79 protein-coding genes, 7 tRNA genes, 1 other RNA gene, 1 pseudogene and 1 riboswitch are annotated in these 84,238 nt (G+C 61.5%); of the genes and pseudogenes, 25 read left to right on the top strand and 63 right to left on the bottom strand.

The annotated features are described in order from the left end of the window. Positions 1–60 precede the first annotated feature (60 nt). Genes ACLRGI_RS18040 through ACLRGI_RS18015 form a run of 6 tightly spaced genes read right to left on the bottom strand, consistent with a single transcriptional unit; the run spans position 61 to position 5,170 of the window. A complete protein-coding gene (locus ACLRGI_RS18040; protein ID WP_419202924.1) occupies positions 61–768 on the bottom strand; it encodes a hypothetical protein in 708 nt (235 codons plus the stop codon). Continuing rightward, complete coding sequence (locus ACLRGI_RS18035) at positions 765–1,793, bottom strand: vWA domain-containing protein (RefSeq protein WP_419202923.1); 1,029 nt, start codon at positions 1,791–1,793, stop codon at positions 765–767. The genes ACLRGI_RS18040 and ACLRGI_RS18035 overlap by 4 nt, the downstream gene beginning before the upstream one ends. Then, positions 1,775–2,782 (bottom strand): vWA domain-containing protein, encoded by a 1,008-nt coding sequence (locus ACLRGI_RS18030; protein ID WP_419202922.1) that lies wholly within the window; start codon positions 2,780–2,782, stop codon positions 1,775–1,777. The genes ACLRGI_RS18035 and ACLRGI_RS18030 overlap by 19 nt, the downstream gene beginning before the upstream one ends. Continuing rightward, on the bottom strand, positions 2,773–3,249 hold the full coding sequence (locus ACLRGI_RS18025) for a hypothetical protein (RefSeq protein WP_419202921.1): 477 nt from the start codon (positions 3,247–3,249) through the stop codon (positions 2,773–2,775). The genes ACLRGI_RS18030 and ACLRGI_RS18025 overlap by 10 nt, the downstream gene beginning before the upstream one ends. Continuing rightward, the gene (locus ACLRGI_RS18020) at positions 3,239–4,168 is read right to left on the bottom strand and encodes a DUF58 domain-containing protein (protein ID WP_419202920.1); all 930 of its coding nucleotides are present in this window, start codon (positions 4,166–4,168) and stop codon (positions 3,239–3,241) included. Before ACLRGI_RS18020 ends, ACLRGI_RS18025 begins: the two co-directional genes overlap by 11 nt. Before the next feature lie 12 nt (positions 4,169–4,180). Beyond that, positions 4,181–5,170 (bottom strand): AAA family ATPase, encoded by a 990-nt coding sequence (locus ACLRGI_RS18015; RefSeq protein ID WP_419202972.1) that lies wholly within the window; start codon positions 5,168–5,170, stop codon positions 4,181–4,183. A gap of 103 nt (positions 5,171–5,273) precedes the next feature. Here ACLRGI_RS18015 and ACLRGI_RS18010 point away from each other — a divergent pair, with 103 nt between their 5' ends. Further along, positions 5,274–5,507 carry a hypothetical protein gene (locus ACLRGI_RS18010; protein ID WP_419202971.1) on the top strand — a complete coding sequence of 78 codons (234 nt, stop codon included), beginning with the start codon at positions 5,274–5,276 and terminating at the stop codon, positions 5,505–5,507. A gap of 45 nt (positions 5,508–5,552) precedes the next feature. Here ACLRGI_RS18010 and ACLRGI_RS18005 read toward each other — a convergent pair. The 3 genes and pseudogenes from ACLRGI_RS18005 to ACLRGI_RS17995 all read right to left on the bottom strand — a co-directional run. Next, a pseudogene (locus ACLRGI_RS18005) lies at positions 5,553–6,023 on the bottom strand (carbohydrate ABC transporter permease); the annotation flags it as partial. Positions 6,024–6,142: 119 nt separating this feature from the next. Continuing rightward, entirely contained in the window at positions 6,143–7,393 is a 1,251-nt protein-coding gene (locus ACLRGI_RS18000) for an ROK family transcriptional regulator (protein ID WP_419202919.1), read from the bottom strand. Positions 7,394–7,565: 172 nt separating this feature from the next. Further along, positions 7,566–8,696 (bottom strand): class I SAM-dependent methyltransferase, encoded by a 1,131-nt coding sequence (locus tag ACLRGI_RS17995; protein WP_419202918.1) that lies wholly within the window; start codon positions 8,694–8,696, stop codon positions 7,566–7,568. A gap of 206 nt (positions 8,697–8,902) precedes the next feature. Between ACLRGI_RS17995 and ACLRGI_RS17990 the strand changes: the two genes are divergently transcribed. Beyond that, positions 8,903–9,280, top strand: a complete 378-nt coding sequence (locus ACLRGI_RS17990) for a cupin domain-containing protein (protein ID WP_419202917.1) — start codon at positions 8,903–8,905, stop codon at positions 9,278–9,280. Between the two features lie 63 nt (positions 9,281–9,343). On the opposite strand, the gene ACLRGI_RS17985 is transcribed toward ACLRGI_RS17990, so the two are convergent. Next, positions 9,344–9,416 (bottom strand) — tRNA-Ala (locus ACLRGI_RS17985). Between the two features lie 386 nt (positions 9,417–9,802). Between ACLRGI_RS17985 and ACLRGI_RS17980 the strand changes: the two genes are divergently transcribed. Continuing rightward, on the top strand, positions 9,803–10,393 hold the full coding sequence (locus ACLRGI_RS17980; RefSeq protein WP_419202916.1) for a ScbR family autoregulator-binding transcription factor: 591 nt from the start codon (positions 9,803–9,805) through the stop codon (positions 10,391–10,393). A gap of 76 nt (positions 10,394–10,469) precedes the next feature. Here the strand turns inward: ACLRGI_RS17980 and ACLRGI_RS17975 are convergent. From ACLRGI_RS17975 to ACLRGI_RS17920, 12 genes are all read right to left on the bottom strand, one after another. Continuing rightward, positions 10,470–10,545 (bottom strand) — tRNA-Ala (locus ACLRGI_RS17975). Positions 10,546–10,660: 115 nt separating this feature from the next. Then, positions 10,661–11,065 (bottom strand): ribosome silencing factor, encoded by a 405-nt coding sequence (gene rsfS / locus ACLRGI_RS17970; RefSeq protein WP_419202915.1) that lies wholly within the window; start codon positions 11,063–11,065, stop codon positions 10,661–10,663. 58 nt (positions 11,066–11,123) lie between these two features. Further along, complete coding sequence (locus tag ACLRGI_RS17965; protein WP_419202914.1) at positions 11,124–12,377, bottom strand: hypothetical protein; 1,254 nt, start codon at positions 12,375–12,377, stop codon at positions 11,124–11,126. A gap of 7 nt (positions 12,378–12,384) precedes the next feature. Next, on the bottom strand, positions 12,385–13,005 hold the full coding sequence (nadD, locus tag ACLRGI_RS17960; RefSeq protein ID WP_419202913.1) for a nicotinate-nucleotide adenylyltransferase: 621 nt from the start codon (positions 13,003–13,005) through the stop codon (positions 12,385–12,387). Positions 13,006–13,060: 55 nt separating this feature from the next. Next, entirely contained in the window at positions 13,061–13,300 is a 240-nt protein-coding gene (locus ACLRGI_RS17955) for a hypothetical protein (RefSeq protein ID WP_419202912.1), read from the bottom strand. 83 nt (positions 13,301–13,383) lie between these two features. Next, a complete protein-coding gene (locus tag ACLRGI_RS17950; protein ID WP_419202911.1) occupies positions 13,384–14,748 on the bottom strand; it encodes a glutamate-5-semialdehyde dehydrogenase in 1,365 nt (454 codons plus the stop codon). After that, a complete protein-coding gene (proB, locus tag ACLRGI_RS17945) occupies positions 14,745–15,926 on the bottom strand; it encodes a glutamate 5-kinase (RefSeq protein ID WP_419202910.1) in 1,182 nt (393 codons plus the stop codon). Before proB ends, ACLRGI_RS17950 begins: the two co-directional genes overlap by 4 nt. Beyond that, on the bottom strand, positions 15,916–17,502 hold the full coding sequence (gene obgE / locus ACLRGI_RS17940; protein WP_159733986.1) for a GTPase ObgE: 1,587 nt from the start codon (positions 17,500–17,502) through the stop codon (positions 15,916–15,918). Before obgE ends, proB begins: the two co-directional genes overlap by 11 nt. Before the next feature lie 344 nt (positions 17,503–17,846). Beyond that, a complete protein-coding gene (gene rpmA / locus ACLRGI_RS17935; RefSeq protein WP_003803426.1) occupies positions 17,847–18,110 on the bottom strand; it encodes a 50S ribosomal protein L27 in 264 nt (87 codons plus the stop codon). A 62-nt stretch (positions 18,111–18,172) separates the two neighbouring features. Then, positions 18,173–18,481, bottom strand: a complete 309-nt coding sequence (gene rplU / locus ACLRGI_RS17930; protein WP_024816904.1) for a 50S ribosomal protein L21 — start codon at positions 18,479–18,481, stop codon at positions 18,173–18,175. A gap of 399 nt (positions 18,482–18,880) precedes the next feature. Further along, the gene (gene thiD / locus ACLRGI_RS17925) at positions 18,881–20,416 is read right to left on the bottom strand and encodes a bifunctional hydroxymethylpyrimidine kinase/phosphomethylpyrimidine kinase (RefSeq protein ID WP_419202909.1); all 1,536 of its coding nucleotides are present in this window, start codon (positions 20,414–20,416) and stop codon (positions 18,881–18,883) included. Then, a riboswitch (TPP riboswitch) is annotated at positions 20,407–20,505 on the bottom strand. Its footprint overlaps the gene before it by 10 nt. Positions 20,506–20,671: 166 nt before the next feature. Continuing rightward, entirely contained in the window at positions 20,672–23,869 is a 3,198-nt protein-coding gene (locus ACLRGI_RS17920) for an Rne/Rng family ribonuclease (RefSeq protein WP_419202908.1), read from the bottom strand. 469 nt (positions 23,870–24,338) lie between these two features. Here ACLRGI_RS17920 and ACLRGI_RS17915 point away from each other — a divergent pair, with 469 nt between their 5' ends. Next, positions 24,339–25,007, top strand: coding sequence for a vitamin K epoxide reductase family protein (locus tag ACLRGI_RS17915; RefSeq protein WP_419202907.1), 669 nt, complete (start codon positions 24,339–24,341; stop codon positions 25,005–25,007). Between the two features lie 80 nt (positions 25,008–25,087). On the opposite strand, the gene ndk is transcribed toward ACLRGI_RS17915, so the two are convergent. The 4 genes from ndk to ileS all read right to left on the bottom strand — a co-directional run bounded on the left by ndk (position 25,088) and on the right by ileS (position 30,709). Continuing rightward, positions 25,088–25,507: a nucleoside-diphosphate kinase gene (gene ndk / locus ACLRGI_RS17910; protein ID WP_014922034.1), complete on the bottom strand. Its 420-nt coding sequence runs from the start codon at positions 25,505–25,507 to the stop codon at positions 25,088–25,090. A 71-nt stretch (positions 25,508–25,578) separates the two neighbouring features. Then, positions 25,579–26,031, bottom strand: coding sequence for a DUF4233 domain-containing protein (locus ACLRGI_RS17905; RefSeq protein WP_419202906.1), 453 nt, complete (start codon positions 26,029–26,031; stop codon positions 25,579–25,581). Between the two features lies 1 nt (position 26,032). Continuing rightward, positions 26,033–27,394, bottom strand: a complete 1,362-nt coding sequence (locus ACLRGI_RS17900; RefSeq protein ID WP_419202905.1) for a bifunctional folylpolyglutamate synthase/dihydrofolate synthase — start codon at positions 27,392–27,394, stop codon at positions 26,033–26,035. A 3-nt stretch (positions 27,395–27,397) separates the two neighbouring features. After that, the gene (gene ileS, locus ACLRGI_RS17895) at positions 27,398–30,709 is read right to left on the bottom strand and encodes an isoleucine--tRNA ligase (RefSeq protein ID WP_419202904.1); all 3,312 of its coding nucleotides are present in this window, start codon (positions 30,707–30,709) and stop codon (positions 27,398–27,400) included. Positions 30,710–31,037: 328 nt separating this feature from the next. Between ileS and ACLRGI_RS17890 the strand changes: the two genes are divergently transcribed. Further along, positions 31,038–32,099 (top strand): endonuclease/exonuclease/phosphatase family protein, encoded by a 1,062-nt coding sequence (locus tag ACLRGI_RS17890; RefSeq protein ID WP_419202903.1) that lies wholly within the window; start codon positions 31,038–31,040, stop codon positions 32,097–32,099. A 6-nt stretch (positions 32,100–32,105) separates the two neighbouring features. On the opposite strand, the gene ACLRGI_RS17885 is transcribed toward ACLRGI_RS17890, so the two are convergent. Beyond that, positions 32,106–32,897: an SDR family oxidoreductase gene (locus tag ACLRGI_RS17885; RefSeq protein WP_419202902.1), complete on the bottom strand. Its 792-nt coding sequence runs from the start codon at positions 32,895–32,897 to the stop codon at positions 32,106–32,108. A gap of 73 nt (positions 32,898–32,970) precedes the next feature. Between ACLRGI_RS17885 and valS the strand changes: the two genes are divergently transcribed. Then, positions 32,971–35,592, top strand: a complete 2,622-nt coding sequence (valS, locus tag ACLRGI_RS17880) for a valine--tRNA ligase (RefSeq protein ID WP_419202901.1) — start codon at positions 32,971–32,973, stop codon at positions 35,590–35,592. A 338-nt stretch (positions 35,593–35,930) separates the two neighbouring features. Next, a complete protein-coding gene (locus tag ACLRGI_RS17875) occupies positions 35,931–36,806 on the top strand; it encodes an Fpg/Nei family DNA glycosylase (protein ID WP_419202900.1) in 876 nt (291 codons plus the stop codon). A 10-nt stretch (positions 36,807–36,816) separates the two neighbouring features. Here ACLRGI_RS17875 and ACLRGI_RS17870 read toward each other — a convergent pair whose 3' ends face one another. The 6 genes from ACLRGI_RS17870 to ACLRGI_RS17845 all read right to left on the bottom strand — a co-directional run bounded on the left by ACLRGI_RS17870 (position 36,817) and on the right by ACLRGI_RS17845 (position 42,055). Next, the gene (locus ACLRGI_RS17870) at positions 36,817–37,446 is read right to left on the bottom strand and encodes a mycothiol-dependent nitroreductase Rv2466c family protein (RefSeq protein WP_419202899.1); all 630 of its coding nucleotides are present in this window, start codon (positions 37,444–37,446) and stop codon (positions 36,817–36,819) included. Positions 37,447–37,525: 79 nt separating this feature from the next. Continuing rightward, positions 37,526–38,815 (bottom strand): ATP-dependent Clp protease ATP-binding subunit ClpX, encoded by a 1,290-nt coding sequence (gene clpX / locus ACLRGI_RS17865; protein ID WP_419202898.1) that lies wholly within the window; start codon positions 38,813–38,815, stop codon positions 37,526–37,528. 182 nt (positions 38,816–38,997) lie between these two features. Continuing rightward, positions 38,998–39,657, bottom strand: coding sequence for an ATP-dependent Clp protease proteolytic subunit (locus ACLRGI_RS17860; protein WP_011775058.1), 660 nt, complete (start codon positions 39,655–39,657; stop codon positions 38,998–39,000). Between the two features lie 39 nt (positions 39,658–39,696). After that, entirely contained in the window at positions 39,697–40,308 is a 612-nt protein-coding gene (locus tag ACLRGI_RS17855; RefSeq protein ID WP_419202897.1) for an ATP-dependent Clp protease proteolytic subunit, read from the bottom strand. Between the two features lie 220 nt (positions 40,309–40,528). Continuing rightward, positions 40,529–41,911: a trigger factor gene (tig, locus tag ACLRGI_RS17850; RefSeq protein WP_419202896.1), complete on the bottom strand. Its 1,383-nt coding sequence runs from the start codon at positions 41,909–41,911 to the stop codon at positions 40,529–40,531. Between the two features lie 69 nt (positions 41,912–41,980). Beyond that, positions 41,981–42,055, bottom strand: a tRNA-Pro gene (locus ACLRGI_RS17845). A 128-nt stretch (positions 42,056–42,183) separates the two neighbouring features. Between ACLRGI_RS17845 and ACLRGI_RS17840 the strand changes: the two genes are divergently transcribed. After that, a tRNA-Gly gene (locus ACLRGI_RS17840) sits at positions 42,184–42,257 on the top strand. Positions 42,258–42,311: 54 nt separating this feature from the next. Here the strand turns inward: ACLRGI_RS17840 and ACLRGI_RS17835 are convergent. From ACLRGI_RS17835 to ACLRGI_RS17825, 3 genes are all read right to left on the bottom strand, one after another. Further along, the gene (locus ACLRGI_RS17835) at positions 42,312–43,196 is read right to left on the bottom strand and encodes an Fpg/Nei family DNA glycosylase (RefSeq protein ID WP_419202895.1); all 885 of its coding nucleotides are present in this window, start codon (positions 43,194–43,196) and stop codon (positions 42,312–42,314) included. Next, on the bottom strand, positions 43,196–43,678 hold the full coding sequence (locus tag ACLRGI_RS17830) for a ribose-5-phosphate isomerase (protein WP_419202894.1): 483 nt from the start codon (positions 43,676–43,678) through the stop codon (positions 43,196–43,198). Before ACLRGI_RS17830 ends, ACLRGI_RS17835 begins: the two co-directional genes overlap by 1 nt. 88 nt (positions 43,679–43,766) lie before the next feature. Beyond that, positions 43,767–44,762 carry a hypothetical protein gene (locus tag ACLRGI_RS17825; RefSeq protein WP_419202893.1) on the bottom strand — a complete coding sequence of 332 codons (996 nt, stop codon included), beginning with the start codon at positions 44,760–44,762 and terminating at the stop codon, positions 43,767–43,769. A gap of 93 nt (positions 44,763–44,855) precedes the next feature. On the opposite strand from ACLRGI_RS17825, the gene pepN reads away from it, so the two are divergent. Beyond that, positions 44,856–47,456, top strand: coding sequence for an aminopeptidase N (pepN, locus tag ACLRGI_RS17820; RefSeq protein WP_419202970.1), 2,601 nt, complete (start codon positions 44,856–44,858; stop codon positions 47,454–47,456). Positions 47,457–47,513: 57 nt separating this feature from the next. Next, positions 47,514–47,993: an OsmC family protein gene (locus tag ACLRGI_RS17815; protein WP_419202892.1), complete on the top strand. Its 480-nt coding sequence runs from the start codon at positions 47,514–47,516 to the stop codon at positions 47,991–47,993. On the opposite strand, the gene ACLRGI_RS17810 is transcribed toward ACLRGI_RS17815, so the two are convergent. Beyond that, positions 47,990–49,003: an NAD-dependent epimerase/dehydratase family protein gene (locus ACLRGI_RS17810; protein ID WP_419202891.1), complete on the bottom strand. Its 1,014-nt coding sequence runs from the start codon at positions 49,001–49,003 to the stop codon at positions 47,990–47,992. The genes ACLRGI_RS17815 and ACLRGI_RS17810 overlap by 4 nt on opposite strands. An 87-nt stretch (positions 49,004–49,090) precedes the next feature. On the opposite strand from ACLRGI_RS17810, the gene ACLRGI_RS17805 reads away from it, so the two are divergent. Continuing rightward, the gene (locus ACLRGI_RS17805; protein WP_419202890.1) at positions 49,091–49,789 is read left to right on the top strand and encodes a mechanosensitive ion channel family protein; all 699 of its coding nucleotides are present in this window, start codon (positions 49,091–49,093) and stop codon (positions 49,787–49,789) included. Further along, on the top strand, positions 49,782–50,264 hold the full coding sequence (locus ACLRGI_RS17800) for a globin (RefSeq protein ID WP_419202889.1): 483 nt from the start codon (positions 49,782–49,784) through the stop codon (positions 50,262–50,264). Before ACLRGI_RS17805 ends, ACLRGI_RS17800 begins: the two co-directional genes overlap by 8 nt. Before the next feature lie 3 nt (positions 50,265–50,267). Here the strand turns inward: ACLRGI_RS17800 and ACLRGI_RS17795 are convergent, their stop codons facing one another. Continuing rightward, entirely contained in the window at positions 50,268–50,957 is a 690-nt protein-coding gene (locus tag ACLRGI_RS17795; protein WP_419202888.1) for a DUF8185 domain-containing protein, read from the bottom strand. A gap of 63 nt (positions 50,958–51,020) precedes the next feature. On the opposite strand from ACLRGI_RS17795, the gene ACLRGI_RS17790 reads away from it, so the two are divergent. Beyond that, positions 51,021–51,926, top strand: coding sequence for an acyl-CoA thioesterase (locus ACLRGI_RS17790; protein ID WP_419202887.1), 906 nt, complete (start codon positions 51,021–51,023; stop codon positions 51,924–51,926). Between the two features lie 65 nt (positions 51,927–51,991). Here the strand turns inward: ACLRGI_RS17790 and ettA are convergent, their stop codons facing one another. The 3 genes from ettA to ACLRGI_RS17775 all read right to left on the bottom strand — a co-directional run bounded on the left by ettA (position 51,992) and on the right by ACLRGI_RS17775 (position 54,356). Further along, positions 51,992–53,674: an energy-dependent translational throttle protein EttA gene (gene ettA / locus ACLRGI_RS17785; RefSeq protein ID WP_011775070.1), complete on the bottom strand. Its 1,683-nt coding sequence runs from the start codon at positions 53,672–53,674 to the stop codon at positions 51,992–51,994. 55 nt (positions 53,675–53,729) lie between these two features. Further along, positions 53,730–54,218: a DUF6993 domain-containing protein gene (locus ACLRGI_RS17780; protein ID WP_419202886.1), complete on the bottom strand. Its 489-nt coding sequence runs from the start codon at positions 54,216–54,218 to the stop codon at positions 53,730–53,732. A gap of 65 nt (positions 54,219–54,283) precedes the next feature. Continuing rightward, positions 54,284–54,356, bottom strand: a tRNA-Arg gene (locus ACLRGI_RS17775). Between the two features lie 209 nt (positions 54,357–54,565). On the opposite strand from ACLRGI_RS17775, the gene ACLRGI_RS17770 reads away from it, so the two are divergent. Further along, a complete protein-coding gene (locus ACLRGI_RS17770) occupies positions 54,566–55,120 on the top strand; it encodes a single-stranded DNA-binding protein (RefSeq protein ID WP_419202885.1) in 555 nt (184 codons plus the stop codon). Between the two features lie 343 nt (positions 55,121–55,463). Here ACLRGI_RS17770 and map read toward each other — a convergent pair whose 3' ends face one another. Continuing rightward, positions 55,464–56,231, bottom strand: a complete 768-nt coding sequence (map, locus tag ACLRGI_RS17765; RefSeq protein ID WP_419202884.1) for a type I methionyl aminopeptidase — start codon at positions 56,229–56,231, stop codon at positions 55,464–55,466. Between the two features lie 97 nt (positions 56,232–56,328). Here map and ACLRGI_RS17760 point away from each other — a divergent pair, with 97 nt between their 5' ends. Next, the gene (locus ACLRGI_RS17760; protein WP_419202883.1) at positions 56,329–57,069 is read left to right on the top strand and encodes a DNA alkylation repair protein; all 741 of its coding nucleotides are present in this window, start codon (positions 56,329–56,331) and stop codon (positions 57,067–57,069) included. Here ACLRGI_RS17760 and mptB read toward each other — a convergent pair. Further along, positions 57,062–58,615 carry a polyprenol phosphomannose-dependent alpha 1,6 mannosyltransferase MptB gene (mptB, locus tag ACLRGI_RS17755; RefSeq protein WP_419202969.1) on the bottom strand — a complete coding sequence of 518 codons (1,554 nt, stop codon included), beginning with the start codon at positions 58,613–58,615 and terminating at the stop codon, positions 57,062–57,064. The two genes, ACLRGI_RS17760 and mptB, sit on opposite strands and share 8 nt — an antisense overlap. A gap of 147 nt (positions 58,616–58,762) precedes the next feature. On the opposite strand from mptB, the gene orn reads away from it, so the two are divergent. The 4 genes from orn to ACLRGI_RS17735 all read left to right on the top strand — a co-directional run bounded on the left by orn (position 58,763) and on the right by ACLRGI_RS17735 (position 61,121). Continuing rightward, entirely contained in the window at positions 58,763–59,398 is a 636-nt protein-coding gene (gene orn, locus ACLRGI_RS17750; protein ID WP_419202882.1) for an oligoribonuclease, read from the top strand. 132 nt (positions 59,399–59,530) lie between these two features. Further along, a tRNA-His gene (locus ACLRGI_RS17745) sits at positions 59,531–59,606 on the top strand. A 126-nt stretch (positions 59,607–59,732) separates the two neighbouring features. Further along, the gene (gene def, locus ACLRGI_RS17740) at positions 59,733–60,305 is read left to right on the top strand and encodes a peptide deformylase (RefSeq protein WP_419202881.1); all 573 of its coding nucleotides are present in this window, start codon (positions 59,733–59,735) and stop codon (positions 60,303–60,305) included. 3 nt (positions 60,306–60,308) lie between these two features. Beyond that, the gene (locus tag ACLRGI_RS17735) at positions 60,309–61,121 is read left to right on the top strand and encodes an acyltransferase domain-containing protein (RefSeq protein ID WP_419202880.1); all 813 of its coding nucleotides are present in this window, start codon (positions 60,309–60,311) and stop codon (positions 61,119–61,121) included. Here the strand turns inward: ACLRGI_RS17735 and ACLRGI_RS17730 are convergent. The 4 genes from ACLRGI_RS17730 to rnpB form a co-directional block, all read right to left on the bottom strand. Continuing rightward, positions 61,106–61,906 (bottom strand): HNH endonuclease family protein, encoded by an 801-nt coding sequence (locus tag ACLRGI_RS17730; RefSeq protein WP_419202879.1) that lies wholly within the window; start codon positions 61,904–61,906, stop codon positions 61,106–61,108. The two genes, ACLRGI_RS17735 and ACLRGI_RS17730, sit on opposite strands and share 16 nt — an antisense overlap. Before the next feature lie 118 nt (positions 61,907–62,024). Then, positions 62,025–62,234 (bottom strand): hypothetical protein, encoded by a 210-nt coding sequence (locus ACLRGI_RS17725; protein WP_419202878.1) that lies wholly within the window; start codon positions 62,232–62,234, stop codon positions 62,025–62,027. Between the two features lie 73 nt (positions 62,235–62,307). Beyond that, positions 62,308–63,795, bottom strand: coding sequence for a glyceraldehyde-3-phosphate dehydrogenase (locus tag ACLRGI_RS17720; protein ID WP_419202877.1), 1,488 nt, complete (start codon positions 63,793–63,795; stop codon positions 62,308–62,310). 263 nt (positions 63,796–64,058) lie between these two features. Next, an RNA gene (gene rnpB / locus ACLRGI_RS17715) (RNase P RNA component class A) lies at positions 64,059–64,449 on the bottom strand. A 57-nt stretch (positions 64,450–64,506) separates the two neighbouring features. Here rnpB and ACLRGI_RS17710 point away from each other — a divergent pair. Further along, positions 64,507–65,271 carry a YaaA family protein gene (locus tag ACLRGI_RS17710; RefSeq protein WP_419202876.1) on the top strand — a complete coding sequence of 255 codons (765 nt, stop codon included), beginning with the start codon at positions 64,507–64,509 and terminating at the stop codon, positions 65,269–65,271. A 22-nt stretch (positions 65,272–65,293) separates the two neighbouring features. Here the strand turns inward: ACLRGI_RS17710 and ACLRGI_RS17705 are convergent, their stop codons facing one another. Then, on the bottom strand, positions 65,294–66,031 hold the full coding sequence (locus ACLRGI_RS17705) for a zinc ribbon domain-containing protein (protein ID WP_419202875.1): 738 nt from the start codon (positions 66,029–66,031) through the stop codon (positions 65,294–65,296). A gap of 90 nt (positions 66,032–66,121) precedes the next feature. Then, positions 66,122–67,033, bottom strand: coding sequence for a Nif3-like dinuclear metal center hexameric protein (locus ACLRGI_RS17700; RefSeq protein ID WP_419202874.1), 912 nt, complete (start codon positions 67,031–67,033; stop codon positions 66,122–66,124). 145 nt (positions 67,034–67,178) lie between these two features. Here ACLRGI_RS17700 and msrA point away from each other — a divergent pair, with 145 nt between their 5' ends. From msrA to epsC, 3 genes are all read left to right on the top strand, one after another. Continuing rightward, positions 67,179–67,703 (top strand): peptide-methionine (S)-S-oxide reductase MsrA, encoded by a 525-nt coding sequence (gene msrA, locus ACLRGI_RS17695; RefSeq protein ID WP_419202873.1) that lies wholly within the window; start codon positions 67,179–67,181, stop codon positions 67,701–67,703. A 66-nt stretch (positions 67,704–67,769) separates the two neighbouring features. Beyond that, positions 67,770–68,705 carry a cysteine synthase A gene (gene cysK / locus ACLRGI_RS17690; protein WP_419202872.1) on the top strand — a complete coding sequence of 312 codons (936 nt, stop codon included), beginning with the start codon at positions 67,770–67,772 and terminating at the stop codon, positions 68,703–68,705. A 41-nt stretch (positions 68,706–68,746) separates the two neighbouring features. Beyond that, a complete protein-coding gene (gene epsC, locus ACLRGI_RS17685) occupies positions 68,747–69,331 on the top strand; it encodes a serine O-acetyltransferase EpsC (RefSeq protein WP_419202871.1) in 585 nt (194 codons plus the stop codon). Here the strand turns inward: epsC and ACLRGI_RS17680 are convergent. Continuing rightward, the gene (locus ACLRGI_RS17680; RefSeq protein WP_419202870.1) at positions 69,328–70,167 is read right to left on the bottom strand and encodes an oxidoreductase; all 840 of its coding nucleotides are present in this window, start codon (positions 70,165–70,167) and stop codon (positions 69,328–69,330) included. The genes epsC and ACLRGI_RS17680 overlap by 4 nt on opposite strands. Positions 70,168–70,283: 116 nt before the next feature. After that, positions 70,284–71,720, bottom strand: a complete 1,437-nt coding sequence (gene gnd, locus ACLRGI_RS17675; protein WP_419202869.1) for an NADP-dependent phosphogluconate dehydrogenase — start codon at positions 71,718–71,720, stop codon at positions 70,284–70,286. A gap of 220 nt (positions 71,721–71,940) precedes the next feature. On the opposite strand from gnd, the gene ACLRGI_RS17670 reads away from it, so the two are divergent. Continuing rightward, on the top strand, positions 71,941–72,669 hold the full coding sequence (locus tag ACLRGI_RS17670; RefSeq protein ID WP_419202868.1) for a FadR/GntR family transcriptional regulator: 729 nt from the start codon (positions 71,941–71,943) through the stop codon (positions 72,667–72,669). 42 nt (positions 72,670–72,711) lie between these two features. On the opposite strand, the gene ACLRGI_RS17665 is transcribed toward ACLRGI_RS17670, so the two are convergent. The 3 genes from ACLRGI_RS17665 to ACLRGI_RS17655 are packed head-to-tail and all read right to left on the bottom strand — an operon-like array spanning position 72,712 to position 75,474. Then, complete coding sequence (locus ACLRGI_RS17665) at positions 72,712–73,761, bottom strand: L-idonate 5-dehydrogenase (protein WP_419202867.1); 1,050 nt, start codon at positions 73,759–73,761, stop codon at positions 72,712–72,714. Next, the gene (locus ACLRGI_RS17660; RefSeq protein WP_419202866.1) at positions 73,761–74,531 is read right to left on the bottom strand and encodes an SDR family oxidoreductase; all 771 of its coding nucleotides are present in this window, start codon (positions 74,529–74,531) and stop codon (positions 73,761–73,763) included. The genes ACLRGI_RS17665 and ACLRGI_RS17660 overlap by 1 nt, the downstream gene beginning before the upstream one ends. Positions 74,532–74,565: 34 nt before the next feature. Next, positions 74,566–75,474 carry an NAD(P)-dependent oxidoreductase gene (locus tag ACLRGI_RS17655; RefSeq protein ID WP_419202865.1) on the bottom strand — a complete coding sequence of 303 codons (909 nt, stop codon included), beginning with the start codon at positions 75,472–75,474 and terminating at the stop codon, positions 74,566–74,568. Positions 75,475–75,543: 69 nt separating this feature from the next. Here ACLRGI_RS17655 and ACLRGI_RS17650 point away from each other — a divergent pair, with 69 nt between their 5' ends. Further along, positions 75,544–76,611, top strand: coding sequence for a D-2-hydroxyacid dehydrogenase (locus ACLRGI_RS17650; RefSeq protein WP_419202864.1), 1,068 nt, complete (start codon positions 75,544–75,546; stop codon positions 76,609–76,611). Between the two features lie 8 nt (positions 76,612–76,619). On the opposite strand, the gene ACLRGI_RS17645 is transcribed toward ACLRGI_RS17650, so the two are convergent. The 9 genes from ACLRGI_RS17645 to ACLRGI_RS17605 all read right to left on the bottom strand — a co-directional run. Then, the gene (locus ACLRGI_RS17645; protein ID WP_419202863.1) at positions 76,620–78,677 is read right to left on the bottom strand and encodes an acyltransferase family protein; all 2,058 of its coding nucleotides are present in this window, start codon (positions 78,675–78,677) and stop codon (positions 76,620–76,622) included. A gap of 188 nt (positions 78,678–78,865) precedes the next feature. Next, positions 78,866–80,224, bottom strand: coding sequence for an MFS transporter (locus ACLRGI_RS17640; protein ID WP_419202862.1), 1,359 nt, complete (start codon positions 80,222–80,224; stop codon positions 78,866–78,868). 142 nt (positions 80,225–80,366) lie between these two features. Beyond that, positions 80,367–81,161, bottom strand: coding sequence for an IclR family transcriptional regulator (locus tag ACLRGI_RS17635; protein WP_419202861.1), 795 nt, complete (start codon positions 81,159–81,161; stop codon positions 80,367–80,369). Positions 81,162–81,382: 221 nt separating this feature from the next. Next, the gene (locus tag ACLRGI_RS17630; RefSeq protein WP_419202860.1) at positions 81,383–81,673 is read right to left on the bottom strand and encodes a hypothetical protein; all 291 of its coding nucleotides are present in this window, start codon (positions 81,671–81,673) and stop codon (positions 81,383–81,385) included. A gap of 128 nt (positions 81,674–81,801) precedes the next feature. Further along, positions 81,802–81,877 (bottom strand) — tRNA-Val (locus ACLRGI_RS17625). 66 nt (positions 81,878–81,943) lie between these two features. Beyond that, positions 81,944–82,900, bottom strand: a complete 957-nt coding sequence (locus ACLRGI_RS17620) for an NAD-dependent protein deacetylase (protein WP_419202859.1) — start codon at positions 82,898–82,900, stop codon at positions 81,944–81,946. Continuing rightward, entirely contained in the window at positions 82,897–83,400 is a 504-nt protein-coding gene (locus tag ACLRGI_RS17615) for a peroxiredoxin (protein ID WP_419202858.1), read from the bottom strand. Before ACLRGI_RS17615 ends, ACLRGI_RS17620 begins: the two co-directional genes overlap by 4 nt. After that, on the bottom strand, positions 83,397–83,816 hold the full coding sequence (locus ACLRGI_RS17610) for a DUF3052 domain-containing protein (RefSeq protein ID WP_026005795.1): 420 nt from the start codon (positions 83,814–83,816) through the stop codon (positions 83,397–83,399). The genes ACLRGI_RS17615 and ACLRGI_RS17610 overlap by 4 nt, the downstream gene beginning before the upstream one ends. A gap of 229 nt (positions 83,817–84,045) precedes the next feature. Continuing rightward, a partial coding sequence (locus tag ACLRGI_RS17605) for a hypothetical protein (RefSeq protein ID WP_419202857.1) occupies positions 84,046–84,238 on the bottom strand: 193 nt, incomplete at its 5' end.

Raw genomic sequence — 84,238 nt, 5'->3', positions numbered from 1 at the left:
CCCTCCCCCCCCCCCCCCCGCCGTCGTTGGAGAATTCGTGAATAATGTTCGCCGAAAAGTTCACCACGGCCTGTCCATTCCAGGGTCCTTGTCCGGCCCCCGCAGGTACTCGCCACGCTCCTTGCCCTCCGAACGCTCGCGCTGGGCCCGTTGCGCGTTCTCTTCAAGCTGCCTGAGTTGCTCCTGTTTCGGGGGCGCAGACGCTTCCTGGCCGGGCCTGGATTCACCGTCAGCAGGCGACTCGTCATCGCTGATTTTGCCGGCAAGCCGGTTCACGGCCGCATCCAGGCTGTTGCCCTCGCCGGAGGCGTTTGCCGGACCGGCCTTGTGACACTCCGGGGGTGCACTTTTGGCTGCCGCCATGGCTTCGCTGAACAGTTGCGCTGCGGCATCCCGTTCCGCTGCACCATCCCCCATCTTTTCGATGCTCAGCACCAGATTCACGCGCACCTTGCATACGTCCACGCCCGCCCCGGCTTCCAGAGCTGATTCGAAGTCCTCCCTCGCAGCTGCAGGATCGCCCCCTACAACGTGGGCATCCCCCGAGGCAAAATGTGCCTTATATGGCTCAAGGATGTTCGCTACCTGCAACCACGACGCTGCATTAGCCACGCCCTGCTGTTCCCCGGAAGAGAAAGACTGCCCGGCAGCTGCCCCCAACGCGCCAACGCTGAGGAGCTTCGCCGCGACTGCGAGCGCCAAGAGCGCCGGGGGTGCTGACCAGAGCGCAAGCCGACGCCGCCGTCGTCGTCCGGTGTTGTCGTTCATGTGGTGGGCTCCTTCCGCGCGGCTGGCCGAAGGGATTGGAGAGCGGTGAAGTGCCGCAATGGCTCGTGGATGGCCAGGAGGAAAGCGGCAAGGGCGAACAGCCAGTAAAGTTCCACGCGCCCCGGGCCGTCGTGAGTTATGGTTATGGCTCCGGGGTCCGCTTTAGCCAGCATGTCTGATGTTGGCCCGGCGCCTGTCCTGTGGGCGTAGGGGACGCGGAGCTGGTCAGCGATGGTGCGCAACCGGCCCTCGTCGATTCGGGAGAATGCGTCCTGTGGAGTGTCGGAGGTTTCGTCCTTGACGTATCCGGCGTCAGCGTCGGCTGTTTCCTTCATCCGGCCGCCTTCACCGGTTCCGTAACCCAGCACCGCTCCCCCGGCAACATGGGTGGCGTCCAAGGGAGCCGGCGCCTGGGCGCTGGTGTTCTCGCCGTCGCCGGCATAGAAGACCACTGCCGGGCGTCCTGGATGTTGCTGTCGGGCGGCTGCGAGCCTTTCTTTGAGGAGTTGCGCCGCTCCGGTCACGCTGCTCCCCTTGGCGTACCTGCTGTTTTGGGGTTGCAACGTGGTCATGGCGGTTTGCAGGGCAGTTCCGTCCTGCGTAAGGGGCATGCGGACGGTGGCTTTGTTGTCGAAGGTGATGAGGGAGAACTTGGCTCCTGCGAGTTCTTTGGCGATGGCCATGACGTCTTGTTTGACCCCTGAAAGCCTGGTGCCGGTTCCGTTGTAGTCTTCTGCGGCCATGCTGGTGCTGGTGTCCACGACGAAGTACACGTCCAGGTCCGCGGTTGCGGTTTGGCCTTGGCCACCGGGCCAACCGGGGCGCAGGGTTGCGAGCAGCAGAAGTACTACGGCGGCACATCGCAAGGCTGCCGGCCTCCGGTTTCGAGGTGGCTGGCTTTGCAGTGGCTGGCTTCGCCCGCGCCTGAGGAGAGTCCAGGCAGTGACGCCCAAAACTGCGGCGAGCGCCAGCGCCAGCAGGGGCCAGGGGAAGATGGGGCTGAAGGTCATGGCTCCAGCCGCCATCCGAGCAGCAGCATGCCCGAGCCGGCAAGCAAGGCGATCCCCAGCGGCCAGGCAGGAGCATCGGCGATTGTTACCTGAGGTGCGGCGAGATAGCTTGTTGCCTCGATTTCCTGCACTTCACGGACGAGGCCCGGGACCGCGTCCGGGCTATCCAGGGTGAAGTAGCTGCCACCGGTTCGTTCGGCCGCTGCCCTGAGTTGCGCGCCGGGCTGCTCGGGTTGCTCGCCGTAGTCCATGTCTCCGGGGTTGAGGGCGTACACCTTTATGTCTTTGCCGGTGGCCAAGGCGGCGGCCTCGTCCAAGGAAAAGATCGGTTCCCCGGACAGGAAGTTATCCGTGGCCAGCACCACGGACCGCGAGCGCTTTTCGTCCCCTCGCCCGGTGTCCCGTTCGTCAGTGTTCCCCGCGTCAGTGTCGGGGAAGCTCTGTATGCAGGATGCGAGTCCGTCGCCAATGAGCGAGGAGCCTTCCCCGTTCCAGGTGCCGTCGAAGAAGGACCCGGCACCGCTGTCCAGGGCTTCCTTGGCTTGAGTGAGTTGCTCGGCAGCGTACTGGTAGTCGTCAGTAAGCGGGAAGAGTTGCACGCTGCTGCTGTCAAAGATGACCATGCCGATTCTTTCGCCGTCGAACTCCCTGGCAAGGTCTTCGAATACTGCAGCGATGGCAGCATCCGTGCTGGTCATGGACCCGGACACGTCCAAGCACAGCACGATGTCCCTGTTCCTGATTTCCGGTTGCTCTGTTGCGCGTTGGATGGGCCTTGCAGCTGCAGTGGCGGTGGCAGCCAGGAACACGGCGCCCAACACCACCGCGAGCGCCAAGCGACGGCGGTGACGGCGCAGAGCCTGTTGGTATTCAGGGAGATCAGTGAGCCGCTCACCGTACGCGATGGGTTTTGCCCCTTGCGGACGACGGCGGCGGTACAGCCATGCGGCCACCATCATGGCTGCTGCAGCGAGCGGAAGAATCCACCAGTAGCTCAGTTCCACGCCAAGACCACCTGACGTGCGGTTTCTGCGGATTGTGTGACCGACTGGAGAGGCAAGGGCGCGAATTCGTTGGGATAGATTCCGGCTACCCCGGCCGCGACTTCCTTGAGGTCGTGGCGGTGGAGATCCTCGAGGGTCATGGAGGTCACCGGTAGGCCAGTGACCGTTCCGGCGAACTCCCGCACAAGGAAGCTGAGTCTTTGGTGGGCCTCACGCTCGGGTAGGCGGCCGGCGTCGGCGTCCACCACTGTAGCGTTGATCGCCGTCAGGCAGGTGTCACGGAGTGCCTGAAGATCCGTCACCCGCGTCGAATGGCGGACTGGAGACTTGGGGACTGGACGTTCCTTGCGGACGGGCAGAAAGATCCAGGCGTACCAGACCACTACGATGACCACGAGGATGAGCCCGAGCCACAGCCAGTGCGGTTGATACTGCAGGGGTGAATAGAATCCGGCGTCATCCTGCACGTGTTCCGCCTTTGGCAGAGGTCCTGGCATTGAACGTTCCGGAGCGGTGCTTTTCCAGGAGTGAGAAGACTGCAGTCAGGACATTTTCGCTGCCGGTTGTTTGTTCCTCGGCAATACCGAGCCTGTTGAACAGACCGCGCCGCCGCCGTTCGCGTTCAAGCATTGCCGAAGCGTAGGCAGCACGGACGGTGGCGTCGACAGAAAGAGGCCAAGGAATTCCTTGTCCCGTAGCGACATCGGTGCTGTCCTGCATCCGACTCCCTGCCTCGGCAGCCAGCTCGGCGTCACGGACAGTCAACCAGAGGACCTCGTGCCGCCGGCGCAATCTGCGCATCAAGTTCTCTGTTCCGGCATCCGGCAGGAACTCGTCCGCGACGACAACAACGAGAAAACGCCCCTTCAGGTACCTCAACACATAATCCAGTTGCTCCGCGATCCCACTGGCTGGGCTGTCGAGCAAAGCGCTCGCATCCACTTCACGGAGCAACCGTTCCAAATACTCCTCGCCGCTGCGTGGCGGTAGGTACTTGGAGTCAACGGAGTTTCCATGCAGGAGGCCCACGTCGTCACCGTGCCGGGAAGCGAGGTACCCCAGGACGCCGGCTGCATGTACGGCGATGTCCTTTTTGGTCTCCCCGGACAACGCCTGTGCAGCCATGTTCCTTCCGGTATCCACCAGTAACAGGACCGCGTGGCGACGCACTGCCACATAGCGCTTGACCAGGGGTGATCCGTGCCGGGCCGTGGCTTTCCAATCGATGTCACGGACTTCATCGCCGGGGACATAAGCTCGCAGCTCATCGAAGTCCAGGCTGCGGCCTTTGAAGACCGAGCCATACTCCCCGTCAAGAAGGGTCAGTGTCCTGCGGTGCGCGAAGATGAATATCTTCGACTTGACGCGTCGGAGGAGGCTGGGCACGTGCCGGCCCCGCTACGGCGTCTGGACGGACGCCAACACGGCATCAATCACGGTTTCCACGGAGATGTCCTCAACCACGGCATCGAATCCGAGAATGATGCGGTGACGCAGGATCCGATGCGCGAGGTTTTTGACGTCCTCGGGGATCACGTGGTCACGCCCCTTAAGCAATGCCATGGCACGGGCGGCCTGGCTGAAGGCGATGCTCGCCCGCGGGCTGGCACCGAACTCCACCACGTTGGCCAGACTGGGCTCCAGATACTGTGAGGCGTTGCGCGTGACGTAGGCGAGTCCAACAATGTACCGGACGATTGCCGGGTCGATGTACACCCGCCGGACAAGTTCCTGGACCTCGAGGACCGCGTCAAGGGAGGCGGCAGCCGGGGGCCTCTGCTCCACGCTGAATACACCGGCGTCAATCCGCCGGATAACTTCCGCTTCCTCCGCAGGACTCGGATAATCCAGGACGTCCTTGAGCATGAACCGGTCCATCTGGGCTTCGGGGAGACGATACGTCCCCTCCTGCTCGATGGGATTCTGCGTAGCGAGCACCAGGAAGGGCCGGGGCAACGGGTAGGACTCACCGCCGATGGATGTCTGCCGCTCCTGCATCGCTTCCAACATAGCGCTTTGGGTCTTGGCACTGGACCGGTTGATCTCATCCAGCAACACGATATTGGCGTGGACCGGACCCAACTGCGTGACAAACGTGCCCTTGGCGGCGTCGAAAATCTGCGTACCCGCGATGTCGCTGGGCAGCAGGTCCGGCGTGCACTGGATCCGGCGGAACTCTGCACTCACCGACTCCGCTATGGCTTGGGCCGCGGTAGTCTTTGCCAGGCCTGGCACGCTTTCCAACAGGACGTGGCCACCCGTTAACAGGCCAATGACCAACGTCTCACGCAGCCTGGCCTGACCTACCACTTTGTTTTCGAAGCTGCGGACAATGCTGCCGACCAGTTGCTGGGCACGGGCCATGTCCGGCGCATCGATTCCGGCCATGGCTGCGATCTGTTGCACTCGTGTTCCCCTTGCTGGCATTGATGTGAAACGGCCACTCCATCCAAGCCTTCCTGGAGCAGCACCGCAATGGGGACCCCTCCCCATGTGGTCTTCCGAGGTCTATCCTTTTGCCATGCACCAGCTACCAGCCGCCTACCAGAAGTACCTCGCCTCCCAGGACCAGCACGTCATCGACGCCGTACGGCCGGTTCTCCTCCAGTCAGCTGCGGACCAACGCCATGGAGTCCGCATCACCTACAACACAGGATCCACCGGGCACCAAGCGCACCTGGACGAATCCGTACCATACGGCGAGATCATCGAGGACATCGACTGACAACCGATACCCTTCATAACTCCAGCTACCCTTTCATGGCTCCAGCTACCCTTTCATCGCTCCAGACAGGGCAAACGAATTTCCCATGCCACGGGACACCAGCGCGTAGAGCACCAGCACCGGCACCGAATACAGGATGGAAAACGCAGCCAACTGGCCGTAAGCGATAGCTCCGTGCTGGCCGAAGAAGCTGAAGATGGATACTGCGGCCGGCTGCTTGCCGGTGGACAACAACAGGATGAAAGGGACAAAGAAGTTCCCCCACGCCTGAATGAAAACGAAGATGAACACCACTCCCAGACCCTGCCTCATCAACGGCAGCACAAGGCTCCGCAGTGCCGCCATGGAGGAGGCCCCATCCACCCAAGCCGCCTCCTCCAACTCAAGAGGAACCGAATCCATGAAGTTCTTGGTCATCCAAATCGCCATGGGCAATGTAGTGGTTGCCATGAAGAAGATGGTGGCAACCATGGAATCCAGGAAGTGGAGCTGAACGAACAAGCCATAGACAGGCATAGTGCTCCATTCAGTCGAACGTGCCTACAGCCCCCATACTTCACCGTGACACCCATGCGACGTGGCTGAGCCTTGTGGATATTCAGCTGTCCTGCGTCGAACTAGCCTTCCAGGTCGAACTAGCCTTCCAGCAGGAGCCTTTGCGCACGCGGAGCCAGCATGTGCTCCAAAACCAGGCAAGCGGCACCAATAGCGCCAACGTCTTCGCCTACACCGGTCCCTACGACTTCGAGGTCATGGATCATGCGGGCCGCGTTGTTCTTGTCCAGTAAATCCGGCACGCGTTCCAGGAAGTACGGGGACATCCGCCCCCAGAACGGACCGCCGAAGACGACGCGCTCCACGTCCAGCGTGTTGGTCACTATGGAAACCGCGCGTGCCACCAGCGTGGCGGACTTGTCCAGGATGGCAATGGCTTTGGCGTCGCCTTCATCGGCTTTGTCGCACAGCGCGGCATAGCGTTCCTGGACTTCGGGACCGTCAGCCCCTTCCCTGTGGCCATCAAGCACACCGGCCGCTTCCGCCTCGGCCACCAGCACCTGCGGAATACAGGATGACTTGACGCAGCCATGCAGTCCACAATCACACTTTGGACCATCGGGGTCCACCACGATGTGGCCGATTTCGCCTGCGTTGCCGGAAGTTCCGCGTACAACTTCGTCGTTGAGCACGATGCCGCAGCCGATGCCGGTTCCCATGTACATGAACACGAAACTGCCGGCCCCGCTGGCACCTCCTGCCCAGGTCTCCGCCACCGCCGCACTTGTCACGTCCTTGTCCACCAGCGTTTCCATGCCGGTGGCCTCGGCCAAAGCCTCACGGATGCGGACTCGGTTCCATCGCGTCAGGAGGGGCGGCTCCACCACGGAGCCTTCGTCGAGGTCGATCGGGCCGGGGACCGCAACACCGAGCCCTGCAATCTTGGAAGCATCGACCCCTGACTCTTCGATGAGCACATTGATCTCTTTGGCGATGCTGGTGATCACGTCGGCCGGGTCACCGCCCGGAGTCGCCATCCGCGAGTGCCTGACGACCTCGCCCAATAGGTCGAGAACAACAAAAGTGATGACTGCCGGGTCAAGATGCACGCCCACGGCGTACATTCCGGCGGGGTTGAGGCGCAGGATGGTCCTGGGCTTGCCAGGACCCGAGCCTTCCTTGCCGGCCTCCACGATCAGTTGCTGATCCAGGAGGCGACGGGAGATATTCGAAATTGTCTGTGGGGAAAGGCCTACGATCTGAGCCAGCTCAACGCGGCTGAGTCCGCCGGATGAGCGCCGGATTGCCTCCAGGATGACAGTCAGGTTGAAGTCCCCCATGCGGGGAAGGTTGGTTCCGCGCCTCGGTGTCGGCTGCCGGATCTCAGTCACTGATGCCCCTCGTCATTGGGATGAACTTCGTCGAAGTCGGTCTTTGTCTGAATCGTACGATACCGCCGTCGCTTCGGATACGAGCACACGCTGGCTCCGGGGTCAGGGCTTGGTAACGATGACTCTGAATTGTATGCGCCTTTGCCTTTCCGTCAGCCCATGATGGCTGCGCTCAGGACTTTCGGCTGCGGGTCACCGTGAACTTCGGGTTCCGGCCTTCCTCGACCGTTGGCCCTATATTCCGCTCCAAGGCGGAGCGATACTGCAAATGACTGTTGTAGACGGTCCACAGCTCTCCCCCAGGAGCAAGCACCCGGGCTGCGGCCTGGAACATCTTCAGCGCAGCACCGGCATGCACACTGGAACCAAGGTGAAACGGCGGGTTCAGCAAAATGAGGTCAGCGCTGCCCGGCTCAAGAGTGGACATGGCGTCGTCGTGGATCACTGCCACCCTCTGTCCCAACCCGTTTGCAGCCGTTGTAGCCCTTGCTGAAGCAACGGCTGCCGCTGACTGGTCAGTGGCGACGACGCGGGCATCCGGGTGGTGAAGCGCATACATCGTGGCAAGGATACCGGTTCCGCAGCCCAGGTCCACCGCGGTCCTTGATGCCGGCATACGATCCAGGAACGTCAGCAGGAAACGCGTACCTATGTCCAAACGGGCGCCGGAGAAAGCAGCACCATGAGCGCACACCGTGATCCCCAGTTCCGGCAGCGACTCCACCACCGGGAAGGGTTGCTCGCCGGGCGCTGGTTTGGGGTTCGATGCCATGAGCACCCGGGACTTCTGCCTGGCAAGCTGCGGTCGGACTGATGAGAAGTAACGCTCCAGCACCTCGTTCATGCCAAGCGTCATGTGCTTTACGCGGCCTCCGGCGAGCAGGACCGCATGCGGCGCTGCAAACCGGGCTACGGCGTCGGCGATTTCCTCCAACTCGGCCAGCGATTTAGGCAACTGCAAAAGCACCACTTCAGCGCCCGCCAGGAGTTCCCGGTCGAGTTCATACTCGGTGAAGCGACCATCCAAGCCGGCCGATACGGCATTGCGCCTCAGCGCAAGCCTTCCAGTGACAAGGTCCTGGTGGACTCGTACATGCCCGACGCCGAGCCCGGCCGACGCACCCAACGTCAATGCGCCATAGCGGTCGCCAATGACAACCACGTTGGTGTCGGGGCCAACCACATCCGTTGCCGTGTCAAGCAGAAGTCCGTCTGTGGCATCGAATGCCTGCAGGTTCTCCGCTTCGACGTCAGGAAGCCTGCTCAACGTACCCAAGAGCGCTTCAACATCCTTAGCCGTCACGGTGCGGTTCTCACTTTCATGCCTTTTCCATGCATAACTGTCTCGACTTTGAGGAGGCTTGGGAGGAACCTAGTGCTTGCACGATGCAAACACCTGCCATGCCTTCGGTTGGACATGAACCAAGGGGCAGGCACAGGTCACGGCGACCCCTGGAGCCAGGCACCGGGATCCACCCTCATTGGGCTCCCCTTCCTCTGTGAGAAGCCATGAGTGTCAATGTTGTCACGAACCTTGAAGTAAAGTCCCACAACTCTCCCGACGAAACGAGGCGGCCCGAAAAGACTGTGCTGGACCTCGTCACCGTGGGAGATTACACAATCGGCCGTATGACCTTTGAACCAGGCTGGACCTGGGCCGACTGCATCAAGCCCGTGGTTGGTACGGATTCCTGCGAATTGAGCCACGTTGGGTTCTGCCTTTCCGGCCAATTGGAAGTAGAAACCAATGACGGCGGCAAGATCAGCATTTCCGCCGGCGATTCCTACACCATCCCGCCGGGCCACAACGCCCACGTTGTCGGCGAGCAGCCCTTCCAAGGCGTCGAGTTCGTCAGCGGCGCCGAATTTGCGCGGTCGCCCGACTAGCCCCGACTGACCAACAGCCCATAAAAAAGACCCCGCTCGTTGAGCGGGGTCTTTCTACCGAAGTGGAGCTGAGGGGACTCGAACCCCTGACCCCCTGCATGCCATGCAGGTGCGCTACCAGCTGCGCCACAGCCCCGGATTTATACTGCAGTTTCTATTGCTGCAAGCGGCTCGATTTCTCTTCCCGCCGAAGCAACTCGTCAATACTAACCACTTTCCCATGAGAAGCGAAATCGCAGGAACGTGAGCCGCATCACGCCGCGCGACGTCCGGTGGTGGTAGTCCGCAGCCGAGGTGCGCTGGAATACTCCACCGCACCTCCCCCCAATGCCAGCTGCGCTGATGCCACCCGCGAAAGCAGAGCGGCTCCTCCTGAAGTCTAGAATCTCCTGGGCCTAAAACCAAACCGTTCAGTCGGTTTTAGGGGGCGGAAGCGATCAGTCCGCGGTGGTAGCGTTGTGGAGTCTCGACGGCGGTCCCTTCCGCCGCCTCCCGCCTGATCTGAGAGGCCCCCCGCCAGCAATGCAGCAACGTGCGAAAGACACCCGCCTTTCCGTCATCGAAGGCGCTGCCCGGGTTTTCGCGGAAGTTGGCTATGGGAATGCCAGCCTGACCGATATCACCAAGCGCGCAGGCGTGACGAAGGGCGCGCTCTACTTCCATTTCACGTCGAAGCGGGAGCTGGCTTTGGCTGTCATAGAGGAGCAGCACGCCGTCGTTTTGGCCGCGGGCGCGGAGATACTGGCTTCAGGCGCCCCGGCCTTGGAACGACTCATGGGACTTTGCATGATGTTCGGGCAACAACTTCTGGATGAACCGGTGGTCCAGGGAGGCATCCGACTCACCTTTGAAGCCTCCGCCTTCGATGCTGACGTCTCAGGCCCGTACCAGGACTGGATCAGGACAGCGGAGCAACTGCTGCAGCAGGCGGCGGCGGATGGCGCCGTTCGCCCCGACCTGGACTCAGCAGCCTTTGCGAGGTACCTGATAGCGTCCTTCACCGGCGTTCAAATGGTCTCTGACGTCCTGACATCACGTGAAGATGTGATGTTGAGGATCGAACAGATGTGGGAGTTTATGTTGCCGGCGTTACTGCCGGAACCGATCCGCTAGCCATGGGTTCTGCGCTTCGAAGTATGAAAAAGGCCCTGCCTGCTCCATGGGATTCATGAAGCAAACAGGACCTTGATGGTGGAGCTGAGGGGACTCGAACCCCTGACCCCCTGCATGCCATGCAGGTGCGCTACCAGCTGCGCCACAGCCCCATATTCTTGCTGCTTCGCGGTCCGCCTTTCGGCCATCCGCGCCGAAGCAACTCAAATATCTTAGAACAGCACATCCGAAAATTCCAAATCGGACATATTTCGGCTGGGTCTGTTCCTAGTGCTCCGAATCCTCAGAGGAGACAGCCTTGGCAGAAGCGTCGTCACCCAATTCGAGGTCCACCACAGGGCAGTCCTTCCAGAGTCGTTCCAAGGCGTAGAACACGCGATCTTCAGCATGCTGGACGTGGATAACAATGTCCGCGTAGTCCAAGAGGACCCAACGGCCTTCCGAGCGGCCCTCGCGGCGCACGGGACGAAGGTCCTGCTTCATCAGTTCCTCCTCGATGCCGTCAACAATGGCATTTACCTGGCGCTCTGTGGGAGCGGATGCAATCAGGAAGACGTCGGTAAGTGCCAAACGCTCACTGACGTCCAAGGCGACGATGTCCTCGGCAAGCTTGTCTGCCGCGGCACGCGCAGCGTGACGGGCGAGGGTGATGGATTGTTCATGTGCAGACACGGGTACTCCTTGTTGTGGCCAGTGGCCTATGTTTGGCGTGAGCCATTGTTCAGCGGAATTAGCCGCTGGTGATCATGATGATGCCGACAATAAGTGCCACGATGCCCAACGCCAGTACGGCGAACTGCAGCAACCTGTTGCGTTGCGCCCGGGCCAGGCCGGCTGTGTTGGCATCCAAGGGGTCAAGGCCATAGGCCGCACTGGCCGAAACCGGGGGCCGCTGCTGGGATTCTTCGCCGGCCTCCGACGCAGCCGCAGGAGACTGACGAACCGACTTCGCCACCGCTTCTGCCCGGGCAAGAACCCCGGCGCGGCCGCGGGAAACCGGCTTCTTGGCCGGAGCCTGTCCGGCGTCTAGCTTGGGCCCGGCCGAGGTCACCAGCGGCACAAACGTAGTGCTGGGGCGCTTCATGACAGGACGTTCGATCCCCGGCATCTTGACAAACTCCAGGGGAGTCACCATCGCGAGGTTGTTAGCCGTGGAAGGACCTGCCGTAGCGGCCGGCGACTTCCCGTCTGCCCCGGAATCCGAAGGGCCCCTGCCGGGCTCCGGCGTGTTCTTGCCGGCTTCCGCCTGCGTCTTCTCAGCAAGCTTCTGCTTGGCGGCAGCACGCTTGTTCAGCACGGCAGCACGCTCGGCGAGGGCGATCTGCTGCGCGAGAACCTCGGGGTCAACAGCCAACGGGTCCTGCTCGGCAATGTGTTCCAGCTTGGCAGTCTGGTTCTCTACCTGTGCGGCGATCAGCTGCCGGACTGCAAGCGCCTGCTCCACCGACATTTCGGACTCCGCAGGGGCTGTGTTGCTTCCTTCAGGGTCCATTGTGGTGGACGTAGCGCCGGGGGCTTTCTGACGGGAAGGCTTGCCAGCCTCGGGCCTGGAAGGCTGGGGCCTGGAAGCTTGGGGCTTGGCGGCCTCCGGCTGGCCTGCGTCTTCTCCAGGCGCTGCCGCCGGGATTATGGGGTTCATGGAAGTGGCAACTTCAGCCTGAAGTTGCTGGAGACGCAGCTGGCGACGCGTGGGCGGACCTCCGCCGGAGAGCTGCTCCTCTTTGTCGGCCAGCTCCTTGATGGTGCGCAGCGCTGCACGATCGCGGGCACGGATCTGGGAGGACCGTTCCTGGGCTGCTGCCCCAACGGCGTCCACGGGAACATCGGCGGCGCGCCGGTTGCGGCCGTTAGGGCGGTCGGCGTAAGGAACGTTTTCTACATCCGCGGGCGGGGCCGTGTCTACTTGCCGGGCCTCGGGGTGCTCTTCCCGGGCACGGCGAAGCTCACGCCTGCTGCGGATGGGTCGCTGGTCCTGGCTGCTCATTCAAAACTCATTCAGTACGTGCTTGGTCGTCTGATCCGGACAGTGCTGGTGCCAGATCCGCTGTGTTTGCCGGCGCCGCATACAGTCCATATTTGGCGATGTATTGCACCACTCCGTCAGGTACGAGGTACCAGACCGGATTCCCGGCACCGACGCGGGTCCTGCAATCCGTGGAGGAGATCGCCATCGCGGGGACCTCCAACAGGCTGACATCGTCCCTGCCCATGTCGTGCAGTTCATGTCCGGGGCGGGTGACGCCGACGAAATGGGCCAAAGACCACAACTCGTCCACATCCTTCCACGAAAGGATCTGCGCCAAGGCATCTGCACCGGTAATGAAGAAAAGGTCAGCGTCAGGACGCTCTGCGCGGAGATCGCGAAGCGTGTCAATGGTGAACGTCGGGCCCGGACGATCAACATCTACCCGGCTTACCGTGAACCTGGGATTCGAAGCCGTGGCGATGACCGTCATCAGATAACGGTGTTCGGGCCTGCTGACCAGCTTGTGCGACTTCTGCCAAGGCTGGCCCGTAGGTACGAAAACCACTTCGTCAAGGCCGAACTTGGCGGCCACTTCACTGGCAGCCACAAGGTGGCCGTGATGAATGGGATCAAATGTTCCACCCATCACGCCCAGCCGGAGCCTGCGCCCCGCCTCCCCACGCGGTGTTGCGGCGATAATGTTAGTGGCCTTGGCCGTGCGTGTGCTTGTTCGGGTGCTGGCGGTGCGGATCGGAGTGCTCTTCAACAGCCTCGTGACGGTTGCCAAGGTTGGTGTAGGAGAGGGTGACAAACAGGAGAACCAGCATGAGGCCGAACATCACTACGCCGAAGACCCACGGCTCAGCCCACAGCGGAGCGAGTTCCTCTTGGCCGCCTTCAGTTTGGGCGGCAATGGACGTGGCGATCTGCTGAAACAGCATCTTCTCCCCTAGTTGGTTCTCAAAGGATTTTCGACGGCGGGACTCCCCACCGTTCCGGACTTCTGTTCTATGTTACCGCGTTGCTAGGCGCGGACCTGGCCCTCACCCTGGACGATCCACTTGGTGGTGGTCAGTTCCGTGAGGCCCATGGGACCCCGGGCGTGCAACTTCTGGGTAGAAATGCCCACTTCGGCCCCGAGACCGAGCTCACCACCGTCTGTGAACCGGGTGGAGGCATTGACGATCACGGCCGCAGAATCAACGTCCGCAATGAATTTCTCGGCGTTCGCCAGGTTGTTCGTGAGGATCGCTTCCGTGTGGCCGGTTGTCCAGGTGCGGATGTGGTTCACTGCCTCATCCAGGCTGTCCACCATAGCCACCGCGAGATCGAGGTCCATGTATTCGGTGGCCCAATCGTCATCGTCAGCGGGAACGGTTTCAACGTCCTCCCCCAGGGCAGCGGCCACCCGATCGTCCACATGGAGGGTGACACCGGCTGAACGCAGTGCTTTGGCAACGGCAGGCAATACAGTGGCGCCGGAATGCACCAGCAGGGTTTCCACCGTGTTGCACACGCTGGGGCGCTGCGTTTTGGCATTGAGGAGGATCTCCACGGCCATCTCTTCATTTGCGGACTCGTCAATGAAGATGTGGACATTGCCTTCACCGGTTTCAATGACCGGCACGGCCGAGTTAGTCACAACTGCCTGAATGAGATCACGTCCTCCGCGGGGAATAAGGACATCCACCCGACCACGAGCCCGCATCAGCACATTTGCCCCTTCGCGGCCGTACTGGTCAACGCTCTGCACTGCATCCGCGGGCAGGCCGACGGAGTCCAGCGCTTCACGAAGGATCTGAACCAAGGCCTCGTTGGTGTGTGCAGCGGCAGAACCTCCCCGAAGGATTACTGCGTTGCCGCTCTTAAGTGCCAGGCCTGCGATGTCTACCGTGACGTTGGGCCGGGCCTCGTAAATGGCGGCCACAACGCCCATGGGAACATTCACCTGGCGCAGGCGCAGCCCGTTCGGAAGTGTTTGCCCACGGACCACGTTTCCCACGGGATCGGGCAGGCCGGCCAGGTTTTCCAAGGCGGCAACCAAACCGTCAATGCGGGAGGGAGTCAGAGTCAGGCGATCCAGCAGTGCCGCTGACGTGCCGTTGCCGCGTCCCACAGCTACATCCTTGGCATTGGCATCCAGCACGTGCTTCCGGTTCTCCAACAAGGCAGTTCCGATGGCACGCAAAGCACGGTCCTTCCAAGCGCGGTTTGCCTGCCCCATGCGGCGGGCAGCCTTCCGGGAACGGTCCGCTACGGCATGAACGGCTGCCTGGACGTCTTCCGGTGACAACGGCACACCACCCGCCGCAGGGTTCTCCGGCGTCTGGCCGGCGGTACCGGATACGTCGGAGATCACAGGGGCGTCAGGGGTCAGTGCTTCAGTCATGCTCCAAGTTTAGATGAGCGCGCCGCCCTGAGTAGCACCAGATCGTCAACATGAACAACTTCGCGGTCATAGCCGCGGCCCATGGCCTGACCGAGCTCCTGTGTTGTGCGGCCCAGCATTCGCGGGAGTTCCTCCGAAGAGTAGTTCACCAGGCCGCGCGCAACCACCGTTCCGTCATGGGCAACCATCTCGACGGGATCGCCCGCCTCGAAATCACCACTGATGTCCGAAATTCCTGCAGGCAGGAGTGACCTGTGCCGGTCGCGCACGGCTTTCACCGCGCCGTCGTCGAGCATTAAGCGGCCGTGAACCGTCGCCAAGTGCGCCAGCCAGAGGAGGCGGACCGGCTTGCGATTGCCGTTCACGGCGAACCACGTTCCAACATCCTCGCCGGCCAAAGCCGCCGCAGCGTTTGCCGTGGACGTAACCAGGGCATGGATACCCGAGCCGGCGGCAATGGATGCGGCCTCCACTTTGGTCAACATGCCGCCGGTTCCTACGCCGGCCTTACCTGCTTTGCCAATGGTCACGTCTTCGAGGTCCTGCGGGCCTCGAACCAGCGGAATGCGTTGGGCACCTTGGGCCGGGGGCCCGTCGTAGAGGGCGTCGACGTCGGAGAGCAACACCAGCGCATCGGCGCGAACGAGGTGCGCCACCAAAGCGGCGAGACGATCATTGTCCCCGAAGCGGATCTCGTGCGTGGCCACGGTGTCGTTCTCATTGACTACCGGAACTACTCCGAGGTTCAGCAGCCGATCCAAGGCACGGAAGGCATTGGTGTGTTGCGTCCGGCGCATGAGGTCATCGGCGGTCAGCAGAACCTGGCTGACTGTTACACCATGGGCACTGAAGGCCTGTGTGTACCGTGCCATCAGGAGCCCCTGCCCCACACTGGCGGCGGCCTGCTGCGTGGCCAGATCCTTGGGCCGCTTGGCGAGACCCAACGGTGCAAGCCCCGCCGCAATGGCACCCGAGGACACCAGGATGATCTCTGTCCCGGCATTGCGCTTTTCAGCGAGGGCATTGACCAGTCCTGTGAGGGACTTCTCGGAGATCCCTCCCTTGATGCTGGTCAGCGAGGACGACCCCACTTTGACAACAATCCGCTTGGCGGTGGCAAGGGCCTGGCGCTCGAGCCCCTCAGCTATATCGGGAGCGTCGACGGTCCTAGTCGTCATCACCGGAATCCAGGTGGCTTTCCTTCACTGCCTGGGCGCGGCGACCACTGACGGATTCAGTCCAAATGCCGGCCTTGCGTTCAGCCTCGAGCTCAGCCCTCGCAGCGGCCTTGGCTTCGCGGCGTTCGATCTGCTCATCGCGCTTCTGTGAACGTGTGGGGCGGTCGCCAATGTCAGCAACGCGGATATCGGTACCCCGGGGGGTTGCCAGAAGCTCCGCGCCGGCCATCATGGTGGGCTCCCAATCGAACACCACGCCATCGTCTTCACCGATGACCACAGTATCCCCGGGCTTGGCGCCAACCTTGAAGAGCTCTGTTTCAACACCAAGCTTGGCAAGGCGGTCGGCGAGGTAGCCAATGGCTTCTTCGTTGGTGAAGTCGGTCTGCTTGACCCAGCGCACAGGCTTCTCGCCCAAAACGCGGAACAGGGGCTCGAGGTTCTTCTCCTCGCGGCGGATCTTGAAGCCGGACTCGTTGACCGCACGCGGACGCAGGACGGGGGGTGCCACCTTGGGAGGCGCAGTTTGAACGGCATCACGCGCTGCCTTGACGATTTCAGCCATGGCAAAGCCGAGCTGACGCAAACCTTCGTGGCTCGTTGCCGATACTTCAAAAACCCGGTATCCACGGGCTTCGAGGTCAGGACGGACGAACTCGGCCATGTCCTTGCCATCGGGAAGATCCACCTTGTTGAGCACTACCAGCTTGGGACGCTCGTTCAGGGGCACCACTTCGCCGTCAACACCGGCGTAGCTCATGTCTACTGCGTACTTCTCCAGCTCGGCCTCAATGATGGCGAGGTCGGAGAGAGGATCGCGGTCTGATTCAAGGGTTCCGCAATCAAGGACGTGAACCAGTGCCGCACAGCGCTCTACGTGGCGCAGAAAGTTGTGGCCCAGGCCCTTGCCTTCGCTCGCGCCTTCGATCAGGCCGGGAACGTCGGCAATAGTGAAGCGGACCTCGCCTGCCTGCACCACGCCAAGGTTGGGAATGAGGGTAGTGAAGGGGTAATCGGCGATCTTTGGCCGGGCAGCAGACATGGCTGCAATGAGGCTGGATTTGCCGGCAGAAGGGAAACCAACCAGCGCGATGTCTGCGATGGACTTCAGTTCCAGGACAATGTCACTGGATTCACCTTCAATGCCCAGCAGCGCAAAGCCCGGCGCCCGACGTTTCTGGGATGAAAGGGATGCGTTGCCGAGGCCGCCCTGACCGCCGGCGGCTGCAATGTATTCAGTACCTTCGCCAACGAGGTCGGCCAGGACTTCGCCGTCTTTGGTCTTGACCACTGTGCCATCGGGGACGGGAAGAATCAGGGTTTCACCGTTCTTGCCACCACGCCAGTCACCCATGCCGGGGCCACCGTTGGTGGCGTGGCGGTGGGGAGCGTGGTGGTAGTCAAGCAGGGTTGTAGTCTGGGCAGATACGCGGAGGATGACATCGCCACCGTTGCCGCCGTTGCCGCCGTCGGGGCCGCCGAGCGGCTTGAACTTCTCCCGCTTGACAGAGACACAGCCGTGGCCGCCGGTTCCGCCGGATACGTGCAGGACTACCCGGTCTACAAAGCTCGCCACGTGAATCTCCTCAGTTGCTGTCTTACAGCGTTTATTGCTGTTGCCAGCGTTGTTGCAAAAACCAGTACGCTAAAGCGCCCTAGTCGATTGTAATGCGGTTAAAAGAACGGTGGAGGGGGGGGGTTGGGGGGGTTCAACAGGTTGGGGAGGGGTTGTGGGGGGGGGGTGGGGGGGAGGGGGGGTTGGGGGGGGGGGGGTTTTCTTTGTTCGGGGGGGAAAGGAGAAAAAAAAAAACAAGGGGGCACGTGCTGTCGCCTTCCCCCCCCCCCCCCCCCCCTTTCTTCCCCCCCCTTTCCCCCCCCCCCCCCCCCCCCCCCCCCCCTCCACCGGTTCAGAACTTGTTGTTACTCTGCAGCTGCAGCAGCAACAATGTTCACTACGCGACGGCCGCGGCGAGTACCAAACTCAACCGCACCGGCCTGAAGTGCGAACAGGGTGTCGTCGCCACCGCGACCGACGCCTGCACCGGGGTGGAAGTGGGTTCCACGCTGGCGAACGATGATCTCGCCAGCGGAAACTACCTGACCACCGAAACGCTTGACGCCCAGGTACTGAGCGTTGGAGTCACGACCGTTGCGAGTGGAACTCGCGCCTTTTTTGTGTGCCATGTGAAATGCCTGCCTCTAAATTTCTGGGGAAACTGAAAAACCTGAACAGCGGGTAACGAACGTTACGCGATGCTGGTGATCTTGATCTTGGTCAGTTCCTGACGGTGACCCTGACGCTTCCGGTAGCCGGTCTTGTTCTTGAACTTCTGGATGACGATCTTCGGACCACGGAGGTCCTCGAGGATCTCAGCCGTGACCTTGACGTTGGCCAGTTCCGCAGCTGCGGAGGTGACCTTCTCGCCGTCAACCAGGAGCAATGCGGGCAGCTCAAGCGTGCTACCGGCACCACCGGGGACGCGGTTCAGCGTTACGTAGTCTCCAACGGAAACTTTTTCTTGGCGGCCGCCTGCGCGGACAATCGCGTACACCACTTGGGTACTCACTTCTCTCGACGTTTATTACAAAATTTGCGTGCGGAACCTTGGACCGGAATCAGGCCTGGTTCGCGCTGTGCCTCAACGCCGTGGACTTCTGATCGAAGTCCGCGAGTCATCCCATGAACAATTCCAAGGGGCATAACCCAAGTGTTGGCGTAAGCACCGAAGATCAAGATTACGCTAGTTTGACCTTCAGCTGCAAATGAGGCCGGGTCCGGAGGCTACCTCGTGACTTGCGCCACCATTTGTAACGGACTCTCCCGGCACCGTGCCCATACAGCCTACAGGGTTTGGGCGAGATTAACGCGATTCAGCCGGCGAGGCGCGGACGCGTCCTGCAAGCGGCCCTTATTTGCGTCCCGGGGATAGTTGCTGAACATGGCCGGCGGAAGCCTACGCAAACAGCCTAGGAGCATCGAAGAACGCTGTTTCGTAGCGGCAGGACTGTGTGAAGGCATCCATCATGGCCACCAGTTCGGGAGCAGAAGCCGACAACGCCGCTGCATCCGTGAAGTTGATCGCTTTCCGTGTCGCCGCGGCAAAGTCCTCATCGGCGTAAGTCTTCAGCCACTCCGCATAGGCATGGTCTGCGGGAGCACCGGCGTCTTGGTAGGCCGCATGAAGCCGCTGGCCCACCTCGGCGTACAACCAGTAACAAGGCAGAATCGCCGCGAGCACCATGGCGTAGCTGCCGGAAGCAGAGGTTGCCAGCAAGTGGTCCACGTAGGACCTGGTGACCGGCCCGGTGCCCGTTGAGGCCTCCCGGGTACTCAACCAGTTCCTGTGCAACTCCGATTCGACCTCCAGGCATTGCTGTGATGCCTTGGCCCAGAACAGTTGTTCTTCCTCCGTGGGGGCCAGTGCGCCAGCGCGTGCCAATACCCTGGAGTAGCCGTTGAGATAGATGGCGTCCTGGGCAAGGTAGTAATTGAAATCACGTTCCGGGAGCTCACCGGATTGGAGTCCCTGAATAAACGGGAGTCCGTAAATGGATTCAAGTTCCGGAACGGCTTCCTTCCACAAGGCCGAGGCGAAAGCGCCCGGCCCGGCGGCCGGGCGGAAATGGTGGAGGTGGTTCACAGGCCCGTTCCCCTGACCTACCTGGAGCGCGTCGGAGGCAGTCAACGCCCCCAGCAACCACGGCTTCACTTCACGCAGGGAAACCTCCCAGTCACCTGTCCGCGCTTGAACTGTGGCCAGGGCGGACGACAGGGAGCACCCCGTACCATGACTGTTCCGCGTTGCTACTCGGGGACCTGCTACTTCCACCACGTCCCGGGACAACAGCCCGCCGGTGTTCACCAGCGCATCGGGGCATTCCGGCCCCGGCAGGTGGCCCCCCTTGACCAAGACCGTATTTCCGAACTCTGCCGCCAGCCGCTTTCCTTGGTCCAGCGCCGTAGCCCAGTCTGCTGCCTCGGGCTCCCCCAGCAACATGGCAAGCTCAGGAAGGTTCGGGGTGATCAGATGAGCCAGAGGGAGCAGCGAACGCAAGGCCTTCTCTGCGGACTCCCGCAGCAGCCGATCACCACTGGTGGCCACCATCACAGGATCAAGGACCACGACGGCGGGACGCACCACTTCGAGCCAGCTCCGGACCTCGTCAATGACAGCAGCGTCGCCGAGCATTCCGATCTTGACGGCATCAATGGTGATGTCGCTGCTGATAGCGTCCAACTGCTGGCGCAGGAAGTGGGCAGGCGGAACGTGGACGGCACTGACCCCCACGGTGTTTTGCGCGGTAAGTGCCGTGATGGCAGCCATACCGTACCCACCCAGCGCCGCGATGCTCTTCAGGTCCGCCTGAATTCCAGCGCCGCCTGAAGGATCCGAGCCGGCAATACTCAAAACGCGTGGAACCGGCTGGCCCCAAGACGAAACGTTGGAGGTCTTGAGGGGGTAAACCGATGAGGTTGTTGATGCAGTCATGAAGACATCCCTTCGCCGGTGCTAACCGGACAGGTTCAACGGGTCTGGATCTCAGCCTGGCCCAACGCCAGGCACCCCGTGTCAGTCCCCAAGCGTAGCCGGGAAGCAGCGTGGTGCGGGAACCGGGCCACGCCGACGCCCGGATGTGACTCAGAACGCAGCCCATGCGTGGATTGCAGCGAGGACGCGGAAGGACCCCGCACTATCCGCCGTTCGGCAGGTTGCGCAGGGTCCTTTTCAACTTGTTCGCCGCGATTAGAGCTCGGAAGCAGGAACTCCAACGCCGAGGATGATGGGCTCATCCATTGATGCCTTCTTGGCCGGTTCCACAGGAGCCTTGTCTACAAGTGCCTTGGCCTCATGGGACGATCCTTGAGTGGCCGACGCCGTCACCTCGTGGTGCTCGACGCTGGTTTCATTGGCGGCACCCTGAGCCCTGCTTGCGCTTCGGTTGCGGCGGCCACGACGACCACGAGGAGCCGAAGCAGCCTCGGGATCTTCCTCGGCAGCCCGTGCCGGAACAGCATTCTTCGGGGCCTCAGCAGGCGCGGGAGCCGAAACAGGTGCGGCTTTTTCCTCAGGCGCGGGAGCCGCACCGAGGTGCGAGAACGCTTCGGCCAGGAGATCCAGGCTCATGGCAGGCTTGGCGGCCTGCGGTTCCTCATGGTGCTCAACGAACGGCAAGGCAACCTCTTCCCCGCCGAAGCGCAGGACCGGAGTAGACCTTGCTTCCTGGACTGCTGCATCGCGGGCAGCTGCTGCTGCTTCGCTGCTCTCTGCGGTTTCGGATGCAGCGCCGGCGGCTGGCTCGTGGTGGCCCGCTGCCCGTGCCTGCTCCTCTGCGCGATGAACTTCGTCGTCGTGCAGGTGGGCGGCGTGCGCTGCGGCGGCAATCGTCGCCAAGGCAGCCCTGGTTGCCTCAGCCTTGGCTTGCCGGGCAGGATCCTGCGGTTCGGGCGTGCTCGCCGATGCAGCCGGTGCCGGCGTCGTCGCGTGAATCTGCGCGGGGGCCTCGGCAATGGCTGGTCCCCCGCCCTTGCCCCGGCGGCGTTTGCGCTCTGTCCGCGCAGCAGGCTGCTGCGCCTCGGTGTGCGGGCGGTGATGTTCAGCAGCCACAACATTGGCGCGACGATGTTCAACGGGTTCGTCGTGCGTGACTACACCTCGGCCCGCACAGTGCTCGCACTGCTCTCCGAAGACCTCAAGGAGGCCGGTACCCATGCGCTTGCGCGTCATCTGGACCAAGCCCAAGGATGTTACTTCAGCCACCTGGTGCTTGGTGCGGTCGCGGCCAAGGCATTCCACCATCCGTCGCAAGACGAGGTCGCGGTTGGATTCAAGAACCATGTCGATGAAGTCGATGACGATGATGCCACCGATATCGCGGAGGCGAAGCTGGCGAACAACTTCTTCGGCCGCTTCAAGGTTGTTCTTGGTGACCGTTTCTTCGAGGTTTCCGCCACTGCCTGTGAACTTGCCGGTGTTGACGTCCACCACGGTCATGGCCTCGGTGCGGTCAATGACCAAGGAACCGCCGGAGGGCAGGAAGACCTTCCGCTCCAGGGCCTTGTGGATCTGCTCGTCAATGCGCCAAGCAGCGAAGATGTCCTGGTCCTTGGTCCACTTTTCAAGGCGGCCCACCAGGTCAGGGGCAACGTAGGTCACGTAGGCCTCAATGGTGTCCCAAGCGTCGTCGCCGGAGACGATCAGCTTCGAGAAGTCCTCATTGAAGACGTCACGAACCACCTTAATGGTGAGGTCAGGTTCGCCGTAGAGCAGCTCCGGAGCCAAGACCTTGGTGGACGAGGCCTGTCCTTCAATGCCTTCCCACTGTGCACGCAGACGGTTGATATCGTGCGTGAGTTCTTCCTCCGACGCACCCTCAGCGGCTGTGCGAACAATGACGCCGGCGTTTTCCGGCAAGCGGTCCTTCAGGATTCGCTTGAGGCGGTTACGTTCGACGTCGGGCAGCTTGCGCGAGATGCCTGTCATGGAACCACCGGGCACGTACACCAGGTAGCGGCCAGGCAGGGAGATCTGGCTGGTGAGGCGGGCGCCCTTGTGGCCCACGGGATCCTTGGTCACCTGGACCAGCACGGAGTCGCCGGACTTCAAAGCGTTCTCGATCCGGCGCGGCTGGCCTTCGAGGTTGACTGCATCCCAGTTGACTTCACCGGCGTACAGGACGGCATTGCGGCCGCGTCCGATGTCCACGAACGCAGCTTCCATGGAGGGCAGCACATTCTGGACCTTGCCCAAGTACACATTGCCGATCAGGGAGTCCTGCTGGGTCTTGGACACGAAGTGCTCAGCCAGCACACCGTCTTCCAGGACCCCGATCTGTATTCTGTCGTCGCGCTGGCGGACGATCATCTGGCGGTCCACCGATTCGCGGCGGGCAAGGAACTCGGCCTCGGTGATGACCTGGCGGCGGCGACCCGTTTCACGGGATTCGCGGCGGCGCTGCTTCTTGGCCTCCAACCTGGTGGAACCCTTGACGCCTGTGACGCGGTTGGAGGGTGCGGTTTCCGTAATGGGGCGGGGCGCGCGCACGCGGGTGACGGTGTTGGGCGGATCATCGTCGGAGCCACCGGTCAGTTCGATATCCTGATCTCCGCGGCGGCGGCGGCGACGACGACGTGACGTGACGCCTTCTTCGAGGGCTTCCACGGCCGGAGCTTCATCGTCCTCGGACTCGGGGCCTTCTTCCGCTTCGTTCTCGTCGCGCTCGGTTCCGCGGCGACCACGGCGGCCACGACTCCTGCGACGACGGCGGCTGCCTGACTCTTCCAGATCGCCTTCGGCGCTGGCTTCGGTTTCTTCTTCGGGCTCTTCGACCTTCTCCCCCACCGTGGCTACGCGGGGAACGGTGGTGAGGTCCGGGGCCTGGAAGATCATGGACGTGATGGAAACCGGCTCCATGAACAGGGAAGTGGAGGCTGCGGGAGCGGCCTCTTCGGCAGCCACCTCTTCAGACACGGGCTCCTCTGCTGCTACCTCAGCAGCAGGGGCTTCAGGCTGGGAGGGAGCTTCCGGCGTCGTGGTTTCAGCAACGGCTTGCGCAACAGGAGCAGCTTCTACAGCCTCGGCCTTGGGCTTGGCAGCACGACGACGGCGGACCGGCTTTTCGGGGGCCGGCTCGGCCGCGGCTTCAGGCCGGGTTTCTGCGGCTTCAGCCGCGACAGCGACTTCCGCCGTGGCAGTGGCTTCGTCGCCCAGACCCGGAAGTGTTTCGGTGGGCTCTGCCTTCTTGCGCGAACGGGTGCGGCGTACCGGTGCTGCGGCAGGCTCAGCGGCCGCTTCCTGGGTAGACGCCTCAACAGCGGGGGCCTCTGCGTCAGCAGCAACCTTGGGCGCTGCCTTGCGTCGCGTCCTGGTAACTTTTTTGGGCGCTTCCGCAGTTTCCGCGGGAGCTGCCTCGTCATTAACGGCTACAACCTGGTCATTATCCATATATGGCAACACTCCTGCCCCAGCGACGCCGCCACATCCGGCCCCCAGTGGAGCAAATATTGTCAAAACCCGCAGGCGTTGACAGAAGTCGGCAGTATTCCTCCCGGTTCGCACCAGCATTGGGGTGCGGCAGCCCTGGAAGGCCGGCGGCTTTATTCTGAAACCCGTTGTTCTGCTGCCACAACCAGGTGCCGTCCATTGTCACGGCGGGCCTACCGAGGATCACGTGATCCGGGCATGCCCAGCTCATACTGGCGGTCTTGGGAACAAAGTCACCAGACCGGAATTCGAATGTGGATCGACTCCCGGCCATGTTCATTCTCTCACACCGCTGCACATTCCAAGGTAGGTCGCTGTGTCGTGGAGCTCCGCGCACAAGCTAGGGCCGGCGCCCAGCCTTCAGAGTTACAATCTCCCAAGAGCCCTTCCCGGCTTGCCGGGCCATTTGTCGAAAAGGATCACAGCCGCGATGCCAAGCACCGCCAGGGAGAACCTGGCCAATCAAACCACAAGCCGCGTGGATGACGTCTCTCCCCAGCAGAATTCCCTGCCCTCAACGCTCCGCGAGAAGCCTTTCGCGTGGCTGCTGTTGATCACCGGAGTTATCGGCTGGCTGGCTTCCGGTGCCTTGGTTTTGGAGAAACTTGAGGTGCTCAAAGATCCCAACTACGTAACTGTGTGCGATGTGAATCCCTTTGTCTCCTGCGGCGCCGTGATGCAGACACCCCAAAGCTCGGTGTTCGGGTTCCCCAACATGTTCATCGGCATCGTCGCCTTCGCTGTCATTATCACTACGGCCGTGGGCATTCTCGCGGGAGCCAAGTACTCACGTGGATACTGGCTGGGCCTACAAGCGGGCGTGACCCTTGGTTTTGCCTTCGTTGTGTGGCTTTGGTCCCAGGCCCTCTACGTCATCCATGTGCTGTGCCCATTCTGCATGGTGGTGTGGGCAGCCATGATCCCGCTGTTCGTCTGGGTGAGCATCCGCAATATCACTACCGGGGTCATCAAGGCGCCACCGGCACTGGTGAAGCTTTTGTCCGGATCGGGATGGATCATCGTTGCCCTGCTGTATATCGCCGTGATCGCCACGATCTTCTTCTCCTTCATCCACCTCTTTGTTCCCTCGACGGCGTAGAACCACCGCTCGCGAGATAACAGTTAAGGCCAATGTTCACGAAGAACACTGGCCTAACTGTTGTCTCGGGTGAGGCGGGTTTAGCCCTCGAACCAGATCTTGATTTCACGTTCAGCAGAGTCGACCGAGTCGGAACCGTGAACGAGGTTCTGCTGGACTGCCAGACCCCAGTCGCGGCCGAAGTCGCCGCGGATGGTGCCCGGTGCCGCCGTCGTCGGATCCGTGGTTCCGGCCAGCGAGCGGAAACCTTCGATCACGCGGTGGCCTTCGAAGACCGCCGCGATAACAGGCCCACTGAGCATGAACTCAACCAGAGGCTCGTAGAACGGCTTGCCCACGTGTTCCTCGTAATGCTGCTCCAGCAGTTCGCGGGTAGCGTTGACCTTCTTCAGCTCCGCCAGCGTGTAGCCCTTGGCTTCGATCCGGGCGAGGATGCTTCCACCCAGGTTGCGGGCGACGCCGTCGGGCTTGACCAGGACAAGGGTCCGTTCAATGCTCACAGTTGCTCCAATGTGATTGTTCTCCACTGTGAATGTTCAGTGGCTTGTGTTCGGTGGTTTTCCCAGCCAGTTTACGGGGTTTGCGGGCCAGCCTGGTCACCGTGGGCTGCGTCCCATTCCGCTTGCTCGCGGTCCCGTTGGGCCACCTCGCGGTCGATCCGCATGCCGGTCCGGATCCCGTACCACCAGCAGATGGCAAACAGAATCCCCACAATGAACATGGTGGGTTCGGCGAAGCCCGTCAGGATCAGCACCAGCTGCAGTCCCCAACCAAGCCCGATACCCCAGGGCCTGGACAGAACGGCGCACGCCAAAACCAGCACCACCGTCAGCGCTATGCCAACCCCCAGAATGATGCCGGGGTCAACTTCCCCACGCCTCAGGCCGAAGACCGCCAGCGTGCCGAAGAAGGCCACAAAGGCTTCAAGCAGGAGCACAGTGGAAGCGAACATCACCTTGGTGGACCGTCGCTTCCTGGGCATGCCGGGCCGCCATTCGCGCTGGGCTTTGGTCATCTTCGCCATACTAGGCACTCGCCTTTCCGAGCAGGATCCTTGCCTCGGCCACCACGGTGATGGAACCCGTCACCAGGACACCGCCGGCGAGGTCGTCGTTGGATTCGGCGCGCTCCACAGCCCATTCCAAGGCATCGTCCAGCTTCTCGGCGATGTGGACGTTGTCCTCGCCGAAACCGAGGTCGACGGCAAGTTCGGCCAGTTCCGCTGCCGGAACAGCACGCGCTGAGTTGGATTGGGTGAAGCAGAATTCCTCGGCGAGGCCGCCCAGAGATTCCTTGAGGGTCTTCAGGATCTCCTCCGCATCCTTCTCCCGAAGAACGCCAACAACAACCACCAGCTTGCTGAAGCTGAAGGCCTCCTGGATCGCTTCGGAGGAGACACGGATGCCGTCAGGATTGTGCGCAGCATCCACCACGACCGTGGGGGCGGTGCGCACAACTTCGAGCCGGCCGGGCGAAGTCACGGTGCCAAAGGCTTCCTTGAGGACCTCGGCGTCGAGTTCCCTCTCTCCCCCACCGAAGAATGCTTCCAAGGCCGCGACGGCGACAGCTGCATTCTCGGCCTGGTGGGCACCATGCAACGGCAGCAGCAGGTCTTCGTAGCGGCCGGCGAGTCCCTGGATGGTCAGGACCTGGCCACCCACAGCAACGCTGCGGGACTCTACACCGAACTCAACGCCTTCGAATCGGAACGGCACGTCCACTTCGCGCGCCTTCTCCAGGAGGACCTGGGCCGCATCTACGGGCTGGGCGGCGCTCACGAGGAAGCCACCGGGCTTGATGATGCCGGACTTCTCGTAGGCGATGTCCTCGGTGGTGTCGCCCAAAAGATCCGTGTGGTCCAGGGAAATCGGCGTGATCACTGAGACTTGGCCGTCACCAACGTTGGTGGCATCGGTGATGCCTCCCAAGCCAACTTCCATCACGGCAACATCAACAGGCTGATCAGCGAACACAGCAAAGCCAAGAATGGTCAGGCATTCGAAGTAGGTCAGCCGCGGCTGGTTGTCGGCAACGAGCTCGCTGTCCACGATTTCGAGGTAAGGGCGGATCTCGTCCCAGATACGCACGAACGTTGCGTCCGGCACGGGCTCGCCGTCAATGCTGATGCGCTCCGTCACCTTGGACAGGTGCGGGCTGGTGTAACGGCCCGTGCTCAGTCCGTGGGCACGCAGACCGGCTTCGATCATGCGGGCCGTGGACGTTTTGCCGTTGGTGCCGGTGATGTGGATGATCGGGTAAGCCTTGTTCGGCTCCCCCAGCACGTCCATGGCACGGAACAACGGAGCAAGGCGCGGCTCCATCTTGTTTTCCGGGGCGCGGCCCAGAAGCTCGGCATAGACGCTTTCAACGGAGAATTCGTCGGTCATGGATCAGGCCCCTGCCTTTGCAACGGTGACCTGTGGCTCGTCGACACTGGCCAACAGAACCTCCAGTTCCAACGTCAGCGTCTCAGTCTTGACGAGTTCCGAGTTCGCCTCCAGGGCATCCACCACGTCTTGGGCAGCCTCCACGGAAGTGCGGATGCGGTCGCTCACGTTGAGTCCGGCGTCCTTGCGTGCCTGCTGGATGGCGCGGACCATATCGCGGGCCAGGCCCTCGGCTGCAAGTTCAGGAGTGACCTCGGTGTTCAGGACAACAAACCCACCCCCAGGCAGCACAGCGACAGCCGAGCTACCGCCGTCGGCCGCTTCTGCCACGACAGTCTCCAGCGTGTACTCCTGCGGCTCCAGCTCAAGTCCACCGGCCACCACCACTCCGGCTTCATTGACAGACCAATCGCCGGACTTGGATCCCTTGATGGCCTGCTGCACGTTCTTGCCCAGGCGCGGACCAGCGGCCCGGGCGTTGACCACGAGCTTCTGCTCAATGCCGAACTCCTCGGGCGAGGCAGTCGCAGCGTCCAGGAGGCGGACGGAACGCAGGTTCAGTTCATCGGCGACGACGGCGGCAAACCCTTCCAGCGCATCTGCACCGGGTGCCACCACAGTCAGTTCCTGCAACGGCAACCGGACGCGCAGGTTCGCGGCTTTCCGAAGGCTGGAGCCGGTGGAGCAGATCTGCTGGACACGGTCCATTGCTTCAACCAATGCCGGGTTGGACGGGAACAGCGAAGCGTCAGGCCAGTCAGCCAAGTGAACCGAACGGCCACCGGTGAGCCCACGCCAGATCTCTTCCGTCACCAGGGGTAACAAGGACGCACTGACGCGGCACACTGCTTCAAGGGCAGTGTAGAGCGCATCAAAGGCGTCAACGTTCTCGTCGAAGAAGCGCTGGCGGCTGCGGCGAACGTACCAGTTGGTGAGCATGTCCAGGTAGCTGCGCAATTCATCGCAGGCTCCGGAGATGTCGTAGCTGTCCAGGCTTGCGGTGACATTGCGGACGAGGTCACCAGTATTGGCCAGGAGGTACTGGTCCAAGGTGTCGGCGTAGCCGTCGTAGCGCAGCTTCGCTTCGTAGCCCGACGCTGTCCCATCCACTACGTTCGAGGCATTGGTGTACAGCGTGAAGAAGCTGTACACGTTCCACAGCGGCAGGATGACCTGGCGGACGCCGTCGCGGATACCCTGTTCGGTCACCACAAGGTTGCCGCCGCGCAGGATGGGGCTGGACATGAGGAACCAGCGCATGGCATCGGAACCGTCGCGGTCCAGGACCTCGGACACGTCCGGGTAGTTGCGCAGGCTCTTGGACATCTTCTGGCCGTCGGAGCCCAGCACGATTCCGTGGCTGATCACATTACGGAACGCCGGGCGGTCAAACAATGCCGTGGAAAGGATGTGCAGCATATAGAACCAGCCGCGCGTCTGCCCGATGTACTCCACGATGAAGTCCGCAGGGTTGTGGGTGTCGAACCACTCCTCGTTCTGGAAGGGGTAGTGCACCTGCCCGTACGGCATGGAACCGGAGTCGAACCAGACGTCCAACACGTCTTCAACACGGCGCATGGTGGACTGGCCCTCTGCCGGAGAACGGGGGTCGTCCGGATTCGGACGCGTCAGCTCATCGATGAACGGCCGGTGCAGATCCACCTGACCTTCATTGTTCATCGGGAGGCGGCCGAAGTCGGCTTCAAGATCTGCCAGGGATCCGTAGACGTCTGTGCGAGGGTACTCGGGGTCGTCAGACTGCCACACGGGGATGGGGGAACCCCAATACCGGTTGCGGCTGATGGACCAATCGCGGGCATTGTCCAACCACTTGCCGAACTGGCCGTCCTTGACGTTGCCCGGGATCCAGTTGATCTCCTGGTTCAGCTCGGACATGCGGTCCTTGAACTTGGTCACTTCCACGTACCAGGAGGACACGGCACGGTAGATCAGGGGGTTCCGGCAGCGCCAGCAATGGGGGTAGCTGTGCTCGTAGCTGGCTTGGCGGACCAAACGTCCGTCGGCGCGGAGAACCTGGGTAATGGGTTTGTTGGCGTCGAAGACCTGGAGGCCAACGATCGAGGCAAGCTCACCGTGTGCGAACAGCGGCAGGAACCGGGCGCCTTCGTCAACGGAGAGCACCACGGGGATGCCGGCGTCCTCACAGACCTTCTGGTCATCTTCACCATAGGCGGGAGCCTGGTGGACGATGCCCGTACCGTCGGTGGTGGTGACGTAATCGGCCACAAGGAAGCGCCAGGCGTTCTGCGTGCCGTACTTCTCAGCATCGGCAAAGTCGTTCCAGAGCGGTTCGTATTCAAGCCCTGCCAACTCGGTGCCTGTGTGAGTGGCCACCACAGCGGCAGCCGCAGCAGCGGCGTCGTCGTATCCCAAATCCTTGGCATAGGATCCCACAAGGTCAGCCGCCAGCAGGAAGCTGCCCGTGACCGGCGCTTCAGCGGACGCGGCCTTGACACCGGCAGGTCCTGCGGGCAGGACCGCATAGGAGATGTCAGGCCCGACGGCGAGCGCCAGGTTGGTGGGCAACGTCCAGGGCGTGGTGGTCCAGGCGAGCGCCTGCACCCCTTCCAGGGCCTTGGAGAGTTCGGACTCCCCTGCCTTGACGGGGAACGTCACAGTGACGGTCTGGTCCTGGCGGTTCTTGTAGACGTCGTCGTCCATGCGGAGTTCATGGTTGGACAGCGGTGTCTCGTCCTTCCAGCAGTACGGGAGGACGCGGTAACCGTTGTAGGTGAGGCCTTTCTCATGCAGTTGCTTGAAGGCCCAGAGCACAGACTCCATGTACTCGACGTTGAGCGTCTTGTAGTCGTTTTCGAAGTCCACCCAGCGCGCCTGGCGGGTGACGTAGGCCTTCCACTCGTTGGCGTACTTCATGACCGAGGCCCGGCAGGCGTCGTTGAATTTGTCGATGCCCATGGCTTCGATCTGGGTCTTGTCCGTCATGCCCAACTGCTTCATGGCTTCGAGTTCAGCCGGCAGGCCATGAGTGTCCCAGCCGAAGCGGCGCTCCACGCGCTTGCCACGTTGGGTCTGGTAACGGCCTACAAGGTCCTTGGCGTAGCCCGTCAGGAGGTGGCCGTAGTGAGGGAGGCCGTTGGCGAAGGGAGGGCCATCGTAGAAGACGAACTCGTTGCTTCCGTCCTTGCCCGCATCACGTTGGTCGATGCTGGCTTGGAAGGTGCCGTCTTCGTCCCAGTATTTGAGGATGCGCTCTTCGATCTCCGGGAACTTCACGGAAGCGGACACGCCGTACGTGCCGGACGAAGACGCTGAGGCCTTGGGGTAGTGGGTCATCTCATATCCTGTGATAGCTGGTTGACTGTCAGGATGCGAGGACGGCGTCTGTGCTGCCTGTCGGCTGCGCAGGTACCGCGGTACCACCTCACTTACCGGAACAGATATTCCGGCCTCTCATTACTGCTGTGACGGGCTTACCCGTCCGGTTCTACTGGGCGTCTGCCACCTAGGCCGGTGGCTGGTGCTGTTCTTCCGGAAGCTCACCGGTGATGGCCGGGTCGAAGCTGGTCCTCCAAGTCTAACGGCAGCTGAGGGCCTTGCTCTACTTCAGAGTTCATCCTTTGGATGGAGTCCGGTCAGGTTGGCGGTGCATAGACTCAAGCCCATGACACACCCTGCGCCTGCCGTGATGGAAACCCGCCCCGCTCCGCGCCGGGCTTCCGTGGCGTGGCCGGTGTTGGCATTGCTCGCTGCGCTGCCCGTGGCCGGCGTATCGATGTTCCGCGCGATTCCGGCGGAATGGCCCTTGATAGTGGTGCAGTTGTTGTCCTTCACGCCCTGGATGGTGCTGCCCTCGGCGATTTCCCTGGTGCTTGCCTTGGTGGGGCGGCGGCGATGGGTCATCATCACGACGGCGGCCCTGCTGGCGGTCCAGTTGTTCTGGCTGTTCCCGTTGGACGTCGAAAGGCCCGAGGCACTGCCTTCCGGTACTGCCACTGTTCCGTTGAAGGTGATGAGCCTCAATTCTGAATACGGGGAGGCGGACGCCGCCACCATCGTGAAACTGGTCCGGGACAATGGGATTCAGCTGCTGACCATCCAGGAGCACACGCAGGCGCTGGAGGACCGCCTGGGCTCGGCGGGTATGGAAGACGTCCTGCCGAACCGTGTCAGTTCGCCCAACGACGACGCCTCCGGTGGAGCCGTGTATTCGCTCTTTCCGCTGGAGCCGGACGGGCTCCTGCCTGATACGCCCTTCCGGATTGACGTCACGCGGGTCCTCGTGACGGACTCGGCGTCCGCCGCCAAGTCCACGCTGAGCCTGACCAACGTGCACGCACTGCCGCCGGTGGACGAGCGGATTAATCAGTGGCGCAGTGATCTGGAGAAGGTGGCCCGGCAGGGCTCCCGCCCGGGTAATCAGTTGCTGATGGGAGATTTCAATGCAACGTACGATCACTCCGAGTTCCGGGCGTTGCTTGATAATGGCCTAAGCCGGCATGATTCCCGCGCAGGTCAGGACGGCAAGAAGCTCGTCGACGTCGGGATAGCCTCCAGTGCACGGTTCTCTCCCTCCTGGCCGATGGAAGGGCCGGCATTGCCTGGTATCGTGATCGACCATATGGTCACCTCGTCCCGGATTGGCAGCAGTGATTATGCCGTCCACCGGGTACCCGGTTCGGACCACGCAGCCATCATGGCTACACTAATCCTCCCGGCTGACTGAGGGGCCTTAGCCTTCTTTGCGGATCAACTTGTGGTTCGCAGCCTGGGCCACGGGGCGGATGACGATCTGGTCGAGGTTGATGTGGTGCGGCAACGACACTGAGTACGCCACCACGCCGGCCACGTCCTCGGCGGTGAGCGGTTTGTCCACACCGGCATAAACCTTTGCAGCTGCGTCTTTGTCACCAAGGCGGTTCAGTGCGAACTCCTCTGTGTGCACCAGGCCCGGAGCGACCTCAATGACCCGGACGTTGTTGCCCACCTCTTCCAAGCGGAGTGCATTGGTCATGGCGTGCTGGGCAAACTTGGCTGCGTTGTAGCCCGCGCCGCCTTCGTAGGCAGACAACCCTGCCGTGGAGGTGAGGTTGAGGACGGTTCCTTCGCCGTTTTCCCGCAGCATGGGCAGGAATGCGCGGGTAATCTTCATGGTGCCCAGGACGTTTACCTGATACATCCATTCCCAATCCTCAGTGTCCGCGTTAGCGATCGTGTCAGCGCCCCGTGCACCGCCGGCGATGTTGATGAGCGTGTCTGCACCCCCGGCTTTGGTGACGGCCGCGAGCAAGGCCGCGACGTCGTCGTCCGCCGTGATGTCAGCGGGGAACGGCACGGCACCGGTATGGGCCGCCAACGCGTCCAGCCTGTCCGCCCGGCGCGCCACGGCGAAAACTCTCCATCCGGCAGCAGCAAGCGCCTTCACCGTGGCCTCGCCGATGCCGGTGCTCGCACCGGTTACGACGGCCGTCCTGTTGTTGTCTGCGTTCTGTTCGGAAGGAGCGTTGTGCGCTGGCAAAGTCATGCAACTACCTTATCGGGGGCTCGTGCTCCGCCTGCGGGCCGGCCTCCACGCCAAGCCATGAAACAATTGGTGCATGGCTGAATCAACGCAGGGTACAGACACGCCCGCCACCGCCCCCATCAACGTTCCCGACAAGCCGGCCCTTGAAGGCCTTGAGGCTGCCTTGACGCAGCGCTGGCTGAACGAAGGAACCTACAAGTTCAACCCGGACACCACCCGGGAGCAGGTCTACTCGATCGACACTCCCCCGCCCACGGCATCCGGCTCGCTCCACGTGGGCCACATGTTCTCCTTCACCCAGACCGACGTCCAGGCCCGGTACATGCGCATGACCGGCAAGAACGTTTTCTACCCCATGGGCTGGGACGACAACGGCCTGCCCACCGAGCGCCGCGTCCAGAACTACTACGGTGTGCGTTGCGATCCCGCCATCCCCTACAAAGCCGACTACACACCCCCGGCACAGCCGGCCAAGAACCAGCGCGATTTCGACGTCGTTTCGCGCCAGAACTTCATCGAACTATGTGAAGAACTCGCCGTTGAGGACGAGAAGGTCTTCGAGAACCTGTTCCAAACCCTTGGCTTGTCCGTGGACTGGGACCTTACCTACCGCACCATCGACGACACCTCACGTGCGGTGTCCCAGCGCGCCTTCCTCAAGAACCTCACCGCCGGTGACGCCTACATGGCCGAAGCACCCACCCTCTGGGATGTGACATTCCGTACCGCCGTCGCCCAGGCTGAGCTTGAAGACCGTGAAGTTGCCGGCGCCTACTACCGCTACCCCTTCTTCACCGAAGACGGCGGGAAGATCTTCATCGAGACCACCCGCCCGGAACTTCTTGCTGCCTGTGCGGCGCTGGTGGCAAACCCGGACGACGAGCGGTACCAGCCGTTCTTCGGCAAGACCGTGAAGTCGCCGTTGTTTGATGTGGAGCTTGAGGTTAAGGCCCATCCCCTTGCCAAGGCGGACAAGGGCTCCGGCATCGCCATGGTGTGCACCTTCGGTGACCTGACCGACGTCACGTGGTGGCGTGAGCTGCAGCTGCCCACCCGCGCCATCATGGGCCGCGACGGCCGCATCATTGCCGAGACCCCTGAATGGATCACCACCGACGCCGGCAAGGAGGCCTACGCTTCGATCGCCGGCAAGACTGCATTCTCCGCCAAGGAAGCCGTAGTTGAACTGCTCAAGGCGGCGGAACTTTTGGACGGTGAACCCAAGAAGATCACCCACCCGGTGAACTTCTTCGAAAAGGGTGACAAGCCCCTTGAGGTTGTTACCTCCCGTCAGTGGTACATCCGTAATGGCGGCCGTGATGAAGAACGCCGCGAACGCCTGATCGGCCGTGGGCAGGAAATCACCTTCCACCCGGCCTTCATGCGTTCCCGTTATGAGAACTGGATCGCAGGCCTGAATGGCGACTGGCTCGTATCCCGCCAGCGCTTCTTCGGCGTGCCCATCCCTGTCTGGTACCCGCTGGACGCCCAGGGCAACCCGGACTATGACAACCCGATCCTGCCTTCGGACGAGATGCTGCCCGTGGACCCTGCTGCGGACGCTGCTCCGGGATTCGACGAATCGCAGCGCGACCAGGCCAATGGCTTCACCGGCGACGCCGATGTGTTGGACACCTGGGCAACGTCATCGCTGACCCCGCAGATTGTGGGCGGCTGGAGCCGTGACGAGGAATTGTTCTCCAAGGTCTACCCCTTCGACCTCCGCCCGCAGGGACACGACATCATCCGCACCTGGCTGTTCTCCTCGGTGGTCCGCGCAGACGCCCTGCAGAAGAACGCGCCGTGGAAGCACGCGGCCATCTCGGGCTGGATCCTGGACCCGGACCGCAAGAAGATGTCCAAATCCAAAGGCAACGTTGTTGTGCCCACGGATGTGCTGAACGAGTACGGATCGGACGCGGTCCGCTATTGGGCAGCTTCGGCCAAGCTCGGCGCAGATACTGCATACGAGATCGCCCAGATGAAGATCGGCCGCCGCCTGGCCATCAAACTGCTGAACGCCTCGAAGTTCGTGCTCAACCTCGGTGCCACCGAGAACTCAGTGGTCGCATCGGACCTTTCAGTGCTCTCCAATCCGTTGGACCGCGCATTGTTGGCACAACTGTCCGACGTTGTTGCCCAGTCCACCAAGGCGTTTGAGAACTACGACTATGCCCGCGCACTCCAGATCACGGAGTCGTTCTTCTGGCAGTTCACGGACGACTACGTGGAACTCATCAAGGACCGCGCCTACGGTGCCGCCGGCGAAACCGAGCAGGCGTCCGTCCTGGCCGCCCTGGCGACAACGCTGGACTCGCTCCTGCGCCTGTTTGCGCCGTTCCTGCCCTTCGCAACTGAAGAGGTTTGGGGCTGGTGGCGCACAGGTTCGGTTCACCGTGCCCAGTGGCCGGCAGCCTTGGAAGTCACCGACGGCGACACCACCATGCTCGGAACCGTGGGCGTAGCACTCAGCGGCATCCGCAAGGCAAAGTCGGAGGCGAAAGTGAAGCAGCGGACCGAAGTGCTGTCCGCATCCATTACCGCTTCCGAGGTTCTCGTCGCCCAACTCAAGGCCGGCCTCGGTGACTTGAAGGCAGCCGCAAACGCGCGGGAGATCACCCTCCAGTCCGGTGAAGGGGAACTGACGGTCAGCGATGTCGTCCTGGCACCTGCCGAGGAACAGCCCGCGTCCTAGAAATAGCCGGCCGCCCGTTTCAGGGCAAAGGGGAAGCCCCATCAGCGTTTTGCCGTTGGTGGGGCTTCGACTTTTCGGCTGTCTGGTGATGTCTTGACAGTCTGGCGGAATCCTTGGAATTTCAGGTCTTCCTACCTCATCACTGGTAGGTTGCGTCCAACTTTGCCGAAGGCTGCGTTGGTTGCAATCACTGAATCTTTGGTTTCCGTGTCCCTCTTCTTTCGAAGTGGGTAAGAACCATTGTTGTCCCGCTGTCCACGATGCACAAGGGCTTTGAAAGAACTACAAACCTGTAGTTCTCCTGCGGGCGGACAGCTACCTGTGGCAAAGTATTGACCATGCCGGAACTCCCCGAAGTGCACGGCCTGTGCATGTACCTGGACACCCAACTCCGTGGGGCTGTGCTGACCGAAGTCCGCATCAACTCCTTCTCGGCCCTGAAGACTGCGGATCCTCCCTACGCCTCCCTGGAAGGCCGGACAGTCCAAGGCGTACAACGCTTGGGAAAGTTCGTCTGCATTGACGTTGAGGGCCTGTTCTTTGTCTTCCATTTGGCCAAGGCGGGCTGGGTCCGTTACACCGAGCATCCGTCCTCGGCCGGCCTTCGGATGGGAAAAAGCAACATCTCAGCTCGGCTCCTGCTCCACCGACCTGCCGACGATGCTCATATCGGAGTGGACCTGACCGAAGCGGGAACCAAAAAGAGCCTCGCCATCTATGTGGTGAGGGATCCCGGGGACGTTCCGGGGATCGCAACGCTGGGCCCGGAGCCCCTCAGCCCGGACTTCGATCTTGACGCGCTGGCCGCGATACTCGGGTCCAGTTCCCAGCAGATCAAGGGCCTGCTGCGCAGCCAGAGCGTCATCGCTGGAATAGGCAATGCCTACAGCGACGAGATTCTCCATGCGGCCAGGATTTCGCCCTTTGCCACGGCCAAGTCCTTGGACCAGGCAACAGTTGCCCGGCTCTATCAGGCCATGCAGGAGGTCTTGGTGGGTGCCGTCAACGCAGCAGCCGGAAAACCCTCCAGCGAACTCAAGGACACCAAGCGCAGTAACTTCAGGGTGCACGCCAGGACCGGCCAGCCATGTCCGGTGTGCGGAGAGACCGTCCGTGAGGTGTCCTTCGCGGACACCTCACTCCAGTACTGCCCCACATGCCAGACCAACGGGAAGATACTCGCCGACAGGCGGACCTCACGGTTCCTGAAGTAGAGGGTAACCGCTAGTTGAACTCAGGGCTTTCAGTGCGGCTGCGCTTCAGCTCAAAGAAATGCGGGTAGCCGGCCAAAGTCACCGTGGCATCCCAGATCTTTCCTGCTTCTTCGCCCCGGGGAATCCGTGTCAGGACCGGACCGAAGAAGGCCGTGCCGTTGACGGCCACAACGGGTGTACCGACATCCTGGCCGACCAATGAAATACCGGCATCATGGCTTTCACGAAGCTGGGCATCATATTCATCTGAGTCAGCAAAGCGTGCCAGATCGGCGGGAAGTCCGGTCTCGGCGAGGGCCTTCTGGATCACCGAAGCGCGGTCCTTGTTGCCCTCATGGTGAATCTGCTCTCCCATGGCGTCGTACAAGGGCTTGACGTAGCTGCTGCCGTGGAGCTCCTGGGCTGCGATGATTACTCGAACGGGACCCCAGCTATCGTCCATCATGGCGCGGTAGTTCCCGGGAAGGTCACGCCCCTCGTTGAGCACCGAGAGGCTCATGACGTGCCATTCTGTCTCGATGCCCCGTACCTGCTCCACCTCGCCAATCCAACGCGACGTGATCCACGCGAAAGGGCAGACGGGGTCGAACCAGAAATCAGCCTTGTTGACGTTCTCTTCGGGCGCAATCAGTTCAGGCACAGGGAACTCCTCTGAAGGGTGTATGTGTGGCATGACGGCAGCCCCAAATGGACTGCGTCTTGTTTAGGCCAACAGGAGGCTAAGCCGACTTATTCCGGCGCTTCGCCACGACGTCGTGGGCGATCATGGTGGGCTGTGCTTTCTTTGCCACGACGTCGGCGGTGATAACCACGGTGGCGATGTCGTCCCTGCTGGGGAGATCGAACATGACCGGCAGCAACACGTCTTCCATGATGGCCCGGAGTCCACGTGCCCCCGTGCCCCGTTCCAAGGCCTGGTCCGCTATGGCGTCCAAGGCGTCGTCGTCGAACTGCAGCTCAACGCCATCCAACTGGAACATCTTCTGGTACTGCTTCACCAGAGCGTTCTTGGGAGTGGACAGAATCTGGATCAGCGCCGGCCTGTCCAGGCTTGACACAGTGGTGATCACAGGGAGCCGCCCAATGAATTCCGGAATGAGACCGAACTTGAGCAAATCCTCCGGCATCACTTCGCCGTAAGTATCCACGTTGTCCCGGGCTTCGTTGAGCGGCGCACCGAATCCGATGCCTTTGCGCCCGGATCGTGAACCAATGATGTCTTCCAGCCCGGCGAAGGCACCGGCCACGATGAAGAGGACATTGGTGGTGTCGATCTGGATGAATTCCTGGTGCGGGTGCTTCCGTCCGCCTTGAGGTGGAACGGAGGCCACAGTGCCCTCAAGAATCTTCAGGAGAGCCTGCTGGACGCCTTCACCGGATACGTCACGGGTGATCGAGGGGTTCTCGCTCTTGCGGGAAATTTTATCGATTTCATCAATGTAGATGATGCCCTGCTCGGCCTTCTTGACATCGTAGTCAGCAGCCTGGATGAGCTTGAGCAGGATGTTCTCGACGTCTTCACCGACATAGCCGGCCTCGGTCAGTGCGGTGGCGTCGGCTACGGCGAAGGGCACGTTAAGTCGGCGGGCAAGTGTCTGGGCCAGGTAGGTCTTGCCGCACCCCGTGGGACCGATCAGGAGAATGTTGGACTTGGCGATCTCCACGTCCTCGTGGTGCGAGCCCTCGCCCAGGCTTCCTGACTTGGGTGCGTGTCCGGCCTGGATGCGCTTGTAGTGGTTGTAGACCGCTACCGCCAGGGAACGTTTTGCGGGTTCCTGGCCGATGACGTATTCCTGCAGGAAGTCGAAGATTTCACGAGGCTTGGGCAGTTCGAAACTACCAAGATCGGAGACTTCGGCGAGTTCTTCTTCGATGATCTCGTTGCAAAGCTCGATGCACTCATCGCAGATGTAGACACCGGGCCCGGCAATCAGCTTCCGTACCTGCTTCTGGCTCTTTCCGCAGAAAGAACACTTCAGCAGATCCGTGCTCTCGCCAATCCGAGCCATGTGGGAATCCCTTCGTTGCATGCGGGTGATGCGGCTCCGCGCCGTACTCGAGTGTGCGGCTATGCCGCGGTCGACACCACCGTGACTACATCCACTCTAGGTCACAATGGGCTGCTTGGGTGGAAACAGAACGCCGGTGCGGTCCATATTTCGTGAACCGCACCGGCGTCGAAATCCGTGCGTTACCGGGCGATCGCTTGGGGCTTGATCTTCCGGGAGTCCAGAACCTGGTCAATGAGACCGTAGCTCAGGGCGTCCGCAGCGGTGAGGATCTTGTCCCGCTCGATGTCGTTGTTGACCTGCTCGGACGTACGGCCCGAATGGTGCGCCAGTGTGTCCTCAAGCCAAGTGCGCATGCGCATGACTTCCGCCGCTTGGATCTCGAGGTCCGACGCTTGTCCGCCCTGGCCACCGGAAAGAGCCGGCTGGTGAATCAGAACGCGGGCGTTTGGCAGGGCCAGGCGCTTGCCGGGCGTACCAGCGGCAAGCAGAACCGCAGCCGCACTGGCAGCCTGCCCCAGGCACACCGTCTGAATCTCCGGGCGGATGTACTGCATGGTGTCGTAGATGGCCGTCATGGCCGTGAACGAGCCGCCCGGCGAGTTGATGTAGAGGGTGATGTCGCGGTCCGGGTCAGTCGATTCAAGGACCAGCAGCTGGGCCATGATGTCGTCAGCGGAAGCGTCGTCAACCTGGACGCCGAGGAAGATGATGCGGTCCTCAAACAGCTTGGTGTACGGATCCTGGCGCTTGAAGCCGTAAGGCGTGCGCTCCTCGAACTGGGGCAGGACGTAACGGCTGGACGGGAGATTACCGGCAGACCATCCGAAGTTGTAGTTCATGTTCTTTACTCCTGGGGTTTCAGTGGTTCTTGGTGCCGGTTAGTTTTCGGAGTTCGACTGGTTGGCCGTTCCGCCGCCACCGGCAACAGATCCGGCGTGCGCGGAGATCTTGTCGAAGAAGCCGTACTCAAGGGCCTCGGAAGCCGTAAACCATTTGTCGCGGTCGTTGTCCTTGAGGATGGTTTCCACGGACTGCCCCGTCTGTTCGGCCGTTAGCTCAGCCATGACCTTCTTCATGTGGAGGATCAGCTCTGCCTGGATCTTGATGTCCGAGGCCGTACCGCCGATGCCGCCCGATGGCTGGTGCATCAGGATGCGGGCGTTGGGCGTTGCGTAACGCTTGCCCTTGGTGCCGGAGGAAAGAAGGAACTGGCCCATGGACGCTGCCAGGCCGGTTGCCACGGTGACGACGTCGTTCGGGATGAACTGCATGGTGTCATAGATAGCCATGCCGGCAGTCACGGAACCACCCGGGGAGTTGATGTACAGGTAGATGTCCTTCTCCGGGTCTTCGGCCGAGAGGAGGAGGAGCTGGGAGCAGATGGCGTTGGCGTTCTCGTCACGGACTTCAGAGCCGAGCCAGATAATGCGCTCTTTCAGCAGGCGGTTGTAGATGTAGTTGTCCTGGGCTGCGGGATCGACAGTTGCCATCCGGGGAGCCTCTGATTGCTGTGACATAAGTACTTACCTCTCGCTGGTGCCAGTGACCTCACTGAACTTCACTACTTGGACACTAACCGTTTTCATGGGCGATTTGTTCGCCGAAATCGCACTGTTCGCTGACGGCGCACGTCTGCGTTCAGCACCAATGTTCAGCCTTAAAGCAAACCGGCCCCGGATCACAGGATCCGGGGCCGGTCGAAGTCGTTAACTAGAACTTCACTGCTGCGGGGTCGTCGCTGGCGACAACGTCTGCTTCTTCGATTGCTTCGACTGCCGCAGCCTCTTCCGAGGCTGCTTCGCCTGCGGGACGGACGAAGTCGGTGAGGTCAACCTTGTTGCCCTCGGAGTCGACTACCTCGGCCTGACCCAGCACTACGGCCAGGGCCTTGCGGCGGCGAACCTCGGAAACCATCATGGGAACCTGGCCGCTCTGATCAATGATCTGGGCAAACTGGTTAGGGTCCATGCCGTACTGGCTTGCGGTGGTCACGATGTAGTCGATCAGCTCGTTCTGGCTGACGTCCACTTCTTCCTTGTCCGCAATGGCGTCGAGGATGATCTCGTTCTGGAAGGCGCGCTCGGTGTTGGCCTTTACCTCGGCGCGGTGCTCCTCGGTGTCGTGGTCACCTTCGCCGTGGGCGTTCTCCGGGTTGAAGTGAGCTTCGATCTGCTCTTCGACGACGGAGTCCGGAACGGGAACCTCAACGAGCTCAACGAGCTTGTCCAGGACCTTGTCGCGTGCTTCAACGCCCTGCTCCACTACCTTGGAGTCGGCAGCCTGCTTGGCGAGGTCCTCACGGAGCTCGGCAAGGGTGTCAAACTCCGAGGCGAGCTGAGCGAAGTCGTCGTTTGCCTCGGGGAGCTCGCGCTCCTTGACGGCCTTGACAACAACCTTCACCTGAGCGGATTCGCCGGCGTGGTCGCCGCCAACCAGCGTGGTCTCGAAGATTGCCTCTTCATCGGCAGAGAGGCCTGTTACGGCTTCGTCAAGGCCTTCGAGCATGGTGCCGGCACCAACCTGGTAAGAAAGGCCGGAAGCTGAATCGATGTCTTCGCCATCAATGGTGGCGGTGATGTCGATGGTCAGGAAGTCATCGTTCTTGGCAGGGCGCTCTACGGACTTCAGCGTGCCGAAGCGGCCGCGGAGTTCGTCCAGGGCCTTGTCGACGTCAGCTTCGGAAGACTCAGCAGCAGCAACTTCAACCTTGATATCGGCGTAGTCGGGCAGCTCGATCTCGGGGCGGACATCGATCTCCACCTGGAACTTGAGCTCGCCATCGGTCGCGGACGGGTCCGGAACCTCGGTGATCTCAACTTCGGGACGGCTCAGGGGGCGAACGCCGGTCTCCTGGACTGCAGCCTGGTACCAGCCGTTGAGGCCATCGTTGATGGCCGTCTCCAGAACGTAGCCACGGCCAACGCGCTGGTCGATGAGCTTGGAGGGAACTTTGCCCTTGCGGAATCCGGGAACCTGGATCTGCGAAGCAACGGTCTTGTACGCGGCATCGATGCTCGGCTTCAGTTCCTCAAAGGGAACCTCAACGTTGAGCTTGACCCGCGTTGCGGTGAGGTTCTCGACAGCGCTCTTCACAGTCTAAGTACTCCTGATTTTGTGGGTATGGGGTTCTGTCGTGCCCCTGGAGCGGACACAAACACAGAGTCGGGGTGACAGGATTTGAACCTGCGACTTCCTGCTCCCAAAGCAGGCGCTCTAGCCAAGCTGAGCTACACCCCGAATGCACAGGACAGTCTACGGGCAAGCGAGCCAAGAATGCACATTTGACACTGCCGCCGGAATTAGGTTTAGTTGTACCCGGCTTGAACAGCCACCGGGAAGATGTCCAGAACAAGGATATCCGTCCTGGGGACGTAGCTTAATGGTAAAGCCTCAGTCTTCCAAACTGATTACGCGGGTTCGATTCCCGTCGTCCCCTCCACGAGGAAGGGCCCCGATCCACGGATCGGGGCCCTTTTGTGTTCCAAAAAGAATGCTAAACCTGGCAGCCGGGGCACCAGTAGAGTTTGCGGGCGCCTATCTCCGTCATTCCCACAGGCGTCCCGCACGCCCGGCAGGGCAGGCCGCCCCGCTTATAGACGAAGTGGGCATCGCCGTCGGGCGCTTCAGCGCCTCCGCCGGTCCACAACGTCGGTGGCGTCGTAACAATCCGTCCGTCGCGGACGCCGTCGGACATGGTGTCCACGGTGTCGTCCCAAAGGCGGCCAGCGGTTTCGGCATCAATGCTGCTCCCCGGCGTCCAGGGATCGACTGCCTGCCGGAACAACACCTCGGCCCTGTAAATGTTGCCGACACCGGCCAGGACCGACTGGTCCATCAACAGCAAGGCCACCGCTGTCTTCCGGCGGCGGAGGCGACGAATGAATTCCTCACGGTCTCCTTGGCCGTTGTGCAACGGGTCCGGGCCCAGACGCGCCAGGACCGCAGCTGCCTCGGCCGCAGTGATGGCGGCACAGGTGGTTGCCCCACGCAGGTCCGCCCAGCCGTGCCCGGACACCAGCCGGACCCGCACAGCGCCCACGGGAGGAGGCGGGCCCGCATACGCGACGTCGGAAGAACTGCCCGTTTCCCGTTCACCGATACGGCGGGGAGCCCCGATGCTGGAGGCACCCGTAAAGGAACTATCGCCGCCGAAGCTCCAGGCACCGTAGAGGCCCAGATGGACGTGAAGAAAGAGCTCATGGTCAAACTTCAGGAACAGCTGCTTTCCATGGGCGGTGGCTTCAACCATGGTGTGACCGGTAAGTAGCTCAGCGCCGGCAGCAAACCTGCCTTGCGGGCTGGAAACGTCCAGGGGCCAGCCGCCAAAGACGTCCTGGAATTGGCGGGCCAGCCTGTGGACCGAGTGCCCCTCCGGCACTACTCGACGATCTCGCCGGTGGTTTCGTACACCGCGATTTTTCCGATTCGGCGAACGTGGCGTTCGTCGTTGCTGAAGGGTTCCTGAAGGAAGGCTTCGATGAGTTCAGTAGCCTCGTCAACGGTGTGCTGGCGTCCGCCAACAGCCACGACGTTGGCATCGTTATGCTCGCGGGCCAACTTTGCGGTGGACAGGTTCCAGGCCAACGCAGCGCGGACGCCGTTGACCTTGTTGGCAGCAATTTGTTCCCCATTGCCCGAGCCGCCCAGCACGATGCCGAGAGCGTGCACACCGGCTTTCTGGTCAGCCACAACGGCAAGGCCGGCGTTGATGCAGAAAGACGGGTAGTCGTCCAAGGCGTCGTACTCCTTGGGCCCGTGATCCACCACTTCGTAGCCCTTGGCCGTGAGGTGGCTGACCAGGTGGGCACTGAGTTCCATGCCGGCGTGGTCCGTAGCAATGTGGACGCGGGGTGTAGTCACAGGAAGTCCATTCTTTCTGGCGCGCGGGTACGGCACGTGGCCGGGCGCGGCGTTGAGGGATGCGCTACCTAGGGTACCGCTACCCGGGTTATTGGGCCTGCCCGTCGCCATGGGCACGATGCGCTGCCCTGTTGAGAACACCGGCGAGTTTGTCTGCCGAGGCCTCGGTGCCCGCACTCAGCGCCACCCGGCCTCCGTTAAGTTTCCTTACGACGACGGCCGGTCCACTGCTGACGAGCATCGCGGTGGCGTCGTCGTGGTGCCGCCAGCCCCACCCGCCATAGTCCGCGGCCTTTACGTCAGCCGGCGCTGCAGCAGCAATGTCGACGGCGGGAACGGTCAGGACGCGCACGATCCCGCCGGCAAACACCTGCAACCCTCCCCGGTCCGCACGGACCCGAGCAAACAGCAAGCCAGCACCGACCAAAGCGGCCGCCGCTACCAAGGCTCCGAGCCATGGAACCGCGACGGCTATCAGCGCAGCGGGGAACAGAGCCGAGACAATGATCATCACGAACACGGAACTACGTGCATGCACCCACAACCGGAACGTGTCCCTGGAGAGATCAGGATCTTCGAGAAGGCGTAGCTCTTCTTCGAGCGCAACGTCGTCCTCCCGGGTCCAGCGCGGGTCCGGCTTGAAAGCGAACATCATAACGACACCCAAGGCCACGGCAGCGCCACTGCCCATGGCCAGCACGATCGGGTCAACGTGGGACTCGCGCGCATCAGCCACCCCGGACTGGCCGACCAAGCCGGCGGCCACCACCGTGGTGATGAAAAGGCTGATCATGAGGCCCATGCCCATCATGACGCGGCGCATGACCACCGGCCGGGAAATCGACACGGCCTGGAGGAACACTGCCCAACCGCAAAAGGTGATGAGGGCGGCGCCGCCTGTGACGTAGGCGCCAAAAGGAGCGAAGGAAGTGCCGCCGTCGGCGTTCCACATCACGGCAACCGGGTTGGGGAGGTCATTGCGCAGCATCTGGGCGCACACCACAAACCCGACCGCAAGCAGCAACGGAAAGGCAACCGCAAACCTCAGTGCGCGGAAATCGAGACTCTCCCGGAACGATGCCATAATCCAACGCTACTCCGTGAAGCGACACTGTGGCGCCCGCTCCTTGCCTTCCCGGCGCGGAGTGAAAGAATGGCTTCACACCAGCGTCCGGCCATGACAGGCCGGCCATCCCATAATCTTCGGAGGCACCACTTGCCAGGCCTGAACCTCACGCGCGACGAAGCCGCCAGCCGCGCCGAACTACTCACCGTCGAGTCGTACGACGTCACCTTGGACCTGACCCAGGGAGCAGAAACTTTCGGCTCCACCACCGTTGTCAGGTTTTCCGCAAGGCCGGGATCATCCACCTTCATCGATGCCATCACGGCCAAAGTCCACAGCGTGACCCTCAACGGCACCGAATTGGACCCGGCGAAGGTTTCCGACGGCGTCCGCATCCAGCTCCCGGACCTCGCCGCAGAGAACGAACTCGTGGTGGTGGCAGATGCTCCCTACATGAACACCGGTGAGGGTCTCCACCGCTTTGTTGACCCCGTAGATGGCGAGGTTTACCTCTACACGCAATTCGAAGTTCCAGACTCCCGGCGCATGTTCGCCGTCTTTGAGCAGCCGGACCTCAAGGCGAGCTTCACCTTCAACGTCACTGCACCTTCGCACTGGGATGTCATCTCCAACTCCCCCACACCCGTTCCCGTCGAAGCTGCGGTTGCCGACGAAGGCGCCGCGCGTTCTGTGTGGAATTTTGCCCCTACACCGCGCCTTTCTTCCTACGTCACGGCTTTGATTGCCGGACCATACCAGTCGGTCCGCTCCGAGGTCACCAGCTCCGACGGCCGCGTCATCCCGCTGGGGGTGTTTGCCCGCAAGTCGCTCATGCAGTACCTCGACGCGGAGAACATCTTTGAACTGACCCGCCAGGGTTTCGAGTTCTTCGAGGGGCAGTTCGGGTGCCCGTATCCGTTCGAAAAATACGATCAGCTCTTCGTCCCGGAATTCAACGCCGGAGCGATGGAAAATGCAGGGGCCGTGACGATCCTGGAAGGCTACGTCTTCCGCGGAAAAGTCACCGGCGCCCAGGTTGAACGTCGCGCCATCACGGTCCTGCATGAACTGGCACATATGTGGTTCGGGGACCTGGTGACCATGCGCTGGTGGAACGACCTCTGGCTCAACGAATCCTTCGCTGAATACATGTCCCACCTGGCAGCGGTCGAGAACACCGAATTCGACCGGGCCTGGACCACGTTCGCGTCCGTGGAAAAGTCCTGGGCCTACAAGCAGGACCAGCTGCCCACAACGCACCCGATCTTCGCCGAGATCAACAACCTCGAAGACGTCGAGGTGAACTTCGACGGCATCACCTACGCCAAAGGCGCTTCCGTGCTCCGGCAACTGGTGGCCTGGGTGGGGCCGGAACAGTTCATGGCAGGCGTCCGCACGTACTTTGCCAAGCACGCTTGGAAGAACACCGAACTCGCAGACCTCATGGTGGAGCTCGAGGCAGCCTCCGGCCGCGACCTGGACGCTTGGGGCAAGCTCTGGCTCGAAACTGCCGGCGTGAACACCCTCGCACCGGAAGTAACCGTTGATGCTGATGGCACCATCACCGGCTTCTCGATCCTGCAGACCGCGATCGAGGAGCAGCCAACGCTCCGACCACACCGCCTCGCCGTCGGCTTCTACTCACTCTCAGGAGAAGGCAGGCTGGAGCGAACCCACCGCGAGGAACTCGACGTCGACGGCCCCCTTACCGAGGTCCCCTCGGTGGTCGGCAAAGCCCGGCCGGACCTGATCCTTTTGAACGACGACGACCTCGCCTACGCAAAGGTCCGCCTTGATGGGCACTCCCTTGCCACGGCAAAGGCCCACCTGAAGGACTTCTCCGCAAGCCTGCCCCGCACCTTGGTGTGGGGTTCGGCCTGGGACGCCGCACGCGACGGCGAAACCCCGGCCCGCGGCTATGTGGATCTGATCCTGGCGAACATCGCCTCGGAAACAGACTCCTCGGTGATCCTTGTCCAGTTGCGCCAGCTCGCCACCACGCTGACCTACTACGTGGCAGCGGACCACAAGGTTGGCTCGACGATTGCTGCTGCGGACAAATTGTGGGAGCTCGCCTCGTCCGCCGAGGCGGGATCCGACGCCCAGTTGCAGTTCGCCAAATCCTACGCACAACTGGCACGCAGCGGCGGACAGTTCGACCGCATCCAGGCCCTCTTGGACGGCACGGAAGTCCTCGGAGGCCTCAGCATCGACCAGGACATGCGCTGGGAGCTCCTGACCGCCCTTGTAGCTGGAGGACGGCAGGGCCAAGCCCGGATCGACGAGGAACTTTCCCGCGACAACACCTCCAACGGCCAAAATGCAGCGGCCCAAGCGAAAGCCGCCATCCCCACCCCGGAGGCCAAGGCAGCAGCGTGGGACTCGATCGTGGTGAAGGGAGAACTTTCCAACGCACTGCAAGCCTCAGCCGTGGCCGGTTTCATGCGCGTGGCGGACACGACCCTGCTGGCGCCTTTCGCGGAGAAATATTTCGAGGCCGTACCCGGAATCGTCGAGGACCGGACGCATGCCTTGGCCCAGCAGATCGTGGTGGGTCTCTACCCGGCACAGCTCACCACGCAGGCCACGGTGGATCGTACAGACGAGTTCCTGGCCGTACTTCCGGAGGAGAGCGCAGCCTTGCGCCGCATGATGCTCGAAAACCGCGACGCCGTAGCCAGGGCCTTGCGTGCACGGGCCGCAGACGTCTAACCCATGCTTCCTGGAGGCCCGTGCGGACGGTTGCAGCCCCAAAGCTAGACTGTCCGCATGGGCCTCCACGAACACCAATACGCGCTGACTGTCCGGTGGACCGGCAACCTCGGAGAGGGCACGGCCAGCTACCGGGGATATTCCAGGGACCATGACATCGAAATCGTGGGGCTTCCCACCCTGAAGGGTTCAGCAGATCCGACGTTCCACGGTGACCGGACGCGTTACAACCCGGAGCAGTTGCTGCTGGCCGCGCTCTCGCAATGCCACATGCTCTCCTTCCTGCATGTGGCCGTCAAACACGGAGTGGTAGTCACCGCTTATGAGGACAACGCCGGGGGCCTCATGAAGCTGAATCGGGATGGCAGCGGGCAGTTCGAAAGCGTTACGTTGAAGCCGCACGTCACCATTGCCGATCCCGCCCACGCAAGCCTGGTCCCGCAGCTTCACCACGAAGCCAGCCAGGTCTGCTTCATTGCCCGCAGCGTCAACTTCCCGGTACTGCACGAACCACTGACGACGGCGGCAGCAGCCTAACGCTGTTCGAGCCGCCAAAGTGCCAGGAGCCTCTGTTCGGTCTCACGGCTTAACCCGGCTTTGCGGTCCCTGTTCAAACCCCGGAGATTCTCATCCTCAAGAGTCGCCTCGAGGGTCTCCTGCCACGGCCGCAAAACCATTCCGCATTCACGCGCTGCGCGGTTTGTCCGCGCTTGAAAGCCTTCGTGACCTGCCGGAAGCCACAGGGGCAGAGAATCCGGTCCGGACCAGTAATCGACGCCGTGCTCCGCAAGCCACTCCCCGTCCGGCCGGAGAACGTCCTGGGCCGCCGTCTTCCCTGCCGCAGCTCCTGCCACCCGCTGTGACTCGGCGATGTAGTCCTCAAACCTGACTACGTCTCCCAGGGCGTTATAGGTACCCATCAACCGGTCCTCGGCGGATTGCAGGATCCAGGCCGCGAGATCCCGAACATCAATGATCTGGGTAGCGTCATCCGGGATGTCCGGGACCAGCACCGTGTCAGTGTTCGCAGCGAATCGGGCAGGCCAATAACCGTATCTGTCAGTACCGTCCCCCGGCCCGCCAATGAGTCCCGCCCGGACGATGTGCGCCTTCTCCCCCACCGCGGCAAGCGTCATCTGTTCAATGGCCGACTTGGACTCACCGTAAGTTTCAGGAGTGCCTGGCTGGCCCGCAGGCAAAGGCTCCAAGAGTTTCGCAGTCTCATCCGCGCCTGGTACGGAATGGTCCGCATACACCGAACAACTTGAGACGAAGGTCCAATGTGCGGCCAAGGGCCCCAGCACGTCCAATGCCACGCGTGCTTGCACGGGATCCCGTGAGACATCCACCACCTCGTCCCAGCGTCCCCCGATCCCGGCGAAGACCGCGGCCCCCACGGCGCGATCGCCCCTTACCCAGGTAACGCCGTCGGGCGGGCTTGTTGAAGTGCCGCGCGCCAAACAGGTGACGTCATGCCCGGCAGCAACAGCCTGCCGGGCGATTTCTGCTGACAGGAAGGCGGTACCGCCCAAGACCAGGATGCGCATACCGTCACGCTACGGCGCTAGGGTTGTAGGTGGACAGAGTGTTCCGCGCCCGGCGAACACGGGCCGACGACAAGGAGCTATTCCACCTTGACCTCCATCCCCCTGGCGGAAACCATCACCATCGAACCCGAAAATATAGACCTCATGTCGATCCTCATTACAGTGGGCGTTGGCTTGGCTGTGTGGATCGTGGCGCGGTTCATCATCCTGCGCATTACGCGACGAGTGTCTGCGGGCAGCTCCTTCTTCAAGAAGCCGCACTTCAAATGGGTGCAGCCCGCTATCCGCGCATTGGACCACGAACGCCGCTCCCAGCGCGCCGAGACCATAGGATCGCTGCTGACAAGCCTGGTGAGCGTCGTGGTGGTAGTGATTGTGATCATCTACGTCCTCAAGTACATGAATGTGGACGTCGCACCCCTCCTGACCAGCGTGGGCATCCTCGGTGTGGCCATCGGTTTCGGCGCCCAGCAGTTGATCCGCGACTTCCTCGCGGGAATCTTCATCACCATAGAGGACCAATACGGAATCGGCGATGTCATCGTCACCAGCGAAGTCATTGGTACCGTTGAATCGGTGGGCTTGCGCATCACACGGGTCCGCGCTGAAGACGGAGCCATCTGGTACCTGCGCAACGGCGAAATCCTCCGGGTTGGCAATCGTTCGCAGGGCGACTACGTGCCGCTGGAGACACCGGATACCAGCGACGAACCCGGTGCTGCAGCTGCGCCGGTCACAGCAGGCGCACCGCGCGTCACCAAAGCCGAGGAGAAGTCCAATGAATAACCCTGCAGGTGGTCAAACACCAGGGCCGCAGGCAGGCCCGCGACGCCAGCTGATGCAGAACGACCCGTTCAGCCAGCCCGCCTACACGGACAGCTTCTACGCCGCTGTTGGCGGTCATGAGACGTTCGTCAAGCTCATCGATGTCTTTTACGACGGCGTTGCGACGGATCCGTTGCTTCGACCCATGTACCCCGAGGACGACCTCGGACCGGCAAAGCGCCGCTTCCTCATGTTCCTGGAGCAATACTGGGGCGGGCCTACCACCTACGGCGAAGAGCGGGGCCACCCACGGCTTCGCATGCGCCATATGCCGTTCCAGGTGACACCGGAAGCCAAGGACCGCTGGCTGTTCCATATGCGGACGGCAGTGGACTCCCTGGGGCTCTCCCCGCTGCATGAGGGCACGTTATGGGACTACATGGAGCGCGCAGCGCTGACCATGATCAACAGCCCTTCGGCTGGCCCTAATTCCTGACGCCTAGAAACCGAGCCCTAAGCCGGCTCCGGTCCGAACCAGCACATGACCACGGGGGCCGCTCAGGCGGAACCAGCGGCCATTGCGGAAAACCTTCTGCTCGCCCTCGCCCAGGAAACCCAAAGCGAAAGCAGCGAAAGCAGCACCTGCGGGCAGCCCATGGAGACCTCCCAGCCCGTCCAGGCCGGGCAGCTCCCGGCCCCACACGGCAGCCCTCGCCGAGTTGACCACCGGGGCGCCGGCCAAAGCGGGAACGACGCCAGCCACCTCGGCGATACCGGCCTCCGCCGCAGACTTGAGTTCGGCGTCGGGAACTGTTCCTCCCGCTTTCCATCCGGTCCGGGGAGCGCCCACGCCCGCCCAAGACTCGGAAACGGTCGACGGCGGGATGGGCAGTTCCACATCATCGGCCCCTGAACGGGCCAGCCGGTCCAGGACGGACGAAAGCGTCACCGTCACGTCCGCCTGGGCAGGCTCCGCAAGGGCCATAGTGCGGAGGCCAAGGATCGTAGGTGTTGATTCACCCAGGATGCGGGGCCTTAGGACACATACGTAGGCAGCCAGGACATCGCCCGCGGCCTGAAGGCGGATGGCGCCGTCGTCGATGCTTTTTGCCCGGGTAACAAAGGTCCGCAGGTCGGCGAGGTCGCGGGGATCGGCGAAGCGGAAGGACTGGGTCAAGACGTCTGTCACATCATCGACTCTACCGGCATGTCTCCGGTTGAGAGGGGTTGGGGTGCCGTCTAAAGTCGAACCATGACTGAGACGAACGCTGGCCTCGAGGTGAATGCACCCGCAGAAGACCCCATGGAAGTGCTGATTGGCCTGCTGGATCTGGGCGACTTCGACGGTGCCCGGACCAATGAAGACATTTTCCTGGGACCGTCCCAGAAACAGCCCCGGCATCGCGTTTTTGGCGGCCAGGTGTTGGCGCAGTCCATGATGGCGGGTATGCGCACCGTTGAGCCGGATCGTGTGGCGCACTCCATGCACGGCTACTTTCTGCGTCCGGGGGACGCCAACAAACCCATCACCTTCGGGGTGGAGAGGCTGCGGGATGGCAGGTCCTTCTCGGCCCGCCGCGTACACGCCTACCAGGACGGTGTTCCGATTCTCTCCATGATCGCGTCCTTCCAAATGGAAGACAGCGGCTTGGACCATCAGGCTCGGATGCCCGAAGGCATCCCTGACCCGGAGTCTCTGCCCAGCACAGCCGAACTGTTGTCCCACTACGACCACCCCATGGCACGGCACATGTCCTCGGAGCGGCCCTTCGATGTCCGCCACATCGACCCCGCACTCTACGTTTTCCCGCCCAAGGACCGCGTTGCAAGCAACGCGGTGTGGATGAAGACCATGGGGCCCCTGCCGGATGAGCCCAACCTTCACCGCGCGGCCCTGGCGTATGCGAGCGACTACACGCTGCTGGAGCCGATCCTCCGTAAGCACGGCCTGGCCTGGATGACGCCGGGCATGAGTGTTGCCAGCCTCGATCACGCCATGTGGTGGCACCGCCCGGTGCGTGTGGACGAGTGGATGCTCTACGTCCAGGAGTCTCCGAGCGCCCAGGGTGCCCGGGGACTCGCCACGGGACGTATATTCAACCGCGAAGGTCAACATGTTGCCACGGTGGCGCAGGAGGGCATGGTCCGGATTCCGTAGCGTGCCTTAAAGCCAAGAGGCCGGTCCCTGCCAGGGACCGGCCTCTTTGTGTTTGTTGCCTAAGACTAGTCGCGGGTCAGGCGGCGGTGCGTTACACGGTGCGGCTTTGCCGCATCAGGGCCCAAGCGCTCCACCTTGTTCTCCTCGTAGGAGTCGAAATTGCCCTCGAACCAGTACCACTTGGAGGGGTTCTCATCGTCACCTTCGTAGGCCAGGATGTGGGTTGCTACGCGGTCCAGGAACCAACGGTCGTGCGATACAACTACAGCGCAGCCCGGGAATTCAAGAAGGGCGTTCTCAAGGCTGCTCAAGGTTTCGACGTCGAGGTCGTTAGTGGGTTCGTCAAGGAGGAGGAGGTTGCCACCCTGCTTGAGCGTCAGTGCCAGGTTGAGGCGGTTACGCTCACCACCGGAGAGCACACCCGCCTTCTTCTGCTGGTCCGGGCCCTTGAAACCAAACGCCGAAACGTAAGCCCTCGACGGCATTTCAACCTGGCCCACCTGAATGAAGTCGTGGCCTTCGGAGACAACTTCCCAGAGGGACTTGTTGGGGTCGATGCCGCCACGGGACTGGTCAACGTAGGAGATCTTCACGGACTCGCCGATCTTGAGCTCGCCATCGTCCAAGGGCTCCATGCCGACGATCGTCTTGAACAGGGTGGACTTACCCACACCGTTGGGTCCAATGACGCCCACGATGCCGTTGCGGGGCAGCGAGAAGGAAAGGTCTTCGATCAATACACGATCGTCGAAGCCCTTCTTTAGGTTCTTGGCCTCGATAACCAGGGAACCCAGGCGAGGTCCCGGCGGAATCTGGATCTCTTCGAAGTCCAGCTTGCGGGTACGCTCCGCTTCGGCGGCCATTTCCTCGTAGCGGGCCAAACGGGCTTTGGACTTGGTCTGGCGGCCCTTGGCGTTGGAGCGCACCCACTCAAGTTCCTCCGTAAGGCGCTTCGAAAGCTTCGCATCTTTCTTGCCCTGGACCTCGAGGCGGGCTTTCTTTTTCTCCAGGTAAGTGGAGTAGTTGCCCTCGTACGGGTACAGGTGGCCACGGTCAACTTCCGCGATCCACTCAGCCACGTGGTCCAGGAAGTAACGATCGTGGGTTACGGCGAGGACAGCGCCGGGGTACTGAGCCAAGTGCTGCTCGAGCCAAAGCACGCTCTCGGCGTCCAAGTGGTTAGTGGGCTCATCAAGGAGCAGGAGGTCGGGCTTCTGCAGCAGGAGCTTGCACAGAGCTACACGGCGGCGCTCACCACCGGAGAGGACCGTGACATCGGAATCAGCAGGCGGGCAGCGCAGTGCGTCCATGGCCTGCTCAAGCTGGGAATCGATATCCCAGGCATCCGCAGCGTCAATGGCTTCCTGAAGCTTGCCCATCTCGTCCAGGAGCGTCTCATAATCCGCATCCGGGTTGGCCATTTCTTCGGAGATCTCATTGAATCGCTGAATCTTGCCATAGATCTCGCCTACACCCTCCTGAACGTTGCCCAGGACGGTCTTTTCCTCGTTCAGCGGCGGTTCCTGCAAGAGGATGCCCACGGTGTAGCCGGGGCTCAGGCGGGCCTCGCCGTTTGACGGGGTGTCCAGTCCGGCCATGATCTTCAGGATGGTGGACTTGCCAGCACCGTTCGGACCCACGACGCCGATCTTCGCGCCCGGGAAGAACGACATGCTGACATCGTCCAGAATAAGTTTGTCGCCAACGGCCTTGCGAGCCTTGGTCATCGTGTAAATGAATTCCGCCATGCCCTTAAATCTAATGGGTAGGCGTACATAACTCACATTCGGCGCTGCAAGGGAGCTACCGTGCGTCTCCCACGAAGCACTTACCGGTGGCCAGCACAGGCAGCACCGTGACCATCACTCCGCCGTCGCGGATCTGCCCCAAGACGCAGCTCTCACCCGTCAGTGCTGCAGTTTCCATTGCATCCACGTCCAGGCCTGTGGGCGTACGGCTCACGGACACCTCCACATTGGCCTCGGGAATGTCTGCGGCGACCAGAGCCGCACGCAAAGTTTCCCGATCGGGCTTGGGGTTTCCAGCGACCACGGCTTTCAACGTTGACTCCACGGCTGCAGTTGTTGCAGCCACAGCGGGATCGACTGTCACTGTGGCTTGAGGGCTTGCGGACGGTGGCGGAGAAGTCGCAGGTTGAGCGGCTGAGGACGCGGGCGTTGATGTGCAAGCCGTCATCAGCAACGCCGCAGCGACCATCAGTGAAAGTCCGGCGGCGCGGACAATCGATGCTTCTGCTGCCCTGCCATTTGCCTGTGCGGTTCGCCTGCTCATCACGTAGCCATTCTGCCCTAAAAGTGGCATCCCCCTTGGACACTCTTCCAAGGGGGATGCTTTTGTGCCCCAGGAGGGAATCGAACCCCCGACCGGCGGATTAGAAGGCCGCTGCTCTATCCCCTGAGCTACTGGGGCGCACTTATGGCATAACCAACATGGGCCGCTGGCGCCACAAAGAGTTTACAGTGCGATCGGTCAACTGCTTGCCATCCCCTGCTACGTGCCTCTACTCCTCCACAGCCGCCGTTATTCACATAGGCACACGCAGCACTCCCCTCCCGGACTTCTCTGAAGCAAGCTGAAAGAGCCGGACAGGCACTTCCCTACACCGAGAAGGACCACCAATGAATGACATGATCACCGTCCGGGGCTTCGTGGCCTCAGAGGTCAAAAGTTCCACCACAACGCGGGGCACGTCCACTGCATCGTTTCGTCTGGGAACCACGGAACGCCGCTACGACCGCGCAACCAACAGCTGGGTAGACGGAAACACCAACTGGTACACGGTTCAGTCGTTCCGCTACCTCGCAGGCCACGTTGGATGCAGCGTGAAAAAGGGACAGCGTGTCCTCGTCGTTGGGAAGCTGCGGTTGCGGCAATGGGAACATGAAGGCCGTGTCTACCACGTAGCAGAGATCGATGCCGAATCAGTGGGGCACGACCTCATGTGGGGTTCCGCCAACTTCACCCGGATGAGCGGCGCCTCAGCCCCTGCCGATGCCGCACCGGCCGTGGAGGCACCCGGCACTCCTGAGAGCAACACCCAATGGGAATCAGACGACGACGATCAAGTTCCCCCGGAACACGAGATGGTCGCAACGGACATTGACCACCCGGATGGCGCCGGTTCCGCGCTGGTCAATACCAGCACGGGCGAACTGGTGGGTGCCGGCGTTTGATCATCGCGCCCGGATGGGATGCTCTGCGGGACCAGCCCTGCAGGCGGGGCCTATTCCGGGACCATGGCCTACCACCATGCCGATTCGAAGATCGAGACGGCTCCTGCCACGTGGGCGGCCGTTGAGGAATTGTTCGGAACCAAGGGCGAACCCTCCCGGTGCTGGTGCCGGTGGTTCGCCCTTACGGGAAATGAGTGGGCCGGAACATCGCCGGGTGATCGGAGGGAATTGCTGAAGTCAGCATTCCACACGGGACCCGCGCCTGACGTTCTGGCTTTCCCGGCTGGCCGGCCGGTGGTACGCCTGCCAAAGCGGGTTTGGCTCGACAATCAGGGAGTGCAAGCTACGGCAAGGTGAGTATCAGGGGGCCGTCAGACGTGATGGCTATGGTGTGTTCGCTGTGGGCGGCGCGTTGGCCGTTGGCCGAGCGAAGAGTCCATTCGTCCTCGTCGTGGTAATAGTCGTCCTTGCCGCCCATGATCAACATGGGCTCAACGGCAATGACCAGGCCTTCTTCGAGCTTCATTCCCCGGCCGGGGCGTCCCATGTTGGGGACGGGAGGTTCGGCGTGCATTGTCCGGCCTATGCCGTGCCCGCCGTGGTCAGCCAACAGTCCGTATCCTGCGCGTTTGGCCTCGCCACCGATTGCGTAGGCAAGGTCCCCCATTTTGTTGCCGACGCGGGCCGCGTTGATACCACGGGCGAGTGCGGCTTCTGTTGCTTCCACCAACTCCAGATCCGCAGCGGCTCCGGTCCCTACGACGAAGCTGATGGCCGCATCACCGCACCAACCTTCCATGAAGGCACCGCAGTCGACACTGAGCAGATCGCCGTCCTCAAGTACATAGCCATTCGGGATACCGTGAACCACGGCGTCATTGACGCTGGTGCAAATCACGCCGGGGAACGGCACCGCTGCCCAGCGCGGGTGGTAGTCCAGGAAGGCGGGCTTTGCGCCGGCATCGGAGATCACCGATGCTGCGACATCGTCGAGTTCCTTCAGTGAAACACCTATATCAGCTTGCTCCCGGACTGCGGACAGTGCATTGGCCACAACACGTCCGGCCTCGCGCATCATCGCAATCTGCTCCGGTGATTTCAGCATTGACATCTGCCCACTCTACGGCGGCCGGAGAGCGGGCGCGAGGACGCGGTCCCAGGGCAGCCGTTCGAACCCGTCGGCCCACCACCCGTCCTAGAGTTGAGGCATGACCACCGATGTCCTTGTGGAGTCGATCCGATCAACGCTCCGATCAGCCGCTGATGCCGAACGGGGTGCCGAAGCCCAGGCTTACTTGAAATCCAACATGCCTTCTTGGGGTGTCCGGGTTCCGGAGGTCCGCCGGATAGTGAAGGAAGCAATAAAGCAGTTCCCGGTGACGGGGCCGGCTGAGCTGCGACAAGCCGTTCTTGAACTGTGGCACAGCGCAGAGGCTCGCGAAGAGCGCTACGCAGCCATCGATCTGACGGCCCTGCCAATGGTCAAAGAGGACCTGCAGATGCTGCCCATCTACGAGGCGATCATCCGAACGGGTGCGTGGTGGGACCTTGTTGACGGGGTTTCACATCGAATCTGCGCTCTCCTGCAGGCCCACAGGTCCACCATGACGCCGGTACTGCTCCAGTGGTCCACGGACCACGACATGTGGATCCGCCGGGCAGCGATCACGGCACAGCTTGGGGCCAAGTCCACGACTGATGCCGGACTGTTGGCTGCGGTCATTTCCGCGAACCTCGCCGACAGGGAGTTCTTCATCCGTAAGGCGATTGGGTGGGCGCTGCGTGAATACAGCAAAACGAACCCTGAATGGGTCAGGGCATTCGCGTCCAGTAACGCCAAAGGAATGAGCGCGTTGTCTACCCGCGAGGCATTGCGGCTGTTGCCATCCGGCAGAGCTGGCAGAAGGATGGATCCGGCGAAGTCTTCAGATGGCGAAGTCTTCAAATAATGGGACGCAGCCCGGATTCGTCCCGCACCCGGAACAAGCTCTTGGTCTTCGGATCCATGAAAATCAGGTAGATCGCGAAGAATAGCGCAATAACGGCTGCCCCGATCCGGGCCAACAACAGTGCCAAGCCCAGGTCTTCACTCTGAAGGTACGGAAAGACGTCCAACTGGTCGGAGATGGCGTAGACCATGAAGAATGACACCACGAAGTACAGTGCCTTGACCTGCCAGTCGTTGCGGATGCCTGTCACAGCAAACAACGGGATCAACCACACCACATACCAGGACTGAATCATCGGCGCCAGCAGGACGATGGCCGCAAAGGCCAACGTTAGGCGCCTCATAAGTCGGTCGTAATCTCCCCGGAAGATCATCCAGGCAAGAGCGCCAACCATCAAGACCTTGCCGGCGTCATAAATCACCTTGGCCATGACCGCGCCATCCAAGCCCAGAACGTTGGAGATCGATGCGACCGCCAACCCGATAAGGCCAACGGGCGCGTACCAGATCGCTACGCTTCCTGGCGCTGACAGCCCGTTGATCCAACCGAACCCGAATCCATTGACCAGGCTCAGGGCGTAAAGAATCCCGAAGCTAAGGGCCGCCGTCAGGAACCAGTAGAGGAACTTACGCGGCCACGAGGCATGCTTGCCGGCCCACAGAAGTCCAATGAACGGGAGAAAGACCACCGTAATCGGCTTGATTGATATGGAGAGCGTGACCAGCACCAGTCCCCGGATGACGCGGCGGGTTGCGCAGTAGTACAGGCCCGCCAGCGCCAGCCCGATCATCAAGGCGTCGTTGTGGACGCTGGCAATGAAGTTAGTGAGAAAAAGCGGGTTGGCAGCTGTCAGCCATAGCGCCCTGTGTGGATTTACACCGTGGAGTTCAGCGAGCTTCGGCACGTAAATGATGCAAAGGACCACGCCCACGGCAGCGACCAAGCGGAACAGCATGACGCTTGCTTCCGGTTGGACATTGGTCACCCAAACCACAAACTGTTCGATCCAAAGGAAGAGTTGCCCGTACGGGACCGGCGCTTCCGTCCACTGCTTGTCGGCACCCAATTGGAAGTAGTTGGGCAACGCCGAAATGCCGTTCTCATATGGGTTGATGCCCTCCACCATCAACCGCCCTTGGCCGATGTACGCGTAAACGTCCCTGCTGAAGAGGGGGACAGTGAACATCATGGGCAGACCCCAGGCCACCACAGCCTGAAGCGTAGCTTTGCGGGCTTCCGTTCCCCACACCCGGACGCGTTGTCCCAGGCGAAGCCAGGCACGGACCAGCAACATGCCGCCGATGGCCAGCAAGACTATGGAAAGTCCGACGCCAACACCTTCAGTGCGCATCCAGATAAAGAGCGGGAGGCGACGAAGTTCCGAGACCGGGGCAAGCCAACCAACGCCCAGCGAGCCAAACACCATGAACATCGAACCAACAAAGCCGGCGATCAGTGGCGAACGGGCGTTGTCCACCTCGCCAACAGCATCGGCTGACGGCGTTGCTGCCCCTGCCAACTGGGCGGCGGGTACTGGCACCGTCATGTGGTCGTCATCCAATCGTTCACCCGCTGTATTCGGGTCAAAGTTCTGCGTCACGGGGGCTTTCGGCAACAGGAAGAAACGACACTGCCGCGCTCAAAAATCGTACCATCGGAGCACTTGGAAGCCGCTGAGGGATAGGCTGGGCGCGTGCCTATTACTAATGAACGCATCGTCTGGATCGACTGCGAAATGACCGGCTTGGACCTCAAGAACGACGCCTTGATCGAGGTAGCTGCCTTGGTGACGGATTCCGAGCTCAACATTCTGGGCGACGGTGTGGACGTCGTCATCAAGCCGGATGACGCAGCACTGGAACAAATGAACGACTTCGTGCGGGACATGCACACCCGCTCCAAGCTTTTGGACGAGCTCCCCCACGGGAAGACCATGGCCGAGGCAGAAGCGCAGGTCCTTGAATACATCGAGAAGTGGGTCCCGGATCCCCGCAAGGCTCCCCTGGGCGGAAACTCCGTGGGAACGGACCGAATGTTCCTGGCCAGGGACATGCCCAACATCGTGGAGCACCTCCACTACCGCGTTATCGACGTCAGCACCATCAAAGAACTTTCACGCCGCTGGTTCCCCCGCGCGTACTTCCAGTCCCCCGCCAAGCATGGTGGCCACCGAGCCTTGGGTGACATCAAGGACTCAATCGACGAACTCCGTTACTACCGTCAGGCCGTCTTCGTGCCGGCACCAGGACCGGACACCGCCACGGCCCAGCGCATTTCCAAGGACATCATCGCTACCGCGGAGACCTTGGGATCCAGCGAAAGCGTGTGATCTGCGCCATTTTTGAAGGTTTTTTCGCCAAAACCAGCAAAAGTGGACTTTGCACCCCAAAACAGCAGGTAAGCTATTTGTCGTTGCCTTGAAGGAAAGCCGGTCAAACGGTTCAGCCTAAAAAGGCACATGGTGGGCTTAGCTCAGTTGGCAGAGCGCCTGGTTGTGGTCCAGGAGGTCGCGGGTTCAACCCCCGTAGCTCACCCCACCGAGATTGGCTCCAGAGCCGGTTTCCACAAAGGCCGCACCGGTTATCCGGTGCGGCCTTTGCTTTTAACCTGAAAGCGGACCAGGCCTCTACCGGCTTACAGCGCTAGACGAAGGAAAAACTGAGATGACCGTCCTGCCAGTCACTATCTGGGGCGAACCTGTATTGCACCGCCGGGCAAGCGAAGTCGAGGCTTTCGACGACGAACTCCGCGCTTTGATCACGGACATGTTCGAGACCAACGACGCCGCTAACGGGGTTGGGCTCGCTGCCCCTCAGGTCGGCGTGGGCAAGCGACTTTTTGTCTACAAGTACGCCAATGACGACGACGTCCCGGAGCAGGGCGTAGTAGTCAACCCGGTTTTGACGCTTTCCAAGGTCTCCGGCGCACTTCCGGATCCCGACGAACACGTTGAAGGTTGCTTGTCCTTCCCCGGGGAGTATTACCCGTTGCAGCGCGCTGAATGGACACGGGTCCAGGGCTTTGACGGCAACGGCAATCCCGTGGATTTCGAGGCGACAGGATGGTTCGCCAGAATCCTGCAACACGAATTCGACCACTTGGACGGCAAACTGTACGTCAACCGCCTCGTTGACCGATACTCAAAAAAGGCGCTCAAGCAAGCAAAGAAGAACGGCTGGGGCGTGCCCGGACTGACATGGATGCCTGGCGTCGATCCCGATCCGTTCGGGCACTGAACCATGATGGCCAATCTTCACACAGAGCTTTTTGAACTCCTGGATATCACCGGCGAGGATGCCACTGACTGTGCGCGCCTTCTGGACACCCCTCCGAATGAACCTGTCCTGCAGGCAATGGAGGCGATGCAGGAGAGGCTGGGGGCCTTTCCGGCAGACAGCATTCGGGCAGACGGCGCTACGGAGATGGTCTGGATCGAAGCACTCCTCCGCTTCGCTCCCTCAGCTCACAACTACCATCTGGAGCTTGGAATCAGTCCGGCTGTGTCGGCTGCTTCCCTTGCAGATGTTGGTTTACAGCTCCGAATCAACAGGCGCGTCCACGGCAGTTTTGGGCTGGACACGTGGAGCTGGCTGACATTGCATATGGCAGGCAACCTCTTCCGGCTGGGGCGGCTTCAGTTCCATTTGGTTCCAGCCGAAGACCAGGGTTCAGACTGGGTTCTTGGCGTCCACATACCCGAAGATGGCGGCCTCTCCCCCTCCCTGGTTGATGCCAGTTTTGAAGAGGCGAGATCCTTCTTCCCCCGGTACTTTCCTGACAAGCCAGCGCACAGAGCCACCTGCGATTCGTGGATGCTGGACCCGTATCTGGCAAAGCACCTGCCGGACAGCAACATCGCGTCATTTGCCCGGCGCTTTACGCTGGATCGCTGCTCTGATGCCCCTACTGACGCCATTTACTTCACGTTCAGGCAGCGGGGACTCCAGGACCTGGATAAGCTACCCAGGGAAACCTCACTCCAGCGTGTGGTCCTCGAGCGGATCGACGACGGCGGCACTTGGCAATTGGGGCACGGTCACCTGTCACTGTAGATGGTTTGCTGTTCCGGGCAGGAAGACAGGACCCGCTTCATGGCGTCCTTTTCGGCCTGGGTAATCCAGAGTTGATACGCCGCTTTCACCGAGATCTGTCGGGCAACGTAGTGGCAGCGAAAATTCTTGTTGCCAGGAAGCCACGTGGCCGCGTCACCGGCACCCTTCTTGCCGTTGGCGGGCCCGTCAGCCGCGATCAGGTTCAGCGGATCGTTCGCAAACACTTGCCGTTGTTGGACAGTCAGCTGCTGGGCGCCCTTCTGCCAAGCGTCGGCAAGGGCCACCACATGATCAATTTGAACGGCAGAACTGGTGTCCTGGCCTCTTCTAAAAGTCACCCAAGCCCCGGTGTATGGTTCCTGAAAACTTCCGCCGCCGACCTTGCACGATGAGCCCTCCGTGAATTCGACTGCCGCGAGGTCCCTTCGCAGAATGTCATTTCTGGTATCGCACCCATTGCGATCCACGTCCGCCCACGCTTGTCCGAAAGCGGCCCGGTCGTAGTCTGACTTAGCTGCCCGCCCTTGGACCGCGAGTCGCTCCAAGGCGTCGATTGCTTTTTCAGGTGCAACGGGCGATGCGCCGCGAAGGGGTTTCATCCAGGCGGAATTGTAGACGGGGGCTTCGCTGGGGCCAGCGGCCCACGGTTCAGCAGTGCTAAATTGTCCCGTAATGAAATACCAGGAAAGCCCTGTCACGACAGTCACACCGGCCAGTCCGAGAATGGCCCAAGCTTGCCGTGACCTTCGCCTGGCGCGTTTATAGGCTGACCATGTGATACTCAAGAGACTCCATCCGGGGGGAAAAACAATGTCCTACGAGAGTAGGACAAGGCCCCGACAGTCAGAGTCGATATCCACAGTGTGCAGGAGAAGTCACACTGCGGACGAGGAGTGTTTAGGTTTATTGCTCTCGCATGACCCGCTGGAGGTCCTCGGTTGCCACGGCGAGGAGGCCGCGTAACTGCTCGACCCGCTGATCCGGGACGTCGCCTGCAGCGTTGGCTGCGATGGCCTGATCCAGAAGTTTCCGGGCCTGTTTGTGGTTGGCTTTTGCCACGTCCAGGGCGTGCTCCAGGGTGGTTTCATGTTCCAACGTTGATTCGTTTTCCATGAACCCATTTTGATCAGGTTTCCCGGCTGATACCAGAGACTCAGCCGGGAAACCCGTGAATACTTCGGAGCTTTTAGGCTCCTGCCCCTTCAAGAACTGCGATGGGAGCTACCACGTCACGGGCAGGGAAGGACGGCGGGTTCACGCCGGCCATTTCTTCCATGACACGGACTACCTGGCAGGAGTAGCCGAATTCGTTGTCGTACCAGACATACAGAACGAGGTTCTTGTCATGGGAAATGGTGGCGAGGCCGTCCACGATGCCCGCGCGGCGGGAGCCAACGAAGTCGGTGGAGACCACATCGGGAGAGTCGATGTAGTCGATCTGCTTGCGAAGATCCGAGTGCAAGGACATCTCGCGGAGGAAGTCGTTGACTTCGTCGCGGGTGGTTCCCTTTTCAAGGTTGAGGTTAAGGATGGCCATGGAGACGTCCGGGGTTGGTACGCGGATCGCGTTGCCGGTGAGCTTGCCCTGCAGCTCCGGAAGCGCCTTGGCTACGGCCTTGGCAGCACCGGTCTCGGTGATGACCATGTTCAGTGCTGCCGAACGGCCGCGGCGATCACCCTTGTGGAAGTTATCGATCAGGTTCTGGTCGTTCGTGAACGAGTGCACCGTCTCCACGTGGCCGTGGATGATGCCGAACTTGTCGTTGATGGCCTTGAGCACCGGCGTGATGGCATTGGTGGTGCACGATGCCGCGGTGACGATCTTGTCGTCGTCGGAGATGTCACGGTGGTTGATGCCGTGGACGATGTTCTTGAGTTCGCCCTTGCCCGGCGCGGTCAGCAGGACCCGGGCAACGCCCTGGCTCTGCAGGTGCTGGGAGAGACCTTCGGCGTCGCGCCAGCGGCCGGTGTTGTCAACTACCAGAGCGTCCTTGATGCCGTAGGCGGTGTAGTCCACGGTGGCGGGGTTGTCAGAGTAGATGACCTGGATCTGCACGCCGTTGGCGGTGATGGTGTTGGCTTCCTCATCCACGCGGATGGTGCCTTCGAAGGAGCCGTGCACGGAGTCGCGGCGCAGCAGGCTGGCGCGCTTCACGAGGTCGTTCTCGGCGCCCTTGCGGACCACGATGGCTCGGAGTCGCAGGCCGTGGCCACCACCGGCCTTCTCGATGAGGATGCGGGCGAGGAGGCGGCCGATGCGGCCAAAGCCGTAGAGAACGACGTCGGTGCTGGTGCGGTCATCAGCGCCGCGCTTACCCACGATATCTGCGAGCTCGGCCCGCAGGTACTCATCCAGGGAGGCGCCGTTGCCTTCGGCCCGGAACTTCTCGGTCAACCGCGCAATATCAATGGCAGCTGCGCCGAGTTCCAGCTCGGACAGGGCGTTCAGCAGGGGCGCGGTCTCCTCAAGCAGCAGCTCGTGGTTGCTCATCCGCCGCGCGAAACGGTGGGCCTTCAGGATGTTCATGGTGGACTTATTGATCAGGCTCCGGCCGTGGATGCTCGTGACCACATTGTTTTCCCGGTACAACCGGCCGATCACCGGAATCATGGCCTCGGCGAGAGCCTCCCGGCCCATCCACTTATCAAGACAAGAATCTGACGTCTGGCTCACAGAACTACCTTCCTTGGGTCAACCACATACGTCCTCGTATGCAGATGGCAGCGGCCGCCCGGAGTAGTCCTGCGGCACATGCGCCGGCGGGCTTCGGTCCACCCACAGCGCCTTGAACGAGAGCAAAGAAAATCCGCCGGCTGCGAACGCAGTCCCGGCGGCAGAACATCTACGTTCAGTAACCATTCTAGGGCGGAAGTCAGGGGTGAAGGCCGCCCGGGGGCGTGAAATCACTCACACGGGAGAAAACCGGGGGTCATAAATGGATGGGTCGACCGATACGCCGGGTTCTGTCATCCCCTGCCGTTACCGGAAAGGGAGTGGCGGCCATCCATCTACGAACGCCGTTGCCGACGCCCTCCAGCAGCCTACCCGGACACTCGGGCGAGCAGCCCTCAAACGTGTCCTGTCTGGCCTTGCTCCGGGTGGGGTTTACCTAGCCTCCCCGGTCACCCAGGGAGCTGGTGGTCTCTTACACCACCGTTTCACCCTTACCTGCTGCCCGCGATCCAAAGACCGCGATGCGCAGGCGGTCTGTTCTCTGTGGCACTGGCCTGCGGGTTACCCCGAGTGGGCGTTACCCACCACCCTGCTCTGTGGAGCCCGGACGTTCCTCGAGCCACTTTCGTGGCGCGCGACCGCCTGGTCGACCCATCCGCCGTCCAGTCTACCGGCGTTGGGGCCAGCCAAAGACCCCGGTAATATCGACGGGTGCTGATTCTGCTGCCGCCTTCCGAAGGCAAGACCCCTGCTGCCAACGGCCCCTCCATCAACTGGGAAACACTCAGCTTTCCTGAACTGAACCCGTACCGGGCGAAGGTACTCGAAGCGTTGGGCTCGGTAAGCGCGCACGAGGACGCCCTCGCTCTGCTGGGGGTCGGCGCCTCCCTGCGGGACGACGTCGAACGTAATACGCGGTTGCATGCCGAACCGGCCGCCCCCGCGCATCAGGTCTATTCAGGGGTCCTGTATGACGCCTTGGGCTACAAGAGCATGACGCCGACGCAACGCCGCAAGGCGAGCGAATCCATCCTGGTGGTTTCCGCGCTGTGGGGCGCAATCGGATTCGGCGACCACGTGCCCGCCTACCGGCTGTCCATGGGAACTGCACTGCCCGACGTCGGACGCCTGGCTTCCTACTGGAAGCCGCAGCTTAGCGCCGCCCTTGCCTCCCGTGCCGAGGGGGAACTCCTGGTGGATTGCCGCTCGAGCACCTATGCCGCAGCTTGGGCTCCCCCAGCACCACAGACAGTAAACGTCAACGTCTTCAACGAGGCGAACGGCAAACGCACGGTTGTCAGCCACTTCGCCAAACATACCCGCGGGGAACTTGCGAGGCACCTGCTGACTAGGCGGGGCAAGGCTCCTGCAACCCCGGATCAGCTCCTGAAGGCTGCCCTGGAATTCTGGACTGCGGAACTAGTGGAGGGCACCGCCCGCAAGCCGCATGCGCTTAACATCATCCTGGCCAGCTAGCTGTAATACTCGGGAGGTTGGTTTAGTTCCACTCTGCCGAACGGACCAGGATGACACCTGAGTCCGGGCAAAAAACAATATCGTCCTCTGCAGCGGCTTTGACTTCGGCGAGGTCACCGGGGCTGAGCATCATCCCGGAGCCTTCGGACTTGCCGTGGAAAAGCCGTGCTGCACCGACTCCGCGCTTGGCAATGGTCTTCTCGTAGATGGCAAGCACTCCTGCGTCCAAAGATTCCGCAAAGGCGGCACGTTGCCCGCGGACCACCGTTTCTTCGGCTGCAATCTCCGCAATCGCTTCATCCAGCTCTGCCCGGATGCTGCCGAACGAGCCTTGGATGTCGTCAACAATCGCCTGCTGGGCAGCCTGACGCTCGCGCAACGTATCAAGGCGTTCCAGAATCTCGAGTTCCACGTCCTCAAGGTCCGAGCGGCGCTTGTTAAGGGAAGCAATATCGCTCTGCAGCGCCACCAGGTCCTTTGATAGGCCGGTGCCGCTGTTGAGCCGGGTCTCATCACGTTCAATGCGGGTGGCTACCTGTTCCACGTCCGCTTCCGCCCGGCGAAGTTCGGCCTCGGCGTCGTGCACGGCAACCTTGGCAGCGCCAAGTTCGCCGTTGGCCACGTTCAACGCATCCCTGAGGTCCGTGATGCGTGGATCTGTTTCCAGGACCTTCCGGCGGCCGGCAAGCGACCTGAGCTTGGCATCGAGCCCCTGCAGTTCAAGCAATTTCAATTGTTCTGCCGGTGCTGCTTTCGCCACGCTTACCTCCGCTAAATCGCCACCGGTCCTGGGGATCAGGTCCGGCCGGACGGCCACTATCTGTCAGGACTGTCCGTATCCTTCTAGACTCTAGTCGCCGCCGGGAGTGAGTATGAAGTCCCACGGATCGCTGTTGGTTCCGCTGACACGGATTTCGACGTCGTAGCCCTGGTCCGCGAGCACGTTGCCCAGGGCGTCGGCTGCGGCAGGCAGCCACAGCCATTCACTGGCAAAGTGCGAAACGTCGATCAGGTAGGGCCGGCCGTTGGTGGCGCCTTCACGGGCCTCCGATGCAGGATGATGACGCATGTCCGCCGTGACATACACATCCGCATGGCTGGCACGAACAGCGTCAAACAAGCTGTCCCCCGCACCGCCGCAGACGGCGACGCGCCGGACCAGGCCATCTTTATCGCCGGCCACCCGAACTCCACCCGCGACCGCTGGCAGCATCTCAAAGACGCGCGCCGCGAAGTCACCAAGCGTCTCAAGGTCAGGGAGGTCTCCTACCCTGCCGATACCTTCCTCCGGCAAACCGTTGCTTGCAGCCGTCAACGGCGTGACGTCCTCCAAGCCGAACGCGTCAGCCAGGACATCGGAAACCCCACCCACAGCTGAGTCACCGTTGGTGTGCACCGTCAATAGGCCCGTCCCGGCCTCGATCAACCGGTGAACAGCGAGGCCCTTCGCGGACGTGGCTGCAACGGAATTCACCCCTTTAAGAAGCAGTGGGTGGTGGGTGATAAGGAGTTCCGCTCCCCACTCCACCGCCTCATCGATCACGGCCAGCGTGGGATCCACGGCAAATAGTATTTTGGTGACAGGGGCGTTGGGCCGGCCAACAACAAGGCCCACCTCATCCCAGTCCTCAGCCAGGGACTCCGGCCAGAGTTCCTCCACCGCCAGCAGCACCTGACCGAGCGTAGGATCACCGCTGGCGTCAACTGTTTCGTCTTCTTCGACGGCATCCGCATCAGAAATGTCGGTGTTTACTGCTTCCATGCTCTTATTCTTCCCTACCGGGGTCGATTTCTTTCCTACCGGGCCCAATCAGCGGGTTACTGCACCGGCAGCACCTCCCTGGAGTCGTAATTCTCCCGTAAGGTGAACCGGGAATCATCAGACCCTCCGATCCATTGAAGAGAACATGAAAACTTTCGTACTTGGCGGCGGCTGCTTCTGGTGCCTGGATGCCGTCTACCAGAAGACCCGCGGCGTCAGCTCGGTAGTGTCCGGCTACACCGGCGGCCACGTCCGCAATCCCGATTACTACGAGGTGTGCTCCGGAACTACCGGACATGCAGAGGTCGTGGCGGTGACCTTTGATGAGACCGTGGTTCCTGAGGAAGTCATCCTGGACATGTTCTTCGCGCTCCACGATCCCACCACATTGAACCGCCAGGGCTATGACGTTGGAACCCAGTACCGTTCATCAATGTTCTATACAACCACTGAAGAAAAGGTGTTGTTCGAGGAAGCCATCGAGCGCGCCCAGGCCCTCTGGGCCGATCCGATTGTGACCGAGGTCAGCCGCCTTCCCGAGTTCCATGAGGCCGAGGAAGTCCACCAGAATTACTACGCAAAGTTCCCGTATCAGGGCTATTGCCAAGTGATCATCAATCCGAAACTGGCAAAGGCACGGAAATATTACTCTGCATGGCTTACTGCTTAGCGGGGTTTCGATCCTGCTGGTTAGGCTGACCTCAGCAATCCCTCTTCAGAGATAGGCGTAATTTTCATGGCAAGGATCTACGACGACGTCACGCAGCTTGTCGGCCGCACCCCGCTGGTTCGCTTGAACCGGCTCACAGAAGGACTTGACGCCACGGTTGCAGTCAAGCTTGAGTTCTACAACCCGGCAAACAGCGTGAAGGACCGCATCGGCGTGGCCATCATTGATGCTGCCGAAAAGTCCGGTGCCTTGAAGCCCGGCGGAACCATCGTCGAAGGTACCTCCGGCAACACTGGAATCGCACTGGCCCTGGTGGGTGCCGCTCGTGGCTACAAGGTCATCCTGACCATGCCAGAGACCATGTCCACTGAGCGTCGCGTCATGTTGCGCGCTTACGGTGCCGAAATCGTCCTGACGCCCGGATCCGAAGGCATGCGCGGCGCCGTCGAGAAGGCTCAGGAAATCGTCGCCAACACGGAGAACTCCATCTGGGCGCAGCAGTTCGCCAATGAGGCCAACCCTGCGATCCACCGCGCCACCACGGCCGAGGAAGTTTGGGAAGACACCGACGGCGAAGTGGACATCTTTGTTGCAGGCGTGGGTACCGGCGGCACCATCACCGGTGTGGGCCAGGTCCTCAAGGAACGCAAGCCGGGCGTACAGATCGTAGCTGTGGAGCCCAAGGACTCAGCCATCCTCAACGGCGGCGCTCCAGGCCCCCACAAGATCCAGGGAATCGGCGCCAACTTCGTTCCGGAAATCCTGGACACCAACGTTTACGACGAAGTCCTGGACGCCACGCTGGAAGATTCGGTCCGCGTAGCCCGTGAACTCGGAGCACGTGAAGGCATCCTCGGCGGCATTTCCTCCGGTGCCATCGTGTGGGCTGCACTGGAACTGGCAAAGCGCCCCGAGAACGCAGGCAAGCTGATTGTTGCAGTGGTCTGTGACTTCGGAGAGCGTTACATCTCCACAGTGCTGTTCGACGACATCCGCGGCTAACACAACGCCTGCATGCCTTCATTTCCTGTAGAAAGGTCTTTGTGAGCTTCTTCGCAAGGCTTAAGGAAGACCTCGACGCCGCCCGGTCACATGACCCGGCGGCTCGAGGCTCTTTTGAGAACTTTTTCGCCTACTCCGGCCTCCACGCCATTTGGGCCCACCGGGTGACTCACCGGCTCTGGCAGAATCCGGCACTCCGTTTCCCTGCCCGCCTGATTTCCCAGCTGGCCAGGTTCCTGACCGGCATCGAAATCCATCCCGGCGCAACCATTGGGCGGCGATTCTTCATTGATCACGGCATGGGAGTGGTGATCGGTGAGACTGCCGAAATCGGCGAGGACGTGATGATCTACCACGGCGTTACACTCGGTGGCAGATCATTGGCCAAGGTCAAACGTCACCCAACCATCGGGGACGGTGTCACCATCGGCGCCGGCGCCAAGGTCCTGGGCCCCATCACCATCGGCTCCGGCAGCGCCATCGGCGCGAATGCCGTGGTGGTCAAGGACGCCCCGCCGGAGTCCATCATCACGGGGATTCCCGCCACCTGGCGGCACCGTGATGCAAGGTCGGAAACCAAACCGGCAGTGGATCCGGCCGAGTACTACATCGAATACCGCATCTAGCCGGACAGCCTTCGGTAGAAATTCCAGAAAACAGCATCGAAGGCGCGGTCAGGTAGAACTTTGCGCATCGCCAGGACACTCCAGGCGCCCCTGCCCACCGGGTAGCGGGTCCTGGGGCGTTTTGCCGTAGCTGCACGGACTATCGTTCCCGCCACCACCCTTGCCGGAGTCGATAAAACGTGCCCGGTTCCGGATGTTGATGCCAGAGCCGCAGCCACAATGTGCGCCTGCTGCTGGTAGGGACCGCCACCGGAAGTGGCCAGCAGACCCTCGCCTGCTATGGTGCCCCATTCGGTGTTTGTTCCCGACGGCTCAATAACGACGACGTCGATCCCGTGCGGTTTCAACTCCAGGCGCAGGGAATCGCTCATCCCCTCCACCGCGAACTTAGTGCCGTGGTACCAGGCGCCCAAGGGCTCGTATATTTTGCCCCCGATGGAGGTAACGTTGACGATCCGGCCCGAACGCGCGACACGCATTCCGGGAATCACGAGTTGAGTCATCCTTGCCAGGCCCATGACGTTGACATCGAACTGCCGCCTGCCTTCGGCCAACGGAACTTCCTCGAGTGAGCCATAGGAACCATAGCCGGCATTGTTGACCAGCAGGTCGATCCGCCCATGTGCCGCTTCAACCAACCGCACCGCCGACGCCATCGATTCCTCCGAAGTGACGTCCAAGGACAGAACTGTAATGCCGTGCTGCTTCAGCGGCTCCATCTTGTCCACACGACGTGCACCAGCGTAGACGGTGAAGCCGGCGGCGCTGAGGGCGATGGCCGTTTCAAAACCTATTCCGGTGGATGCCCCCGTGACAATTGCGGTACGGGATGCCATGGCTGGGTCTCCTTGAGTTCTTGGGGGCAAACAGTTGGTACCGAAAACAGTCCGGATACGGCAAAGGCCGGTCCCCACAGCGTAGCTGGGAACCGGCCTTTGACTGGAAGCTGCTGCTAGTGGGTGTCGACTGCCGAGATCTCGGACTTGTCTTCGCCCCAGAGCGTGTGGAACGTGCCCTCGGTGTCCACACGGCCGTAGGTGTGCGCACCGAAGAGGTCGCGCTGGCCCTGGATCAAGGCAGCGGCAACGCGCTTGCGGCGCAGGCCGTCGTAGTAGGCCAGCGAGGAGGAGAACACCGGTACCGGAATGCCCAGCTGGACGGCGGTGGCCACCACCCTGCGCCAGGCCGGAAGAGCCTCGGCGATTGCCTTGGTGAAGGCCGGAGCGAACAGCAGGTTGGCGGGCTTCTCCTCGGCTGCGTAGGCCTTGGTGATGTCCTTGAGCAGTTCCGCGCGGATGATGCAGCCTGCACGCCACAGGGAAGCGATTTCGTCCAGCTTGAGGTCCCAGCCGTATTCCTTGGCGGCGGAGGTCAGCATGTCCAGGCCTTGGGCGTAGGAGACCAGTTTGGAGGCGTACAGTGCCTGACGGACGTCCTCGACGAAGGTCTCGGGGATTTCCACGGAGGCTTCTTCGCCCGCGAGCAGTTCCTGTCCAAGCTTGCGCTGCTCAGTCTGGGATGACAGGGCACGGGCGAAAACGGACTCGGCGATACCGGAGACCGGGGAACCGAGCTCAAGGGCGGAGATGACCGTCCAGCGACCCGTCCCCTTCTGGCCTGCGGCGTCCACGACGACGTCTACGAACGGCTTGCCCGTCCTGGCGTCAACATGGCCCAGGACCTCAGCGGAGATTTCGATGAGGAACGAGGATAGGTCGCCCTTGTTCCACTCAGCGAAGATTTTGGACTGTTCGGCGGGCTCGATCCCGGCGCCGGAGCGTAGGAGGTCGAATGCTTCACCGATGACCTGCATGTCGGCGTATTCAATGCCGTTGTGGACCATTTTGACGAAGTGGCCAGCGCCATCGGTGCCGATCCAGGCGCAGCACGGTTCGCCGTCGACCTTGGCCGAAATCTTTTCCAGCAACGGGCCGAGGGCGTCGTAGGACTCACGGGATCCGCCGGGCATGATGGAGGGGCCGTTCAGGGCGCCCTCTTCGCCACCGGATACACCGACGCCGACGAAGTGGAGGTCTTTCTTGGCCAGCGCGGCTTCACGGCGGCGGGTGTCCTCGTAGTGCGAGTTGCCGGCGTCAATGATGATGTCGCCGGCCTCGAGCAGTGGTTCGAGCTGCTCGATGACGTTGTCAACGGGCGCGCCTGCCTTGACCATGATGAGGACGCGGCGGGGCTTTTCGAGGGAGTCGACGAGTTCCTGCAGCGTTTCCGTGCGGATGAAGTCGCCGTCCGTGCCGTGCTTTTCGAGCAGGGCGTCAGTCTTTTCCACGGAGCGGTTGTGGAGAGCCACGGTGAAGCCGTTGCGGGCGAGGTTGCGGGCCAGGTTGGCGCCCATCACCGCAAGGCCGGTGACACCGATGTGTGCTGACATCAAAACTCCAATTCGTTCGTGTACAAACAGACCTGCCTACCCTCCCGGGTATGCAGGAAGCGATTTCAAAACCAGGGGCTGTAATAAACCATACGTATTTAAGTCTTGGGCGGGAAAGCGGCGCCCACGTTTTGGAAGGGTGCCGCGTCATAAACAGTCTATGATGCCGGCCCCGTGCCACCTGCGCGCAGGACGTCCCGGCGCCACTATGCTTACCTCTATGTCAACCAGCCTCCACCACCGCGCCGTCGAGCATCTGGGCACCAGGATCGTCGGTGGCGCCCTTCCTGCAGGCCACGTCATGCTGGCCGAGCACTTGGAAGAGGAACTCAAAGTGTCGCGCTCGGTGGTGCGTGAAGCTGTCCGTGTGCTTCAGTCGCTGGGACTTGTGGAGACCATCAAACGCGTGGGCATCCGTGTCCTGCCTGCCCACCGTTGGAATCCATTCGATCCTTTGGTAATTCGGTGGCGGCTGGCCGGCGAGGGGCGTGGCGCCCAGTTGAGGTCGCTCGCGGAGTTGCGTTCCGCCGTCGAGCCCGTAGCAGCAGAGCTGGCCGCAGGGAACGCGCCCGAAAGTCTTCGGCAGGAGTTGGTTGGCATCTCGCTGGCCATGAAGGAAGCCGGTGATGCTGGCGACATGCCCCGGTTCCTTGACCTTGATATCCGGTTCCACGCGCTGGTCCTTTCGGGCTCGGGCAACGAAATGTTCGCCAACCTGATCGGTCAGGTCACTGAGACTCTTACCGGCCGCACCGTCCACGGGCTCATGCCCGAACACCCCCAAAAACAGGCGCTTCAGTGGCACATGGATGTGGCCCACGCGATCGATGCCGGTGACGGTTCCGTGGCGCGCGACGCTGCCGCGAAAATCATGAGGCAGACCATCGCGGAGCTGGCACCCAGCTGGAATGACCAGCCCCGCGTTTTCGTCCCCGTCGCAAAGAACTAGTCGCTAAGAACTAGTTGCGTATGGCTAGTCGCCAAGAACCGGCTACTGCCGGAAGTTCAGCAACACCTTGCCCGATTGGGCTGAATTCTTTGCCACCTCAAAGGCTTCCACGCCTTGGGCGAGGCCGAATTCGTGCGTCACCACGGGGTCGACATACAGCGAACCGTCGGCCAGGGCAGTGATCACTTCATCGATTTCGTCGTTGAAACGGAACGAGCCGAGCAGTTCCAGTTCCCGGGTGATGGCGAGTGAAATGAGCACCGGCTGGGGTCCGGATGGCAGGAGGCCAACCATCACCACCTTGCCACCCCGGGTGGCGCCCTTGAAGGCCGAAGCCAGTCCGAAATGACTTCCGGAAGATTCAACGACGACGTCGGCGTCCACCCCCGCAATGGCCATGGCATCGTCACCTTTGAGGGCTTCGTCTGCTCCGACGGCGCGGGCAATTTCCAGCGGCTTGTCATGCATGTCGACGGCGACAATCCGTGCCGCGCCGGCGCGCTTCAGGGCGGCGATGACGAGTGCGCCGATAGGGCCGCTGCCAATCACGAGGGCGGTCTTTCCCTTGACGTCTCCGGCGCGGCTGACCGCGTGCCAGGCGACACTGGCGGGTTCCACGAGTGCGGCGGTGCGTAGGTCCAGGTTCGCCGGCAGCGGACGCAGCATCCTTGAGGGAAGGTTGGCGTAGCGGCGGAAGGCGCCGTCCGTGTGCGGGTACCGTGCGGCGGAGCCCAGGTAGGTGCATCCCGGGGAGAGGTTGGGCCGATCCTCCGGGTATCTGACGTCCCCCGGGGCCGGACTGGCCGGATGGACAGCAATCGGCGTTCCCAGGGCCGGACCAGTACCATCACTCGCTGGCTGGACCACCACCCCGACGATTTCGTGCCCGAGGACCATCGGCTCTTTGAGGATGGACTCCCCCGCTGCGCCATGAAGCCAGTAGTGGAGGTCTGAGCCGCAGATCCCGCCGTACGCGATCTCCACGATCGCTTCGTCGGTGGCAGGTGCCGCCAACGGGATCTCTTCGATCCTGAGATCGCCCTTTCCGTGGGCTACGACTGCGGGGCCGGAGGCGGGGAGACTCATGCTCATCAGACCACCACCGTCATTCCGCCGTCGACGAAGATCGTCTGGCCGTTCACGAAATTGGATGCCTGTGAGGCGAGCCATACCGTGGGCCCGGCAAGGTCCGCTGTTGTCCCCCACCTGTTGGCCGGGGTGCGGCCAAGGATCCACGAGTTGAAGTGGGCGTCATCGACCAGGTTCTGCGTCATTTCAGTATGGATGTACCCGGGTGCGATGCCATTGATCTGCAATCCGGCGGCGGCCCACTCTGCAGTCATGGCACGGGTGAGGTTGCGGAGCCCACCTTTAGCCGCCACGTAGGGAGCAATGGTGGGGCGGGCGAGGTCGGTCTGGACCGAACAGATGTTGATGATCTTCCCCTGTCCGCGGGGGATCATGTGCCTGGCGGCCTCCCGGCCTACCAGGAAGGCGCTGGTGAGGTTGGTGGTGATGACGCGTTCCCAGTCCGTCACGTCGAGGTCAAGCATGGGCACGCGGTGCTGAATTCCGGCGTTGTTCACAAGAATGTCCAGTGGCCCGACGTTCTGTTCGATCCAGGCCACTCCTTCGGCGACAGCCGTCGCCTCCGTGACATCGAAGGCCCTGCTGTGGATCCTGCCTTCCGGGTAACCCGGAACCATTAATTCGTGGGCTGCATCCAGGCGGCCTGGATGGATGCCATTAAGCACTATTGTTGCCCCGGCATCGGCGAGGCCCTTTGCGAGGGCGCTACCGATCCCCCGGCTTGAGCCAGTGACCAAGGCAATCCGCCCGGTCAGATCAAAAAGTCCACTCATGGTTTGTTCTTTATTCCTTCTCGGTAGCGGCGGTTCAGTGGCTGTTTTTCGTCGCGGCCGGTGGTTGGCTCAGGTTTGCGATGGTTTGGCGAACGACGGCGAGGTCCTGGTCTCCGAGTCCTTGGCGTTTGAGTTCTGCGTAGAGGTCAATGGCGGCCGAAGCCATGGGAACGGCGGAGCCAACAGCCTCGGCGCTGGTGAGTACGAAGGCAAGGTCCTTGTGCATGAACTTGGCCGGACCGGTGGGCGCATAGTCCTTGGCGGAAAGGCGCGGCCCAACATTGTCCAGCACACGGCTTCCAGCCAACCCTCCCGAGAGGACCTCATAAAGAGCCTCTACATCCAAGCCGGATCGCTCGGCGAGTTCGGCTGCTTCGGCGAGCGCCGCCGTCGTGGTTCCGACGATGAGTTGATTGCATGCTTTGGCGAGCGACCCCGATCCCAGCGGCCCCATGCGTCGAACGGTGGTCCCCATGGTTTCCAGGAGGGGCTTAAGTGCATCAAACCGGCTTTGGGTCGCGCCCACCATGATGGCGAGGCTTCCACTCCGGGCTCCTTCAGTGCCGCCGCTGACCGGTGCATCCACCACAACGGCGTTACCGCCGGATGCCTTGTGGACGGCTTCGCCAAACAGGCTGACCGCGGTTGGCGAGACGCTGCTCATGATGACGACGGCGGTACCCTGCTTAGGCGGCTCGTTCCGCCAGGATTCGAGCAGGTCGGCGGAGGCTTCTTCGATGTAGGGAAGGTCGGGAAGCATGAAGAAGATGGCATCCTCATCGCGCAGTTCAGCGACGCTGGCCGCGCGCTTGACGGTAAGGCCCTCAAAGGCGGCACTGGAGCGGTTCCAAGCGGTGACGTTCCATCCGGCCTTGGCTATGTTTGAGGCCATGGGCGCCCCCATGAGACCTAAGCCAATGAATCCTACGCGTGTACGTGCCAAGGCAGGTACCACCTCACTTCTTCGTGGTCATCTTCGAATTACTGTTCAATATCCTAGCCGCCATTCAGTATGATGAACAGCATGACGACTGCTGAACTCACCATCGCCATCGCTGTGCCGCTCGAAGCAGAGCACGTAGAGCTGATCCGCGCTGTAGATCCCTCCGTAACCGTTCTCTACGATCCCGAGCTTCTTCCGTCGGAACGCTATCCCGCCGACCACGCCGGGGACCCCGCGTTTAAACGCACGCCAGAGCAGGATGAACGGTACTGGGAGATGCTGAACAGGGCGCAGGTCCTGTACGGCTTTCCCAACGAGAACCCGGAAGGACTGGCGCGCATTGCCGGCAGCAACCCGCACCTGCAATGGATCCATGCCATGGCGGCCGGAGCCGGCGGGGCGGTCAAAGCTTCCGGACTCGACACCGAAACCTTGCGGAAGTTCCGCGTGACAACATCCGCTGGCGTCCATGCGCTGCCTCTGGCGGAGTTTTCAGCCTTCGGCATCCTCAACGGATTCAAGCGCAGCGCAGAAATGGCGCAAGACCAGGCTGTCAAGGTATGGCCCGAGCTGAGGACGCCAACCAAATTGGTCAATGGCTCAAGAGTGGTCATCACGGGCCTCGGTGAGATCGGCATGGAAACCGCCCGAATTGCGCGAGCCCTGGGAATGAAGGTCAGCGGAACCAAGCGCAACGTCGAAGCCATCGAAGGCATTGACGAGGTAACCACCAATGAGCGCCTCCCCGGCTTGCTGGCTGAAGCCGACGCAGTGGTCAACACCCTGCCCGGCACACCGTACACGGAGAAGCTGTTCAACAAGGACATTTTCTCGGCCATGAAGCCGGGAACCGTCTTCGTCAACGTTGGCCGTGGAACCGTGGTTGATGAGGACGCGTTGCTTGAAGCCCTGAACAACGGCCAGGTTTCATATGCGTGCTTGGACGTCTTCACCGTGGAACCGCTACCACGGGACAGTCCTCTGTGGAATCACCCCCGCGTACTGGTGTCACCGCACACCTCAGCCCTTAGCTCCGCGGAAAACCGCCTCATCGCCGAACGATTTTGCAATAACTTGCGCATCTTCCTGGCCGGCGGCGAACTGCCTCATCTGGTGGACCCGGTCCACTTCTACTAGGCAGGCAACTACCATCCTGTGGCGTCAAACCACCTCTCGGACAACGTCTCGGCCATGGTCCTGACGTAAGTGCTCGAGAGGTGGTTGTCGTCCAGGTAGACATAAACGTTGCCCACGATGCCCGGACACGACGTGCCATCACAGATCAGGTCCGTCATGTCCAGAATGGACAATCCCGTGAAAGTCCCCTCCAACTCATCCAATGGATTGCTTTCGGCAAGCACCGAGGACTGGGCGGGACGGCAGCGAGGGTCCTCCAGGCCTGAAGTCATAGCGCACTCACTGGGGCTAAATGAAAAGCGTGGGTTGTCCCTCATGGCGATGACCTCCACACCTTGATCAGTGATCTCCCCAACAAGCTCGTCAAGACCCCAGGTGAGGTCCTCCTCCGGAGAGTCCGGAACCGCCGCCGTCCCCACAAGAAAGACAGCATCCGGCCGCTGAATACGGATGTGTTCCCGGACGTTTCGGTTGAAGGCGTTGCACTCGTCACCCACCTCGTCCGTTTCGGTCATGAACGGGCAGGCACCAAACGTGATGGCCTGCACGCGCCACCGGTGTTCCTTGGCCAGCACGCCGATTGCACCGAGCCACTGCAGTGAATGGGACTGGCCTACAACGAAAACGGTCTTCGTCGCGTCAGCGCCGACGTCGTTCTGCTGGCATTCCGCGAACAGTACCGGGTCCGTTGGCCGGAGATCCCCGGTACATTCCCCCTCCAGCCTTCCCCAATCCTCCGGAAGCTGCTCGGGGGTGGGGAGCGTCCGTGCGCCCTCGCTCACACGGTCAACATAGCCTGGCAGCAATGCCTGCGCGCCGGGATTATCGTCAGCAGTCTGTGTGGCGATGATGTTCTTCTCCACTTGCCGCTGGTACCCAAACTGCACCAATGGTGCGACCCCAACAGCAAGGCAGATAAGCACAGCCAAAGCCAGGCGTCGACGCTTGGCTTCCGGCCATCGCCATGCGCGCAGGGGTTGCTCCACGAATCGTGTGGTTAGAAAGGCCAACAGTAGGGACGCACCCACGATCAAGGTGCCGGTCAGCACGTCTGCCTGGTCCCGGTCAATCCACACCAGGGTGATCACCAACAATGGCCAATGCCACAAGTAGAGGGCATACGAGGTTGATCCCAGTCCGACCAAAAGCTTCGACGATAGAATGCGGTCCACACCCAAGCGACTTCCCGACTGCCCTGCAACGATAACTGCCACCGCCGAGAGCGTGGGCCACAAGGCCACGAAACCGGGAAATGCGGTCTGGACCTGAAGAAGAGCGCCGCAACTCAGCATGGCAACAATGCCTACCCAGCCAAGCACGCTTCGCAGTCCTTGACCGGGCCGAAGGTACGGAAGCAACAAGGCCACAAGTGTGCCCAAGGCAAATTCCCAAAGTCTGGCAAAGGTATCGAAATAGGCTAATTCCTGGTTGGCTGCTGTGAAGTAGACCGAATATGCCAACGATGCGGCGAAGATCAGCCCGAAGACTCCGAGCAGCACACCCCTGTAGCTCAGACCTAACCGCCGGCAGGCAAAGGCGGTTGCAACAAAGATGGCCGGCCAGAGGATGAATACCTGCCCTTGGATAGAGAGCGACCAGAAGTGTTGGAACGGACTAGCCAGACTTTGGTCTGCCGCATAGTAATTGACTACCTGACGCTGGAGCAGCCAATTTTGGACATAGAACAGGGACGCCCATCCCTGATTGACTATTTCGATCCACCGGGTGCGGGGAAGGATCAGGTAAGTGGCTGCCAAGGTGCCAAGCAGCACTACGACGACGGCGGGCAACAGCCGCCAGAACAGGTGCAACCAGTGCCGCACCAGTGATACCGGCCGGGCATCCTCGTAGCGGTTGACGAACTGGAGCGTCATAAGGAAAGCCGAAATCAGCAGGAAGACGTCCACTCCACCTGAAACCCGGCCGAACCAGATGTGGTAGGAGACAACCATGAGCACGGCCAAAGAACGAAGGCCCTGGATCTCGGGTCGAAACCTGCTCCCCGCTCCGTCAGCACGGACCTGCCCTCGGCTTTCCGGTGACGCAAGGCCCTTGGTTGCCGTCATCGACATTCCCCTCTTTCGCTGCACCAATTCTGCACTGCCACCCGCGGATTTCCACCATGCTCTCCTGGCTCGGTTTTGTGTCTTCGAACAAAGCAGAGCGGCACCCTTCACAGGAAGGGTGCCGCTCTGTTGGTATTCGTCTGCAGCCGCTCTACGTTTGATTGTTCCTGATGGTCGTTCCCTGGAAGTTACTTGGCGTCTTCCGTGCTGACGAGGTCCCTGCCTGCCGTTTCCGGAGTAAAGAATGTGGTCACGAAGGAGATGAGCGCCAGGACCAGCGAATAGATGGCCAGGACCAGCCACGAGTGGTTGGTGGCGGCCAACATGAGCGCACCAAGTAGCGGGGCAAGTCCACCGGCCAGGACCGCTGAGATCTCGCGGCTCATAGCGACACCCGTGAAGCGGTACTGCGAGCCGAACAGCTCCGGGAGAAGGGGGCACTGAGGGCCAAGCATGGACTGAACGCCGATTGCGATGCCCACAGCCATGACAATCCACACCAACGTGACGTTGCCCAGGGTGACCAGGTAGAAGGCCGGAACCGCAATGATCGCCTGAAAGAGCGCGCCATAGCGGTAGACGGGGACGCGACCGAACCTATCGGACAAGGCGCCGAACGTGACCACCATGACGGCGGCGAAGCCGGCAGCGATCAGCAAGCCCACAGGACCGATGGAGTTGTTGCCTGCGAAGACACCGGCAGGCATGCTCATGAACGACACCAGCAGGGCTGAGTAGATCGAAGAGTTGCCGTTCTCTCCCATACGGAGACCGATGCCAAGCAGCACATTCTTCTTGGAGTGCTTCCAGAGAGCACCGATGGGGTTCTTGACTACGTTCTTGTGCTTCTCCAACTCCTGGAAGGCGGGCGTTTCCTTGAGCTTGAGGCGAATGAAGATAGCTACGGCGATCAGAATGAAGCTCGCCAGAAAGGGTACGCGCCACAGCCAGCCCTGGAGGACGGACTTGTCCGCCATCGCTATAAGCGCGAAGGTTCCCGCCCCGAGGAGCGTGCCCAGCTGGATACCGACAAACGGCAACGAAGCAAAGAAACCACGACGGCGGCGCGGAGCGACTTCCGAGATCAGGGTGGTTGCGCCGGCCTGCTCGGCGCCGGCGCCGAGTCCCTGGATGATCCTCAGCATGACCAGCAGAATTGCTCCGAGCATTCCCGCCTGTTCGAACGTGGGCAGAAGGCCGATGGCGAAACTGGCCGTTCCCATCAGCGCGATTGTCAGGATGAGGACCATCTTCCTGCCGAACCTGTCCCCGATGTAGCCGAAGATCAAACCTCCGAACGGACGGGCAGCAAAGCCAACCCCATAGGTAGCGAAGGAGGCAATCAACGCACCCTCCGGGCCGAGCGGTGAAAAGAACAGCGGACCAAAGATGAGCGCGGACGCCAAGCCGTAAATATAGAAGTCGTAGTACTCCAGCGCGGAGCCTACAGAGCTGGCCAGCGTCGCCCGCCGTAGTTGTTCCGGCTCAACTACGGCGTCGTCAGATCCGGCTGCGAGCTTTTCATTTGCACGAGTTATCACAAGCACTCCCTCAAAATCACCCCGAACCCCCGTTGGCCCGGCGAGATAGTGATGGCATCACCGCCAAGATCACTATAGTGAACAGCGTACAGCTTGCTGGACTCGGTGCCAAGGTTGTAATCAGATTTATTTCGTGGAAGATGGCTGGCTAGCCCATGGGGTTACCTAGGGAACGTGCCAATTCCTTGAGCTCCTTGACCATGGAGGCTCCCTGCTCCTCCGAGTAGGTAGCCTTCAGCGCTGTCACAGAGAGGCCCAGGCTTGGGCCATGAGCTCCATGAGTCGGCACCGGCACAGCCAAGCACACCACGCCCACCGTTGACTCTTCGTCCTCGAAGGCGTACCCCTGCTTGCGGATCGTGGAAATCTGGGCCTTGAGCTCCTCCGCGGTCTTGAGTGAATTTGCGGTCATGGTGGGCAGCCCCATGCCGTCCGGGAACATCGCGTCAATATCGTGATCATGCAGCTGTGCAATCAGCGCCTTACCCACGCTACAAAGCGAGACCGGCATCTTGTCACCGATATTGGAAGTCAGCCTGACTGCAGGATGGCCCTCGTACCTTGCCAGGTAGATGACGTGGTCGCCGTCGAGCATGGCGATCCTCACAGTCTCCCCGGAGAGCGTGGGCGCCTGCTCACAGTACTTATAGAACTCCTGCACCTCGTCGAGTCTGCTCAGGTATGCGGCCCCGAGTTCCACAAGCTTTCGCCCCAAGGCAAAGTCGGCCCCCTGCCTGGTGATAAGGCGAGCTTCTTCGAGTGCCAGCAACAGGTTGGACGTAGAAGACTTGGGGATGCCGAGTTCACGCGAGAGATCACTCAGTGTCAAACGGCCGGTTGGTGACTCAGCCAGGACCTCCAGCACGGCGGCAGCACGAGTGACGGCAGGCGCCGGCGACGAAGCGCCCAGCCCTTCGGATCGGGTGGTGCGGGAATCGGCCATGATTCTCCTTCGGCAGCGCATTTCGACTGTTCATTCTGCTGAACAGTACTCATCATAGTGGAATAGGGAAGGCGGAGCCGGGCGGAGGACAGCTTCATTCCGCTAATAGCCGGGCCATACTTTCCAAACCCAAAAGTTCTCTGTATATTCATCTTCGAGCTCTCCACCGCGGCATCCCCCAATAGTCGTGGTGGAGAGCTCATCCATTTCCCGGGCCAGCACTATGCCGCAGCGAGTTCCTCGCCCCGGAGCCGCCAGCCACCGCCCACGCCATCCCGCACCAGTTCCCAGGTAGCGATTCCGGAGCGCGGGTTGTTCCCCAAGCGAACCTGGACCTGCCAGACCTCAACATCCACCCGGCCCTGCCCTCGCGGCATCCGCCGGGACTCTTTCCACCAAGCCACCCGTTCAAACCAGCGGACCGGCTCCACTACCATCCGCCATTCCCGGCCACCCCTTACGACGATCGGCGGGGCGCCCGGCTCAACAGCCGGGATGTATATGTGCTCCATGGAAGAAACCGTAGGGCGGGGGTCTGACATTCAAGACCAGCGCATAGGCAAAGGAGGCAGGAGTAGCAGAACAGGCAAGTAAAAACCCCGTCCTTCAAGTCTCCTGACTTGAGTGACGGGGTTTCTCCTGGTGGGTCCTACCGGGATCGAACCGATGACATCCACGGTGTAAACGTGGCGCTCTACCAGCTGAGCTAAAGACCCAAACCGCTGCTTCCACGCTTCGTGACTTCCTCAGCGCTTCAACCAACGAACAATGACTCTACATGATCAACCGCTGGAAACACCAATCGGCGCGGGAGCCCATGGAAGATCCGGCAAAGCACGCGCAAGGTAGTCCAAAGCGCCGCTGACTCCCACTTCCAATTTGAGCTCAGCAAAGTCGTCGCCACGGGTTGTCCCCCGGTTGATGATGACCACTGGTTTATCTGCTTTTGCGGCGTGGCGAACGAACCGCAGTCCGCTCTGAACCGTCAGCGACGAACCCGCAACCAGCAGCGCGCCGGCGTTGTCCACCATTTCGTAGGCACGGGAAACTCGATCCTTGGGGACGTTCTCGCCGAAGTAGACAAAATTCGGCTTCAACGTCCCACCACAGATGGGACAGACAGCCATCACAAACGAAGTGATGAGTTCGGGGTCCTCAACTGTTGCGTCCGCATCGGGGGCCATCTCTACAAGTCCGGACGCCATCGCAGCCTCCAGGAACCCAGGATTGATCTCTTCAAGGATCGCTGCGATCAAACGCCTGCTGAAGGTGTGCCCGTTGCTGAGGCAAACAACCTGGTCGAAGCGACCGTGCAAGTCCACCACGTTGACGCTTCCGGCATCCTCATGGAGCCTGTCAACGTTTTGGGTAATGAGCCCGGTCATCAGGCCTCGACGCTCCAACACCGCGATGGCTACATGGCCTGCATTGGGATCGGCGTGCCTAAGGTGGGACCAACCGATGTGGTTTCGCGCCCAGTAACGCCGCCTGTTTGCCTCACTTGCTACAAATTCCTGGTATGTCATGGGGTTCCGAGGCGCAGATCCCGGCCCCCGGTAGTCAGGAATACCGGAATCCGTGCTCAACCCGGCCCCTGTGAGTACCGCCAAGCGCTTACCGCCAAGGAGATTCACGGCTAGGCCGAGTGCTTCCAGCTCCAAAGGGTCCAGTTGGGCCACGGGCGCGGGTGCCATGCTGGCAAATCCAGTCATGCCAACTCCGGGCCTGGGATGACTCATGACCGCTGGTCCGCCAATGACGACAACGCCCGGCGATATTCGGAGAAGTCCCGCGCCTGTCCGCGCGGATTGACAACCACGTAACGGATGATGCCTTCAGCATCGATGATGAACGTCCCCCTCAAAGCCATCCCGCTTCCTTCATCGAAGACGCCATAATTTCGCGCTACCGCACCATGCGGCCAAAAGTCCGCCAGAAGGTCGAAGCCGAAGTGTTCATGCTCAGCGTAGGCCCGTTGCGCGAACTTACTGTCGACGGAAATCGCCAGCACCGTGGCATTCGTATCCTCGAAAGCGGCAATGTTGTCGCGAATCTCACAGAGCTCTCCTGTGCAAATGCCGGAGAAGGCGAAGGGAAAGAACACGAGGACAACATTGCGGCCCAGGAAGTCCGTCAAACGGATGGGCTCGCTGTGTTGGTTCAGCAGTTCAAAATCCGGCGCAGGCTGCCCTGTTCGAGGTACGAGCCCCGAGGCGGGCGCCTGCTGGACTTCGGTCACTTGTTCTTCTTGGGCACCAAACGCGTGGCGCTCCAGTCCTTCGAAACCCCTGCCGATGTGGTCAGGTGCAGTCCCGAGGTGGGTGCGGCATCCTGGATGTCTGCCGGCGACACGTAGTTGTCACGGCCCGACTTTGGCGTCAGTACCCAAACAACTCCGCCTTCCTTCAGGTTGGTAAGCGAATCCATCAGGGCATCAACAAGGTCACCGTCGCCATCCCGCCACCAGAAAACAACAGCATCCACGACGTCATGATCATCTTCATCCAACAACTCGGAGCCTGTGACATCTTCGATGTCGTCACGCAAGTCGAAATCGACGTCGTCGTCGTAGCCGCGTTCCTGAATCAGATCCCCATCTTTGAAACCCATTCTTTCCGCCACATTTACCGATGTGGCGGCGTCGGCCTCGCTCACGTTTCCTCCTTTTGCAGTGACTTCCATTACTAACAGCCAACACCCTTTGGGCGTGTGCTTCAAGCTATTGTCCCAGCCAGCGGCCATATTCCGCATTCCATACGGTGTTTCACCGCCACGAGGATTGCGTGCTTTGCGTCACGGAGGCCGCCGGGGTGTGACATACAACGCTCCCTCGGGGCCGTGGCTACGCATCCCGACGCCGCGAAAGCTAGAGTGGCCATGAGCGCTAAGGCTGCAGGGCGATCGCCTCGGAAAATTCCACAGGCAGCCAAGCGCTCACAAGAGACCTGCCCGGCGCATCCGACCGGGCTGTTGAAACAGAGATGTCGCACACGACGCGTTCACGACGGGCAGTTACCCTGCCGGACTTGAGGCGCCGATGCATGCGCCTAAAGGAAGGTTGGACGTGGCTGCAGGAG

The organism is Paenarthrobacter sp. PPS72 (assembly GCF_048537125.1).
In the GTDB taxonomy this organism is placed as follows: Bacteria; Actinomycetota; Actinomycetes; order Actinomycetales; family Micrococcaceae; genus Arthrobacter; species Arthrobacter nitroguajacolicus_E.
The sequence above is the reverse complement of the archived record's forward strand: the minus strand, read 5'-3'. Positions and strand labels throughout refer to the sequence as shown.

Excerpts from the sequence above, each read along its gene's own strand:
- ACLRGI_RS18040 (WP_419202924.1), bottom strand. The coding sequence starts at position 768 with ATGAACGACAACACCGGACGACGACGGCGGCGTCGGCTTGCGCTCTGG.
- ACLRGI_RS18035 (WP_419202923.1), bottom strand. The coding sequence starts at position 1,793 with ATGGCGGCTGGAGCCATGACCTTCAGCCCCATCTTCCCCTGGCCCCTG.
- ACLRGI_RS18015 (WP_419202972.1), bottom strand. The coding sequence starts at position 5,170 with ATGGCCGGAATCGATGCGCCGGACATGGCCCGTGCCCAGCAACTGGTC.
- ACLRGI_RS18010 (WP_419202971.1), top strand. The coding sequence starts at position 5,274 with ATGTGGTCTTCCGAGGTCTATCCTTTTGCCATGCACCAGCTACCAGCC.
- ACLRGI_RS17990 (WP_419202917.1), top strand. The coding sequence starts at position 8,903 with ATGAGTGTCAATGTTGTCACGAACCTTGAAGTAAAGTCCCACAACTCT.
- ACLRGI_RS17980 (WP_419202916.1), top strand. The coding sequence starts at position 9,803 with ATGCAGCAACGTGCGAAAGACACCCGCCTTTCCGTCATCGAAGGCGCT.
- ACLRGI_RS17965 (WP_419202914.1), bottom strand. The coding sequence starts at position 12,377 with ATGAGCAGCCAGGACCAGCGACCCATCCGCAGCAGGCGTGAGCTTCGC.
- nadD (WP_419202913.1), bottom strand. The coding sequence starts at position 13,005 with ATGGGTGGAACATTTGATCCCATTCATCACGGCCACCTTGTGGCTGCC.
- ACLRGI_RS17955 (WP_419202912.1), bottom strand. The coding sequence starts at position 13,300 with ATGCTGTTTCAGCAGATCGCCACGTCCATTGCCGCCCAAACTGAAGGC.
- ACLRGI_RS17950 (WP_419202911.1), bottom strand. The coding sequence starts at position 14,748 with ATGACTGAAGCACTGACCCCTGACGCCCCTGTGATCTCCGACGTATCC.
- proB (WP_419202910.1), bottom strand. The coding sequence starts at position 15,926 with ATGACGACTAGGACCGTCGACGCTCCCGATATAGCTGAGGGGCTCGAG.
- rpmA (WP_003803426.1), bottom strand. The coding sequence starts at position 18,110 with ATGGCACACAAAAAAGGCGCGAGTTCCACTCGCAACGGTCGTGACTCC.
- thiD (WP_419202909.1), bottom strand. The coding sequence starts at position 20,416 with ATGACTGCATCAACAACCTCATCGGTTTACCCCCTCAAGACCTCCAAC.
- ACLRGI_RS17920 (WP_419202908.1), bottom strand. The coding sequence starts at position 23,869 with ATGGATAATGACCAGGTTGTAGCCGTTAATGACGAGGCAGCTCCCGCG.
- ACLRGI_RS17915 (WP_419202907.1), top strand. The coding sequence starts at position 24,339 with ATGCCAAGCACCGCCAGGGAGAACCTGGCCAATCAAACCACAAGCCGC.
- ACLRGI_RS17905 (WP_419202906.1), bottom strand. The coding sequence starts at position 26,031 with ATGGCGAAGATGACCAAAGCCCAGCGCGAATGGCGGCCCGGCATGCCC.
- ACLRGI_RS17900 (WP_419202905.1), bottom strand. The coding sequence starts at position 27,394 with ATGACCGACGAATTCTCCGTTGAAAGCGTCTATGCCGAGCTTCTGGGC.
- ileS (WP_419202904.1), bottom strand. The coding sequence starts at position 30,709 with ATGACCCACTACCCCAAGGCCTCAGCGTCTTCGTCCGGCACGTACGGC.
- ACLRGI_RS17890 (WP_419202903.1), top strand. The coding sequence starts at position 31,038 with ATGACACACCCTGCGCCTGCCGTGATGGAAACCCGCCCCGCTCCGCGC.
- ACLRGI_RS17885 (WP_419202902.1), bottom strand. The coding sequence starts at position 32,897 with ATGACTTTGCCAGCGCACAACGCTCCTTCCGAACAGAACGCAGACAAC.
- valS (WP_419202901.1), top strand. The coding sequence starts at position 32,971 with ATGGCTGAATCAACGCAGGGTACAGACACGCCCGCCACCGCCCCCATC.
- ACLRGI_RS17875 (WP_419202900.1), top strand. The coding sequence starts at position 35,931 with ATGCCGGAACTCCCCGAAGTGCACGGCCTGTGCATGTACCTGGACACC.
- clpX (WP_419202898.1), bottom strand. The coding sequence starts at position 38,815 with ATGGCTCGGATTGGCGAGAGCACGGATCTGCTGAAGTGTTCTTTCTGC.
- ACLRGI_RS17860 (WP_011775058.1), bottom strand. The coding sequence starts at position 39,657 with ATGAACTACAACTTCGGATGGTCTGCCGGTAATCTCCCGTCCAGCCGT.
- ACLRGI_RS17855 (WP_419202897.1), bottom strand. The coding sequence starts at position 40,308 with ATGGCAACTGTCGATCCCGCAGCCCAGGACAACTACATCTACAACCGC.
- ACLRGI_RS17825 (WP_419202893.1), bottom strand. The coding sequence starts at position 44,762 with ATGGCATCGTTCCGGGAGAGTCTCGATTTCCGCGCACTGAGGTTTGCG.
- pepN (WP_419202970.1), top strand. The coding sequence starts at position 44,856 with ATGACAGGCCGGCCATCCCATAATCTTCGGAGGCACCACTTGCCAGGC.
- ACLRGI_RS17815 (WP_419202892.1), top strand. The coding sequence starts at position 47,514 with ATGGGCCTCCACGAACACCAATACGCGCTGACTGTCCGGTGGACCGGC.
- ACLRGI_RS17810 (WP_419202891.1), bottom strand. The coding sequence starts at position 49,003 with ATGCGCATCCTGGTCTTGGGCGGTACCGCCTTCCTGTCAGCAGAAATC.
- ACLRGI_RS17800 (WP_419202889.1), top strand. The coding sequence starts at position 49,782 with ATGAATAACCCTGCAGGTGGTCAAACACCAGGGCCGCAGGCAGGCCCG.
- ACLRGI_RS17790 (WP_419202887.1), top strand. The coding sequence starts at position 51,021 with ATGACTGAGACGAACGCTGGCCTCGAGGTGAATGCACCCGCAGAAGAC.
- ettA (WP_011775070.1), bottom strand. The coding sequence starts at position 53,674 with ATGGCGGAATTCATTTACACGATGACCAAGGCTCGCAAGGCCGTTGGC.
- ACLRGI_RS17780 (WP_419202886.1), bottom strand. The coding sequence starts at position 54,218 with ATGAGCAGGCGAACCGCACAGGCAAATGGCAGGGCAGCAGAAGCATCG.
- ACLRGI_RS17770 (WP_419202885.1), top strand. The coding sequence starts at position 54,566 with ATGAATGACATGATCACCGTCCGGGGCTTCGTGGCCTCAGAGGTCAAA.
- map (WP_419202884.1), bottom strand. The coding sequence starts at position 56,231 with ATGTCAATGCTGAAATCACCGGAGCAGATTGCGATGATGCGCGAGGCC.
- ACLRGI_RS17760 (WP_419202883.1), top strand. The coding sequence starts at position 56,329 with ATGACCACCGATGTCCTTGTGGAGTCGATCCGATCAACGCTCCGATCA.
- mptB (WP_419202969.1), bottom strand. The coding sequence starts at position 58,615 with ATGACGGTGCCAGTACCCGCCGCCCAGTTGGCAGGGGCAGCAACGCCG.
- def (WP_419202881.1), top strand. The coding sequence starts at position 59,733 with ATGACCGTCCTGCCAGTCACTATCTGGGGCGAACCTGTATTGCACCGC.
- ACLRGI_RS17735 (WP_419202880.1), top strand. The coding sequence starts at position 60,309 with ATGATGGCCAATCTTCACACAGAGCTTTTTGAACTCCTGGATATCACC.
- ACLRGI_RS17725 (WP_419202878.1), bottom strand. The coding sequence starts at position 62,234 with ATGGAAAACGAATCAACGTTGGAACATGAAACCACCCTGGAGCACGCC.
- ACLRGI_RS17700 (WP_419202874.1), bottom strand. The coding sequence starts at position 67,033 with ATGGAAGCAGTAAACACCGACATTTCTGATGCGGATGCCGTCGAAGAA.
- msrA (WP_419202873.1), top strand. The coding sequence starts at position 67,179 with ATGAAAACTTTCGTACTTGGCGGCGGCTGCTTCTGGTGCCTGGATGCC.
- cysK (WP_419202872.1), top strand. The coding sequence starts at position 67,770 with ATGGCAAGGATCTACGACGACGTCACGCAGCTTGTCGGCCGCACCCCG.
- ACLRGI_RS17680 (WP_419202870.1), bottom strand. The coding sequence starts at position 70,167 with ATGGCATCCCGTACCGCAATTGTCACGGGGGCATCCACCGGAATAGGT.
- gnd (WP_419202869.1), bottom strand. The coding sequence starts at position 71,720 with ATGTCAGCACACATCGGTGTCACCGGCCTTGCGGTGATGGGCGCCAAC.
- ACLRGI_RS17670 (WP_419202868.1), top strand. The coding sequence starts at position 71,941 with ATGTCAACCAGCCTCCACCACCGCGCCGTCGAGCATCTGGGCACCAGG.
- ACLRGI_RS17665 (WP_419202867.1), bottom strand. The coding sequence starts at position 73,761 with ATGAGCATGAGTCTCCCCGCCTCCGGCCCCGCAGTCGTAGCCCACGGA.
- ACLRGI_RS17660 (WP_419202866.1), bottom strand. The coding sequence starts at position 74,531 with ATGAGTGGACTTTTTGATCTGACCGGGCGGATTGCCTTGGTCACTGGC.
- ACLRGI_RS17650 (WP_419202864.1), top strand. The coding sequence starts at position 75,544 with ATGATGAACAGCATGACGACTGCTGAACTCACCATCGCCATCGCTGTG.
- ACLRGI_RS17645 (WP_419202863.1), bottom strand. The coding sequence starts at position 78,677 with ATGACGGCAACCAAGGGCCTTGCGTCACCGGAAAGCCGAGGGCAGGTC.
- ACLRGI_RS17635 (WP_419202861.1), bottom strand. The coding sequence starts at position 81,161 with ATGGCCGATTCCCGCACCACCCGATCCGAAGGGCTGGGCGCTTCGTCG.
- ACLRGI_RS17630 (WP_419202860.1), bottom strand. The coding sequence starts at position 81,673 with ATGGAGCACATATACATCCCGGCTGTTGAGCCGGGCGCCCCGCCGATC.
- ACLRGI_RS17620 (WP_419202859.1), bottom strand. The coding sequence starts at position 82,900 with ATGAGTCATCCCAGGCCCGGAGTTGGCATGACTGGATTTGCCAGCATG.